110 protein-coding genes and 3 tRNA genes (1 of these 113 running past the window's edge) are annotated in these 114,873 nt (G+C 32.8%); 46 read left to right on the top strand and 67 right to left on the bottom strand.

The window, feature by feature from the left end:
• On the bottom strand, window positions 1-208 hold the beginning of the coding sequence (locus ACFFGL_RS04955; RefSeq protein WP_309728049.1) for an MBL fold metallo-hydrolase. The gene continues 554 nt to the left of window position 1, outside the view; only the first 208 of its 762 coding nucleotides appear in the window; the start codon lies at window positions 206-208; its stop codon lies beyond the left edge, outside the window.
• Between the two features lie 102 nt (window positions 209-310).
• Between ACFFGL_RS04955 and ACFFGL_RS04960 the strand changes: the two genes are divergently transcribed.
• Entirely contained in the window at window positions 311-1,765 is a 1,455-nt protein-coding gene (locus ACFFGL_RS04960) for a TonB-dependent receptor (RefSeq protein ID WP_309728050.1), read from the top strand.
• A 65-nt stretch (window positions 1,766-1,830) separates the two neighbouring features.
• Here ACFFGL_RS04960 and murA read toward each other — a convergent pair whose 3' ends face one another.
• The 4 genes from murA to ACFFGL_RS04980 all read right to left on the bottom strand — a co-directional run bounded on the left by murA (window position 1,831) and on the right by ACFFGL_RS04980 (window position 4,776).
• A complete protein-coding gene (gene murA / locus ACFFGL_RS04965) occupies window positions 1,831-3,141 on the bottom strand; it encodes a UDP-N-acetylglucosamine 1-carboxyvinyltransferase (RefSeq protein ID WP_309728051.1) in 1,311 nt (436 codons plus the stop codon).
• Window positions 3,142-3,156: 15 nt separating this feature from the next.
• Entirely contained in the window at window positions 3,157-3,807 is a 651-nt protein-coding gene (locus tag ACFFGL_RS04970) for a DUF4290 domain-containing protein (protein ID WP_309728052.1), read from the bottom strand.
• Window positions 3,808-3,941: 134 nt separating this feature from the next.
• Window positions 3,942-4,457 (bottom strand): hypothetical protein, encoded by a 516-nt coding sequence (locus ACFFGL_RS04975; protein WP_309728054.1) that lies wholly within the window; start codon window positions 4,455-4,457, stop codon window positions 3,942-3,944.
• 25 nt (window positions 4,458-4,482) lie between these two features.
• Window positions 4,483-4,776, bottom strand: a complete 294-nt coding sequence (locus ACFFGL_RS04980; protein ID WP_309728056.1) for a DUF493 family protein — start codon at window positions 4,774-4,776, stop codon at window positions 4,483-4,485.
• A gap of 82 nt (window positions 4,777-4,858) precedes the next feature.
• Between ACFFGL_RS04980 and ACFFGL_RS04985 the strand changes: the two genes are divergently transcribed.
• From ACFFGL_RS04985 to ACFFGL_RS05005, 5 genes are all read left to right on the top strand, one after another.
• Window positions 4,859-5,398 (top strand): ATP-binding protein, encoded by a 540-nt coding sequence (locus ACFFGL_RS04985; protein WP_309728058.1) that lies wholly within the window; start codon window positions 4,859-4,861, stop codon window positions 5,396-5,398.
• Entirely contained in the window at window positions 5,398-7,302 is a 1,905-nt protein-coding gene (locus ACFFGL_RS04990; protein WP_309728060.1) for a RecQ family ATP-dependent DNA helicase, read from the top strand. Before ACFFGL_RS04985 ends, ACFFGL_RS04990 begins: the two co-directional genes overlap by 1 nt.
• A complete protein-coding gene (fmt, locus tag ACFFGL_RS04995; protein WP_309728062.1) occupies window positions 7,302-8,249 on the top strand; it encodes a methionyl-tRNA formyltransferase in 948 nt (315 codons plus the stop codon). Before ACFFGL_RS04990 ends, fmt begins: the two co-directional genes overlap by 1 nt.
• A 184-nt stretch (window positions 8,250-8,433) precedes the next feature.
• Window positions 8,434-8,706, top strand: a complete 273-nt coding sequence (locus ACFFGL_RS05000; RefSeq protein WP_027884093.1) for an HU family DNA-binding protein — start codon at window positions 8,434-8,436, stop codon at window positions 8,704-8,706.
• 142 nt (window positions 8,707-8,848) lie between these two features.
• A complete protein-coding gene (locus tag ACFFGL_RS05005) occupies window positions 8,849-9,409 on the top strand; it encodes a YqgE/AlgH family protein (protein WP_309728068.1) in 561 nt (186 codons plus the stop codon).
• On the opposite strand, the gene ACFFGL_RS05010 is transcribed toward ACFFGL_RS05005, so the two are convergent.
• Together ACFFGL_RS05010 and ACFFGL_RS05015 are read right to left on the bottom strand one after the other, a co-directional pair.
• Window positions 9,406-10,251, bottom strand: a complete 846-nt coding sequence (locus ACFFGL_RS05010; protein ID WP_309728070.1) for an aminotransferase class IV — start codon at window positions 10,249-10,251, stop codon at window positions 9,406-9,408. The two genes, ACFFGL_RS05005 and ACFFGL_RS05010, sit on opposite strands and share 4 nt — an antisense overlap.
• Before the next feature lie 60 nt (window positions 10,252-10,311).
• Complete coding sequence (locus ACFFGL_RS05015) at window positions 10,312-10,701, bottom strand: START-like domain-containing protein (protein WP_309728072.1); 390 nt, start codon at window positions 10,699-10,701, stop codon at window positions 10,312-10,314.
• A gap of 126 nt (window positions 10,702-10,827) precedes the next feature.
• Between ACFFGL_RS05015 and ACFFGL_RS05020 the strand changes: the two genes are divergently transcribed.
• A tRNA-Met gene (locus ACFFGL_RS05020) sits at window positions 10,828-10,901 on the top strand.
• Between the two features lie 1,138 nt (window positions 10,902-12,039).
• Here ACFFGL_RS05020 and ACFFGL_RS05025 read toward each other — a convergent pair.
• Both ACFFGL_RS05025 and ACFFGL_RS05030 read right to left on the bottom strand, forming a co-directional pair.
• Complete coding sequence (locus ACFFGL_RS05025; protein ID WP_309728074.1) at window positions 12,040-12,315, bottom strand: response regulator; 276 nt, start codon at window positions 12,313-12,315, stop codon at window positions 12,040-12,042.
• Window positions 12,312-14,261 (bottom strand): tetratricopeptide repeat-containing hybrid sensor histidine kinase/response regulator, encoded by a 1,950-nt coding sequence (locus tag ACFFGL_RS05030; RefSeq protein WP_309728076.1) that lies wholly within the window; start codon window positions 14,259-14,261, stop codon window positions 12,312-12,314. The genes ACFFGL_RS05025 and ACFFGL_RS05030 overlap by 4 nt, the downstream gene beginning before the upstream one ends.
• Before the next feature lie 910 nt (window positions 14,262-15,171).
• On the opposite strand from ACFFGL_RS05030, the gene ACFFGL_RS05035 reads away from it, so the two are divergent.
• The 4 genes from ACFFGL_RS05035 to ACFFGL_RS05050 all read left to right on the top strand — a co-directional run bounded on the left by ACFFGL_RS05035 (window position 15,172) and on the right by ACFFGL_RS05050 (window position 18,230).
• Window positions 15,172-15,720: a hypothetical protein gene (locus tag ACFFGL_RS05035; protein WP_309728078.1), complete on the top strand. Its 549-nt coding sequence runs from the start codon at window positions 15,172-15,174 to the stop codon at window positions 15,718-15,720.
• Window positions 15,721-15,965: 245 nt separating this feature from the next.
• Window positions 15,966-16,109 (top strand): hypothetical protein, encoded by a 144-nt coding sequence (locus ACFFGL_RS05040; protein WP_309728080.1) that lies wholly within the window; start codon window positions 15,966-15,968, stop codon window positions 16,107-16,109.
• Between the two features lie 273 nt (window positions 16,110-16,382).
• A complete protein-coding gene (locus ACFFGL_RS05045; protein WP_309728081.1) occupies window positions 16,383-17,426 on the top strand; it encodes a T9SS type A sorting domain-containing protein in 1,044 nt (347 codons plus the stop codon).
• 324 nt (window positions 17,427-17,750) lie between these two features.
• Window positions 17,751-18,230, top strand: a complete 480-nt coding sequence (locus tag ACFFGL_RS05050) for a hypothetical protein (RefSeq protein ID WP_309728083.1) — start codon at window positions 17,751-17,753, stop codon at window positions 18,228-18,230.
• A gap of 58 nt (window positions 18,231-18,288) precedes the next feature.
• Here ACFFGL_RS05050 and ACFFGL_RS05055 read toward each other — a convergent pair whose 3' ends face one another.
• Complete coding sequence (locus ACFFGL_RS05055; RefSeq protein ID WP_309728085.1) at window positions 18,289-19,401, bottom strand: GAF domain-containing protein; 1,113 nt, start codon at window positions 19,399-19,401, stop codon at window positions 18,289-18,291.
• Window positions 19,402-19,575: 174 nt separating this feature from the next.
• On the opposite strand from ACFFGL_RS05055, the gene ACFFGL_RS05060 reads away from it, so the two are divergent.
• Window positions 19,576-20,769 carry a cadherin repeat domain-containing protein gene (locus tag ACFFGL_RS05060; protein WP_309728086.1) on the top strand — a complete coding sequence of 398 codons (1,194 nt, stop codon included), beginning with the start codon at window positions 19,576-19,578 and terminating at the stop codon, window positions 20,767-20,769.
• 425 nt (window positions 20,770-21,194) lie between these two features.
• Window positions 21,195-21,776, top strand: a complete 582-nt coding sequence (locus ACFFGL_RS05065) for a hypothetical protein (protein WP_309728088.1) — start codon at window positions 21,195-21,197, stop codon at window positions 21,774-21,776.
• Between the two features lie 6 nt (window positions 21,777-21,782).
• Here ACFFGL_RS05065 and ACFFGL_RS05070 read toward each other — a convergent pair whose 3' ends face one another.
• The 3 genes from ACFFGL_RS05070 to hisS all read right to left on the bottom strand — a co-directional run bounded on the left by ACFFGL_RS05070 (window position 21,783) and on the right by hisS (window position 24,863).
• Window positions 21,783-22,955, bottom strand: coding sequence for a response regulator (locus tag ACFFGL_RS05070; protein WP_309728090.1), 1,173 nt, complete (start codon window positions 22,953-22,955; stop codon window positions 21,783-21,785).
• 1 nt (window position 22,956) lies between these two features.
• Entirely contained in the window at window positions 22,957-23,118 is a 162-nt protein-coding gene (locus ACFFGL_RS05075; RefSeq protein WP_309728092.1) for a hypothetical protein, read from the bottom strand.
• A gap of 374 nt (window positions 23,119-23,492) precedes the next feature.
• The gene (hisS, locus tag ACFFGL_RS05080; RefSeq protein WP_309728094.1) at window positions 23,493-24,863 is read right to left on the bottom strand and encodes a histidine--tRNA ligase; all 1,371 of its coding nucleotides are present in this window, start codon (window positions 24,861-24,863) and stop codon (window positions 23,493-23,495) included.
• Between the two features lie 98 nt (window positions 24,864-24,961).
• Here hisS and ACFFGL_RS05085 point away from each other — a divergent pair, with 98 nt between their 5' ends.
• Window positions 24,962-26,203: an ABC transporter permease gene (locus tag ACFFGL_RS05085; RefSeq protein WP_309728097.1), complete on the top strand. Its 1,242-nt coding sequence runs from the start codon at window positions 24,962-24,964 to the stop codon at window positions 26,201-26,203.
• Between the two features lie 11 nt (window positions 26,204-26,214).
• Here the strand turns inward: ACFFGL_RS05085 and ACFFGL_RS05090 are convergent, their stop codons facing one another.
• The 4 genes from ACFFGL_RS05090 to rpsF all read right to left on the bottom strand — a co-directional run bounded on the left by ACFFGL_RS05090 (window position 26,215) and on the right by rpsF (window position 27,868).
• Window positions 26,215-26,691: a DUF6495 family protein gene (locus ACFFGL_RS05090; protein ID WP_309728099.1), complete on the bottom strand. Its 477-nt coding sequence runs from the start codon at window positions 26,689-26,691 to the stop codon at window positions 26,215-26,217.
• Window positions 26,692-26,766: 75 nt separating this feature from the next.
• On the bottom strand, window positions 26,767-27,216 hold the full coding sequence (gene rplI, locus ACFFGL_RS05095) for a 50S ribosomal protein L9 (RefSeq protein ID WP_309728101.1): 450 nt from the start codon (window positions 27,214-27,216) through the stop codon (window positions 26,767-26,769).
• A 13-nt stretch (window positions 27,217-27,229) separates the two neighbouring features.
• Complete coding sequence (gene rpsR / locus ACFFGL_RS05100; RefSeq protein WP_121665458.1) at window positions 27,230-27,526, bottom strand: 30S ribosomal protein S18; 297 nt, start codon at window positions 27,524-27,526, stop codon at window positions 27,230-27,232.
• Window positions 27,527-27,529: 3 nt separating this feature from the next.
• A complete protein-coding gene (gene rpsF, locus ACFFGL_RS05105; RefSeq protein ID WP_309728103.1) occupies window positions 27,530-27,868 on the bottom strand; it encodes a 30S ribosomal protein S6 in 339 nt (112 codons plus the stop codon).
• A gap of 159 nt (window positions 27,869-28,027) precedes the next feature.
• Between rpsF and ACFFGL_RS05110 the strand changes: the two genes are divergently transcribed.
• Window positions 28,028-28,750, top strand: a complete 723-nt coding sequence (locus tag ACFFGL_RS05110) for a LytR/AlgR family response regulator transcription factor (protein WP_309728105.1) — start codon at window positions 28,028-28,030, stop codon at window positions 28,748-28,750.
• Here the strand turns inward: ACFFGL_RS05110 and priA are convergent.
• The 5 genes from priA to nadC form a co-directional block, all read right to left on the bottom strand.
• Entirely contained in the window at window positions 28,747-31,197 is a 2,451-nt protein-coding gene (gene priA, locus ACFFGL_RS05115; protein WP_309728107.1) for a replication restart helicase PriA, read from the bottom strand. The genes ACFFGL_RS05110 and priA overlap by 4 nt on opposite strands.
• Before the next feature lie 191 nt (window positions 31,198-31,388).
• On the bottom strand, window positions 31,389-31,811 hold the full coding sequence (locus tag ACFFGL_RS05120) for a DUF2147 domain-containing protein (RefSeq protein ID WP_309728109.1): 423 nt from the start codon (window positions 31,809-31,811) through the stop codon (window positions 31,389-31,391).
• A 7-nt stretch (window positions 31,812-31,818) separates the two neighbouring features.
• Window positions 31,819-32,382, bottom strand: a complete 564-nt coding sequence (locus ACFFGL_RS05125; RefSeq protein ID WP_309728111.1) for a chalcone isomerase family protein — start codon at window positions 32,380-32,382, stop codon at window positions 31,819-31,821.
• Between the two features lie 27 nt (window positions 32,383-32,409).
• Window positions 32,410-33,327: a YihY/virulence factor BrkB family protein gene (locus ACFFGL_RS05130; RefSeq protein WP_309728113.1), complete on the bottom strand. Its 918-nt coding sequence runs from the start codon at window positions 33,325-33,327 to the stop codon at window positions 32,410-32,412.
• Window positions 33,328-33,330: 3 nt separating this feature from the next.
• The gene (gene nadC / locus ACFFGL_RS05135) at window positions 33,331-34,188 is read right to left on the bottom strand and encodes a carboxylating nicotinate-nucleotide diphosphorylase (protein WP_309728115.1); all 858 of its coding nucleotides are present in this window, start codon (window positions 34,186-34,188) and stop codon (window positions 33,331-33,333) included.
• A 50-nt stretch (window positions 34,189-34,238) separates the two neighbouring features.
• Between nadC and rlmH the strand changes: the two genes are divergently transcribed.
• From rlmH to ACFFGL_RS05160, 5 genes are all read left to right on the top strand, one after another.
• The gene (gene rlmH, locus ACFFGL_RS05140) at window positions 34,239-34,712 is read left to right on the top strand and encodes a 23S rRNA (pseudouridine(1915)-N(3))-methyltransferase RlmH (protein WP_309728117.1); all 474 of its coding nucleotides are present in this window, start codon (window positions 34,239-34,241) and stop codon (window positions 34,710-34,712) included.
• A 21-nt stretch (window positions 34,713-34,733) separates the two neighbouring features.
• On the top strand, window positions 34,734-35,306 hold the full coding sequence (locus ACFFGL_RS05145) for a non-canonical purine NTP diphosphatase (RefSeq protein ID WP_309728119.1): 573 nt from the start codon (window positions 34,734-34,736) through the stop codon (window positions 35,304-35,306).
• Between the two features lie 166 nt (window positions 35,307-35,472).
• On the top strand, window positions 35,473-37,257 hold the full coding sequence (locus tag ACFFGL_RS05150) for a DEAD/DEAH box helicase (RefSeq protein ID WP_309728255.1): 1,785 nt from the start codon (window positions 35,473-35,475) through the stop codon (window positions 37,255-37,257).
• An 85-nt stretch (window positions 37,258-37,342) separates the two neighbouring features.
• On the top strand, window positions 37,343-38,122 hold the full coding sequence (locus tag ACFFGL_RS05155) for a carboxypeptidase-like regulatory domain-containing protein (RefSeq protein WP_309728121.1): 780 nt from the start codon (window positions 37,343-37,345) through the stop codon (window positions 38,120-38,122).
• A 40-nt stretch (window positions 38,123-38,162) separates the two neighbouring features.
• The gene (locus ACFFGL_RS05160; protein WP_309728123.1) at window positions 38,163-39,023 is read left to right on the top strand and encodes a hypothetical protein; all 861 of its coding nucleotides are present in this window, start codon (window positions 38,163-38,165) and stop codon (window positions 39,021-39,023) included.
• On the opposite strand, the gene ACFFGL_RS05165 is transcribed toward ACFFGL_RS05160, so the two are convergent.
• Window positions 38,996-39,661 carry a TrmH family RNA methyltransferase gene (locus tag ACFFGL_RS05165; RefSeq protein ID WP_309728125.1) on the bottom strand — a complete coding sequence of 222 codons (666 nt, stop codon included), beginning with the start codon at window positions 39,659-39,661 and terminating at the stop codon, window positions 38,996-38,998. The two genes, ACFFGL_RS05160 and ACFFGL_RS05165, sit on opposite strands and share 28 nt — an antisense overlap.
• A gap of 65 nt (window positions 39,662-39,726) precedes the next feature.
• On the opposite strand from ACFFGL_RS05165, the gene ACFFGL_RS05170 reads away from it, so the two are divergent.
• Both ACFFGL_RS05170 and ACFFGL_RS05175 read left to right on the top strand, forming a co-directional pair.
• Window positions 39,727-40,413 carry an SIR2 family NAD-dependent protein deacylase gene (locus ACFFGL_RS05170; protein WP_309728127.1) on the top strand — a complete coding sequence of 229 codons (687 nt, stop codon included), beginning with the start codon at window positions 39,727-39,729 and terminating at the stop codon, window positions 40,411-40,413.
• 114 nt (window positions 40,414-40,527) lie between these two features.
• On the top strand, window positions 40,528-41,049 hold the full coding sequence (locus ACFFGL_RS05175; RefSeq protein ID WP_309728128.1) for a hypothetical protein: 522 nt from the start codon (window positions 40,528-40,530) through the stop codon (window positions 41,047-41,049).
• Here the strand turns inward: ACFFGL_RS05175 and ACFFGL_RS05180 are convergent.
• Window positions 41,039-41,224, bottom strand: a complete 186-nt coding sequence (locus tag ACFFGL_RS05180) for a hypothetical protein (RefSeq protein WP_309728130.1) — start codon at window positions 41,222-41,224, stop codon at window positions 41,039-41,041. The genes ACFFGL_RS05175 and ACFFGL_RS05180 overlap by 11 nt on opposite strands.
• Before the next feature lie 197 nt (window positions 41,225-41,421).
• On the opposite strand from ACFFGL_RS05180, the gene purB reads away from it, so the two are divergent.
• Both purB and ACFFGL_RS05190 read left to right on the top strand, forming a co-directional pair.
• Window positions 41,422-42,756 (top strand): adenylosuccinate lyase, encoded by a 1,335-nt coding sequence (gene purB, locus ACFFGL_RS05185; RefSeq protein ID WP_309728132.1) that lies wholly within the window; start codon window positions 41,422-41,424, stop codon window positions 42,754-42,756.
• Between the two features lie 65 nt (window positions 42,757-42,821).
• Window positions 42,822-43,385 carry a pentapeptide repeat-containing protein gene (locus tag ACFFGL_RS05190; RefSeq protein WP_309728134.1) on the top strand — a complete coding sequence of 188 codons (564 nt, stop codon included), beginning with the start codon at window positions 42,822-42,824 and terminating at the stop codon, window positions 43,383-43,385.
• Window position 43,386: 1 nt separating this feature from the next.
• On the opposite strand, the gene ACFFGL_RS05195 is transcribed toward ACFFGL_RS05190, so the two are convergent.
• Window positions 43,387-44,559, bottom strand: a complete 1,173-nt coding sequence (locus ACFFGL_RS05195; RefSeq protein WP_309728136.1) for a GlmU family protein — start codon at window positions 44,557-44,559, stop codon at window positions 43,387-43,389.
• A gap of 78 nt (window positions 44,560-44,637) precedes the next feature.
• Window positions 44,638-45,093, bottom strand: coding sequence for a nuclear transport factor 2 family protein (locus tag ACFFGL_RS05200; RefSeq protein WP_309728138.1), 456 nt, complete (start codon window positions 45,091-45,093; stop codon window positions 44,638-44,640).
• A gap of 155 nt (window positions 45,094-45,248) precedes the next feature.
• Here ACFFGL_RS05200 and panB point away from each other — a divergent pair, with 155 nt between their 5' ends.
• From panB to ACFFGL_RS05215, 3 genes are read left to right on the top strand one after another with little or no spacing between them, the layout of a single operon-like run.
• Window positions 45,249-46,067: a 3-methyl-2-oxobutanoate hydroxymethyltransferase gene (gene panB / locus ACFFGL_RS05205; RefSeq protein WP_309728139.1), complete on the top strand. Its 819-nt coding sequence runs from the start codon at window positions 45,249-45,251 to the stop codon at window positions 46,065-46,067.
• A 10-nt stretch (window positions 46,068-46,077) separates the two neighbouring features.
• A complete protein-coding gene (locus ACFFGL_RS05210) occupies window positions 46,078-46,422 on the top strand; it encodes an SdpI family protein (protein WP_309728142.1) in 345 nt (114 codons plus the stop codon).
• 9 nt (window positions 46,423-46,431) lie between these two features.
• Window positions 46,432-47,145, top strand: coding sequence for an RluA family pseudouridine synthase (locus ACFFGL_RS05215; protein WP_309728144.1), 714 nt, complete (start codon window positions 46,432-46,434; stop codon window positions 47,143-47,145).
• On the opposite strand, the gene ACFFGL_RS05220 is transcribed toward ACFFGL_RS05215, so the two are convergent.
• From ACFFGL_RS05220 to ACFFGL_RS05300, 17 genes are all read right to left on the bottom strand, one after another.
• Complete coding sequence (locus ACFFGL_RS05220; RefSeq protein WP_309728146.1) at window positions 47,126-47,977, bottom strand: 5-oxoprolinase subunit C family protein; 852 nt, start codon at window positions 47,975-47,977, stop codon at window positions 47,126-47,128. The genes ACFFGL_RS05215 and ACFFGL_RS05220 overlap by 20 nt on opposite strands.
• Entirely contained in the window at window positions 47,967-48,701 is a 735-nt protein-coding gene (gene pxpB / locus ACFFGL_RS05225; protein WP_309728147.1) for a 5-oxoprolinase subunit PxpB, read from the bottom strand. The genes ACFFGL_RS05220 and pxpB overlap by 11 nt, the downstream gene beginning before the upstream one ends.
• 3 nt (window positions 48,702-48,704) lie before the next feature.
• Window positions 48,705-49,436: a 5-oxoprolinase subunit PxpA gene (gene pxpA, locus ACFFGL_RS05230; protein WP_309728149.1), complete on the bottom strand. Its 732-nt coding sequence runs from the start codon at window positions 49,434-49,436 to the stop codon at window positions 48,705-48,707.
• A 6-nt stretch (window positions 49,437-49,442) separates the two neighbouring features.
• Window positions 49,443-50,597 carry a DUF2891 domain-containing protein gene (locus tag ACFFGL_RS05235; RefSeq protein ID WP_309728151.1) on the bottom strand — a complete coding sequence of 385 codons (1,155 nt, stop codon included), beginning with the start codon at window positions 50,595-50,597 and terminating at the stop codon, window positions 49,443-49,445.
• A gap of 4 nt (window positions 50,598-50,601) precedes the next feature.
• Complete coding sequence (locus tag ACFFGL_RS05240; protein WP_309728153.1) at window positions 50,602-52,140, bottom strand: YifB family Mg chelatase-like AAA ATPase; 1,539 nt, start codon at window positions 52,138-52,140, stop codon at window positions 50,602-50,604.
• A 72-nt stretch (window positions 52,141-52,212) separates the two neighbouring features.
• Window positions 52,213-53,814 (bottom strand): glucose-6-phosphate isomerase, encoded by a 1,602-nt coding sequence (gene pgi / locus ACFFGL_RS05245; protein WP_309728155.1) that lies wholly within the window; start codon window positions 53,812-53,814, stop codon window positions 52,213-52,215.
• A complete protein-coding gene (locus tag ACFFGL_RS05250) occupies window positions 53,815-54,666 on the bottom strand; it encodes a BadF/BadG/BcrA/BcrD ATPase family protein (RefSeq protein WP_309728158.1) in 852 nt (283 codons plus the stop codon).
• 4 nt (window positions 54,667-54,670) lie between these two features.
• On the bottom strand, window positions 54,671-55,672 hold the full coding sequence (gene gap / locus ACFFGL_RS05255; RefSeq protein WP_309728160.1) for a type I glyceraldehyde-3-phosphate dehydrogenase: 1,002 nt from the start codon (window positions 55,670-55,672) through the stop codon (window positions 54,671-54,673).
• A gap of 11 nt (window positions 55,673-55,683) precedes the next feature.
• On the bottom strand, window positions 55,684-56,667 hold the full coding sequence (gene pfkA, locus ACFFGL_RS05260) for a 6-phosphofructokinase (RefSeq protein WP_309728161.1): 984 nt from the start codon (window positions 56,665-56,667) through the stop codon (window positions 55,684-55,686).
• A complete protein-coding gene (locus ACFFGL_RS05265; RefSeq protein ID WP_309728163.1) occupies window positions 56,654-58,480 on the bottom strand; it encodes a DUF885 domain-containing protein in 1,827 nt (608 codons plus the stop codon). The genes pfkA and ACFFGL_RS05265 overlap by 14 nt, the downstream gene beginning before the upstream one ends.
• Before the next feature lie 3 nt (window positions 58,481-58,483).
• Window positions 58,484-60,343 carry a CocE/NonD family hydrolase gene (locus ACFFGL_RS05270; RefSeq protein WP_309728164.1) on the bottom strand — a complete coding sequence of 620 codons (1,860 nt, stop codon included), beginning with the start codon at window positions 60,341-60,343 and terminating at the stop codon, window positions 58,484-58,486.
• A gap of 105 nt (window positions 60,344-60,448) precedes the next feature.
• Window positions 60,449-62,485, bottom strand: coding sequence for a protein-disulfide reductase DsbD family protein (locus ACFFGL_RS05275; protein WP_309728166.1), 2,037 nt, complete (start codon window positions 62,483-62,485; stop codon window positions 60,449-60,451).
• Complete coding sequence (gene tilS / locus ACFFGL_RS05280; protein ID WP_309728168.1) at window positions 62,482-63,792, bottom strand: tRNA lysidine(34) synthetase TilS; 1,311 nt, start codon at window positions 63,790-63,792, stop codon at window positions 62,482-62,484. Before tilS ends, ACFFGL_RS05275 begins: the two co-directional genes overlap by 4 nt.
• A 58-nt stretch (window positions 63,793-63,850) precedes the next feature.
• Complete coding sequence (gene pabB, locus ACFFGL_RS05285; RefSeq protein ID WP_309728170.1) at window positions 63,851-65,146, bottom strand: aminodeoxychorismate synthase component I; 1,296 nt, start codon at window positions 65,144-65,146, stop codon at window positions 63,851-63,853.
• Between the two features lie 141 nt (window positions 65,147-65,287).
• Window positions 65,288-65,830, bottom strand: coding sequence for an NADPH-dependent FMN reductase (locus tag ACFFGL_RS05290; RefSeq protein WP_309728172.1), 543 nt, complete (start codon window positions 65,828-65,830; stop codon window positions 65,288-65,290).
• Window positions 65,831-65,932: 102 nt separating this feature from the next.
• A complete protein-coding gene (gene lpdA / locus ACFFGL_RS05295; protein WP_309728174.1) occupies window positions 65,933-67,339 on the bottom strand; it encodes a dihydrolipoyl dehydrogenase in 1,407 nt (468 codons plus the stop codon).
• 97 nt (window positions 67,340-67,436) lie between these two features.
• Window positions 67,437-67,895: an Lrp/AsnC family transcriptional regulator gene (locus tag ACFFGL_RS05300; RefSeq protein WP_309728176.1), complete on the bottom strand. Its 459-nt coding sequence runs from the start codon at window positions 67,893-67,895 to the stop codon at window positions 67,437-67,439.
• Between the two features lie 164 nt (window positions 67,896-68,059).
• Here ACFFGL_RS05300 and ACFFGL_RS05305 point away from each other — a divergent pair, with 164 nt between their 5' ends.
• The 4 genes from ACFFGL_RS05305 to ACFFGL_RS05320 all read left to right on the top strand — a co-directional run bounded on the left by ACFFGL_RS05305 (window position 68,060) and on the right by ACFFGL_RS05320 (window position 71,864).
• On the top strand, window positions 68,060-69,274 hold the full coding sequence (locus tag ACFFGL_RS05305; RefSeq protein WP_309728178.1) for an aminotransferase class I/II-fold pyridoxal phosphate-dependent enzyme: 1,215 nt from the start codon (window positions 68,060-68,062) through the stop codon (window positions 69,272-69,274).
• Between the two features lie 217 nt (window positions 69,275-69,491).
• Window positions 69,492-70,970 (top strand): Na+/H+ antiporter NhaC, encoded by a 1,479-nt coding sequence (gene nhaC, locus ACFFGL_RS05310; RefSeq protein WP_309728180.1) that lies wholly within the window; start codon window positions 69,492-69,494, stop codon window positions 70,968-70,970.
• A 10-nt stretch (window positions 70,971-70,980) separates the two neighbouring features.
• On the top strand, window positions 70,981-71,697 hold the full coding sequence (bshB1, locus tag ACFFGL_RS05315) for a bacillithiol biosynthesis deacetylase BshB1 (RefSeq protein WP_309728181.1): 717 nt from the start codon (window positions 70,981-70,983) through the stop codon (window positions 71,695-71,697).
• Window positions 71,698-71,788: 91 nt separating this feature from the next.
• Window positions 71,789-71,864 (top strand) — tRNA-His (locus tag ACFFGL_RS05320).
• Window positions 71,865-72,135: 271 nt separating this feature from the next.
• Here ACFFGL_RS05320 and ACFFGL_RS05325 read toward each other — a convergent pair.
• Entirely contained in the window at window positions 72,136-73,143 is a 1,008-nt protein-coding gene (locus ACFFGL_RS05325) for a M28 family metallopeptidase (protein ID WP_309728257.1), read from the bottom strand.
• Window positions 73,144-73,303: 160 nt separating this feature from the next.
• On the opposite strand from ACFFGL_RS05325, the gene ACFFGL_RS05330 reads away from it, so the two are divergent.
• Window positions 73,304-73,388, top strand: a tRNA-Ser gene (locus ACFFGL_RS05330).
• A gap of 280 nt (window positions 73,389-73,668) precedes the next feature.
• Window positions 73,669-74,787: a DNA polymerase III subunit beta gene (dnaN, locus tag ACFFGL_RS05335; protein WP_309728183.1), complete on the top strand. Its 1,119-nt coding sequence runs from the start codon at window positions 73,669-73,671 to the stop codon at window positions 74,785-74,787.
• Between the two features lie 67 nt (window positions 74,788-74,854).
• Here the strand turns inward: dnaN and ACFFGL_RS05340 are convergent, their stop codons facing one another.
• The gene (locus tag ACFFGL_RS05340) at window positions 74,855-76,783 is read right to left on the bottom strand and encodes a M1 family aminopeptidase (protein ID WP_309728185.1); all 1,929 of its coding nucleotides are present in this window, start codon (window positions 76,781-76,783) and stop codon (window positions 74,855-74,857) included.
• 99 nt (window positions 76,784-76,882) lie between these two features.
• On the opposite strand from ACFFGL_RS05340, the gene ACFFGL_RS05345 reads away from it, so the two are divergent.
• The 4 genes from ACFFGL_RS05345 to ACFFGL_RS05360 all read left to right on the top strand — a co-directional run bounded on the left by ACFFGL_RS05345 (window position 76,883) and on the right by ACFFGL_RS05360 (window position 79,485).
• Window positions 76,883-77,350 (top strand): DCC1-like thiol-disulfide oxidoreductase family protein, encoded by a 468-nt coding sequence (locus ACFFGL_RS05345; RefSeq protein ID WP_309728187.1) that lies wholly within the window; start codon window positions 76,883-76,885, stop codon window positions 77,348-77,350.
• Between the two features lie 220 nt (window positions 77,351-77,570).
• Window positions 77,571-77,882: a phosphoribosylpyrophosphate synthetase gene (locus ACFFGL_RS05350; RefSeq protein ID WP_309728189.1), complete on the top strand. Its 312-nt coding sequence runs from the start codon at window positions 77,571-77,573 to the stop codon at window positions 77,880-77,882.
• Window positions 77,883-78,069: 187 nt separating this feature from the next.
• Window positions 78,070-78,561 carry a Dps family protein gene (locus tag ACFFGL_RS05355; protein WP_309728191.1) on the top strand — a complete coding sequence of 164 codons (492 nt, stop codon included), beginning with the start codon at window positions 78,070-78,072 and terminating at the stop codon, window positions 78,559-78,561.
• Between the two features lie 12 nt (window positions 78,562-78,573).
• Window positions 78,574-79,485 carry a mechanosensitive ion channel family protein gene (locus ACFFGL_RS05360; RefSeq protein ID WP_309728193.1) on the top strand — a complete coding sequence of 304 codons (912 nt, stop codon included), beginning with the start codon at window positions 78,574-78,576 and terminating at the stop codon, window positions 79,483-79,485.
• A 150-nt stretch (window positions 79,486-79,635) separates the two neighbouring features.
• Here the strand turns inward: ACFFGL_RS05360 and ACFFGL_RS05365 are convergent, their stop codons facing one another.
• The gene (locus ACFFGL_RS05365) at window positions 79,636-80,091 is read right to left on the bottom strand and encodes a hypothetical protein (protein ID WP_309728195.1); all 456 of its coding nucleotides are present in this window, start codon (window positions 80,089-80,091) and stop codon (window positions 79,636-79,638) included.
• A 104-nt stretch (window positions 80,092-80,195) separates the two neighbouring features.
• Window positions 80,196-83,936: a metallophosphoesterase gene (locus tag ACFFGL_RS05370; protein ID WP_309728197.1), complete on the bottom strand. Its 3,741-nt coding sequence runs from the start codon at window positions 83,934-83,936 to the stop codon at window positions 80,196-80,198.
• Between the two features lie 58 nt (window positions 83,937-83,994).
• Between ACFFGL_RS05370 and ACFFGL_RS05375 the strand changes: the two genes are divergently transcribed.
• Entirely contained in the window at window positions 83,995-85,179 is a 1,185-nt protein-coding gene (locus ACFFGL_RS05375) for a Pycsar system effector family protein (protein ID WP_309728199.1), read from the top strand.
• Here the strand turns inward: ACFFGL_RS05375 and ACFFGL_RS05380 are convergent.
• Complete coding sequence (locus ACFFGL_RS05380; RefSeq protein WP_309728201.1) at window positions 85,171-87,543, bottom strand: GAF domain-containing protein; 2,373 nt, start codon at window positions 87,541-87,543, stop codon at window positions 85,171-85,173. The genes ACFFGL_RS05375 and ACFFGL_RS05380 overlap by 9 nt on opposite strands.
• 150 nt (window positions 87,544-87,693) lie before the next feature.
• Between ACFFGL_RS05380 and ACFFGL_RS05385 the strand changes: the two genes are divergently transcribed.
• Complete coding sequence (locus ACFFGL_RS05385; protein WP_309728203.1) at window positions 87,694-88,815, top strand: redoxin domain-containing protein; 1,122 nt, start codon at window positions 87,694-87,696, stop codon at window positions 88,813-88,815.
• Between the two features lie 66 nt (window positions 88,816-88,881).
• Here ACFFGL_RS05385 and ACFFGL_RS05390 read toward each other — a convergent pair whose 3' ends face one another.
• Both ACFFGL_RS05390 and ACFFGL_RS05395 read right to left on the bottom strand, forming a co-directional pair.
• The gene (locus ACFFGL_RS05390; protein ID WP_309728204.1) at window positions 88,882-89,562 is read right to left on the bottom strand and encodes an SIMPL domain-containing protein; all 681 of its coding nucleotides are present in this window, start codon (window positions 89,560-89,562) and stop codon (window positions 88,882-88,884) included.
• Window positions 89,563-89,611: 49 nt separating this feature from the next.
• Window positions 89,612-90,259, bottom strand: coding sequence for a rhomboid family intramembrane serine protease (locus tag ACFFGL_RS05395; RefSeq protein WP_309728206.1), 648 nt, complete (start codon window positions 90,257-90,259; stop codon window positions 89,612-89,614).
• A gap of 57 nt (window positions 90,260-90,316) precedes the next feature.
• Here ACFFGL_RS05395 and ACFFGL_RS05400 point away from each other — a divergent pair, with 57 nt between their 5' ends.
• Together ACFFGL_RS05400 and ACFFGL_RS05405 are read left to right on the top strand one after the other, a co-directional pair.
• Entirely contained in the window at window positions 90,317-91,189 is an 873-nt protein-coding gene (locus ACFFGL_RS05400) for a lysophospholipid acyltransferase family protein (protein WP_309728208.1), read from the top strand.
• A gap of 64 nt (window positions 91,190-91,253) precedes the next feature.
• Complete coding sequence (locus tag ACFFGL_RS05405) at window positions 91,254-92,129, top strand: lysophospholipid acyltransferase family protein (protein ID WP_309728210.1); 876 nt, start codon at window positions 91,254-91,256, stop codon at window positions 92,127-92,129.
• Between the two features lie 12 nt (window positions 92,130-92,141).
• Here ACFFGL_RS05405 and ACFFGL_RS05410 read toward each other — a convergent pair whose 3' ends face one another.
• Window positions 92,142-92,351: a helix-turn-helix transcriptional regulator gene (locus tag ACFFGL_RS05410; protein WP_309728211.1), complete on the bottom strand. Its 210-nt coding sequence runs from the start codon at window positions 92,349-92,351 to the stop codon at window positions 92,142-92,144.
• Window positions 92,341-92,832: a hypothetical protein gene (locus ACFFGL_RS05415; protein ID WP_309728213.1), complete on the bottom strand. Its 492-nt coding sequence runs from the start codon at window positions 92,830-92,832 to the stop codon at window positions 92,341-92,343. Before ACFFGL_RS05415 ends, ACFFGL_RS05410 begins: the two co-directional genes overlap by 11 nt.
• 125 nt (window positions 92,833-92,957) lie before the next feature.
• On the opposite strand from ACFFGL_RS05415, the gene ACFFGL_RS05420 reads away from it, so the two are divergent.
• Window positions 92,958-93,548: a pseudouridine synthase gene (locus ACFFGL_RS05420; protein WP_309728215.1), complete on the top strand. Its 591-nt coding sequence runs from the start codon at window positions 92,958-92,960 to the stop codon at window positions 93,546-93,548.
• On the opposite strand, the gene ACFFGL_RS05425 is transcribed toward ACFFGL_RS05420, so the two are convergent.
• The 5 genes from ACFFGL_RS05425 to ACFFGL_RS05445 form a co-directional block, all read right to left on the bottom strand.
• Window positions 93,517-94,224, bottom strand: coding sequence for an N-formylglutamate amidohydrolase (locus tag ACFFGL_RS05425; protein ID WP_309728217.1), 708 nt, complete (start codon window positions 94,222-94,224; stop codon window positions 93,517-93,519). The two genes, ACFFGL_RS05420 and ACFFGL_RS05425, sit on opposite strands and share 32 nt — an antisense overlap.
• Window positions 94,221-95,444, bottom strand: a complete 1,224-nt coding sequence (locus tag ACFFGL_RS05430; RefSeq protein WP_309728219.1) for a carboxylate-amine ligase — start codon at window positions 95,442-95,444, stop codon at window positions 94,221-94,223. Before ACFFGL_RS05430 ends, ACFFGL_RS05425 begins: the two co-directional genes overlap by 4 nt.
• Window positions 95,434-96,885, bottom strand: coding sequence for a RimK family protein (locus ACFFGL_RS05435; protein ID WP_309728221.1), 1,452 nt, complete (start codon window positions 96,883-96,885; stop codon window positions 95,434-95,436). Before ACFFGL_RS05435 ends, ACFFGL_RS05430 begins: the two co-directional genes overlap by 11 nt.
• 118 nt (window positions 96,886-97,003) lie before the next feature.
• A complete protein-coding gene (locus ACFFGL_RS05440; RefSeq protein WP_309728222.1) occupies window positions 97,004-98,968 on the bottom strand; it encodes an endonuclease in 1,965 nt (654 codons plus the stop codon).
• 61 nt (window positions 98,969-99,029) lie between these two features.
• Complete coding sequence (locus tag ACFFGL_RS05445) at window positions 99,030-99,995, bottom strand: lipid A-modifier LpxR family protein (RefSeq protein ID WP_309728224.1); 966 nt, start codon at window positions 99,993-99,995, stop codon at window positions 99,030-99,032.
• Between the two features lie 189 nt (window positions 99,996-100,184).
• Between ACFFGL_RS05445 and ACFFGL_RS05450 the strand changes: the two genes are divergently transcribed.
• A complete protein-coding gene (locus tag ACFFGL_RS05450; RefSeq protein ID WP_309728226.1) occupies window positions 100,185-100,817 on the top strand; it encodes a nitroreductase family protein in 633 nt (210 codons plus the stop codon).
• On the opposite strand, the gene ribB is transcribed toward ACFFGL_RS05450, so the two are convergent.
• The 9 genes from ribB to ACFFGL_RS05495 all read right to left on the bottom strand — a co-directional run bounded on the left by ribB (window position 100,814) and on the right by ACFFGL_RS05495 (window position 108,860).
• A complete protein-coding gene (gene ribB, locus ACFFGL_RS05455; protein ID WP_309728227.1) occupies window positions 100,814-101,962 on the bottom strand; it encodes a 3,4-dihydroxy-2-butanone-4-phosphate synthase in 1,149 nt (382 codons plus the stop codon). The two genes, ACFFGL_RS05450 and ribB, sit on opposite strands and share 4 nt — an antisense overlap.
• Before the next feature lie 32 nt (window positions 101,963-101,994).
• Window positions 101,995-103,515 carry an LptF/LptG family permease gene (locus ACFFGL_RS05460; RefSeq protein WP_309728229.1) on the bottom strand — a complete coding sequence of 507 codons (1,521 nt, stop codon included), beginning with the start codon at window positions 103,513-103,515 and terminating at the stop codon, window positions 101,995-101,997.
• A gap of 1 nt (window position 103,516) precedes the next feature.
• On the bottom strand, window positions 103,517-104,155 hold the full coding sequence (locus ACFFGL_RS05465) for a LolA family protein (RefSeq protein ID WP_309728231.1): 639 nt from the start codon (window positions 104,153-104,155) through the stop codon (window positions 103,517-103,519).
• Window positions 104,156-104,170: 15 nt separating this feature from the next.
• Window positions 104,171-106,549, bottom strand: coding sequence for a DNA translocase FtsK (locus tag ACFFGL_RS05470; RefSeq protein ID WP_309728232.1), 2,379 nt, complete (start codon window positions 106,547-106,549; stop codon window positions 104,171-104,173).
• Between the two features lie 97 nt (window positions 106,550-106,646).
• On the bottom strand, window positions 106,647-107,012 hold the full coding sequence (locus tag ACFFGL_RS05475) for a diacylglycerol kinase (RefSeq protein ID WP_309728233.1): 366 nt from the start codon (window positions 107,010-107,012) through the stop codon (window positions 106,647-106,649).
• Window positions 107,012-107,512: a thiol peroxidase gene (gene tpx, locus ACFFGL_RS05480; protein ID WP_309728235.1), complete on the bottom strand. Its 501-nt coding sequence runs from the start codon at window positions 107,510-107,512 to the stop codon at window positions 107,012-107,014. The genes ACFFGL_RS05475 and tpx overlap by 1 nt, the downstream gene beginning before the upstream one ends.
• Window positions 107,513-107,608: 96 nt before the next feature.
• Window positions 107,609-107,857: a DUF6952 family protein gene (locus tag ACFFGL_RS05485; protein ID WP_309728237.1), complete on the bottom strand. Its 249-nt coding sequence runs from the start codon at window positions 107,855-107,857 to the stop codon at window positions 107,609-107,611.
• Window positions 107,838-108,152 (bottom strand): thioredoxin family protein, encoded by a 315-nt coding sequence (locus tag ACFFGL_RS05490; RefSeq protein WP_309728239.1) that lies wholly within the window; start codon window positions 108,150-108,152, stop codon window positions 107,838-107,840. The genes ACFFGL_RS05485 and ACFFGL_RS05490 overlap by 20 nt, the downstream gene beginning before the upstream one ends.
• A gap of 69 nt (window positions 108,153-108,221) precedes the next feature.
• On the bottom strand, window positions 108,222-108,860 hold the full coding sequence (locus tag ACFFGL_RS05495) for a peroxiredoxin (RefSeq protein WP_309728241.1): 639 nt from the start codon (window positions 108,858-108,860) through the stop codon (window positions 108,222-108,224).
• A 256-nt stretch (window positions 108,861-109,116) separates the two neighbouring features.
• On the opposite strand from ACFFGL_RS05495, the gene hutI reads away from it, so the two are divergent.
• From hutI to ACFFGL_RS05510, 3 genes are read left to right on the top strand one after another with little or no spacing between them, the layout of a single operon-like run.
• A complete protein-coding gene (hutI, locus tag ACFFGL_RS05500) occupies window positions 109,117-110,364 on the top strand; it encodes an imidazolonepropionase (RefSeq protein ID WP_309728242.1) in 1,248 nt (415 codons plus the stop codon).
• Window positions 110,365-110,369: 5 nt separating this feature from the next.
• Complete coding sequence (locus tag ACFFGL_RS05505; RefSeq protein ID WP_309728244.1) at window positions 110,370-111,362, top strand: formimidoylglutamase; 993 nt, start codon at window positions 110,370-110,372, stop codon at window positions 111,360-111,362.
• Window positions 111,363-111,382: 20 nt separating this feature from the next.
• On the top strand, window positions 111,383-112,201 hold the full coding sequence (locus tag ACFFGL_RS05510; RefSeq protein WP_309728246.1) for an MBL fold metallo-hydrolase: 819 nt from the start codon (window positions 111,383-111,385) through the stop codon (window positions 112,199-112,201).
• Between the two features lie 54 nt (window positions 112,202-112,255).
• On the opposite strand, the gene lon is transcribed toward ACFFGL_RS05510, so the two are convergent.
• A complete protein-coding gene (gene lon, locus ACFFGL_RS05515) occupies window positions 112,256-114,706 on the bottom strand; it encodes an endopeptidase La (RefSeq protein WP_309728248.1) in 2,451 nt (816 codons plus the stop codon).
• Between the last annotated feature and the right edge of the window lie 167 nt (window positions 114,707-114,873).

Raw genomic sequence — 114,873 nt, forward strand, 5'->3', positions numbered from 1 at the left:
TACCGTCAATTTTATCGACATTATTTGTGAGCATCTGTTGTCTAAAGTCGGGACCACAATCGATCACCACCTTATGATCATCCCATTCTAATAGAACCGAGACGCGTAAACGTTTATCTTTAGGATTTTCACTTAAACAAACGGGATGCTTACTTCCTATAATCGGAATTCCTTGCGATGTACCTGTTCCTAAAAATGTAACTTTCACCTTTTAAATTTGTCACAAAAGTAATTATATTTTTTTGTATAGCTGCCTAAATCCTTACCTTTGATAAGAGACTAAATTAGATCAATAAATTTCGATAATGTTATGCCAATAACCATTATGGGTGATAAGGAATTTGAAAATGTTCCTTCCATTAAAAGTAAAGCCCTTCGCATTAATTTAAATGAAAATATTTACGGAACTTTTTCTGAAATTGGTGCCGGGCAAGAAACGGTAAGAAATTTTTTTAGAGCGGGTGGCGCATCAGGAACGATTGCTAAAACCATGAGTGCTTACGATAAAGATTTTAGTGATGCTATTTATGGAGTTGAAGCCGATAGACGTTATGTTACCGAAGCTCGTTTAAAAAAGATGCTTTCGCACGAGATGCGTTTAATTGAAGAACGAATCGATAGGAAAAAGCATCCGAATAAATTATTTTTCAGCTATGCGAACACCGTAGCGACTATAGATTTCACAAAAAAATATAAAGGCCACGGTTGGGTAGGAATTCGCTACCAAGTAAAACCAGGTCACGAGTATAACGATATAATTTTGCACGTTCGTTTTCACGAAAACGATGCACGATTACAGCAAAACACCTTGGGTATTTTGGGTGTTAATCTTATTTATGGCGCGTATTATAAATATGATAATCCAAAAAAATTACTTCGCTATTTATATGATCATATCGATAAAGATCAAATAGAGATTGATACCATAAACTTTTCAGGACCTCAATTTGAAGATATTGACAATCGTTTAATGAGTCTTCAATTAGTTAAAAACGGAATGACCGAAGCAGTAATGTTTGCGCCCGACGGAAATAACGTTTTACCTGCGAAAGTGCTTTATAAAAAAAATGTGCTCGCCTTACGCGGAAGTTTTAGACCGGTTACAAAGGTGAATATGGACATTTATAAGAATTCTTTAGAACTCTTTTTAAACGAAAATAGAGTTAGAAAAGATAATACCATTTGTATTTTCGAAATTACACTTTCCAATTTGCGTTCTGAAGGAGAAATAAATGAAAAAGACTTTATGGATCGTGCAAAATTATTATGTGCGCAAGGGCAAACAGTAATGATTTCCAACTTCCAAGAATATTACAAAGTTGTTGAATATTTCTCTAATTACACCAAAGAACGCATGGGATTAGCGATGGGGGTTAACAATCTCATCGATATTTTTGATGAAAAATATTATCGCCATTTAAGCGGTGGAATTCTGGAAGCTTTCGGGAAATTATTCTTTAAAGATTTAAAAGTTTACCTCTATCCTTTTAAAGATAAACGAACCGGAGAAATAACGAATAGCGATAATCTAAAAGTTCATCCTAGAATGAAAGAATTATATAAATTCTTTAAATACAACGGAAAAGTTGTGGATATTAAAAATTACGATGATTCTATTTTAAATGTTTTCTCTAGAGAAATTCTTCAAATGATTACCGATGGAAAACCCGGTTGGGAAGAAGCTTTACCAAAAGATACCGCTAAAATGATAAAAGAGCAAAATCTATTTGGTTATAAAGAACGGAAAGAGAAACAAGAAGCATAAATCAAAAAAAGCAGGAAGTTTTAATTCCTGCTTTTTTTATATAGTTTTATAAATATAAAGAGTAATTAAATACGTGTGATTTTTGCACCCAATGCTCTTAATCGACCATCGATATTTTCATAACCGCGGTCGATCTGTTCAATATTATGAATTGTAGAAGTTCCCTTTGCTGATAAAGCGGCAATTAACAAAGAAATTCCAGCTCTAATATCTGGACTTGTCATGGTTGTAGCTTTTAATTTAGATTGAAAATCATGACCAATTATAGTAGCACGATGCGGATCACAAAGAATAATTTTCGCGCCCATATCAATTAATTTATCGACAAAAAACAAGCGACTCTCAAACATTTTTTGATGAATTAGAACACTTCCTCTTGCTTGTGTTGCCACAACCAGCATTATACTCAACAAATCTGGCGTAAAACCTGGCCAAGGCGCATCGCTAATATTCATGATAGAACCATCAATAAAACTTTGTACTTCATAACCTTTTGTATGCGCCGGAATATGAATATCATCACCTTTTTGTTCTATAGTAATTCCTAATTTTCTAAAGGTAACCGGAATTAACCCTAAATTATCCCAACTCACATTTTTTATGGTAATTTCACTTTTCGTCATCGCCGCTAAACCAATCCACGAACCGATTTCGATCATATCCGGCAAAATGTTATGATGACATCCGTGAAATTCTTTAACACCTTCAATCGTTAATAAATTTGAACCAATTCCAGAAATTTTAGCGCCCATAGCAACCAACATCTTACAAAGTTGTTGAATGTAAGGTTCGCAAGCGGCGTTGTAAATTGTGGTAGTTCCTTTGGCTTGAACAGCCGCCATAATAATATTTGCCGTTCCGGTTACCGAAGCTTCTTCAAGCAACATATAAGTTCCTTTTAGACCTTTTGGCGCTTCTACACCGTAAAAACGTTCTTCTTTATTGTAACGAAATTTGGCTCCTAATTTTATAAATCCTTCAAAATGGGTATCTAACCTTCTTCTTCCTATTTTATCGCCTCCGGGACGTGGAATGTATCCTTTCCCAAATCTTCCTAACAAAGGACCAACAATCATTATGGATCCACGTAAACTGCTTCCTTCTTCTTTAAAAAGTTTACTTTCTAAATATTCAAGGTTTAAATCATCACCTTGAAAGGTATAACTTCCGTGACCTAATTTTTTAATTTTTACGCCTAAATTTTCTAAAATATCAATTAATTTATTGACATCTCGAATATTGGGAATATTGTCTATTCTAACTTCTTCTGAAGTTAATAAAACAGCGCATAAGACTTGTAATGCTTCATTTTTAGCGCCTTGCGGTTGTATCTCTCCCTTAAGTTTTTGTCCGCCTTCAATTTGAAAAGTAGCCATGGAATTCAGAAAATTTTAGTAACGTTTTCTACCGCGATTGCGATTTCCTTTTTTGTTCGATTTATGATTAGATTTAGTATGACGCTTGCTTGCCGTATTTTTTATTAAATCTGAAGCTTCGGTAAGATCTTCATCTTTTTTATTCAAATTAATTTTACCGCCACTTAACTCAAATAAATGATCGAAAATAACTTTATCATCTACAGAATCACGGTTCCAATTGAGGTAACACTTTTTCATATGGTTGGCAATGGTGAAAATTAGTGCTTCCTTTAAATCACCATCTTCCCACTTTGTCGCCACATCGATCATACGTTTTATATTATTTCCGTAGAAACGATATTTCGGGTGATTTTGCGGATATTCTAAACCAGCAGGTGGTTCTTGCAATTTTTCTTTGGAAGGTTTAGGGAATGGCGATTCCACATCTAATTTAAAATCGCTAATGATAAAAAGTTGATCCCATAATTTATGTTGAAAATCGGGAACATCACGCAAATGTGGATTTAAATTACCCATTACATCTATAATGGCTTGAGCAACTTCATTGCGTTCTTTATCATCTTCCAAACTTACGGCGTGTTCCACCATTTTTTGGATGTGTCTTCCGTATTCAGGAATAATTAATTTACTCCTTTCTGAATTGTATTCTAAATCGTATATCAAAATTGAAATTTAATAGGTAATTGTTAATTTGAAGTAATAGCATTCGCTAAGCGCAAAATACTAAAAATTTTCAAGTTGAGTTTAATTCTAATGGAAAATAACTTTTATTTAAAGTTATTTATTAAGATTACAACTTAACCTAATTCTATTTCTAGCTGTCTTCCTACTTTTGAAGCTTTTCGATCTTTATTCATTCCAATAATAAGTCCGGAAATTATAGGTAATCCAACCGTTAACGTTATACCTATAATTACTGCTGTTAAGAAGCCAAAAATTGATTCTAAACCAAAAACTGCTATTTTATTAAAAAATTTACCCCATAATAAACTTAATGGCAAACTAAAAATTGCCATAAAAAGGAAGAGAAACTTTTCTTTATAATGATTTCTAGGAACTAATTTGTGATTTTCTTCTAATAAAAGAAGAATTTCTTTTTGACAATTTCTTAATACTTTTAAATACTTTTTTTCTGGAATAGTAACTGCTTTTGAATTTAATTTCTCCAAATGCTTATTAATAGTTTCTTTCGTGTTTTCAGGTAAATCTTTTTTATTCAGTTCAATTAATAGCTGTTGAAACTGATAAAGAAACTCTTTAAGTTTTTTATTAGTAAAATGCTTACGATTACGTTGAATATTTTTAATTTCCATAGTTAAGCTAATCAACTATTTAAAGTTATAACGACATAACGCCTTCAATTTTCTTTCCGACTTCAATATATTTTTCAACAACAGCTTCCGGGCTATTCATTTTTACATTTACAGAAACACTGGTGTATTTTCCTTTAGAAGAAGTTTTTGTTTCAATTACTGCGCCCATATTATCGAAAAGTTGTTCAAGTTTGGCTATTTTTTTATTTTCCGATGGAATAATAAATTTATATAAATATTCGCTTGGCCAAGTTGAAGTATCTGCTAATTGTTCTTTTAATTTCTTATAAAATTCTTCAGGGTTCTTTTTTGCACTCATATATTTGCAATCTTTTTAAGGCAAATATACTGTTATTCAATCATTTTTTTAAATTGCCTTACCTTAGCGTCATAAAATAGCTGTGAAAACAAAGAAAGTATTAATTATAGGAGGTCCCGGAACGGGGAAAAGTTCGGTTTTACACGAATTGGAAAAACGACAATTTACATGTTTTCATGAAATTGCCCGTGAAGTGATTTTACAAGCGCAACGAGAAGGAATTGAACAATTATTTTTAAAAGATCCGTTATTATTCAGTAAAAAATTATTAGAAGGTCGCATTCAGCAATTTAAAGAAGCGAATGAATCTGAAGAAAATATTGTTTTTATCGATCGCGGAATTCCCGATGTAATTGCTTATTTAGATTATAAAAAAGACGATTATCCTGCTTATTTTCTGGAAGACTCACAAAATTATAAATATGACGAGGTTTTTATTTTCCCCTTATGGGAAGAAATTTACAAATCTGATAACGAACGATATGAAGATTTTGAAGAAGCAAAAACAATTCAGAAATTCCTTTTAAAAACCTATACCAATTTAGGCTATAAACCTATTGAAGTTCCTAAAAATACTATTGAAAACAGAACTGATTTCATCTTAAAAAAACTATCGCTTTAATGAAAAACCCCAAAGAAATATTACAACAGTATTGGGGATTTCAAGAATTTAAACCCGCGCAAGAGCAAGTAATCGAAAGTTTACTAGATAAAAAAGATGTTATTGCACTATTGCCAACCGGCGGCGGAAAATCGATCTGTTTTCAGCTACCCACACTTTTACAACCCGGAATTTGCATTGTAATTTCTCCCCTAATCGCATTAATGCAAGATCAAGTTGAAGCCTTAAACAAACGCGGAATTAAAGCGGTAATGCTTGGCGGAAAAATAAAAACACAAGAACTCGATCAGTTACTGGATAATTGCATTTACGGAAATTATAAATTCTTGTACCTCTCGCCAGAACGACTTCAGCAGGAAATTGTACAACAGCGAATTTTACAAATGAATGTAAATTATATCGCCGTAGATGAAGCGCATTGCATTTCTGAATGGGGTCACGATTTTAGACCTTCTTATCATCATATAAAAATTTTAAAAAACTTAGCCACTTCAGCGCAAATTATAGCTTTAACCGCAACCGCGACCAAAAAAGTTATAGCAGATATTCAAGAAAAATTAGCGCTTGAAAATCCGGAAATCATAAAATATAGCTTTCAGCGGAATAATATTCATTTTCTTAATTATAAAAAGGAAGATAAAGAATTTGCACTCATCGACTTTTTAAAACAAAATGAAGGATCAGGAATTTTGTACGTGAGAAGCCGAAGAGCCACATTAGAGCTAAAAGAGATTTTAAAACAAGAAAATATTTCTGCGGAAGCGTATCACGGCGGATTAACTGCTGAAGAAAAAAAGAAACATTTAGAAAGTTGGCTCGCCGGGAAATTTTCGATTATGGTCGCTACCACCGCTTTCGGAATGGGAATCGACAAACCCGATGTGCGTACAATTGTTCATTATCAAATTCCTGAAAGTTTAGAAAGTTATTTCCAGGAAGCCGGAAGAGCCGGAAGAGATGGAAAAGAATCGAAAGCGCTTTTAGTTTATAATGATGCCGATATTGCTAAACTGGAAAATCAATTTTTGCATATTTTACCAACACCCGAAAACGTAAAATATGTCTATAAAAAATTGAATAGTTATTTTGCGATCGCTTATGGTGAAGGACAAGAAAGTAGTTTTAATTTCAATTTTGCTGAATTTTGTGCTACTTATCAACTTTCTACCACGAAAACCTATCAAGTTTTGCAATTGTTAGATCGCGCTGGAATTTTAAATTTAACGCCAGAATTTCACAAACAACTTTCGCTTCGGTTTTTAATTTCAGATAAACATTTACGCTATTTTCTGAATGAGAATTCGTTTTACGATCCGTTAGTAAAAACACTTTTACGCATGTATGGCGGATTTTTTGATCATGAAATTTCGGTAAACTCACAATCCTTAAGTCAAAAAACAAATTTATCGGTCGATAAAATTACTTCGGTATTAAAAGAACTTCATGAAAAACAAGTTATTGAACTAACGATAAAAGATCAAGATACAACGCTTACGTTTTTAGTTCCTCGGGAAGATGATATCACCATTAATCCGTTAATTCCATATATAAAACAACAGTTTAAAAATAAAGAAGACAAGATTAAAGCAGTACTGAATTATCTGGAGAATAATGAAATTTGCAAAAACATTCAGCTACTTTCTTATTTTGGAGAAGAAATTCACGAACCTTGTGGAAAATGTTCGGTTTGCTTAAAAAACAAACAACCTACCTCCTATTCTAAAAAAGAATTAAACAACATTTATATTTCCATTAAAAAAGAATTGGAAAAAGAAACGCAAAGTTCTAAGAAATTAGTCGCCACTTTAGCTTATTCAGAAGAAATAATTTTATATGTTTTGCGCGTAATGCTGGAAAATAAAAAAATAGAATTAACCAAAAACAAAACTTACACCTTACGTTAATGAGAGATTTACGCATACTTTTTATGGGAACGCCAGAATTTGCCGTTCACATTTTAGCTGAAATTTTAAAAGAAAAATTCAACGTAGTTGGCGTAGTTACTGCGCCAGATAAACCGGCAGGAAGAGGAAGAAAAGTTCACCAGTCTGCTGTAAAAAAATATGCCCTTGAAAAAAATATAGAAGTTCTACAACCTACAAATTTAAAAGCTGAAGAATTTCAAGAAGATTTAAACCGACTAAACCCGAATATACAAGTGGTAGTCGCTTTTAGAATGCTACCAAAAAAAGTTTGGAATTTCCCAAAATATGGAACATTCAACCTTCACGCTTCTCTCTTACCACAATATCGAGGCGCAGCACCCATAAATTGGGCAATAATAAATGGTGAAAAAATTACCGGAGTTTCCACGTTCTTTATCGATGAAAAAATTGATACCGGAGAAATGATTTTTCAAGAACAAATTCCTATTGAAAAAGAAGATAATGCCGGAACTTTACATGATAAATTAATGAACCTTGGCGGAAAATTAGTTTGTAAAACCCTTAAACAAATTGCTGAAGATTCTATAACTACTATTCCGCAAGAAGATCATAAAGAATTAAAAACCGCTTATAAACTCAACAAAGAAAATACAAGAATAGATTGGCAAAAAAGCGGAGAAGAAATTTATAATCATATAAGAGGTTTGAGTCCATATCCTGTGGCGTGGACAATCTTAGAAAACGGAAATGATTCGTTAAACTGTAAAATTCATAAAGCACATTTTTCTGAAGAAAAGCATTCCTTGGCAAATGGCGAATTAACAGAAGAAGATAAAACACTAAAAGTAGCAGTACAAAACGGCTTTATTATTTTAGAAGAAATACAACTTCCGGGAAAACGAAAAATGGATGTAAAATCACTTTTAAACGGATTTCAACTTCAAGAAAATGCAAAAATGAGCTAAACCCTTATAAATGCTGAAATAGATTAAAAATAAAAAATACAAGTAATCTTTATTAACAATAAAGCAAAGTTATTAACAATTGAGTGTATTTACCGCGCCAAGCCTTGCACGATAAAGAAATCCGTATAAATTTGTAGAGCAATTCAATAAATGTTTAACCAACAATTAGTTTAAATCAAAAATTATGAACAAAACGAATTTAATCGATGCAATGGCAGAAGATGCCGGAATCTCTAAAGCAGCAGCAAAAAAAGCATTAGAATCTTTCTTAGAAAACATTGAAGGTTCTCTTAAAAAAGGAGACCGCGTTTCTTTAGTAGGATTTGGTTCTTGGTCAGTTTCTAAAAGAGCTGCCCGTGAAGGAAGAAACCCACAAACCGGAAAAACTATTAAGATTGCTGCGAAAAACGTTGTAAAGTTTAAAGCAGGATCTGACTTACAGAAAGCTGTAAACTAAGAATTATCGCTGAATAATTTTTAGCTTATTAGACAGATAAACGCCTTTCTATAGCAGAAAGGCGTTTTTTTATAGGTTTTTTAGGAAATTAATTGCATTTATTTAAAAAATATTTTAGATTTAATATAAAACATGAAATAATTTGATTTCACTTAAGCCACAAAAAGGATATTTATTGATCGCCGAACCTTCTATTGTTGGTGATCTTTCTTTTAACCGCTCGGTTGTATTGCTTGCCGATCATACGGCGGAAGGAACTATTGGTTTTATCATGAATAAAGTCTTAGATTTTACACTACTCGATATTGTGCCGGAACTTAAAAAAAATTTTACGTTATATAATGGCGGGCCTGTAGAACAAGATAACTTATATTTTATTCATAAAATACCGAATCTTATTCCCGATAGTATTGAAATTGCGAATGGAATTTATTGGGGCGGAAACTTTGAAGCCGTAAAAGCTTTAATTGAACGAAACGAAATTACCGAAAAACAAATAAGATTTTTCTTAGGTTATTCGGGTTGGGATGCGCAACAATTAGAAGAGGAACTTAATGCAAATTCCTGGATTGTGAGTGAAAATATAGACCAAAAAGAAATTATTGAACGCAATTACAGTACCTTTTGGAAAGATAAAATGGAAGAATTAGGCGGTGAATATTTATTATGGTCTAACGCGCCTGAAAACCCAAGTTATAATTAATCTAATCTTGCTTTAGTGTTTAATTTAGCAAGTAGATTTTTTGCCGTATGCGTAGTGTAACTTTTCTTCCTGTATTTTGTAATTGGTTTTATTCCAACAATAGTATTGGTGATAAATAACTCATCTGCTTTTTGTAATTCAAAGGGAGAGATTGGAGTTTCTTCAATCGTATACCCTTCGGTTTTTTCGATGATCTGAAGTAATTTTTTTCTAATGATTCCATTTAAACAGCCTTCGGTTAACGGTGGTGTTTTTATAACTTTATCTTTTACTAGAAATAAGTTTCCGTTTAGGGCTTCAACTACAGATTTTTTTTCATTCAGCAACAAACAATTTTGATAATCGTTTTCTTCAGCATAAATACTTCCGAGAATATTTACGATTTTATTAGTAGATTTTAGAGTAGATAACAATCCGCTAGTGATGTAATGATCTTTAAAAAGTTCTACCGTATTTTCTTCTTCAGATAAAGTGTAAAAAGGATTTTCTAATGTAGAGGTTCTAATAATATATTCGATTTCTCTTGAAGTTGGCAAATAAAGTCCGCCTTCTTTTCGATGAATATTTATTTTAACGCGAACCGATTGATCTGCTAACTTATTTTCTTCAATTAGCTGAAGAATTTCGTTTTCTAAAAACTCCGGACTAAAACTCATAGGAATTTCCATCCGAAGAATTCGCATAGAAGCCATTAATCGGAAGTAATGATCTTCCCAAAACATTATTTTACCGTTAATTACGCGAATGGTTTCAAAAAGTCCGTCGCTATAATTATAGGCGCGATTGTTTGGTGTAAGAAAAGTTTCTTTTTCAGCTAAAATTGTTCCGTTAAAATTAATCATAAAAAACCCCGATTATATGGTTATAAAATCGGGGCAAATATACTTATTCTATGTGGTTTCTTAAGCGGAACCTAAGACATGTTTTAAATCTGAAACCATATTTTCCCAAAGCATTTTTCCTTCGCGAACATCATCTTCATCGTCTGCAAAATCGGTTATCATTAAAGAAACATCTTTGGTAATTTCGTCTACTTGAATACGAATTTCAAAAAAATAGGGCTCGTCTTCGTCATCAACCCAGCGTAATTTTATGCGTTCACCACTTTTTTTGCTTACTAATTTGGCTTGCTCTTCGCTTCCTTCCCAAATAAAGGTGAATAATTCTCCACGCGAATTTACATTGTCTGCAAACCACTCACTTAAACCTGAAGGTGTTGAAATATATTGATATAATAATGATGGAGAGGCTTGAATTGGAAACTCCATTTCGTATTTAATTTTGGTACTCATATATACTACTATTTGTTAAAGGCAATATATAGATTCTTTACTAAGATAGAAAGAAAAATATCTTATTTTATTTCTTTAAACTTATTTGCGCAAATGTAAAATAATTCTATATTTGCACCCGCAATTGGCGAGGTAGCTCAGTTGGTTAGAGCGTCGGATTCATAACCCGGAGGTCCCGAGTTCAAATCTCGGTCTCGCTACTCATATAAGCGAAACCCTAGTATTTACTAAGGGTTTCGCTGTTTTTAGCCTAAAGGCTGGTTCAAAATTGGTTCAAACTATTTTTAGCTTCATTTCAAGAGCTAAAAAAAAATGAACACTTCAGAAAAATCTACTTCCAAGAAAATTTTATTTAGAAAGCATTTGTTAGTTAATTTTAGGATGATTAAGAGTATCATTTTTTACTAACAAATCGTGCCAAGGAATTTCGCATGTGATTTCTACTTAGCCGATTTATAAGAAAACATTCTTGATTTTTTGTCACAGATGGTAGCTGGGACAATTGCGTCTGAATCTTCTTGGTTTATTACTTCTAATTTTTTTTAATAATTTTCACACAAATTCAAAAAGATTTCAACCAAAACTTCATTGTTATGAAGAAATCTCAAAAACCTATTCGGATAAACAAAACCGATACATTCAAATTCCGTTTTTAATGGCGCTCATTTATCTATTAAACTACCACCTTCCGATATACCGTTCAACTAGCATTAGATGAAAAGACTCGCGGAAGGCTACATATTTCCAATATTACACGATTCCAAAGAATTTTAAAGCACTTGAGTAACTCTTTTAATAAAGATTTTGAACTGGTCAAATACGAATATTTAGAAAATTTCGCTACTACGATTTAGGAAAAAGAAAGGCAAATCCGGAAAAAGAAAAGATGATTGGCTATCAATATTATTTGATCATTTCCGAAGGAGTAAGTTTCTTTCTCGGAGAAAGTGAGAATGCGCATACGAACTGAGCATTTTTTGTAGGAGAAATTGTTACTGAGATTAGTAATTTATTCCCTCGTAAACCTACACGTTTTACTATTGAAGCGATTGATAAAACCCGGTTGTAATCGAGCGAGCTGAAATGGAAGCGCTGTACACGCGTTTTCCTATCTGGTAGAAGTTTGGACGTAAAATGTGGGAAGATATTTGTATTCAGCAAATTAAATAAAACGTAAATTATCAGACTTTTACTGCGAAAGGGTTTAATTAAAACTAATGGAAAACAGGAAGTTTATTCAAAAAATGCTGTAAAACACTTACCAGTATTTTGAGGGTTACCCCTAATGCGGTAAGCAGAATTGGAAGAAATATCAAATAAGGGAAATACCCTTCGCTATTATTTTAGGTATTTTAACAATAAACTATATAAGTCTCTGTTCCTATAGGGTTTAGATAGCAAATCGTTAATCTCGTAGCCTTTTATTCTATCTCTTAGCTCTTGCACCTCTGTCGCAGACAAAATGATAATCTTGATTTCTTTATTAAACTCCCTAATCATCGAAGTTGCTTCCAGACCATTAATTTTAGGCATATTAAGATCCATAAATACAAGATCAAAAGATTCGGTTTTTAGCATTTCTATACCTTCATCGGCATTATCTGCTCCTTTCACTTCAATACCATATCTTTGAATATATTTTTGGTTACCATCTGATTGATATCGTTATCATCAATAATCAGTATTTTTTTTCCTATAAACTTGGTCTCTACTTCATTTTTAGAAATGTTGGTTAAAGGTTCTTCCGATTGGCTATCAATCCCCAGATCCAGTTCAAAGAAAAAAGTAGATCCTTTACCTATTTTACTTACTACATGAATTTCAGAATTCATTTCTTTGAGTAACTTGGTAACGATGTTTAATCCAAGCCCGGTACCTGCAAATTTGCTTTCTTTGGTGAGGTTGCCAAATTCTTTAAATATTTCTTTTTGTTCCTCTTCAGAGATGCCAATACCATTATCTTTCACCTGAAATTTAAGCGTTACCTTTTTTTCAAACATTTGAATAAGGTTCACGATTATTTTTATTTCGCCATTATTGGTAAATTTTAAGGCATTCCCGGTAAGATTAATTAATATTTGAGATAATTTTATCTTATCCCCTAATAAGATCTTAGGTATTTTTTTTTCAATCTTAATCTTTAATTGGTTATTGTTTTTTTGCCTTATGAATTTCAATGACAGATTTATATCCTCTACAAGTTCCTTTAAGTTCAATGGTTTATTCTCAAATTTTGTGGAACTTCCAGATTCGATTTTATTCAACGTAAGTACATCGTTTATCAGATTGAGCAGGTAATTGGCTGAGAATTTTAAGGACTGCAGTTCTTTTTTGTGGGAAGATAGCTCCGGAGCTAAAAATAAATCATTGGATAAGCCAATAATCCCGTATAAAGGTGTTCTAAGTTCGTGACTAATGGTGGAAAGAAATTTGGTTTTCACTCTTGCCATTTCTTCAGATTTTTCTTTGGCTTCAAGATACTCCTCATTTTTCTTTTGGAGTTTTATCATTAGAGTGGTTCTTTTTCTTCTTTCCAAAACAAAAAACAGCAATGCTGACAGTAACAATATGAGTAAGACTACGGAGGCAATTAGTAAAATCCTGTTCTTTTCTGCTTTTGCTGAAATAATTTTATTTTGCAGTTCTTTTTTTTCAATCTCCTGTTCAATATTTTCAATTTCGATGCGGTCCTGTAAAGTTCTATTAGATTCTTCCAATACACTTTTCAGCTTATTTTCAAATAAGGTATCAAGTACTTTAAAACTTTCGTAGGCTTCCTTATACTCCCCCAATTCGGCCTGACTCCGCAGGTATCCAGAATAGGCATATAACAATTCTTCAGAACCTTCATTGCCCTTCAATTCTTCTATAACAAGTTTATAATTTTTCTTTGCTTCTTTAAAATCTCCAGTTTGGTAGGCATATTCTGCATCCATATTATAGAAATCTACAGCAAACCATTCAGTATTAGCTGGGTAACGATTATTATAAACTTTGGCTGAATCTATATATATTTTGGCAAAATCTGCCTCTTTTAATTCACGCAAATAAGCTTCTGCAACATTAAGGCTGGCTGTTATTAAGCGATAGCCATCTTCGGTTAGTTTAGCTAAGGCGATTACTTCTTTGTTTAATTCTATAAAGTCTTCATATCTTTTTTCTTTTATATAAATATTGGCAAGATCAATTTTTGCAGCATTCATCATTAAGGTATCATTCATTGCTTCGGCCATCTTTATATTTTTATCTATATAATTATGGGCCTCTTCTATATTTTCTAATCTTAAGTAATCGTTGGCTATGTGACTTCTGGAAATCGCTAATAATAAAGAATCACCAATCTTTCTGGCTAATTCCAAATTCCTATAATTGTAAAGGATCGAGTTAGGAAAGTTACCTTTCTCTATTTCTGCAAGTGATTTTTTCTGATTGCTTTTTATATAAGCGGTTATTTCCTGTTTTGTAGAATCGGGAGAAATGGTAAATGGCTCCTCCATTTTTTGAGCATACAAGTAAACTGTAGACAGTAAAAATATAAGCATTGTAGGTAGATACTTCATTCGGGCTTAAGAATTTATGCTCAATATATTAAAGTAAGATTTTTAAAAATAAACGATAAAAAAATAGAAGTGATTAGAACTATTCATTTAATTTATCAAAAGAACTCGGGCAGAAAGAAAAAATCACAAATTGAATTATTTTCCTAAATATACTTAAATGAATAATATTTTTTCTGTTAAAATTAATTAAATTTTAAGTTTTGATTTTAATTTTCATATAAAATAGACTTTAATTGATCGTTATCAGGAAGTATTTATCCGATTAAATACATTTTATTGTAAGTAATGAAATAAACCTATAATAAAGAATTAATTAAATAAATGTAAATACCTTTCTCTATTGTTACATCAGCTAGCTAAAAAAATAAATACTTTAGCTAATAATTTACACCCTAAAATACTGTTTGTACCAACTGATTATAATTCTGATTATAATTTTAATAATAGTATCAGGAAACTATTCTTTTGGCACCGAACAATTCATATATGAGTTGGGCTAATGGATCAGGGAATGAGTCAAGTTATAAATTTTTGACGAAGATACTTCTTGGGTAAATGGACGTACTTACAAACTTTCTCACCCAAACAATAATTCTTGTTTTCAATCCCCTTCTATTAATTATATTCAATTCAATCCTTTACTTTGCGGAACTTCTAATGGAAAACCCGGTAGCGCAAAATGGACTAATAATGATCAGTGCCGTAGTAAAATTTACATACAGTAAATGAATGAACTTACTTTTATTAAAACCCAAAAAACTGCTCTTTAAACAGAGCAGTTTTTTTTGCGCTCTCTTTAAATTGAATAATACCCATTCAAAAGCGGTTAAAATTTTAATTATTAGGGAATAATTTATTAGAAACCGATATATTTGCGTCCATTTTATTTTTTTCTAAAACAATACAACCTATGAAAAAAAGCTTACTGACAGTAGTTTTATGTTTAGTTCTAGTATCTTGCGGAACAATTGGAAAAGTAACTGAAAGACAAGAAAACGGGAAGTTTAAAGCTACGAAAAAAGCGGAAACTGTAAAAAGTGAACATTTTGATTTAGATTCTAAAAAAACACTCTTAATTGTTCCTAATGGTGAATACATGTTGGGAATGGCAAAAAATTTAAATTATTTTGAAAGAGTTATTACTTTTGAAGATTTTGAATTAGAAATAATTAGAGCCGAAAAGCAAGAAGAAGTAGGTTCTTTGTCAGGTAGAATAGGTTTAAGTAACGCTTATAATAAATACAAACCTTTCCTATACATTCATCTCGACAATAATGAGGAAAATGCAAATTATTTGCAATTAAAACTAGTAAACCCAAAAAATGCTGAAGAATTATTTGTAACTGAAATTTATATGGATAGGGTTTGGGTTGGAGTTCATGATAATAATACATTTAACCCATTATTTAATGGACTAATTGATTATATTGAAGCTAACTCTAAAACATTCAATAAATAAATACCAGATCAATCCCCTATTTTAAAAGATAAACCGTTACAGAACCGTAACGGTTTATTTGTTTTTATATATGCTACTTTTGAGTATCAAATTTGCTTACTTTTTAACAATTAACACTTCGTTTTAAATAAGAAATCATCAATAAATCATGCTTTTTATCTAACTTTTTTACTAACATTTAAGGGTTATTAATAGATTTAGTAGATTACTTATAATTTATAAATAGGAAATCTAAAAATGAAATAATGATAGATGTAAGTTTAGAAGAAAACTTGGAAACAAATTTAGGTAAACTTCAAGTTTTATATGAAGAAATGGATATTATACTACAAAAAATAAAAGACGGTTTAAATGAGAAGTTTGAAAAAAGTAGAAAGAACAAAAAATAATTCTGTAAACCGATTAATCTCTTAGAAGACCATTTACAACTAGAAATTAATTTGAATTGTAAAACATTTCTTTTTGTGGTTAGACAATTCATATCAAAATATTTCCGTGCTCTTTATCAAAGTAAATTAATTTTACTCCCTGCTCTATCTACTTGGTTAGTTTCCTTTGAAAATAAATACTATTATTTTAATAATATTTATATTTAAAAAATAATATAATCAAGTATATAGAGGTAATTGGATTTATTCTCTTATTAACAAATATTAAAACAAATGAAGCAATTTTACATCTTAATAATACTTTTATTTTGGAATTTTTTTAATGGAAATGCACAAACGGTAGATGTTGCTACCGGATTATCAAATCCCAGGGGAATGGTAATTATTGAGAATGAACTATATTTTTGTGAGCTATTTAGAGTTTCTAAAATTGACATTACCGTATCTACACCCACTCCTACGCTTGTTGTTGAAAATTTACTTTTACCTGAATCAATAGCGCAAAATGGTAATGAGCTTTATAATGCTGAATACGATGGGAATAAGATTTCCAAAATTGATTTAACGGAAACTATGCCGACAGCCACAAATGTTTTGACAGGCTTGAATGGTCCTACCGGAATATTATTTAATGAAGATAATCTCTATTTTGCCCAAGCACTTGCAGGTAAAATTTCTAAAATTGATATTACAGAAAATACACCAACTGTTACAGATGTAGTAAAAGGTTTAAGTGGACCTACAGGAATAGTACTCATAGGAAATGACCTCTATATTAGTGAGGTTTATGACGGTAAAATTTCTAAGATTGACATTACGGAAACTACACCAACAGCTACAGATGTAGTGACCGATTTAGTTGCACCACGTGGAATTGCGTTTAGCGGAAATGAGTTATATATTGCTGAATTTGGTGCAGATAAAATTTCTAAGATTGACATTACTGCACCTGTACCAACTCCAAAGGATGTTATAATTGGGGTAGATGGTCCTCAAGGATTAAAAATCAAGGAAAACGATTTATATATTAGCAATTCGGGAACAAATAAAATTGTTAAATTAGATTTAACCACACTTTCTACAGAAAAACCACAATTAGTAAATTCAATAAATTTATACCCAAACCCTTCCAGCAACTTTATTCAAGTTAAAGGACTATATCAAACAGAAAATTACACAATTTATAATGTAATAGGAGAGAAAGTAATGAGCGGCAATATCTCTAACAATGAAAAGCTAATAATTAATAAACTAGAGAATGGTTTATATTTATTTAAGCTTGATAACGGCAATACAATTAAGTTCATAAAACAATAAACACCTTCGCTGAAAAAGTTAGAAGACAAAAGCCTAATTTTTTTTCTACAATTTTTAATATAAATTTTTCATCAAGTAGTATATGGTTAGCATCGGAAAAATACGATACATACCAAATTTCTTATCTTTTAAATTGGTTTTGAATCATAATTGAATAAGAATCGGTAAATGTGAACAAACTGTAACGATTTGTTTATCGTTTTTACTTTATGAGCTCACAATCCATAGAATTTTGATTTAAAGAAGCTTTACTAATTCATCTGAAATAAAAGGTTTTTTTTATTTTTTACCTGAATTTTATATATTTAAAATTCAACTTGTTATATGATGATTTATTTAATTTGGTCACTATTTAATCTTTTGCTTTTTGGCTATTTTATATATTTATTTTTTGGATTTATTGCTAAAGGAAGAAAAGTATTTCATAAAAAATTTAAAGCTTTTGGTGTACTAATATTAAGTGTTGGAATTTTACAGATAATTACATCAGTACAGGAAAAAGAAAACAATCCTCCGCTTATTTCTCAAGAGATAGATAATACTAAGTACGGCAGCTCTATTCAACAAGTAAATTTAGAGAATAATTTGAATTTTAAAATTGGCGCTTATTTAAATTTCAAAAATGATTCGTTAATTTCAGCTTCTTCAACTTTAACAGGTTTTGTCACCGGCTATTCTTGGAAAATAAAAAATTTAGATGTCAATCGAGAAGACTATACACTAAAAGGAATCCTCAGTTGGGAAATTTTAGGCTATGATGTTTACCAACAATCTAAGACATTTCATGGGCGTATTTTAAATTAAATGAGCTTTTTAATAAACGCCAATTTTAATATCTACATTCTAAAACTTTATTGAAATCTTAATTTTTATCTACAAAAAAATCTTTATTCTTTTTATGATAACTCTTGTGAAGTTGTTTAGTGAAATCATCTAGTTCTGAAGAAACCGTTTGAATTAATTCGGCATATAGTTTTAGATTTTCTTCATTTAAATTCTCTTCGCGTTCAATTAATTTTGCCAGTCCTAGAAGACTTGTAACTGGTCTTCTTAACACATGAGAAATGTCGAACGAAATTTGTTGTAATGTATTTTCATACTCAATATGAGTATGAATGTCTTGCACGTGACCGTACCAAATTACTTCTCCATTCTCTTCTCTCTCAGGTTGTGCTTTTAGAAGATGCCATCTATAGTTCCCATTAAGCTTTACACGATATTCATGTTCAAGCACATTTAAATTAATAAAAGAATCTTTTAATACTTCTTGAAATTCTGCTAAATCTCCTTTATGAACAAGCTCATATAAATCTCTTCTACTCTTTCTAATCATTTCTTGTGTTAAGGAGGGATACAATTTTGAAATGCCTTTACTAATAAACTGAAAATCTAGTTCATATTCACTATTCATTTTAAATTGAAAAATGGCCCCAGGAATATTATCGGTAAGTTTTTTTAATTCATCTAGATTTTTATCTATTTCACTTTTCTGTTCTAGCAGCAATTTTCTTGTATTTAAATAATCCATTGCCTTTTTTGCTAAGAGCTGTAAAGCGTTAAGCTGATTTTGATTTATTTTTCGGGGTTTTTTATCGATTACGCATAAAGTTCCTAGTACATTTCCATTGGGAGTTTCAAGTGGTGCTCCTGCATAAAATCTAAAATTGGGATTTTGTCTTACCAATACGTGATCTATAAATCGCTCGTCTTTCTTTAGATCTTCAACTACAAACACATTTTTGGGATCATCTATCGCATGTGTACAAATTGAATTTTCTCTTGTAGTTTCTGCAAAATCTACTCCCATTTTAGATTTAAAAAATTGCCTCTTATCATCTAAAACAGTAACTAAAGAAATAGGAACTTCAAAAATTAATGAAGCAATTTCAGCAAGTTCATCAAGCTCTTTTTCAGGAGGAGTGTCGAAAATTTTATATTCATACAGCTCTCTTATTCTTTCACTATCTCTATGCATAATGTAATAATTAATATGGTAAAATGATAGGAGGAATTTCTAAATACAATATAATTTAAAAAATTGAATTGCTAATGAATTATACTGAAATTTTAAAATTGAATATTTTTTTATTTTTTAACGGTTTGTTGTAAATTGATCGACATAATTTTCCTTCTATCAAAAATTTAATATATGAAAAAAATTAAAATCTTATGCTTAGCTTTCTTAGTTGCTTTTATTTCCTGTACAGAAAGTGACGATACGAGTGATCCTGTATCAAACTCTATTACTGTAAATGTTTCAGATTTCAGTACAACCATAAATGAAAATCCCGCTCCTAATACTACATTGGGAACTTTAACGGCAACTACAAATCAAGGAAGCTTAACTTTTACCGTTACCAGCCAAACTCCTGCAAATGCTATTGAAATAAATTCATCTACCGGAGAAATAACTGTGTTAGACGAAACGCTTTTTGATTTTGAAACCAATCCTGTAATATCAGGAATTATAAAAGTAGAAAATAGCGGAGTTTCAGATAATGCTAATTTTACAATTACGTTAAATGATGTAAACGAAAATACGACAACAAGTTTAAAATCTGTCACTATTAAACGGTTTGATAATAATGATAATGAAATACATTCGGTTAAATATACATTTCAAAATGATTTACTCATAGAAGTAAAAATTTCTTCTAATGGGAGTGTTGATAGTGCTCTGGCGGAAACTTACAGTAATGGTTTAGTTAAAAAAATGAAAACTTATTTATTAGCTGAAACAGAATATTTTTATGATAATGATAACCGCTTAATTAAAGCAATTTTGACAGGCCAAGATGGACCAATAGTACACGAATTTAATTATAATGGAGATGAAATTGAGTTTATTGGAAGATTATTTGGAGGAGGTAACCCAAGCGTTCATTATTTAAAATTAAATTCAGATAATTTAATTTATAAAGAATTGGTTCCAGGAAGTAATGACCAGACCTTCGTTTCTACCATTAACTATCAAAATGGAAATCCATTAACTGTTGATATGGCTAGTGGAACGTTAGACGAATATCAATATAGTTCACAACAAGGTTCCGATGCCTACAACTTTTACCAATATATTTTTGGTGAACACTGGAAAAACAATTTATTACTGGAAAGTGATGAATTTTCTAATTTAAACTATAGAGATAATGTAGTAAATTATATTTCTGATAATTATATCACTCAATTTAAAAGAACGTATTCAGATGGAAGCTTTTTCGGCTATAACATCACTTACGATTTTGATGCTAATTCGATGTTAACTAAAGAAACCCGAGACTATTTTGGAGATCCAGAATACAATTACAATCCCAAAAAAGTAGAAGTTTTATACGAATATCATTAAACTTTAAAAAATAAATATTTCACAAAAAAAAAGCACCTTAAAAAAAGGTGCTTTTTTTCAATCAATCATTCAATCAGTATAAAAAGTAATTAATTTCATTTGGCGAGAGGAGTTAGATAAAACTTCTTCAAAAGTATCTAGTAAATCGGGCGTCTCCACTACCGAACTCCTCTCATATAAAATAAGGTGAAAACTTTATGTAATTTATTTATTCTTAAAAATAAGAATTAACCATTTTTAAATTAAATTGAAGGAAGTAATTGGCTAAAAATTAACGGCAACACATAAAATTATTATAATGTATTTCTCAATTTTTCACTAAAATTAAAATTAATTCAAGAAGAAAAAAACAAAAAATTTAGCGAATTAAATAGCTATATTCCAGATAATTAATTAAATTTATATAAGTTCAAAATTTAATTATCATGAAAAATATTTATTTTCTTGTCGTTTTATTGTTCGTATTTTCATGTAATTCTGATGATGATGATGCGAAATTAGAAACCGATCCTGAAACTAATAAAATTGCACTATTAAAAGTAGATTTTTTAACAAATCAATTTGAAGGAGGAAAAGAGCTTGAATTCTCTGAAGCCGCAGATTTCACAATCTCATCTACCTATGAATCGCCTGGAGATTTTGGAAGCGTGCAATTATATTATGATGAATTAAACGAAAAAATTTTTGATGGAACAATTATTTGGATGGGAAAAGGTGAAATGAGTTTTCCTGAACAACTAAATTCTCCAAACACATTTGCTACTTTAACAACTCCAATTCAGCAACCTGATAATTCTTCCATCGAACTCGTGCAATATCATGAATTTTCATATTACCCCGAAAACATAGATTACACTAGTATTTGGAATGCAATCGATAATTTACAAATCGTAAAAAACTATAGAACTTCAAATCCAAATGCAAAAATTAATTTATTTCTCTACACGCCAAGCGTTGGTATGGGAGATCCGGCAGATTGGGATTGGTATATTTATTTAAAAAATTAGTAGTAACTATTCTATTATAGTATTGGGATACTTTGGAAATTTATCTTCAAAATTTGCTTTAATATCTGCTTGTTTTCCACTTTTATAAGAGGAAAACACCCGAGCAAAATCTTTTAATAAACGAATTTCTCTATTAAAGGAAACTTGATTTTTTTCAATTTCATTCTGTAGAGCAATTATTTTTCGCACACGAATTTTTTCAAAATCTTTTTTCCCAACATTTTCCCGTAAACGGATTAAACCCTCTATATCAAAAAATCTTCCACTTAAAAAAGATTGTCTAAAAATAATATCGGCTAATTTCTTATCGGTAACGTAAAAACCAATATTCATATTTTGAAAGCTACTTCCCGTTAAGAGCTTAAAAAGGGTTTTAAAAAACACACTATAATTTATACGAGGAGTTTTTGGTATACCTAAAATTACTTTATTTTTATAATAATCTAAATCGCTCGAAATTGTTTTTAATTCTTTATGCTGCGGAATAAACCAGGGTTGTAAATAGCCGATAAATCCTAAATTTAAACGAGATAAATATAGAACCGATAAACGTATAGCTTCAGACTTTTCAATCTTTTTCTTGAAATTATAAATAATTATATATTCCTCTCTTCCTTTTCTAATTTCCTTTAGCAATTCTAAGGTTTTATCTGTGCTTCCATTATTAGCAAAACAAAAATAATAACCGGTCGACTTTTTTATAAAATTCAGAAAAACTTCACTTTGTAATAAAGCTTCATCATTATGAAATGGAATTACCAACCCGATATAATTTTTTTCAATTGTCGCTGAATTATCTTGCGCAATCGGTTTATAATTTTCACCTAATATTTTTTGAACGCGCGCTAAAATCTCTTTTAACCCTATCGGTTTTTTTAAATAGTCATTTACGCCCAACTCAAAAGCTTTCATAATCGACTCTTCTTGGTAATTGCCTGATAAAACCATTACGGGAATGTTAGATTTTTTTTCTAAACGCACATATCTAATTATATCTAAACCCGAAACTAAAGGCATATTATAGTCTACAATAAGCAATTCCGGTTCAAACTCATCAATAACTTCTCGCGCTTTAGAAGAATTTGTAAGACCTTTAAAATTATAACCTTCGTTTCCTAAGCTTTTCCCAAGCGGATAAAGCGTTAGTTTCTCGTCATCGATTGCCAGAATTCTTTTCATCCTAATTATTTTTCTTTACTTTCTGATAGCCTACAATTAAACCTGTTGCTCCCAATACACCACTCATAAAAAAACTCCAATCGCAACAAGAATCAATAATAATTCCCAAAAAATATCCAACTACAAAATAATTTATTATCAAACACGCATTTTCTTCGTCCAAAGATTTTAATTTTTAAAATTATTCCGGGGGAAATATTTAAGGCAAAATTAAAATATTAAATTTAATTTAACCTATTTTTATGATTTTAATCGAATTTAATTTAAAATATAATAAATTACAAATTGGTATTATCGACAAATTGCGGATTAATTCGCTAAATAGATACTAAAAATTTTAAGTAAAGTAAAATGGAATTATAGAGGAACCATTCAAAAAAACTTTGTAACATCATTTTTAAAATGCCAAGCAACAAAAATCGGTATAAATCGGAAGCTCAATTAGGTGAAACTAGAAAATCATAGTATTTAATTGAAATTTTTAAATAAAAAAACCTGCCAATTGGCAGGTTTTCTTCTTTATTGCATTCTAATTTTTTATTTCACTTTTCCAATTAAATCAGCAACAGAAACTGAAAATTGCTCTCCGCTTTTCATATTTTTTAGGGTAAACAATTCACTTTCTATTTCTTTACTTCCGGCAAGCACCACAAATGGAATATCACGTTTATTTGCATGATTCATTTGCTTTTTCATTTTTGCTTCATCAGGGTAAAGTTCTGCATTAACCTCCGCAGCACGCAATTTTTTAATCGCTTTCATCGCATACAAAGCTTCTTTCTCACCAAAATTTATAAAAAGGACTGTTGTATTTTGTTGCGCTTCATTAGGAAATAAATCCAGTTCTTCTAACACCAAATAAATTCTGTCGAGGCCAAAAGAAATACCAATTCCGCTCATATTTTTTAAGCCGAAAATTCCGGTTAGATCGTCATAACGACCACCACCACCAATCGAACCCATTTTCACCTTTTCCGGTGCAGCAACTTCAAAAATAGCACCGGTGTAATAATTAAGTCCCCGTGCTAGGGTTACATCTAAATCTAAGCTTGCGGTTTGTAACGGCATTTCTTCAATGGCTCGCTGAATAAATTCTAATTCTTCAATTCCTTTTTTACCTTCTTCAGAATCAGCTAAAATATTTTTTAAGCCCGAAATTTTTTCAGCAAAAGTTCCTTGTAAAGAAAAAATCGGATCAATTTTTTGAAGTGCTTCCGTAGAAATTCCTTTTTCCAGCATTTCTTTTTTAACGCTTTCCTCCCCTATTTTATCAAGCTTATCGAGCGCTACCGTAAAATCGATTAGTTTATCGCTTTCGCCAATTACTTCAGCAAAACCAGATAAAATTTTACGGTTATTAATTTTTATGGTCACATCTTTTAAGCCTAAATCTGAAAAAATGGCATCATATAATTGTACAAATTCTACTTCTTGCCACAAACTTTTACTTCCTACAACATCGGCATCGCATTGATAGAATTCGCGAAAACGTCCTTTTTGTGGTCGATCTGCTCGCCAAACTGGCTGAATTTGATAGCGTTTAAATGGAAATTCAATTTCATTTTGATGCTGAACAACATAACGCGCAAAAGGAACGGTTAAATCGTAACGAAGCGCTTTTTCTGATATCTTAGGCGTGATTTTTAAACTATCTTTTTCAGAATATAAATCGTCTTTTACTTTCTTTAAAAAATCGCCACTATTCAGAATTTTAAAAATTAATCGGTCGCCTTCTTCGCCATATTTTCCCATTAAAGTTTCAGAATTCTCAAAACTTGGAGTTTCAATAGGCTGAAAACCAAAATATTGAAAATGACTTTTTATGGTTTCAATAATATAATTTCGTTTGCTAACTTCTGAAGGTGAAAAATCTCTCGTTCCTTTAGGTATTGTTGGTTTTTGTGCCATAACTTTGTTTGTGAACGCAAAGATAATTAAACAAAATACATTTTTTAAGTAACTTTCCCGTTAGAAAATCGTCTTATGGGTAAACCCGAAAAAAATTTATGTTCTCACTGGTAAAAGAAAATATAAGAATTGCACTTAACAGTATTAAAAGTCAGCTTCTTAGAACTATTTTAACCGTTTTAATTATCGCAATCGGGATTTCTGCACTTGTGGGAATTTTAAGCGCGGTAAATGCTTTAGAAAACACCATTTCGAATAATTTTGCGTCAATGGGCGCGAATACGTTCAATATTCAACGTTATGATTTTACTATCCAAACGCGCGGTCAAGGTGAAGAACGAAAAATAAACCCGATCATTGGGTATAGAGACGCGAGAGCTTTTAAGCAACGCTATAATTTTCCGCAGACGCAAACCTCAATTTCTTTTACCGGAACGCGTGCTGCTGAAATTAAATATAACGATGAAAAAACAGATCCTGAAGCAAATGTTTTAGGTGTAAACGAACATTTTTTAATCAATTCTGGACTTGAAGTTGAAGAAGGAAGAAATTTTTCGGTGTTCGATATCGATAACAATTCCAATGTTTGCATAATTGGCGGGGATATACAAAAAGCGCTGTTTAAAGGTTTCAACCCAATTAATAAAAGTATTAGTATTCGCGGCGCAAAATTTAAGGTAATTGGTGTGTTAGAAAGTCAAGGTTCTACGTTTGGAAATAATGAGGATTTACGCGTTTTAATTCCTATTCAAAAAGCCCGTTCACTTTTTACACAACCTTATACAAATTACGACATTAGCGTAAAAGTAAAGGACAAAAACTTTATGGAAGCAGCGCAAGATGAAGCGATTATCACTTTCAGAAATATTAGAAAACTCGAACCAAAAGAAGATAATAACTTCGGAATTGAACGTAGCGATAGTTTAATTAATCAGATTTTTCAGATTACCGGCTATTTAGATTTTGCGGCTTGGATAATTTCGATCATTACCATTTTAGGTTCTTCTATTGCATTAATGAATATTATGCTGGTTTCGGTAACTGAACGTACGCGAGAAATAGGAATTCGGAAAGCGTTGGGCGCAAAACGAAATACGATTGCTTTTCAGTTTTTTATTGAAACCATCATTATCGGGCAGTTAGGCGGTATTCTAGGAATACTCATCGGGATGCTTTTCGGTTTAATTGTAGCTTCCATTGCCGAGTTAAATTATGCTATCCCGTGGGTTGCGATAATTTGGGCCACGTTAATTTCTTTAATTATCGCGATAATTTCAGGAAGTTATCCGGCTTCAAAAGCGGCGAAACAAAATCCTATTGAATCGTTACGATATGAATAATAAAGTAAAAATTACTCTACTTCTATCATCTTTTCAAAATACTGGTATAATTCGCCTTTGGTAATATTTCCTCCTTGCTGAATAAGTACAAAAATATCTTTATTCCGATCTTCGGTAATGGCTTTGGTTGAAGTATAAATTGTAACATCATTGTTTAACAGATTATCTTGTAACCAACGGTAACCTTCTTTTGTGCGAATATCGATCGCGTCGTTTTCAACTTTAATCCCGATTAACGACATTTTAGCTTCATCGATTTTAAATAAAAATAATTGATTTTTAGAAAGGTGTTCTACATAATTGGCTTGGTTTAAAACGCCTTCCCAAACTAAATCGCTAAACACGTCTAATTCATCTTCAGCAACTTGGGGTTTATTCTTTTTAATATCTTGCCACTGGTCTGCAGTAATCGATTGCGATGCTAAAAAGTTAATGAATTCTTGGTTTAATTCATCGAACTGTTCTTTGGTTAAACGGGCATATTTCATAGAATAATTTTTATGATTTTATGGTATAAAAAAGCCCACCCAAATTGGGTAGGCTTTTATTTTATTTTGAATGAATTAAGCTTCGCTTACTACATCAAAAGTAAGAGTTGAAATAACTTCTCGGTGAAAACGTAGTTTAGCTTCATACTGACCTAAACGTTTAATGTTTCCTCCTAAGATAGAGATATATTTCTTGTCTATATCTACTCCTTCTTTAGAAAGTGCTTCACTTAAATCTCCAGCAGTTATACTACCAAATAATTTATCTCCAGCTCCGGCTTTAGCGGTAAGTGAAAGATCTAAATTATTTACTTTTTCTGCTTGTTTTTCTGCTTCATCTATGTGCTTTTTCTCTTTATAAGCGCGTTGCTTTAAAGTTTCATCAAGCATTCTTTTAGCCGATGGTGTTGCAAGTTCTGCATACCCATGAGGAATTAAATAGTTTCTCCCGTAACCATTTTTAACAGTTACCACATCATCTATAAATCCTAAATTTTCGACGTCTTTCTTTAATATCAATTCCATAATGTCGTTTCTTTTATTTTAATAAATCACCAACGTATGGCATTAAGGCTAAATGACGAGCTCTTTTTACAGCTACAGAAACTTTACGTTGGTATTTTAACGAAGTTCCGGTTAATCGTCTTGGTAAAATTTTACCTTGCTCGTTTACAAATGACATTAAGAAATCTGGATCTTTGTAATCGATATACTTGATTCCTGATCTTTTAAAACGACAGTATCTCTTTGTCTTTGTAGTTTCTATGTTAAGCGGAGTTAAATATCTAATTTCTCCGTCTTTCTTTCCTTTTGCTTGTTGTTCAATAGATGACATACCTTAGGCTTTTTCTTTGTTACGTTTAACTCTTTTTTCTGCCCAAGCCACAGCGTGCTTGTCTAGTTTCACGGTTAGAAAACGCATCATACGCTCATCACGTCTAAACATTAATTCTAAAGGTTCGATAACCTCACCGTCAACTTGGTACTCAAATAAGTGATAAAAACCACTTTTTTTCTGCTGAATTGGATACGCTAATTTTTTTAAGCCCCAATTCTCTTTGTTTACCATCTTTGCTCCTTTAGAATTAAGAAAATCTTCATATTTCTTAACTGTCTCCTTTACCTGGTCATCAGATAAAACGGGATTCAAGATGAAAACAGTTTCATAATGATTCATAAAATACTATTTTGTTTAAAATTGACTGCAAAACTAAGTCTTTTTTTTCTTTCAAACAACAGAGATTTTCATTATTTTTTCAAACTTTAATCGCATCTTTAGAATAGTTTTATTATTTTTGAAGTCAGACTTTTATGCCAACTAATAGCTAAACTTATTTTGAAGCAAACAAAATTGAAATGTATCGTTGTAGATGATTCGAGTTTACAAAGACTCTCGATCACCAAATTAGTTAAAGATCATCCATCCCTAGAATTAGTTGCTGAGCACAATAATGCTTTAAAAACCAAAAGTGCGCTGCAAAATATAAAAGTAGATTTACTTTTCTTAGATATAGAAATGCCTATTCTTTCTGGGTTCGATTTATTGGATAATTTAGACTATAAACCAGAAATTATTTTTGTTACCGGAAAAACACAATATGCTTTTCAAGCTTTTAATTATAAAGCGGTAGATTATTTACAAAAGCCTGTAAGTAAAGAGCGTTTTTTAACTGCTGTTGACAAGGCGTTAGAATTGTATGGTTTAAAACATGACCAAAATACAAATGACGAAAATTATATTTTCATTAAAAGCAATTTAAAAAAGCACAAACTTTACCTGGATACCGTTAAGTATGTAGAAGCTTTTGGAGATTATATGAAGGTAATTACCGATGGAGAAAACTATACAGTATTGTCCACTATGAAAGCTTTTGAAGAAAAATTACCGAAAGAACAATTTCTTCGTGTACACAAATCCTATATCGTAAATCTAGATCGTGTTGAGCATTACAACAGCAAAATTGTTAATATAGAAAATCAGGAAATTCCGTTAAGTAGAAACAGAAAACGAAATCTTGAAAAAGCGTTAGAAGAAATTGCTAATAAAGCTGCTACTTAATAAGGATCTACATTTGCAATCACTCTTATTTTTCTAAATTGCGCGATAGAATTAAACGTTTTTAGTGACTTTTCTATAAATTCTTTTGTTTTTCCGAGTGACTGTTTTGCAGGAATTTTAACCATAATATTTTTATAATATTCATTTCTAATTCTTGCCACCGGTGGAAATTCGGGTCCCAAAACATTTTCTTTAAACGCTTGTCGTAACGCTTTCGCTAACCAAGCTGAAGATTCGTTCACTAAATTGTAATCTTTTCCTTTTAAAGTCAGTTTTATTAAGCGATAGATTGGCGGGTATTTAAAGTTATAACGATCATCTAATTGTTCTTCAAACATTTTCTCATAAGCATTAGAAGAAACCTGCTGAAGAATTTGATGATGAGGATTGTAGGTTTGAATTAAAACCGTTCCTTGTTCTTTTGTTCTTCCTGCTCTTCCCGCAACTTGCTGCAATAATTGAAAACTTCGCTCGTGTGCTCTAAAATCTGGGAAATTCAGCAAACTATCGGCGTTTAAAACGCCTACTAAATCTACATTTCTAAAATCTAAGCCTTTGGTGAGCATTTGCGTCCCCACCAAAATATCAATAGCTTGTTGTTCAAATTTATTGATTATTTTTTCGTAGCCATATTTTCCGCGCGTGGTATCCAAATCCATTCGACCGATGTTTTTTTCAGGAAATAAGGCTTTTAATTCGGTTTCAATCTGTTCGGTTCCAAATCCTTTTGTTGAAATTTCTGAACTTCCACACGCCATACATTGCAATTGCATCGCGATATGATAACCGCAATAATGACAACGCAAACTATTATTATGTTTATGATAGGTTAAACTTACATCGCAATTCGGGCATTGTGGCGAATGCCCGCAAGTTAAACATTCTAAAATAGGCGAAAAACCTCTTCTATTCTGAAATAAAATTACTTGTTTTCCTTCCGCTAAAGTTTCCTCAATCGCTTTTAATAACCGATCTGAAAAATGGCCAGTCATTTTCTTTTTCTTATATTTTTCCTTTAAATCGACCAACTCAATTTTTGGCGGAAGCACATTTCCGAATCTTCGTGATAATTCTACGTAAGCATATTTATGGTGTTTCGCATTAAAAAAACTCTCCAAACTTGGCGTAGCCGAACCCAATAAAATTTTTCCTGAAAATTGCGCCGCTAACACAACCGCTGCATCGCGCGCATGATATCTTGGTGCGGGATCGTACTGTTTAAATGTACTTTCATGTGCCTCATCTACAACGATTAAGCCTAACTTCTGGAAGGGTAAAAAAATGGAAGATCGCGCTCCAATGACAATTTTCCCTTTGGTTTGTTCTAACACATGTTGGTAAACTTCAACACGTTCGTTTATTGAATATTTACTATGAAAAACCAACACTTCATCACCAAAATAATTTTGCAAACGTGTTATTAATTGGGTTGTTAAAGCAATTTCGGGCAATAAATACAAAACCTGTTTTCCTTGCTGAATTACCTCTTCAATAAGTTTTATATAAATTTCTGTTTTTCCTGAAGATGTTACCCCGTGCAACAAACACACATTTTCGGTAGAAAAAGCCGTTTTAATTTCGGAAAATGCTTGTTGCTGAAATTCATTGAATATTATTTTTCCTGCTTCACTTCCACCTTCAAAACTTACCCGATCTTGTTTAATATAATATTCTTCTAAAATATTTTTATCGATTAATGTTTTTATAGTTGAGGCTGAAGCTTGGCTTTCTTTCTTCAGCAACTTTACATCGATTGGTTTTTTAATTTTTGCTTGTAAAGAGAAAAGCGTTAAAATTACGGTTCGTTGTTTTGGAGCTCGGTTTAATTCATCTAAAAGTGTGTTTAATTTTTTTTCCTCTTTATAAGCTGAAGCTAATTTTACGTAGCGAATTAATTTTGGTTTGTATTGTTTATTTAATTCTTGGTTTACAATTACCGCATTTTTTTCAACCAATTTATTAATCACCGGAAGCACGCTTTTCTTTTCTAAAATTTGCATGACTTCTTGAATTTTTAATAAAGATTGGTTTTGTAAAGCTTCATAAATTAATAATTCTTCATCGCTTAATTTTTGTTCATCTATTTCAGTTTTTTTATTTAGCTCGATAACTGTTTCGCTTTCTAATAAAAAAGCACTTGGTAGAGCGGCTTTTAAAACCTCGCCTTCGGTACACATATAGTATTTTGCAATCCAGTTCCAGAACTTTAACTGATTTGGTGTTACGAGCGGTTTTTCATCTAAAATTTGTTCAATAGGTTTTGCTTCATATAACTGCGGAGCTTCCTGATGAATTTTTGCGATAATTCCTGTGTAAACTTTTGTTTTACCAAATGGAACAGCAACACGCATTCCTACCTGCAAATTTTCTGCAAGATTTTCGGGTACATAATAAGTAAAATGATTCGCTAACGGAAGTGGTAAAATTACGTTGATAAATACAGACATATACTTTTAGAATATATTACAAAAATAGATTTCTTTTAAAAATGCTTGCAAAAAAACGGGATTTATCTAACAATAAATTACCTCGAGGCAAGTCCAAGCAGTATTCTCAGGAAAACTATTTGGCGGTGCGAATAAAAGCATAAAAAAATCCTGAAGTTTTATCAGGATTTTTACAAATAAATTAGTTGAAGTTAATCAACGCGTTCCCAGTGAACGGTTTTATAAAAAAAACCTACATAACCGCGAATATTTAAAATATCGGGGTTTTCTTCATCTAACCACATTTTAGAATCGTAAACTTTTCCATTTACAGGATTTGTAATGGTGCCATCTACAAATTCATCATCTTCTTTTGTGAAATTTTTCAATAACACTAAACCTTCAACTTTTTCGTCTTTATCTTCTCCTTTACATTTTGTACAACGTTTATCACGTTTACTTTCTTCGAAAATGCGGGTAATTTTTCCGAACACTTTTCCATCTTCTTGATAGATATTTACGATAGAACGCGCTTCGCCGGTTTCCTCTTTAATGGTTTTCCAATTCCCAAAAATATCTTGAGCGTGGAGATTTACAGCAAATAGAAAGCTGACTAAAATTAATGGTATTTTCAAATTTATATTATTCACCTAGCATCGCTTCTTTTAAATCATCATCGGCAGGACGGTTTGAAAGCCAAATTCCGAAAAGTGCTTTTTTAAATTCCATTCCTTTTACAAGTCCTTTTTCTTCACCGTTTTTATACGCCACTACTCCACCTCTATCGGGTTGATAAGTAATATCGAACACATCTCCTTTTTGAATTTCATCTTTAAAAAGACCTATAAACTGATCGATTTCTTTGCGAATAGGTCCTGTGTTATCGTTGGTTGAATTTTCAAAACCTTCTTCTACAGCATCTATCATTTTCTTGCTGCTGATTAATTTTGAAACGATATGTAATTTTACCGCCATCGCATCTTTCGAGTTAACAATAGCTTCTGGATTTGAAGATTTTTTTGTTAAATATAAACCGCCGGCATATAAATCTATCCATAATTTTTCACGCACTCCGGCTCCGTTTAAAATTAATTTATGCGTTCCAAAAGTTTCTGAATTGGGAAGTTCTACACCTCCTACTTTGGTTTGCGCTGACGTAAAACTAATCGCGCAAACGGCTACTAATAGTACAACAATATTTCTCATTCTGTTAAGTTTTATGTGGTTAAGTTATTAAAAATTTTTCTTTAATCGTGTTATCGATGCATTTAATTCGAACCCTAACAACAAAATATTAGAATTTAACCAGATGTAAAGCATCAAAATTAATAATGCACCAATCGAGCCATAAAGCTCATTATACGAACTAAAATTTTCAATATAAATTGAAAACAGAAAAGTAGTGAGTAAAATAAGTAGTGTTGTAAATAATGCACCGACTGAAAAATAGCGAGCGTGTTTTCCTTCTTTTGTTCCAAAATAATACAAAATCGCTACCGCATTGTAAATCATTAAAATAAACACGACATATCGACCAATTTGTGCCCAAATTATATTATCTGAAAATACGCCCAAGGCTTCTAAATCTTCAATAATATAAGTAAGGTAAACAAATACAATTACTGTAATTAAGAGTAAAAATGCGATAATAATCGATACAATAACCGCTACCATATATTGCCTTATAATCGATCGGTTTATAGTAGTGTGATAAGAATACTCAAAACCTGTAAAAATAGCATTTACACCATTTGCGCTTAAAAAAATGGAAAGTAAAAACGCAAACGATAATAATCCCCCCCGAGGAGTTTTAGCAATATCTAAAAAAACTTCACTAAAAAAAGAGGTTTGTGGTGGCAATAGCGTATCGATAAAAGCAAGTAATTTTAATTGAAAATCGTCTATAAACCACACAAAGGGAATTAAATTCAGAATAAAAAGTAAAAACGGAAACAAGGCCATAAAAAAACTAAACGCAATAGCTCCCGCTCTTGTGGTAAACGTTCCTTTAACAATTCCTACGGAATAAATTTCCCATAAATCGTATAGGGAAAGTCCTTGCAAACCGGGTAGAATAATTTTCTTGCATTTACGTACAAGCCAACTAATTATAGGAATTTTTTTAAGCTCTTTTTCTACCTCTTCCGACATTAATTATAGTGCTTTTAAACTCAAATCTAAATTATAAACAGAATGTGTAAGCGCGCCGCTTGAAATATAATCTACGCCACATTCTGCATATTTTCTAGCGGTTTCTAAAGTAATTCCGCCACTGGATTCTGTTTGGCATTTATCGCCGATTAATTCAACTGCTTTTCTAGTATCCTCATAATTAAAATTATCAATTAAAATTCGATGAACACCGTCATTGCTCAAAATCTCTCTTATTTCAGTTAAATTTCTTGCTTCAACAATTATTTTTAAATCTAAGTCTTTTTCTTTTAAATAGCTTTGAGTTTTCTGAATAGCTTTTGAAATTCCACCAGCAAAATCTATATGATTATCTTTTAGCATAATCATATCGTAAAGTGCAAACCGATGATTTTCGCCACCACCAATTTTTACCGCCCATTTTTCTATCGCACGAATTCCCGGCGTTGTTTTTCGGGTGTCTAATATTTTGGTTGAAGTTCCTTCCAATAAATCTGCAAACTCTTTTGTTTTTGTGGCAATTGCGCTCATTCGTTGCATCGCGTTTAAAACCAAGCGTTCAGCCTTTAAAATCGATTGACTTTTTCCTTCTACATAAAACGCGATATCTCCTTTTTTAATCGCTTGTCCATCTGCAATTTTTTCTTCCATTTTTAAATCGGCATCTACGTATTTAAAAACTTTTTTGGCAAAATCTACGCCGGCTAAAATTCCATTTGCCTTTACCAACAATTTTGCTTTTCCGGTTGCATTTTCAGGAATACACGCTAACGAGCTATGATCTCCATCGCCAACATCTTCACGAATGGCATTGGCAATAATTAAATCTATTTCTTTCTGAAATTGTGCTTGGCTAATCATATTATCAGGTTATTTTTGCTAAAGTAACAAAGTAATCGCTAACAATAAAGATGACGATAAAATTACTCGCGGTCGGAAAAACCGATGACCCTAAATTAAAAGAACTTACAAACCAGTATGTGAAGCGACTAAAACACTATTGCAAGTTTGAATTCGAGGTAATTCCCGACATCAAAAAAAGTAAAAATTTAGACGAAAATCAGCAGAAAATAAAAGAAGGCGAATTAATTCTGAAAAAAATAACACCGGCAGATATTTTAGTGTTGCTCGATGAAAATGGAAAAAATTTCTCTTCGGAAGGATTTTCAAAATGGATTCAAAAAAAATTAAATACTGGAATGAAACAACTCATTTTTGTAATTGGTGGTCCGTATGGTTTTTCTGAAGAAGTTTATGAGCGGGCAAATCAAAAGATTGCACTTTCACAAATGACATTTTCCCACCAAATGGTCCGTTTATTTTTTACCGAACAATTGTACCGCGCTTTCACTATTTTAAAAAACGAACCTTATCATCACCGATAAACTATCATTTAAATTTTTCCTATGAAATTAGTATTTGCCACACATAATCAACATAAGTTTGAAGAAATTAAAAATTTAATTCCCAATTACATCGATTTACTTTCACTTTACGAAATCGGTTGTAACGAAGAAATTGATGAAACCGGAACCACAATCGACCAAAATGCGGTTATAAAAGCGCAATATGTAAATGATCATTATCAACTCAATTGTTTTGCAGACGACACCGGTTTAGAAGTAGACGAATTAAATAATGAACCCGGCGTTTATTCCGCTCGTTATGCGGGTGATGAAAAAAATAATGAAGCCAATATTCAAAAATTATTAAAAAATTTAGAAGGAAAAGAAAACCGAAAAGCACGCTTTAAAACGGTAATCGCGTTAACTATTAACGAGCAAGAAACCCTATTTACCGGAATTTGCGAAGGCACAATCACTACCGAAAAACGTGGCGAAAAAGGTTTTGGTTATGATCCCGTTTTTCAACCCAAAGGTTTCAATAAAACGTTTGCTGAAATGAGTCAAGAGGAAAAAAGTAAAATCAGTCACCGCGGAAAAGCGGTAAAACAATTGATAGACTACCTTTCAACATAAGTTATCTCTAGGCAAAACCCTAGAGCATTTTTTAAAAATAAATTTTTAATTTCAATGCAAATTTCGGGGTACAAAACCCTTTGGCGGCGCCAATAAAAATTAATACTTAATTATTTGTAGCAGAAGCTGTAAAGGAATGCGTACCTTTGCAGCTTATTTTATTTATATGAACAAATTTGAAGAATTAGGGCTTAATGCCGAAATTGTTAATGCCGTTAGGGATATGGGCTTTGAAGCCCCAAGTGAAGTACAGGAAAAAGCTATACCTGTTTTACTGGAACAAGAAACCGATTTAGTTGCTTTAGCACAAACCGGAACTGGAAAAACCGCAGCGTTCGGTTTTCCATTAATACAAAAAATTAATCCACAAAGTAAACAAACACAAGGACTTATCCTCTCACCAACGCGTGAACTTTGTTTACAGATTACCAATGAATTAAAAAACTACGCAAAATATATTCCACAACTTTCAACAGTTGCGGTTTATGGTGGCGCGAGTATTTCAGACCAAGAACGCCAAGTGAAACGTGGTGCACAAATTATTGTTGCAACGCCGGGAAGAATGAAAGATATGGTGGGTCGTAGAATGATCGATATTTCAAATATTGGCTATTGTGTGCTCGATGAAGCAGATGAAATGCTGAATATGGGTTTTTACGAAGATATAACTGAAATTTTATCGCATACACCTAAAGAAAAGAAAACATGGTTATTTAGCGCGACTATGCCGAAAGAGGTTGCTAGAATCGCTAAAAAATTCATGAAAGATCCGCAAGAAATTACGGTTGGATCTAAAAACGAAGGAGCTAAAAACGTATCGCACGAATATTATATAACTTCAGGAAGAGATCGTTATCAAGCTTTAAAACGCTTAGCCGACGCTAATCCTGATATTTTTTCAGTTATTTTCTGTAGAACAAAACGTGATACACAAAAAGTAGCAGAAAAATTAATTGAAGATGGTTACAACGCAGGCGCAATTCATGGCGATTTAAGTCAGAATCAGCGTGATTTAGTGATGAAAAGTTTCAGAAATCGTCAAATTCAAATGCTTGTCGCTACCGATGTTGCTGCACGTGGAATTGATGTAGATGATATTACTCACGTAATCAACTATCAATTACCAGACGAAATTGAAACTTATACGCACCGAAGCGGAAGAACCGGACGTGCTGGAAAAAGTGGTGTTTCCATGGTAATTGTTACCAAAAGTGAAGTCCGTAAAATTAAAAGTATCGAGCGTATTATAAACCAATCGTTCGAGCAAAAAGATATTCCGAGTGGTGATGAAATTTGCCAGGTGCAATTATTTCATTTAGCAAACGATATAAAAGAAACAAAAATAAATCACGAAATCGATCAATTTCTTCCACAATTAGAAGAGATTTTAAAAGATTTCAGCAAAGAGGAATTAATTAAAAAATTCTTTTCAGTAGAATTTACACGTTTTTACAATTATTATCAAAACGCTTCAGACCTTAATCAGAAAGTTTCAAGCAGAGATTATCGTGAAGGTGAAGAAACCGGCGATAGCGTTCGCTATTTTATAAACGTCGGTTCTAAAGATGATTTCGATTGGATGTCGCTAAAAGATTTCCTTAAAGAAGAATTAGATTTAGGCCGCGATAGTGTTTCACGCGTAGATGTAAAAGATAGTTTTTCTTTCTTTAACACCGATGCTTCAGAAACTGAAAAAGTACTTGCTAAATTTCAAGACTTTCAGCTTCAAGGTAGAAATATTAATGTTGAAATCACCAAGAACAGAGGCGGCGGTGGCGGTGGAAAACGCAAAAGCGGCAAAAAAGGTTTCGGCGGAAAAAGAAAAGATAAAAAGTTTGGTGGTAATGACCGAAATTCTGAACGTTCCCCAAGAAGAAGCAAACCTTCTGGCGGTAGTGGTGGTAGAAAAGCCAATATTAAAAGTTCTATTAATCGAAGAAAAAAGAAATAAATAAAAGCTTGTAGAATTTTAAGATCTACCGATCTAAATTCATTATAATTTTTTATTTTACAACTTTCATCGGAGATCGAGTTTTATGAAAAATTATGTTATCCTCATTTTCTTTAGCCTTTTCAGTACAATTTCTTTTGCACAGGAAGAAGAGGCTAAAGAAATTGAAAAAATCAAAGGAAAAGTGTTAGATGCCGCGAATGATATTCCATTGGAAAATGTAAATATCATCAACCTTAATGAGGTAAAAGGAACGGTTACCAATAAAGTAGGAGAATTTGAAATCAACGCTTCGGTAAACGACACCTTATATTTTTCTTACTTAGGCTACAAAACCATTGAAGTTCGCGTTACCAATGACTGGACTAAATATGGCGATGTTAAAATTAAAATGACAGAAATTGGGATCGCTCTACAAGAAGTTACCGTAAAGCCTTTAAAACTTACCGGATATTTAGAAATCGATGCGCGAAATATTCCTATTTATGAAAATGCTCGTTATAGTATCTCCGGTTTAGATTCTGGATACGAAGCCGGTGCAAATCAACCGGGAGCTTTTGCGAAAACGATGGAATCCATTTTTAATCCGGCAGATTTACTTTATAATCTGTTTGGAAATAAACCGAAGCAAATGCGAAAACTTCGGAAAATGAAAGAAGATGACGAGATTCGAAATTTACTTCAAGAAAAATTTAATCGCGAAACTTTAGCCGCACTTTTACAAGTAACCACCGTAGATATTGATGAAATTCTGCGGAAGTGTAATTATTCTGAAACTTTCATAAAAAACGCGAACGATTTGCAAATTTTAGATGCAATTAGCGGCTGTTACGAAGAATATCGCGTTTTAAAACAAAAAGATTAGAAAAAGGCATAAACTTTGATTTATTCAACTTAAAAAATTTATGCGCCTTCTTATTTCTTCTTTACTATTTTTTCTTTCACTTTCTACTTTTGCTCAATCGGTTACAAAACTTGCTGAACTTCCAAAAGATTTAGAAGAAATTAGCGGGATTGAGAAATTAACTAATTCTTCTCTCATTTGGGGAATTAACGATTCTGGAAACGAACCTATTGTTTATGGTTTTTCTGAAGAAGGAGAAATTGAACAAGAAGTGGAAATAGAAAATGCTGAAAATGTAGATTGGGAAGATCTAGCCACCGACTTTAATGGAACACTTTTTATTGGCGATTTTGGCAATAACGATAATAATAGAAAAAATTTAAGTATTTACATCGTTAAAAATTTTCTTCATCAAGGAGAGAAAGCAAAAGCCGAAAAAATAAATTTTACTTTTGAAGATCAAAAAAAGTTTCCTGCTAAAAAAGGAAACAGAAATTTCGGTTCTGAAGCCTTTATTTACAAAGACGGTTATTTATATATTTTCACAAAAAACAGAACAAAACATTCCGACGGAACGGTTAATTTATACAAAATTCCCGCCCAAGCCGGAACTTACCAAGCCAAAAAAATTGACACCTACAAAACCTGCGATAATAATCGCCACGGTTGTTGGATTACCGCTGCAAGTATTAATAAAGAAAATACGGAAATTCTGCTGCTAAGTGAAGAAAAAATTTGGCGAATAAAAGATTTTAAAAACGATCATTTTTTCAACGGAAATATTGAATCTTATACTATTGAAGGTAACCAAACCCAAAAAGAAAGTATTTGCTTTAAAAATGAAAATACCGCTTATTTAGCGGACGAAGAAAATGGCGATGAAGGGAGAAATCTTTACGAATTCACCTTTTCAGATAAATAACGATTCACGATTTTTTCGCTGCTTTTTATAGAATTTTTTGCCCATCGCAAAAGTGTATCATACAAATCATTTTCATTTAACTTCCAATCGATTTCGCTAGCTTTTAAACGCGCGGTTAAATCTTGTAAAATTATTGCTGCCGAAACCGAAATATTTAAACTTTCCGTAAAACCAACCATCGGAATTTTTAAAAATCCGTCGGCTTTTTCCATAAGTTCTTGACTTAAACCTTGTTTTTCGGTTCCAAAAAATAATGCTGAAGGTTGAGAAATATCAAAATCTTTTAATAAACAAGCATCGTTATGTGGAGTTGTGGCGATTATTCGATATCCTTTTTCTTTTAATGTACTTACGGTATCGTTTGCTGTATGATAACGATTAATATTTACCCATTTTTGCGCGCCCATTGCAATTTCACGATCAATCCGTTTTCGGTTTCGTTCTTCGGTAACGTGTAAATTTTGTATTCCAAAAACATCACAACTTCTAATGACAGCACTGGTATTGTGTAATTGGTAAACATCTTCAATTGCAACCGTAAAATGATTGGTTCGTTCGGCTATAATTCTTTCAAAAAGTTCTTTTCGCCGCGGCGTTAAATACGACTCTAAATATTCTAATAATGCGTAATCGTTCATAATGCGAAAGTAGAATTTTTCAATTAAAAAATTCCTATTAAATTTAGATTTTAAAACTTGAGCAAATGAAAAATATAGTAGTTCTAACCGGTGCCGGTGTAAGCCAAGAAAGCGGAATTAAAACCTTTCGAGATGATAATGGTTTATGGGAAGGTCACGATGTGATGGAAGTTGCCTCGCCGCAAGGTTGGGAAAATAATCAGGAATTAGTACTTGATTTTTACAATAAAAGAAGGCGACAATTAAAAGAAGTTGAACCCAATTTAGCGCATAAAGCTTTAGTAAAATTGGAAGAAAAATTTCACGTAGAAATTATTACGCAAAATGTAGATGATTTACACGAACGTGCCGGAAGTTCTAACGTAACGCATCTTCACGGCGAATTGTTTAAAGCGCAAAGCACGTTTGATCCAGATTTAGTTTTAGATTGGCGAGAGGATATAAAAAAAGGTGATTTCTGCGAGCATAACCATCAATTACGGCCGCACGTGGTTTGGTTTGGCGAGCAAGTCCCGATGTTAGAAGTGGCGGTAGAATTAGTTGAAAAAGCAGATTTGGTAATTATTATTGGAACCTCGATGCAAGTTTATCCTGCCGCGAGTTTAATGCATTACGCGCCAGAAAATTCGCCTATTTATTTTATTGACCCGAAACCTTCGGTTAATTCTTCAGACCGATTGCATGTTATTGCTGAAAAAGCTTCTACAGGTGTTGCTAAATTAGTTGAAAAATTAATGACGGAAAATGAGTAAACTATCATCTCGGGGCAAACCCACGAAGCATTCGTTAGAAACAAATTTTCAATTTCGAGGCAAGTCTCGAGATATTATGCTAATAAATCTGAAATTTTAAGAGAATTAGCGCAAATGAACCGCGATTCTAATAAACGGAAAGCTTATACTAAAAAATTGCTTCAAGACGAAAATGCGTTAGTTTTTCAATTTTCAATTATTTCCGAAAATAGTGATGATTTAGGGTCAAAAGCAGCTCGTGCTATTGAATTAGTTTGCAAAGAAAATCCGAATAAAATTTATGCTTATTTAGATAATATTTTAAAACTCGCAGAAAACGCTACTACAGATGCGGTAATTAGACCGTTAGCTAAAATTTTAGAACTTATGGCAATTGTTCATTCTTCATCAACAAATTCAATTCAATTAAAACCGAATGAAATAGAAAAAATAATTGCGATTTGTTTTGATTGGATGATTACCGAACAAAAAGTCGCTCCACAGGCTTACAGTATGCAAACGCTTTATTTACTCGGAAAAGAAGTGGATTGGGTTCACAAAGAATTAGCCATGATTTTACAGCAAAATTATGCATCAGGTTCTGCAGGTTACAAAGCCCGAAGCCGAAAAATATTAAAAAAAATTGCTAGTATTTGAACCAACGCTCAATTTCTCGATCTACTTCAGCGATAGGTATATCATTTTTATTAAACACTTTTTTGTCCTTACGCTTTAATTTTTCAACTAAAATTAAATGCTCTAATAACTCATTAATGGTAAAATGTTCGGGGAAATTTTTTAACTCCTCAGTTAAAGTCGCTTTACTAATCATCACTCAAAAATTAGAATAGAAAATTACGAAATTATTTCATTTGATTTTATAAAAAATTAAAAAAATGATTGTTAAATAGTTAGTCTTAAAATTTTCAATCTCAGCTTTAATAAAATAAAAATAAAAAAGAGCGACTATTTTAAATACTCTCTGTGAAATCTTATCTTTACCGCTTAATTTTTTAACCAAATACGATCATGAATCCGCTTCAAGCAATTTCACCAATAGATGGCAGGTATGCTTCTAAAACTAATAAACTTATCCAATTTTTTAGCGAAGAAGCTTTAATAAAATACCGTGTAAAAGTTGAAATAGAATATTTTATCGCTTTATGTGAACTTCCACTACCGCAACTTGCTAAAGTTGATAAAGCCATTTTTCCTCAGCTAAGAGAAATTTACACAAAGTTTGATGTGGAAGACGCGCAGGATGTAAAAGATATCGAGGCAGTTACTAATCATGACGTAAAAGCTGTTGAATATTTTATAAAAAAACGAATGGATGAGCTTGGTTTAAGCGAATCGAAAGAATTTATTCATTTCGGTTTAACTTCTCAAGATATTAATAATACGTCGGTTCCCTTAAGTTTAAAAGACGCGATTGAAGAAGTTTATTTTGCTGAACTTGATGCAGTAGTTGAAAAATTAAAAACCTTAGCAAACGACTGGAAAGATATTCCATTACTTGCTAGAACTCACGGACAACCCGCCTCTCCTACTCGATTAGGAAAAGAAATTGAAGTTTTTGTAGTTAGAATTGAAGAGCAATTAAATACCTTAAAACAAACCCCGACCGCTGCAAAATTTGGCGGCGCTACCGGAAACTTTAATGCACATAAAGTAGCGTATCCTGGAATTGATTGGAAATCATTCGGAACTCGTTTTGTAGAAAGTCTAGGGATGAAACACTCATTCCCAACCACGCAAATTGAACATTACGATTTTATGGCAGCAACTTTTGATGCACTCAAAAGAATCAATACCATTTTAATTGATTTAGATCGTGATATTTGGACCTACGTTTCGATGGATTATTTTAAGCAAAAAATAAAAAAAGGAGAAGTTGGTTCTTCGGCAATGCCGCATAAAGTAAATCCTATTGATTTTGAAAATAGCGAAGGAAATTTAGGAATCGCCAACGCGCTTTTCGAACATTTATCGGCTAAACTTCCGGTGAGTCGTTTACAACGTGATTTAACAGATAGTACTGTATTACGAACAATTGGAATGCCACTCGGTCATACCATTATCGCGTTAAAATCTACTTTAAAAGGCTTGAATAAATTATTGCTAAACGAAGAAAAACTAAACCAAGATCTCGAAAATAACTGGGCGGTTGTTGCTGAAGCTATTCAAACAATTTTACGTCGAGAAGCTTATCCAAATCCTTATGAAGCGTTGAAAGGTTTAACCCGAACTAACGAAAAAATAAACGCAAAAAGTATCGCTGAATTTATTGAAACTCTAGAAGTTTCAGAAGATATTAAAAACGAATTAAAAGCAATTACCCCACAAAATTATACAGGAATTTAATTCTGAACTAAAAATTTTATAAAAACCTCGGAATTGATTTAATTTCGGGGTTTTACTTTTTTATTATGAAATTTTATCAAGACGAAGACTTTAAAAATATAGATTTCTCGAAAGAGAACGAAATTGCTGAATATGAGCACTGCAATTTCTACAATTGTACCTTCAACAATAAAAATCTTTCAGGTTATAACTTTACAGAATGTAATTTTTTTACGTGCGATTTCAGTTCTGCAAATTTAAAAAATTGCAGTTTAAATGCTATTTACTTTGAAGAATGCAAATTATTAGGTTTGCGTTTCGATTTCTGTAATCCTTTTTTATTTCGTGTAAACTTTAAAAATTGTCAACTAGATTTTTCTTCATTTTTTCAATGCAAACTAAAGAAAATAAGTTTTAAGGATTGTCAGTTAAAAGAAGTTGATTTTACCGAGGCAGCATTAGAAGGAAGCAATTTTGAAAACGCGGTTTTAACCAATGCAACTTTTGAAAGAACAAATTTAGCTAAATGCGATTTTAAAACTGCTCAAAACTTTAATATAAATCCTGAAAATAATAATCTAAAAGGAGCCCGTTTTTCTAAAGAAAATCTAAGCGGACTCCTGTTAAATTTTAAATTAGTTATTGAATAACTTAACTTCTCCTAAACTTACTCGTTTCTTCAAAAACGTGTTCTAGAATTGCTTTATCTTCTTCTGAAAATTCTATGGAACGACGCTCCATCACTTTTTCAGCAACTTCAAAAGCTTTGTTTGTTTTGTAAGTTGTAGTTCCGCTGCTTCCGCCCCAACTAAAACTAGGTATAAAATTTCTTGGAAAACCGGCGCCAAAAATATTAGCACTTACGCCAACCACAGTTCCGGTATTAAACATCGTGTTAATGCCACATTTGGAATGATCGCCCATCATTAAACCACAAAATTGCAATCCGGTACGCGCAAACCCTTCGGTTTCATAATCCCACAAACGGACTTCGGCATAATTATTTTTTAGGTTAGAATTATTACTATCGGCGCCAATATTGCACCATTCGCCTAACACAGAATTTCCTAAAAAACCATCGTGACCTTTATTGGAATAGCCAAAAATAACCGAATTATTCACTTCGCCACCAACTTTGCTGTGAGGTCCAACTGTGGTTGGTCCGTAGATTTTGGCACCCATTTTTAAAGTAGCATTATCACAAAGTGCAAATGGACCGCGAACGCTGCAAGCTTCCATAATTTCTGCATCTTTCCCAATATAAATCGGTCCGTTGCTGGCGTTTAACGAAGCGATGGTTAATTTTGCGCCTTCTTCTACAAAAATTTGCTCTTTATTTACGCAATAAACCGATTCAGGAATTTCAGCGGAAGTTCTTCCTTCGGTTAAAATTTCAAAATCTGCTGTGATGGCTTCTCCATTTTTCGCGAAAATATCCCACGTATGTTCAATAAATAGCGGTGTTTCTTTTACAGAAACTTGCTCTAAACTTTCTAAATCTATTTCTTGCTCTTCAGCGGTTTTAAAAGCGATGTATTTATCTTGAAAAACTAAAACCTGACTTGGGTGAAGTTCTTCAATCTGTTTAATTAAACTTTTTGAAGGACAAAAGGAAGCGTTAATCATTACGTTTTCTTCCATTTCTACCATCGGCCATTTTTCAGCTAAATAATCTTCAGTTACCGTGGTGGTAGTTGAATCTAAAAATTTTTCCCATTTTTCGCGAATGGTTAAAATTCCAACGCGAATATCTGCCACTGGTCTTGTAAAGGTAAAAGGTAATAATTGATTGCGGACCGAACCGTCAAAAAGTATATAATTCATCTGTAATTTTTTAAGCGAATGTAATAAAAGTACGTGATAATCTAACGTGGAATATTTCCAGCCTTATTGCAAAATCAATTATTCTTGGCAAGCATTTTTTCTTCTGGTATCAACTATAGAAATTATTTTCCAATCATTTTCGGTTTTTACCAACTGAAAATTATTTACGCCGCAATGGCTTAATTCACCATTCAAATAAAATTCATAAGGCGTCCAAACATTTGCTAAATTTCCATCGGTATTTATTTCATATGAAAGTAAACGTTCTTCAAAAATAAGGTTTGACGGAATGTTTTTTATTGATTTTAAAAAATCCGCATATTTTTCAGTAGTAATTTTAAGTTCTCCATTTTCATCAGTTGAAATAGATTTTAATTGAAGTTCATCTAGCGCTAACGAACGAAGTTTACTCGTATCCTGCTCATGAAAAGCTTCAAAAAAAGTTTTAATAGTTTCTTTAGGATTCGTGTAATTCTCTTGTGCAGAAAGCATTAAAGAACTACTACATAACAATAAAAGAAGTATTTTCTTCATCGCGTTAATCTTTTGATGTTCGTTTACTAATTTAGTATTTTTACTCGATAATCGAGCTTAAAATTTATCGGAGCTTGTCTTCGAATTAAAATTTTATAATAAATGACTTGCTTAGGTTTTAGAAAGTCATTTAGAGCAATAAAAAATTAAGAAAAATGTCAGTTGCAAAAAAACAATATAAACGCGTTACCGTAAAATCATTAGTCGATATGAAAGCTAATGGCGAAAAAATATCGATGCTTACCGCCTACGATTATACAATGGCTCAAATTGTAGATGGAGCGGGAATTGATGTGATTTTGGTAGGCGATTCTGCTTCTAATGTTATGGCTGGTCACGAAACGACGTTGCCAATTACATTAGACCAAATGATTTATCACGCCTCGTCGGTAGTTCGCGCAATTAACCGCTCGTTAGTGGTGGTAGATTTACCTTTTGGAAGTTACCAAAGTGACCCAAAAGAAGCGCTTCGTTCTTCAATTAGAATTATGAAAGAAAGTGGAGGTCACGCGGTGAAAATGGAAGGCGGAAAAGAAATTAAAGAATCGATTAAACGAATTTTAAAAGCGGGAATTCCCGTAATGGGACATTTAGGGTTAACTCCGCAATCGATCTACAAATTCGGAACGTATACGGTTCGTGCAAAAGAAGAGGAAGAAGCGATTAAACTGAAAGAAGACGCTAAAATGTTAGAGCGTATTGGTTGCTTCGCACTTGTTTTAGAGAAAGTTCCTGCGGCGTTAGCCAAAGAGGTTGCCGAAAGTATTTCAATTCCCGTAATTGGTATTGGTGCCGGAAATGGCGTTGACGGACAAGTTTTGGTTGTTCACGATATGATTGGAATGACGCACGAATTTAATCCACGTTTTTTACGTCGCTATCTAGATTTACATAAAGAAATGACCGATGCTTTCAAGCGTTATAATGACGATGTAAAATCGGGTGATTTTCCTAACGAAAATGAGCAGTATTAAATTTCAGTAAATGAATTTAGATTTTTTGCTTGGTCCTCTATTTTTATCGGGTGTAGTTTTCGCAGTCGTGGGATTTATTATGTATAAATTTCCACCGAAAGAAATAAATTCGTTATATGGCTACCGAACTAGAAAATCGATGGAATCACAAGAAAAATGGGATTTTTCACAACGTTATTCCGCAGTTTTAATGATAAAAGTAGGATTGATTTTTTGCGGAATTTCTTTACTAAAGATCTTTATAGAGCTTTCTATGGAAACCATATTAATCGCAGAGATTTTTATTCTTTTACTAGGCGTGGGACTTTTACTTTATTTAACTGAAAAAGCGATTAAAGATAAATTCGGAAAATAATTTTCACTTTTGGCAACGAAACAACATTCACATAAAAATAATTTACAAGTTATATACGAAGACAATCATTTAATCGTCGTAAATAAACGCGCCGGCGATATTGTACAAGGCGATAAAACTGGCGACAAACCGTTGAGTGAAGTTGTAAAAACCTACATAAAAGAAAAAGATAACAAACCCGGAAATGTCTATTTAGGCGTCGTTCATCGTTTAGACAGACCAACTAGCGGAATTGTTTTATTTGCGAAAACTTCGAAAGCTTTACCGCGTTTAAATAAATTATTTGCTGAAAAGAAAACCGAAAAAACCTATTGGGCGCTGGTAAAAAATGAACCTCCTAAAAAACAAGATACGCTAATACATTACCTAAAACGGAATCAAAAACAAAACAAATCGTACGCACATAAAAATGAAGTTCCGGGCAGTAAAAAAGGAATTCTTCATTACAAAATTATTCAGCAACTGGAGCGCTATTTTTTGTTGGAAATTCAGTTAGAAACCGGTCGACATCATCAAATTAGAAGTCAATTATCAGCGATTGGTTGCCCCATTAAAGGCGATTTAAAATATGGTTTCGATCGTAGTAATAAAGATGCGAGCATTCATTTACACGCTAGAAAATTAAGCTTAATTCATCCGGTAAAAAAAGAAGAAATTTCGTTTACAGCGCCAACACCCGATGAAGTTTTATGGAATGCTTGCGCTACAAATCGATCAACTTAAATTTCAATTTATCACCCTGTTTTTTTTGCGCTAATTTATTAATACTATCTTCTGAAAGTTGAAAAATTCTGGGATAACCGCCTGTAGTTTGGCAATCGCGCATTAAAATAATTAAGTTTCCCGACGGTGTAAATTGAACCGTTCCCGGCAAAACCGGTTGCGTTAAAATCGGTTTTAGATCATTTTCAAAAGTTTCTTCTAATTGATACGCCATTCGGCTGTTATTTTTAGAAATCGAAAATTCTTTTCTGAACAAATTTAGTTTTAATATTTCTGAAAGTTGCTCAAATTCAGGTCCGGCAAAAACTTCAATTTCATCATTAAAATAATTTTCATTAAACTTTATATGGGCGTGTTTTTTTTCATCAGAAGAATTAAAAGGATGATAAGAAATTTCATCTCCTTTTTTAATTTTAGAAGAATTTGTAATTGGTGCATACATACTTTTGCTTCCTAATTTTTCTTCTGAATCAAAACCGCCTTTTACCGCTAAATATAAGCGCGCTCCTTTTAATATTTGTTGAATATGAAGCTGATCTCCTTTTCTTACTTCTAATATTTTATTTAAGCTTATTTTATCATCGTTTAACTTTACTGAAGCTGCTAAACCTGTAATGGAAATTTGTGTAGCTTGTGTAAATTCTAATTTTGGTCCCATTAGCGTGATTTCTATTAGCGCTTCATTTTCTGAATTTCCCAGTAAAAGATTGGCAATTTTGGCTGAATATAAATCCATCGCGCCACTTTTAGGAACGCCGAATTTCGCAAAACCCATTCTACCTCGATCTTGAATTGTACTGAATAATCCCGGTTGAAGAATTTTAATACTCATAAATTTCCGTTTGAAATTGGTAAGAATTGTTTCCGACTTCCTTTTTTATCTCCTCATATTCTTTTAGTGAAATCGACTCAAATTTTAATTTATCGCCCCCTTGAAATGGACTCGGATTTTTCTTAGAAGCATCAAAAAAACACAGCGGAGAATTCCCGATAATTTGCCAACCGCCGGCAGAATTTTGCGGGTAAATTCCGGTCTGTTTTTCACCAATTCCAACAGCTCCTTTTTTAACGTCTAAACGCGGTGATTTTTTCCGTGAAATATAGAGCTCTTTTTGCAGCCCGCCGAGGTATAAAAATCCGGGTAAAAAGCCAGTAAAAAAAACGGTGTAATTTGGTTGTGTATGAAGTGCTATAATCTGAGAAATTTCAAGGTGATTTTTGTTACTTATTTCTTTTAAATCCATTCCGAATTTTACATCATAACAAACTGGAATTGTAAATTGATTAACCTTTAGCATATTTGAAATTTCAACATCTTTTAAAAGGCTTTTTAAGCTTGAAATTTCATCATAGAGGTTTTTTATAGTAAAAGTATAATTTATTAATAATGAATTATATGTATTAATTACCTCAACTTTTTCTTTAAGCCAATTTTGTTGAATGATTTTCTTGTACTGAAGGATAAATTTGAGTAAGTTTTCATCAATAATTTCATCCCAAGTTATTAAAATAGCTTGTTTATTAAAAGCTTTAAACGTCGGATTTTTATAACTCATCTCCTACTGAATCTGAATATTATTTTCTTCTAATTTTACCCTCAAAAACTTTAAAATATCTACTGAATTTTGAGTGTCGCTATGAACGCAAATCGTATCGAAATTTGCAGTTAAAATATCACCATTTTTTAGATGAATTTTTCCTTCAGAAATCATTGAAAAAACGTGCTTAAAAATAGCCTTTTTTTCGTGTAGAACAGCGTCGTCTTTTTTTCTAGAAACAAGGCTGAAATCTGCCTCGTAATTTCTATCTGCAAAACCTTCGGTCCACGTTTTTAATTTTCCTTCGGCTAACTTTTTTATGATAGATTTTGGCGGTACAAAAAGGATTAAACTTTTATCTATTTCTTGAACCACATCAATCACAAGTTGCGCTTTTTCTTCATCTTTTACAATATCATTATATAATGCACCGTGTGGTTTTACGTGATGTAATTTTGTGCCGTTTTCTTCTGTATAATTTTTAACTCGTAGAATTTGAGTTTTAAGCGTACTTTTTAATTCTTCAGAATTTATATCTAAGGAAACTCTTCCAAAATTTTCTTGATCGGGATAAGAAGGGTGTGCGCCAATATTTACTTGGTATTTTAAGGCAAGCTTTACCGCTTCATTTACACTATTATTATTTCCAAAATGACCGCCACAAGCAATATTACAAGACGAGATGAGCGGCATTAGCTGGTGGTCGAATTTCCCACCTTCAGCTAAGTCACAATTCAAATCGATACGATTCATAAAGTTTTATTTTTTTCGCTGTTGCAAACTGTAAAGCGCAAAAGTCCCAAGCCAGTGACCACCTTCATAACTGTCGTTCACTAAACTCGGGAAAGAATAACTAACGTGTTTATCGCCTAGCTTTTGGAGATGTTTAAAATCTTCATATTTATTGGCAAGGTTATAAAAAACCCAAGCACGACTGTAATTTAAACCATCTAAATGCACTAATTTTCCATCTTTTCTATCAGAAACTTCCGCGACTTCAAGATTAAAATCCGGATTCGTTAGTTGAGGCATAAAATCTTTTAACCACATTTTAAAAGTAGTTTCAGAAAGTATACGCTGCATAATATCGATTTCTTCTAAACAAGGTGAAAGAAAATCGAAACCGCCGGGTTCCCAAGAAATTGGGCAATTATCGTCGTCTAAATAAAAATCTTTTGCGCGTTTCGAGATAAGATCGATTAATTTTTGATTTTCTGTGGCTGTTGCATAATCATACGCAAACGTTAATCCGAATGCTGTATTTTCGTGTTCTCCCACACGAATTGGATAATTTAATTTTGGCAGAAAATCTGTATAATTTTTAACAATTACATTGGTTAACGCCTGTAAATTTTTATCGAGTTCTTTGCCTAACGGCGTTTCCCACGTATGAATTTCTTGCGCGAGTTTTAAAAGCCAAGCCCAACCATAGGTTCGTTCAAAAGTGTTGTTATGTTCTTTCTGAAAATAATTAACTTCTTGCTGAATATTTTTAGCTGAAAGGCTTTCTTTAAGCGCTTTTTTAATTTCTTCCGCTTTATCTAAATTGGGAAATTGTTTTAGTAAACTTACAAGTGACCAATGTGCGTGAACCGCAGAATGCCAATCGAAACAACCGTAAAATGCAGGGTGAAGTTCTTTGGGCGATTTCAATTCTTCTTCCGAAGTTAAAGTTTGTCCTAATTTGTTCGGAAACTGGTTATTGATACAACTTAAGGGAAGTTCTACTAATTTATTTGCTTCTTCTTTAGTAAGAATTACTGGCTCAACATCCATTACTTTTTCTGAAATTTTATCAACTATACTGGTGTCCTGTTTTGGTACATCTCCAGTAGTTTTTTCCAGTTCTTTACTTTCGTTGTTTTTACAACTTACTAAACCAATTATCGCTAAGGTGAATATAATTTTTTTCATAGTTTTATCCTAACCAACCGTCACGGTCTAAGCTTCTATATTGAATTGCTTCGCTAATATGAGCTTGATTAATACTTTCAGATTTTTCTAAATCTGCTATGGTTCGGGAAACTTTCAGAATTCTATCGTACGCTCTCGCGGAAAGATTTAAACGTTCCATAGCTGTTTTCAGCAAATTTTTTGAATTTTCATCTAACTTACAAAATTCTCTGATTTGTTTAACATCCATTTGTGCATTATAGTGAATGTTTTTATAATTTTTAAAGCGTTTGGCTTGTTCTTCACGTGCTCTAGAAACTCGTTTACGAATTACTACGCTGCTCTCCCCTTTTCGCTCTTCACTTAATTTATCAAAAGGCACAGGCGTAACTTCAATATGAATATCGATTCTATCGAGAAGCGGACCACTAATTTTACTTAAGTAACGCTGCATTTCTGCCGGTGAAGAGCTAACCGGCGCATCGGGATCGTTAAAATATCCACCCGGACTTGGATTCATACTGGCGACCAACATAAAACTTGAAGGGTAAGTTACCGTAAAACGAGCTCGAGAAATAGTAACTTCCCGATCTTCTAAAGGTTGACGCATTACTTCTAAGACCGTTCTTTTGAATTCTGGTAATTCATCTAAAAACAATACGCCATTATGCGAGAGAGAAATTTCTCCAGGTTGAGGATAAGAACCTCCACCGACTAAAGCAACATCTGAAATGGTATGATGCGGACTTCTAAAAGGACGTTGCGCTAGCAAACCATTATTATCACTCGTTCTACCGACCACACTATGAATTTTAGTAGTTTCTAGCGCTTCATGCAAACTCATTGGCGGTAAAATACTCGGTAATCGTTTAGCGAGCATAGTTTTTCCCGAGCCCGGCGGACCGATTAAAATAATATTATGACCGCCAGCTGCGGCGATTTCCATACAACGTTTAATAGATTCTTGACCTTTTACGTCTGCAAAATCATATTCTGGGTGTTCTAAACTTTCGTAAAATTGTTTTCGTGTATCAATATGCGTTTGCTCAAGCGGTACATCATTATCAAAAAAGTTGATAACTTCGGTAATATTTTCGACTCCGTAGACTTTTAATCCACTTACAATAGCAGCTTCGGAAGCATTTTGTTTCGGAAGAATAAAACCTTTAAAATCTTCTTCTTTTGCTTTTATCGCTATCGGTAAAGCGCCTTTTATAGGTTGTAAACTTCCATCCAAAGAAAGTTCACCCATAATTAAATAATCTTCTATTTTTGGTGCTTTTATTTGTGATGAAGCCGTTAAAATTCCTAACGCTAAAGTTAAATCGTAAGCCGAACCTTCTTTCCTTAAGTCGGCCGGCGCCATATTAATAGTAATTTTTTTTCCGGGTAATTTATAACCATTGTTCTGAAGTGCTGCAGCAATACGATAACTGCTTTCGCGAATAGCGTTATCGGGTAAACCGACTAAATGGTAACCAATTCCTTTATCAATATTAACCTCAACAGTAATTGTTGTTGCTTCTACACCAAATACCGCGCTTCCGTAGACCTTTACGAGCATATACTAAACAGTTTTCTTAAAAGTAAGAATATTTTGAGGTAAATGCTTTAAAATAAAAGAATATCTTACTAGTTAAGAAAAATATCTTTTTAAAAGGGAACTTGTAGAACTGTCTTGATTACGTTCTATTTTTTGATTTTTAATTTGAGGTAAGATTTTAGAAGCTAATTGTTTTCCTAATTCAACTCCCCATTGGTCATAACTGAAAATATTCCAAATTACGCCCTGTATAAAAATTTTATGTTCATACATTGAAATGAGGCTTCCTAAACTTTTGGGTGTTAATTTTTCAATTAAAATAGTATTGGTAGGTTTATTTCCTTCAACTTCTTTAAAAGGACTTATCTTTTTTGCTTGCTCAGTATCTATATATTTTAATTCTTCAGCAATTTCTTCTTTCGACTTTCCTTTTAAGAGGGCTTCGGTTTGTGCGAAAAAATTAGCCATTAATTTATCATGCTGTTTTTTATTTTTATTTAGAGGCTTTTTAAAACCAATAAAATCTGTCGGAATTATTTTTGTTCCTTGATGAAATAATTGAAAAAATGCATGTTGACAATTACTGCCGGGCTGACCCCAAATTATTGTTCCGGTTTGATAATTTATTGGATTTCCTTTACGAGAAACACTTTTCCCATTGCTTTCCATTATTCCTTGTTGTAAATAAGGAACAAATTCTTGTAAATAATGTGAATATGGAATAATAGCTTCGGTTTCAGCTTTGAAAAAATTATTATACCAGATACTTAATAAAGCTAAAATCACCGGAATATTTTCAGCAAAATCTGTTTTTTGAAAATGGTCGTCCATTTCTCTGGCACCCAACAATAATTCTTCAAAATTCTGAAAACCAATCGCACAGGAAATAGTTAAACCAACCGGACTCCATAAGGAAAAACGACCGCCAACCCAATCCCACATCGGAAAAATATTCTTGTAGTCAATCCCAAATTCTTGTGCTTTTTCTTGATTTGCTGAAACGGCGACAAAATGTTTTGAGAAATCGGTTATGTTATGATTTTGAAACCATTTTTTAATGGTATTTGAATTAGTAATGGTTTCTTGCGTGCCAAAACTTTTAGAAACCACAATAACAAGCGCTGTTTCAGGATTTATATGTTTTAATATTTCCGCAACTTGATCGCCATCCATATTAGAAACAAAATGAGTTTCTAAATGATTTTTATAAAATTTTAAAGTGTTGGTTACCATTTTTGGACCTAAATCGCTTCCTCCAACTCCAACGTTTACAATTGTTTCAATTTTTTTTCCTGTTGCACCTTTCCATTTTCCTTCGATTACTTTTTCAGAAAAATTTTTCATTTGAGCTAGCGCTTGTTGTACTTCTTCAGGTTTATTTTTTTTTCTTAAATCGGTATGAAGAACAGCTCTATGTTCAGTTTCATTAATTATATCACCATTAAAATGCTTTTCTATAGCGTCATTTAAATCAACTTCTTCGGCTAAGGATAATAATAATTCTAGGGTTTTACTGGAAATTTTATTCTTGGAAAAATCCAGAAAAAAATCGCGCCATTCTATTTGAAATTTTTCTGCTCTTTTATCGTCTTTTTGAAACCAATCGAGTATTTTTTCATCTTTAATTTGATGAAAATGTTCGGTTAATTTTTTCCAAGCGCTAGTAGTTGTTGGATCAATAGATTTTAAGGGCATTTAAATTCCGTTTGTTCGATAATAATTGGTTAATTCTTCGATGGGATGCTGAATAATTTTCCCAACAGCTAAATTATGAGTTTTTAAGCAATCTGCTATAATTTCTGAAGAAAAATGTGCAATACTTCCTACAAAATGGACAGGAACTTTTTTTGATTCAGTAATAGTTAAAACGCGATTTTCTATAAAAAGTTGAATTCCTTCTAAAATTAAATTATAGAAATAATCTGAAAGTTGTGAATTTGTAAAAATGAAACTCGCAAAAGATGCTAAATACGCATTCGGATTTTCTTTTTGATATAAATTACTTTTAATTTCATCGGGGTCTAAATTGAATTTTTTCTCAAATTCTTCAGCAATTTTCTTGGGCATTTTATGATAATAGTAATCCTGAATTAATTTTTTACCGAAATAATTTCCACTGGCTTCATCCATTAACACATAACCCAATGAGGCAATTGGAACATTTACTTCTTTTCCATCGAAATAACATGCGTTAGAACCTGTACCGAGAATGCAAACAATTCCCGGTTCATGAGTTACCGCACGAACTGCCGCAACGGTATCTTCAAAAACATTTACCTGCGATTTTTTAAAAAAAGAATGAAGAACTTTTCTTAATTTTTCTTTCGGAAGCGGAGTTCCGCAACCGGCACCGTAAAAATCTACCTGCTGAATTTTTTCAGCATATTTTTTTAATATTTCATTTGAACATAAACGCTCTTCTAAAGTTTCTAAAGAAAAAACACTGGGATTTAATCCTTTGGTTTGTGTTTTTTCTAAGACTTGCTTTTCTTCATCTAAAAGAATCCAATCGCATTTTGTTGATCCTCCATCGGCAATTAATAACATAGATTTACAACTTTGAAATGTGAATTGCCAAATCTATAAGTTTTGAAGAATAGCCAAATTCATTATCGTACCACGCGACTAATTTGAAAAAATTATCATTTAGCGCCATACTCGCTTCCGCATCAAAAATACTGGTTCTTGAATCTGACACAAAATCTTGTGACACTAAGGCTTCTTCAGTATATCCTAAAATTCCTTTTAATTCATTTTCAGCGGCATTTTTTATTGTTTTTTTCAATTCTTCTAAACTGACAGACTTTTTTAATCGAACTGTTAAATCTACTACCGAAACATCTGGTGTGGGAACTCGAAATGCCATTCCGGTTAATTTTCCGTATAATGAGGGAATTACTTTTCCGACTGCTTTTGCAGCTCCTGTGGAAGCAGGAATAATATTAGCTCCAGCATTTCTCCCTAATCTAAAATTTTTCTTCGATGGTCCATCTACAGTAGATTGGGATGAAGTTGTGGCATGAACGGTCGTCATTAAACCTTCAATAATTTCATAATTATCGTGCAATACTTTTGCCAACGGTGCTAAACAGTTTGTGGTACACGAAGCATTGGAAACAATACGATCGTCTTTAGAAACTTTTTCGTGATTTACCCCCATTACAAACATTGGAATATCTTCTGAAGGTGCAGAAACAACCACTTTTTTCGCACCAGCTTTTAAATGCGCTTCGGCTTTTTCTTGGGTTTTAAAAATTCCGGTACAATCGATAACGACATCAACATTTAATTCTTTCCATTTTAAATTTTCAGGATCTTTTTCAGCTGAAACTTGAATAGTTTTTCCATCGACTACCAAATTTTCATTTTCTGTTGAAACCTCTTTATCGAATTTTCCGTGAACCGAATCATATTTTAATAAATAAGCCAATTGCGCTACTGGAACTAAATCGTTTACAGCGACAATATTTATATGTTCATTTTTGCTCGCAATTCTACAAGCGATTCTTCCTATTCTTCCAAAACCATTAATGGCTACATTAATTTTTTTCATTTTTATTTTTTTTAAATTGAAGTAATATCGGCTACTTTCAATAATTCTAAATCTATTTCATTTTCTCCGGTAATAGTTTCATTAAACGGAACTTTAACCAATTTTCTATTTTTTATTCCAATCATTATATCTTGGTCTCCAGCTAACAAAGCTTCTACCGCTCCAATTCCCAATCTACTGGCCAAGACACGATCGAAACAACTTGGCGCGCCGCCACGCTGAATGTGACCTAAAACCGTAACCCTTACTTCATAATTTTCAAAATTTCCTTCGATATATTCGGCGAGTTCAAAAATATTTTTTCCGATTTTATCGCCTTCAGCCACCACGACAATACTCGATGTTTTGCCAGATTTTCTACTTCTTTTTAGCGATTCTACTAAACGATTAATCCCCATATCTTGTTCGGGAATTAAAATTTCTTCGGCTCCTGCTCCAATTCCCGCGTTTAAGGCAATATCTCCTGCATTTCTTCCCATTACCTCGACTAAAAATAGGCGATTGTGAGAACTTGCCGTATCACGAATTTTATCGATAGCTTCTATAACGGTATTTAAAGCTGTATCGTAACCAATGGTGTAATCTGTGCCAGAAATATCATTATCGATAGTTCCGGGAATTCCTACGATTGGAAAATTGTATTCTTTCTTAAAAACCGAAGCTCCTGCAAAAGTTCCATCGCCACCCACAACTACTAACGCATCGACTTCATTTTTTTTCAATTGTTCGTAAGCTTGTTTTCTTCCTTCAGCAGTTCTAAATAATTTTGACCGTGCCGATTTTAAAAAAGTGCCGCCACGATTAATAATGTTTTTAACGGAACGCGCGTCTAAGGTTTCGAAATCGCCTTCAATTAAACCTTCATAACCTCTGTAAATTCCGGTACATTTTATTTTATAATATACCGAAGCTCTTACTACCGCACGAATTGCAGCGTTCATTCCGGGAGAATCTCCACCGGATGTTAAAACCGCTATATTTTTAATTTTTTTCATTTTTCTGTTGAATATAATCGTCAATCATTTCTTCTAAAATCGTTAATGGTACGGCTCCCTGCGAAAGTACTACATCATGAAATTCTCGGATATCAAACTTTTTACCCAACTCGGTTTTTGCTTTTTTCCGAAGGGAAAGTATTTTATTCATCCCAATTTTATAAGCAGTTGCTTGCGCAGGCATAACAATGTGACGTTCCACCATTTTTATGCAATCACTTTCGGCATTTGGCGTGTTGGTTTTGTAAAATTCGATTGCTTTTTCACGCGTCCATTTTTTTGAATGAATTCCGGTGTCGACCACCAAACGACAAGCGCGCCATAATTCTAACGAAAGCCTTCCAAAATCTGAATACGGATCTTTATAAAAACCGATTTCTTTTGGGATTTTTTCGCTGTATAACCCCCAACCTTCGATATACGCAGTGTAAAAAATATGCTTTCTAAACTCAGGAATGCTGTCTAATTCTTGCGCGATCGCGATTTGCATGTGATGTCCGGGAATTCCTTCGTGATACGCTAGCGCTTCCATTTGGTAAGTTGGCATCGCACTCATATCGTAAAGGTTGGCGTAAAAAATTCCAGGTCTCGAACCGTCTAATGCTGGAGCTTGATAAAATGCTTTTCCCGCACTTTTTTCTCGAAATTCTTCTACCGCTTTTACTTTTATTTCAGCTTTGGGAAGGGTTAAAAATAATTTATCTAGATTTTCTCGCATTCGATCTATAATCGATTTGCTTTCGGCGAGGTATTTACTTTTTCCTGCTTCGTTATTTTCATAATAAAATTGCGCATCGGTTCGCATAAAATTAAAGAAATCTTTTAGCGTTCCTTTAAAGCCTACTTTTTTCATGATGGCTTTCATTTCTTCATGAATTCGATTTACATCGGTTAAGCCTATTTCATGAATTTCTTCAGCGGTTAAATCTAAAGTGGTAATTCGGTTTAAACGATTTTTATAAAATTCATCTCCCTTTGGAAATTTCCAAACGCCGTGATCTGTGGTTGCACGTTGAAATTGATCTTCTAAGGTTTTTATTAATAATTCATAAGCTGGTTTTACATCACTTAATAAAACATTTTTGGCTTCTGAAATAAGCGCCTTTTTTTCAGCTTTAGAAATAGTTAGTTTATTTACTTTCTTTGAAAAATCTTCAAAAAGTGGATTTTTTTTATTTGAATTGTCGAAAGGTTTTCCGCTAATTAAACTTTTTGAACTTTCCAGAACTTTACTAAAAACGAATTTTGGTGGAAGAATTCCGTTTTTTTCCCGAATTTGCATATTCTGTGCAATTTCTTCGAAAGCTTTGTGCATTCCTTTTAGCCGCTGAATGTAAGCTTTCGCATCGGAAACGGAATCTATTCGATGTTGATTAATTAAAAATGCGGCAAGAGCGGTATGATAACCGTTCATCTGATTAATAGGATAATCGTAAAATCGGTATTTGTAATCTTCTACTTCTTCTTCTAACTTTTGTTTTTTTAACCGATAACTTAAGCGTTGTTTTTTAGGAAGCGCTTTTTGATTAATGCTATCTTTTAAATACGCCAAGCGTTTTTTACTTCGCTCTAAATCTTCTGCATATTTTTGATTAGAAAAATCATCCCATTTTCCATAATCGGTTTTTTGCCCGAGTTGCGTTTGAAACATGGGCGAATCTGCGACATCTTCTTTAAAGGTTCGTTCAAAAAAAGCGGAAAGTTTTTCAGATTCATTATTGATTTCTGAAGGAGTTAATTCGGTTTTTTCTGGCTTTTGCTTACACGAAATAATTAAAATGCCCAGAAGTATATAAAGAATTCTCTTTTGCATAGATTAATTTTTTAGTACTGAAAATTCTATAGAAGAATCTCCGTAAACACTATGGGTTTGTTTTGTAAAATCGTTTTCTTCAGCTTCAAAAATATTAGGCACATATTGTTGCGGATTTACATCGATTAACGGAAACCACGTGCTTTGTATTTGAATCTGAATTTTATGCCCTTTCTGAAAAGTATGATGAATATCTTGTAACTTTAATTTTACTGAAGTTTTCTTATCAGCAATAAACGCTTCTGGTTTTTCAAAACCATTTCTAAAACGTCCGCGCATTACTTCGCTTCTTACCATCATATGATAATTAGACATTTTTAAATATTCTTGGGTTTCTGGATAATCTTCGGCTTCCGGCGGATAAACATCGATTACTTTTACTACCCAATCTGCTGAAGTTCCGGTAGTAGCTACTTGAAGATTCGCTCTAATTTCCCCGGCCATCGTTATATTTTTTTCTAATACATCGGTTTCAAAAACCAACACATCGGGTCTTCTGGCAGCAAACCGCTGATCGTCGGTCATATATTTTCGTGGCGTAAATACTATTTTTATATCTTCTGAATACGGAACAGGTTTTGCTGGATCGCTTAAAAATTCTTGTTTATTTGTCGGCGAAGGAATACTTGTTAATTCTTGATTTTTTCCTAAATAATAAGTCTTTTTTTCAGTATTTTTTGGAGGCCAATTTTCATAATTTTTCCATTCGTGCGTTCCGGTATCAAAAAACATCGCTTCCGGTAAACCTGAATTTTTATTTGCTTCTCCTTTTAAAAAATGATTGAAAAATTTTGCTTCTACTTCTTGCTGAAATTTTTCAGATATATCTTCTCCAAAGAAAATATTTCCTATAGCTTGCCTTTTGGCGGTTCTTGCCCAATCGCCGTGACTCCAAGGACCAAAAACAACGGTATTATAATTATTATTATTTGCTTCAATGGTTTTATACGTTTCAAACGGACCATATAAATCTTCAGCGTCAAATAAACCGCCCACAACCATAACGGCAGGTTTAATTTTCACATCTTTTAAATGCTGAATAATTCCGCGCTTTTGCCAAAATTCATCGTAATTCGGGTGATCTTTAAGTTGTTGCCAGAAAAAATTGTCGGTATAATACGAATCTAATTTTTTCAGCGGTGTATGATCTAAATAAAATTGATATTGGTCTTTTACTTTTACATCCGGAAAATGATACCAACTTTCAGTAGTTGGACCGTTATGTTGTTCGCCAAATAAGGTGGTCGCCATCCAATAACTTAATAAATAAGCACCGTTATGGTGAAAATCATCAAAAAAGAAATCACCTATACAAGCTTGTGGCGAAGCGGCTTTCAATGCCCGATGTTCCGATAATAAAGAATATGTAGCGTAAAAACCAGGATATGAAATTCCCCACGTTCCAACGTTTCCATTATTATTTTCTACGTTATTTACCAGCCACTCAATTGTATCATAAGTGTCGCTTGCTTCATCTATTTCGTTTCCTTTTTTATTAGGAATATAAGGTCGCATGTTATCAAAATTTCCTTCACTCATCCAACGGCCGCGAACATCTTGATAAACAATAATATTTCCTTCTTTCATTAGAAATTCATTGGGACCTATTTTAGATCGAAATTCATTTTCACCATAAGGTTTAGAACTGTAAGGCGTGCGCTGCATTAAAATAGGATATTCTTGTGAAGTATCTTTTGGTGAATAAATTGTGGTATGCAACTTTATTCCATCGCGCATTTTTATGTCGACTTCTTGTTTAGTGTAATGTTTGGAAACATCGTATAATTTTTCAGTTTGAGCTACAGAAATTTTAGCGCTTAAAATGAATATTACGATGAGAAAAAATACTTTTTTAAATTTCATAGAATTGAAAGTTTATCCGCTTTAAATATACTAGTATATTTTTAAAAATAAAGCTAAAAAAACCCGACAATCTAGGTCGGGTTTTTTAATAATTAACTTATTTTTTTATTTAAAATTATCTATTCCTTCATTTAACCACGCTTCATATTCTTCGATATCTGGTGTATAACCAATTGGACTATTAAGCATTTCTTCGTCGTGATTTAAAATTATATAATAAGGTTGTGCATTTGCTCCATAATTTTTTATCTGAAAATCGCTCCATTTATTTCCTATAGTGCGAATTCGCTTTCCTGTTGTTTTACTTGTATATCGTTCATCTTCCGGTAATTTTTCTTTTGCGTCTACATACAATGAAATTAAAACGAGCTCTTTTTTTAGTTTACCTAATATTTGGGGTTCACTCCATACGCGTTCTTCCATTTTACGACAATTTATACAAGCATAACCCGTAAAATCTAATAGAATTGGCAAATCTTTTTCTTTTGCGTATTCTACTCCTTTTTCGTAATCGGTAAAGGTTAGAATATCATGCGGACCTAATTTAGCGTGATCTGGAAAATCACTTTTTGCTGCTGTAGAAGCTACACCGACTTTTCTATTTCCAACTCCATACGGAGCTTCACTATAATTTAATGGCGGTGTAAAACCACTAATCATTTTTAAAGGTGCGCCCCAAAGCCCTGGAATTAAATAAATAGTAAATGATAAAATTAATAAACCTAAACCTAATCTTCCCACAGAAATATGATTTATAGGGGAATCGTGCGGAAGCTTAATTTTTCCGAAGAGATAAAATGCCAACGCTCCAAAAATAGCAATCCAAATGGCTAAGAAAATTTCACGTTCTAAAATATGAGCTTGAAGCACTAAATCTGCATTCGACAAAAATTTAAATGCTAAGGCTAATTCTAAAAATCCTAAAACCACTTTTACTGTATTTAACCATCCGCCAGATTTTGGTAAAGTATTCATCCAACCCGGAAACATCGCAAATAAAGCGAACGGAATAGCAATTGCCAACGAGAATCCTAACATCCCAATAATTGGAGCTAAACCTCCTTTTGAAGCAGCTTCAACTAAAAGCGTTCCTACAATTGGACCAGTGCAAGAAAAAGAAACAATTGCTAAAGCTAAAGCCATAAAGAAAATACCGATCACTCCTCCTCTATCGGCTTGTCGATCTACTTTATTCGCCCAAGAATTTGGTAACATAATCTCAAAAGCGCCTAAAAAAGAGGCTGCAAAAATCACTAACAAAATAAAGAAAACGATGTTGAACGTTACGTTTGTAGATAACGCATTTAAAGCATCTGCACCAAAAATTGCAGTAACGATTGTTCCTAATAAAACATAAATAATTACTATAAAAAACCCATATAGCAATGCGTTTTTAATTCCTTTACTTCTGTCTTTACTTTGTTTGGTAAAAAACCCGACTGTCATCGGAATCATTGGGAAAACACAAGGCGTAAGTAAAGCCGCAAAACCTGCAATAAAAGCTAGAAAAAAGATAGTAATTAAACCTTTTTCTTCTTCGTTTTCACCTACATCTTCAGCTATCTTTTTTGTGTTCTCTTCTTTAATTTCAGGTTGTTTTTCTTCTTTTTTTGGTGATGTTCCATAAGTCGAAAAGTCATCGTAATTTTGAATTATTTTTACAAGATCTTTTTTTATGTCAAAGATCACATAATACTCTTCTCCAATACAAACTTCTTTACAAACCTGATATTTTAATTCCATTTTAATTACCGATAGGTTTTCATCAGTAATTACTATATCTTGTTTAAAAGTAGCCTCTTTTTCAAAGTAAACTTCGTCTACTTCAAAAAGTTCGCTGTACTGTCTTTTGGATTCACTCTCCTTAGTTTTTCCTTTTAATTGATAACCGTTTCCTGAATCCAAATAATTAAACCATAAGGGTAATGGACCTCCTTCTGGAGTGTTTTGAGAATATATGTGCCACTCTTCTTCAATATCAGCTTCTAAAATAAACTGGTAATTATTTTCAGATTTTTTTTCAATTTTTCCTGTCCATTCTACAGGATCTACAATTTCTCCTTGGTGTTTTTGTGTGTCGAATTGCGCGTTTGCGGTAATAAATGTTAAAAAAACAAGTAGTATCGAAAGATAATATTTCATTTTTTGAGGGTAAATTTAAGAGATTGGGTTGTTGTTGGTTTTATTTTAAAATCATTATGAATTCGATGTCCTATTACCCAGATAATTTGCTCTGCTGAACACATTACCCAAGTATTTTCTTTATCTAATAATGAGCATTTTTCATCTTTGAGAAAATCGCTTATTTTTTTGCTTCCTTTCATTCCAAATGGTTTAAAACGATCTCCGGCTTTCCATTTTCGAATGAGTAAAGGAAATTTTATTTTTTCGCCCGAAAGATACGCTATTTCATTGGCTTTTTCTTCAATTTTGGTAACTTCATCTTTTTCAATTATCCCTAACGGAAATTTTAACTGTTTTTCTTCTTCAGCAAAATAAAAATCTTCAGAAGTTTTTTCTTCATTTTTACTCAATATTAAAACGGCACGATCTTTTATTAATCGGTGCGTTTTCGAAAAAACTTGTTTTCCTGATTCGGCTTCTAATAAATGATAAACGTCGTTCCATTCACTAAATCCAAACGGATGTAATAACTGAAAAAGTACAGCTTTAGTATGTGGTGTTTCCTGAAGTTGCTGAATATTGAAATAATAATTTCCGTTAATTTCTTCTACTAATTTTGAAAATAAAAACGTGGTATAATCTTCTAGTAAATCGGCGGTTTGTTGTAAATTTTTCTGGGTTTGCTGAAACGTAGCTAATAATTGCGGATTTTCCTCTTCTAAAACCGGAATAACATGATGTCTAATTTTATTCCGCAGGTATTTATCTGATTTATTAGAGCTATCTTCTCGCCAATTTAGGTTTTCTTTTTCAGCAAAATTTTCAATTTCGTTTCTTGAGAATTCTAAAAGCGGTCTAAAAATTTTATCATTGAATTCCGGAATTCCGGTTAAGCCGTTTATTCCAGTTCCGCGAAGCGTATTTATAAAATAGGTTTCTAGACTATCGTTCGCGTGATGCGCGGTAAAAATAAAATCGAAATGGTGTTTTTCAGCAAGTTCATAAAACCAAAAATAGCGTAATTTTCGTGCTGAAACTTGCGTGGAAAGTTGATGTTCTTCCGCGAATTTTTGTGTGTTAAAATGCTCTATAAATAATTCAACTTCTAATTCTTTTGCTAATTTTTTTACAAATTTTTCATCAGCATCGCTTTCCGTTCCGCGTAAATTAAAATTACAATGTGCTAACGAAAAATTAAGTTCTGCTTTTTTGCAAAGATGAGCCAAAACTACACTGTCGATTCCGCCACTAATTGCCAAAAGATTTTTTTTCTCTTGAACGAAAGGAATCTTTTCACTTAAATTTTCACGAAATTGACTTAACATCTACCTTTTTTTGACTCCCAAATATAGCATTTCTTCGAGGAAAAAGGGGTAACAAAAGTTACAGGCTTAAGGCCTTTTTCATCGCGGCAGCTTTTATTGAACATTCTTCATATTCTTTTTGCGGAATTGACTTTGCTGTAATCGCGCTTCCTACCGAAAATGAGGTGTATTTTTCATTTTTATTATGCAAAATACTACGAATAATAACGTTGAAATCGAAATCGCCTTTGGGTGTAAAATAACCTACCGAACCGCTATACAAACCGCGTTTTGTTTCTTCTAAATTTTCGATAATTTTCATTGCTGAAATTTTTGGAGCGCCCGTCATACTTCCCATTGGAAAAGTTGACCGTAAAATTTCTACCGGTGATAAATCATTAGAAACTTCTGAAGAAATGGTTGAAATTAATTGATGAACTTGCTGAAATGTATATAAACCGCATAATTCATCTACATGAACGCTTCCTTTTTCGGCGGTTTTGGAAAGATCGTTTCTTACCAAATCGACAATCATTACATTTTCTGAACGTTCTTTTGGGTCGTTTTGCAGCTTATTTTTTAAAGCTTCATCTTCTTCTTTATTTTCTAATCGACGCGCGGTTCCTTTTATAGGTTGCGAAATAACTTTGTTTCCTGTTTTTTTAAGATATCGCTCTGGACTCGCAGAAAGCAAATAAAATTCTTCCAATTTTAGATAAACTGAAAATGGCGCTTTTGAAATTTCATTAAGATGAAGATAGGTTTCTAACGGATTTAAAACGGAATTTTCTACATAAAACTCTTGACAAAAATTGGCTTCATAAATATCTCCTCGATGAATATGCGTCAACATTTTAGTGACTTTCTCCAAATATTCTTCTTCATTTACTCGCGCTTTAATTTCTAAGGAAGAAGTATTTTTTTCAGTGTTAGTTGAAGGTTGAAAATTATTGATTTCCTCCCAATCGGTTTCGAATTCATCATCAACCATCGCGAGGTAATGAAGTTCAACTTCATCATTTTTAAATAAGAGTATTTTTTTAGGCTGAAAAAAGTAAAGCTCCGGAAAAAGCAGTCCGTCGAAATTTTTAGAATGTAATTTTTCAACATCATTTTTTAGATCGTAGGTTAAATAACCGAAAATCCAATCGTTAGTAGTTTCTTGATATTCTTTTAATTGATCGAACGCTAAATGCGCATCGGTTTTTAGTGCGGTAAAAGCATCGACCGCTAAAATCGCTTCATAGTCTACGGTAGAAAACGGGTAATTATTAGAATCTAACCAAACCACTTCTTCAAATTGATTTGCCCACGAAAGCAGTTTGCTTTTAAAATCCTCCGTTATCGAAAAAGAGATTTTTTTTGAAGTACGCATTGATTAGCAGTTAGCAGTTAGCAGTTAGCAGTTAGCAGTTAGCAGTTAGCAGTTAGCAAAATTGAGAATTAGATATTAAAGTAAATTAAATACCTAAAAACTTATTAAATTTTTAAATGCTTTATTTTTTCAGTTTAAAATTTATTCTTGTAAAGCTTGTTCAAAATTAGAAACCACATCGTTTAAACCGAGTAAGGTAATTTCATCTACAATTTTATTTTCTTCAATATTGAAATTTTCATTGAACGATGGTAAGCTAAAACTCTCGACTACTTCAGCTCCAAAACGCGGTAAAGTATCTTTAAAATAAGCTAATGATGAAGCGCCGCCTCGTTTTCCGGTAGAAGTACTCATTAAAAGTACTTTTTTACCTTCTAAAAATTTTAATTCTGCACGTGAAAGCCAATCGATTATATTTTTAAAATAAGCTGAAATACTTCCGTTATGCTCACTTACAGAAATAATTAACGCATCGTGTTCAGCAATAATATTTTTTAACACCTGAATATCGGTGGGAATTCCGCGTTCGTTTTGTAAATCTATTCCGTACATCGGAAATTGATAATCAATTAACCGAATAACTTTTACTTCGTGACTTTCAATTCGAGAAGCCACGTAATTTACCAATTTATGATTAATAGAATTTTTACTGTTTGAACCCGCTAGCGCTAGAATTTTTTTCATCTGAATTTTTAAAAATCAAAAAAGTCTATTGAAGAAATTTTCATTGCAAGATCTTAAAAAATCAAGCTGAAAAAGTTATTCTCCAATAGACTTTCTTATAAATTATGTATGTAAAGGTCTGTTATCTGTTGCAGCTAAAGCAGCTTCTTTCACAGCTTCAGCATAAGTTGGGTGTGCGTGACTCATTCTTGCAATATCTTCTGCACTTGCTCTGTATTCCATAGCAACAACAGCTTCAGCAATTAAATCGGCTACACGAGCGCCAACCATATGAACACCAAGAACTTCGTCGGTTTTTTTATCTGATAAGATTTTTACAAAACCATCGGTATCTCCACTCGCACGAGAACGACCTAAGGCTCTCATCGGGAATTGACCGCTTTTATATTCAACTTTATCTTCTTTTAATTGTTCTTCGGTTTTACCAACAGAAGCAACTTCTGGCCACGTATAAACAACACCCGGAATTAAGTTATAATCGATATGCGGTTTTTGACCGGCAATTGTTTCAGCAACAAAAACGCCTTCTTCTTCAGCTTTGTGCGCTAACATTGCTCCTTTTACAACATCTCCGATCGCATAAATATTATCGGCAGAAGTTTTTAAATGATCATTAACTTCTATCTGTCCGCGGTCATTCATTTTAACGCCAGCAGCATCAGCATTTAAACCATCGGTATAAGGTTTTCTTCCTACGGAAACTAAACAATAATCACCTTTAAATTCAACTTCTTTATCTTTTTTATCGGTCGCTTTTACCACAACTTCGTCGCCTGTGTTTTCTACAGAAGTCACTTTATGAGAAACTGCAAAATTTACTTTTTGCTTTTTCATCACTTTGGTAAGTTCTTTACTTTGCGCTTTATCCATTGTTGGAATAATGCGATCCATATATTCGATTACGGTAACCTCTGCTCCTAATCTTTTATAAACTTGACCAAGTTCTAAACCAATAACTCCACCGCCGATAACCAACATATGTTTTGGTACTTCTTTCAGTTTTAAAGCTTCAGTTGAAGTGATAATTCTTTCTTTATCGATATCGATAAAAGGAAGCGAAGCCGGTTTACTTCCGGTTGCAATAATGGTATGTTTTGCCTCGATGGTTTTTGAATCGCCATCGGCTAAATCAATTTTTATATGTGTTTTATCTTCAAAAGAACCTACACCTTCAAAAGTATCGATTTTGTTTTTATTCATCAAGAAATCAATTCCTTTGGTAGTTTGATCTACCACAGAAGCTTTACGCTCCATCATTTTTTCAAGGTTTAATTTTACTTCGCCTGGAAGTTCAATTCCGTGATCTTCAAAATGCTTAATTGCATCTTCATAGTGGTGCGAAGAATCGAGTAAAGCTTTTGATGGAATACAACCTACGTTTAAGCAAGTTCCTCCCATTGTTGAATATTTTTCTATAATTGCGGTTTTCATTCCCAATTGGGCGCAACGAATAGCGGCTACGTAACCTCCGGGACCTGAACCAATGACTGCAACGTCGTAAGTGCTCATAATTTAGTTTTGTTGATTTTTAAAAACGTTTACAAAAATACGATAAGTAATTCAATGCGCAAGATTGAGAAACAAAAGGATTGTTAAAAAATTACGCTTACAGTTGGATATTTGTACTGTTTTTCACCTCGTTAATCATAAAAGTGCTTTGCGTACTTCCTATTCCGTTTAAGGCTGTGAGTTTATTTACAAGAAAACTTCGGTAAGCTTTCATATTTTTTACGTAAACTTTTAAAATATAATCATAATCGCCACTTACATGGAAACATTCGAGCACTTCTTCTAGTTTTAAAATTTCGCGTTCAAATTTTGAAACGTTCTCTTTGGTATGCTGAATTAACTTTACGTGGCAAAACACCATAAAATTTTTCTCGACCTTTTCTTTGTCAAGAATAGCTACGTAATTAGCAATTATTTTTTCACGTTCTAATTTTTTGATGCGTTCATGAATTGCTGTCATCGATAATTCTAAGCGATACGAAATTTCTTTGGTGGTGATTTTTGAATCGTGTTGCAAGAGTTGCAAAATACGTTTGTCCGTTTCATCTAATCGCATACTGAAATTTTTTCTTTATTTATCTAATTCATTGTTAAATATATAGTTTAAATATTTACTAATTATAATTTTTATAGATTAATTTTCTATTTTAATTATATTTAATTGATTTTAATTCTATTATAACCGAATTTAGCAGGAGTAAACTTTTAAAAATTATTCTAATGAAATATAATCCTGCTGATAAAATTCAAGATCTTCAATATTTTGGAGAATTTGGAGGCGTAAATCCTTCAATTTCAGATTCCTCTACTTACACTTTTCTTTCCGCAAAAACAATGTTCGATACGTTTGAAGGAAACGCAGAAGGCTGCTATTTATATTCTAGACATTCGAGCCCGAGTAATTTATATTTAGGCGAAGCTTTAGCAGCAATGGAAGCTACTGAAGCCGCAACGGTTACCGCTAGCGGAATGGGCGCAATCACACCTGTTATTTTTCAATTATGTAATGCCGGAGATCATATTGTTTCCAGCCGAACTATTTACGGCGGAACCTATGCTTTTATGAAAAATTTTCTACCAAAATTAGACATCACCACTTCTTTTGTAAATATTACAAAACTTGAAGAAATTGAAGCTGCAATTACTTCAAAAACAAAAATTTTATATTGCGAAACATTAAGCAATCCGTTGCTAGAAGTTGCCAATATTCCAGCCTTAGCTGAACTGGCGAAAAAATACAATGTAAAATTAGTGGTCGATAATACATTTTCACCTTTATCGATTACGCCTTCTATTTTAGGAGCAGATATTGTTATTCATTCGCTTACAAAATTTATTAATGGAAGTAGCGATACCGTTGGTGGTGTAATTTGCGGTTCTAAAGATTTTATAAACGAATTGCGAAACGTAAATGATGGCGCGTGTATGTTACTTGGTTCTACGATGGATAGTTTCCGCTCTGCTTCTATTCTGAAAAATTTACGCACGCTTCACATCAGAATGCAAAAACATAGCGAAAATGCACTTTATTTAGCTGAAAAATTTCAAGAACTTGGTTTAAAAACCGTTTATCCAGGATTAACTTCGCATCGCGGAAATTCTTTATTTGCTTCGATGATGAACGATGAATACGGTTTTGGTGGAATGTTAACCATCGATGTCGGTTCGTTAGAGAAAGCTAACACGTTAATGGAATTAATGCAAGAACGAAATTTAGGTTATCTAGCCGTAAGTTTAGGATTTTACAAAACCTTATTCAGCGCGCCAGGAACTTCAACTTCTTCTGAAATTCCAGAAGAAGAACAACAAGAAATGGGCCTAAGTGATGGATTAATTCGGTTTTCAATTGGTTTAGATAATCATATAGACCGAACTTTTTTACAAATGAAAAATTGTATGGAAGAAGTTGGTGTTTTAAAACCGACCTTAGCATAAAGTATTTAATAGGCTTTTTAAAAAATGTAAGTTGTTATGCTGAAATTATTTCAAAATGATAAATAAGCACTTTTTTAGAAAGCCTATTTTTTATTTAAAAAAGTTTAAATCTTGCCCAAAATTTCTAGTTGAATAAAAAACTTATTTCGGTTTCCTTGTCACGAAAGTTAAAAAATTGTAACATTACCTTTCCAAAAAATAAACAATTTCTTAGCGTATGGAGAACCAAGCCTCTAATCCAGAAAATGAAACCTTCGAAGATAATAAAGAATTAAATATTTGGGAAGCTTTAATTCCTGTATTCGCCTTGGTAGGAATGTTAGCCTACAATGTTTTTATTTATGGTGACGATGCCTTAGGAGGTTCAAATCAATTTATTTTATTAATGGGTGGAGCTGTCGCTGCTATCGTAGGGATTTTTAATAAAGTTTCGTTCGATTCGATGGTTGAAGAGGTTTCTCATAATATAAAATCGACCACCGGAGCAATTCTTATTCTTTTAATGGTTGGTGCTTTAGCAGGAACTTGGTTGGTGAGCGGAATTATCCCCACCATGATTTATTACGGCTTACAAATTTTAAATCCTACTATATTTTTAGCCGCTTGCGTAGTTATTTGTTCAGTAATTTCTGTAGCGACCGGAAGTAGTTGGACGACCTCTGCTACCGTAGGAATTGCTTTAATAGGAATTGCCAATGCTTTAGGAATTTCAGTAGGAATGACCGCCGGAGCAATTTTATCGGGAGCTTATTTTGGTGATAAAATGTCGCCATTAAGCGATACTACAAATTTGGCTCCAGCAATGGCAGGAACAGATTTATTTACGCACATTCGCTATATGATGATCACTACGGTTCCTACTATTTTAGTGACACTTTTAATTTTCATCATTATTGGCTTAAATATTGATCCATCCGGAACTACAGATACGGAAGCCATTTTATCTTCTATTGAAAAATCGTTTACAATTTCTCCTTGGTTATTTATTGTACCTGTATTAGTAATTATTTTAATCATTAAAAAAACTCCACCGCTTATTGCTTTACTTTTCGGAACCTTATTAGCAGCAGCGGCAGCTCTAATTTTTCAACCAGATATTGTTGCGACAATTGGCGGAAGCGATACCTTAACTTTTAACACCGGATACAAAGGATTAATGAACGCAATTACGGTAGATACTTCTATTGCAACTTCTAATAAATCTTTAAATGATTTATTTTCTTCCGGCGGAATGGCAGGAATGCTTGGAACAATTTGGCTTATTATTTGCGCCATGGTTTTTGGCGGAATTATGGATGCCATTGGCGCACTTTCAAGAATTAGTAAAGCTTTATTAAATTTATTCCATACCACATTTGGTTTATTTGCCAGTACTGTAGTAAGTTGCTTGGCGCTGAATGCAACAGCATCAGATCAATATTTATCGATTGTAGTACCCGGAAAAATGTTTGCAAAAGCTTATCAAGATAAAGGTTTAGCTCCTGAAAACTTAAGTAGAACGCTAGAAGATTCTGCAACGGTAACTTCTGTTCTTGTTCCTTGGAATACTTGTGGCGCTTACCATAGCGGAGTTTTAGGTGTTCCCGTAGCAAGTTATTTTGGCTATGCTTTTTTCAACTATTTAAGTCCATTTACTACATTATTATTTGCTGCATTGGGAATCAAAATAAAGCAACTTACACAAAAAGATAATTAAGAAATTTACTATGAAATTAGATATTTTAGCAATTGGCGCACATCCAGATGATGTTGAATTAAGTTGTGCCGGAACGCTCGCTAAAGAAATAGCTAACGGAAAAAAAGTAGGCATTTTAGATCTTACACAAGGTGAATTAGGTACACGTGGTTCTGCTGAAATTAGAGCTGAAGAAGCACAAAACGCAGCAGAAATTTTAGGAGTTAAGATGCGGAAAAATTTGAAATTCAGCGATGGTTTTTTTATCAATAATACTGCGCATCAATTAGAAATTATAAAAATTCTTAGAAAATACAGACCTGAAATAATTTTTTGTAATGCTGTGGATGATCGCCATATTGATCATGGAAAAGGCAGCAAATTAGTAAGTGATGCATGTTTTTTAAGCGGTTTACGAAAAATTGAAACTACTTTTGAGGGAAATAAACAAAAAGAGTGGCGACCTAAATTTGTGTATCATTATATACAATGGAAGGAATTAGAACCAGATATTATAGTTGATATTTCCGGTTTTATGGAAAAGAAATTAGACTCGGTAAAAGCTTACAAAACACAATTTTACGATAAAAATAGTGAAGAGCCGAACACACCCATTTCTAGTAATAATTTTTTAGACAGTGTCACCTACAGAGCAAGAAACCTAGGAAGAATTATAGGGACAGATCACGCCGAAGGTTTTACGGTAGAACGCTGTCCTGCAGTAGATTCTATTTTTGATTTAATTTAATTAAAAAAATGTTTTGTAGAATGCGGTAAATCATTAAATTTGCATCCGCATTTAAGACTCAGCAACGAGTTTAATGTTCTTTAAAATAGATGGTGGTTGTAGCTCAGCTGGTTAGAGCGCCTGATTGTGGTTCAGGAGGTCGTCGGTTCGAAACCGATCTTCCACCCTTTTTTTAAGTCCCCTCTTTTTTAAGTTGGGACTTTTTTGTTTTATACAAGTTTTTTCGACCAGGGATAGTAGTGAAAATCCCACAATGCAGCGATAGCGAAATGAGGAATTGTAGTGGATAGCCCGTTTTCATAAAAAAAGCAGCTTAACAAAAGCTGCTTTTTTTATGAAAGGACGCCAAATAAATTATTTTCCTTAAAGATATTTAGCGTTGAATTAAAACTTCATTTAAAAACTTCTCGAATAATTAATCTTGATTATCGATTAATTTTAATTGGCTTTATCTACGATTAAACGGTCATCACGATTGGCAACTTCCCAAGCAGTATAGAAAATTAATTTTGCTCTACGCGCCATTAAATCGTATTCGATTTTATCGGGCGTATCGGTTGGTTTGTGGTAGTCGGCATGTGTTCCGTTAAAATAAAAAATGACGGGAATATTGTGTTTGGCGAAGTTGTAATGATCGCTTCGGTAATAAAAACGGTTAGGATCGTTTTCGTCATTATAGGTATAATCTAGATTAAATTGGGTGTATTTATCGTTTACGTTTTCTGATAATTCGTGAAGTTCGGTGCTGAGTTTGTCGCTTCCGATAAGATAAATATAATTAGGGTCGTTTTCATGTTGTGGGTCAATTCTTCCAATCATATCGGTATTTAAATTGGTTACGGTATTTTCTAGCGGAAAAATTGGATTTTTGGTGTAGTAATCTGACCCTAACAATCCTTTTTCTTCGCCAGTAACGTGTAAAAATAAAATTGATCTCCTTGGTTGAAAACCATCTTTTTCTGCTTTTTTAAATGCTTCGGCTATTTCTAAGATAGCTACAGTTCCTGAACCGTCATCGTCGGCACCATTATAAATATTTCCTTGTTCATCTACCCCTACGTGATCGTAATGGGCAGAAATAACTATTATTTCATTTGGGAATTCGCTTCCTTCGATATAAGCGACTACATTTTCTGATGCGTTATATTGATTGTCGAAAAAACTTGAGGGAATTTCTTGAAAATAATCGTTTTCTCCTAAGGGCGAAGAAATATTCATTTTCTGATATTCTTCTTTTAAATAATTAGCTGCTTTTTTTTGCCCGGGTTCTCCCGTGTCGCGACCTTGAAACTCATCTGATGCAAAAGTATAAAGGTGATCTTTTAATTCTGAAGCGGTTATTGTTTCGCCATAATCGGTTACAATGGCTTCTGAAATGGGTTTGTCTTTTTGTACTTTGCAGGAAATTGCTAGGGATAATAGTGAAAGGAGTAAAAATTTTTTAATCATTATAAAAGGGTTAAATATTTGGAAGCCAATATATCAAAAAAAGTGTGAAGCTCGCTAAATGAATAGGGATAAAAATTTCTTAAAGATTATTTTTCATAAATGAAAAAAGCTTCTATATTTGCATCCGCATTCAGGGAATACCTGATGAGACACTCAAGGAGAAATGGCAGAGTGGTCGAATGCACCGGTCTTGAAAACCGGCGAGGGTCACACCTCCGGGGGTTCGAATCCCTCTTTCTCCGCGTATTAAAACCATAATAGCTATAATAGTTATTATGGTTTTTTACTTATTAGAACCTTAGTTCTGAAACATTTCAACTTATAAATTCTCCTAAATAAAAAAACCATTCCCCTCCTATTCTTCCAAAAAATACTTGAAAGTTTTCAACATTCATCTTAAAAATATGATTTTCAGTACAATTATAATCTATAACTGTTAATAAAAACATTTCAATCTGATTACATTTATAAACCGAAAAAAATATATTTGTATTTCAATTGAATTATCTCAACAAAATACTCATGAAATTTATAGTCTCAAGTTCATATTTACTTAAACAACTTCAAATTCTTGGAGGAGTTATCAATAACAACAATACTTTACCCATACTCGATAATTTTCTTTTTGAATTAAACCACAATAAATTAAAAGTATCGGCATCAGATTTAGAAACGACGATGTCGGCAGAATTAGATGTAGAATCAGATTCTGAAGGAAATATTGCTGTTCCTGCGAAATTATTGCTCGATACGCTAAAAACATTTCCGGAACAACCCTTAACTTTTGTTGTTGAAGATAATAATACTGTAGAATTAAGTTCAAGCTATGGTAAATATGCGCTTGCTTACGCAAATGGCGAAGAATTTCCAAACGCGGTAGAATTAGATGAACCAAATAGTACAACGGTAAGTGCAGATATTTTAGCCTCTGCGATTAGTAAAACAATTTTTGCTTCAGGAAATGATGATTTAAGACCGGTAATGAGCGGCGTGTTTTTTCAGTTTTCCACTGAAGGGTTAACCTTTGTGGCTACCGATGCGCATAAACTCGTTAAATATTCTAGAGAAGATATTACCGCAAAGCAAACGGCAGAATTTATTATGCCTAAAAAACCACTAAACCTTTTAAAAGGAATTTTATCAGGAAGTGAAAGCGAGGTTTTAATTGAATATAACGAGTCGAACGCCAAATTCACTTTTGATGACACACAATTGGTTTGTCGTTTAATCGACGGAAAATACCCAAATTACGAGGCAGTTATTCCAAAGGAAAATCCAAATGTGTTAACTATTGATAGAACGCAATTTTTAAATTCAGTAAAAAGGGTTTCAATTTTCTCTAACAAAACTACGCATCAAGTAAAACTGAAAATTGCGGGAGCCGAGCTTAATATTTCTGCCGAAGATGTAGATTACAGCAATAAGGCTGAAGAACGCCTAACTTGTGATTATCAAGGAGATGATTTACAAATCGGTTTCAACTCTCGTTTTTTAACCGAAATGCTTAATAATTTGAATGCGAATAACGTTCAATTAGAAATGAGTTTACCAAATCGCGCCGGAATTTTAACCCCGAAAGATGGTTTAGATGAAGGTGAAAAAGTAACTATGCTAGTAATGCCAGTTATGCTTAACGCATAAACCTTCTAAAAATTTATATAAAAAAAGTCCGTGATCAATTTCACGGACTTTTTTATTTTTTAATTTCTTATTCAATGACTACTGAATAGGTTTTATTTTCTTTTGAAGTTGAAAGTTTCACAAAATACATTCCTGAAGGGTAATTTTCAACTGAAATTTCGTTTTCCGATGGATGAGAAATTGTTTCTAATTTTTGTCCTACTGTATTAAAAATTTCAATTGTGGTAAGCTGAATGTTTTCAGGGATCGATAAATAAATTTTAGAAGACGCAGGATTAGGATATAAGCTAATTTCAGCTAACTTATTTTTTTCCGCTCTAAGAAATGAAGAATTATTTTTAGAAATTAAATGTACTTCAGGATCAATTTTCAATTCCGTCGCTTCAAAACCAGCATTTACGCTAAACGATTGTCCATTGCTAGTATTTTGTAATGTTGTATCGTAAACTTCACCATTATTTCCTAATAAACGAATTGGCACGTCTGCTTCAAAAAAACTAACCGAAGAATGACTTTGTGTTTGATTTAGCGTAACTTGAACTTCACTGTTGGAAGTATTATGAAATGTAGCTTCATAACTCGGGTAACCTTCGCCATAAACCCAATCAGCAAAAAATTCAGTTAAATTTATTCCGCTTTGTGATTCGAGCGCATTTTTTAAATCTGGCGTTTTTGCATAGCCATAAGCCAAATCAGGATCGGTTAAATAATTTCTCAATCCCTGAAAAAAATCGGCATCGCCTAATTTTTTCCGAAGCATATGTAAAACCATTCCGCCTTTACTATAACTTAATCGACTGCTAAAAACCCGACTCACACTTAACGTATCTTGCGCCGGAACGTAAACGGAACCATCTGGCAAAGCTACAACCTCGCTTACAGTATTTATACGCCACATTTTAAATGCTTGTTCATTATCTAAACCTCCACTTACCATTCCGGTTAAATAGGTTGCAAAACCTTCATTTAACCAGATATCTTGCCAACTTCCGCAGGTAACTTTATCGCCAAACCATTGGTGAGCCAATTCGTGCGCAATAAGACTTCGGTTGAAATTTCCCATAAAAGAAACCGTAGTATGTTCCATTCCACCACCCCAACCAAATTGAGCGTGGCCGTATTTTTCATCTGCAAAAGGATATTCTTGAAAATAGGAACTAAAAAGATTCATAATATCTACGGTTACCGGTGTATCGCTTTGCGCATTTCCGGCATTTTCTGGATAAACATAATTTACTATAGGAAACGGATTTCCGTTATTGGCGACTTGATGTGAATAAACTGTATAATTTGTGACTGCTATAGCGATTAAATAGACAGGAATAGGATAATTATGTTGAAAATGTGTTGTTTTAGAACTGCCATTTGTTACTTCTGAAATTTGTAAACCATTGGCAACCGCAATATTTTCTACTCCATTAGAATTGAGTTTTGGTGCGGTAATATACACATCAATATTATCAATTTTATCATTTAAATCCTGTTTACAAGGCCACCAAGCTTTTGCTCCGTAAGGTTCAGACAAGGTCCAAATTATTTCGTGTCCGTTATGATAAGATTGTTCAAACGAGCCAAAGCCAGAACTTACAGGATTTCCTGAATAGCTTACGGTAAGTGAATCTAAAACGCCCTGTGCTTGCGTTTGTGGCAATTGTATGGTTAATTCATCTCCGGTATGAGAAAAGTTTAAGGAATTTCCGCGTTGAATTACTTGGCTAACTTGCATATTAGAAGCTAAATCGAACACAATTTCATTTAAATTTTCTTTAGCTACAAAATGAGAAGTTATATCTCCGCTAATAAAAGCCTGTGTAGGATTTACCGATAATTCTAATCGGTGGTATTTTAAATCATAATTGGCAGTTTGCAGATTTGCTGTAAAATTCATTTTGGCGTGTGCCGCTTTTGCTTCTGCTTCAATTAAATTTTCGGTTAGCGACTGCGCATTCAAAGAAAATGAAAGAAAGACAATTGCTAAAAGGCTAAAATATTTCATACTTTTATGTTGTTGGCTAAAGATACTATAAATGAATATTTTATTAAAACCTTTGCCTGTTTTATAAGTACTTACGATTTTTTTACAACTTCCGTTTTCATGTTTAAAAAAATAAAAGAAACTAAAAATTTACCGCCAGAACCTTATTTAATTTGGGACGGTAATTGTGGCTTTTGTAAATATTGGAAAACCAATTGGCAAAAAAAGGTGAAAAATAAAGTCGTTTTTAAAACCTATCAAGAAACCGCTGATTTTTTTAATGATATTCCGCTAAAAGAATTTAAAAAATCGAGTAAATTAATCGAACCTAGTGGAAAAATCTATAACGGTCCCGATTCTGCTTACAGAATTCTTTACCATGCCAACAAACCCTATTGGCATCAACTTTATCAAAATTCTTCGACTTTTAGATGGTTAAGCGATCATGCTTATAATCACATTGCTAAAAACCGTTCCTTTTATTATAAATTGACTATTTTCTGTTTTGGGAAGAATCCGTTAAAGTTAAAACCTTATTTTCTTTTATATATTTTGCTTTTTGCCGTATTACTATTCATTTCAATATGAAGAAAATTTATTGGCTTTATATAATTTGCGCGTTAATTACAATTTACGGCTTAATAACCGGTAAGTTTTTCTTTCTACTTCTTGTATTACCGTTCGGTTTTTTTAACTTCAGAAATAGAAAATGAAGGCTTTTTCTAGTTAAACTTATATTAAACTGAACTTAGAATTTGTACAAAAAAAGCTTTCGCTGTACTTTACTTCTAAAAGAAAAACTAACACCATGAAAGATTACGGAACACTATCAGAAGCGATGAATAAGTTAAAAACTGAAGAAGGTTATACTTATGATTTTAATTTACTCGACGAACATTTAGAAAACAAAAAAGAAGGCGAAAAATATAAAGCAGATGAATTTGATGTTGATAAAGTTTTACGCTTTGAAGGAATGAGTAACCCAGATGATAATTCTGTATTGTACGCCATTACTACAAAAAATGGAAGAAAAGGGCTTCTTACCGATGCTTACGGAGTTTATAGCGGGCAAGTTTCAAAAGAATTAATCGAGAAATTAAAAGTACATCCTGAAGCTTAATTGGCATCGCCAAAGGATTTGATATTTCAAGGCTTGTCTTGAAAATGAAAATTTATTTCTAACATCATCCTAGATGAGTAGTGTGCTTACACTCGTTAAACTTATACTAAAGTACTGTTATTACTTGATTTGAAGTCTTAACTATTGTATTTTTGAATAGAAAATAAAAAAACAATAATAAAAAGTTATGGAGTATTTAAATTTAGATAGAGAAAAAACTTCTCATACGGTAAAAGAACTGAACATTTTATTAGCAGATTATCACTTATATTATCAGAAATTAAGAAATTTTCATTGGAATATTATTGGTAATAGCTTCTTCTATCTTCACGAAAAATTTGAAGAAATGTACGACGATGCTAAGCTAAAAGTAGACGAAATCGCCGAACGAATTCTAACCTTACGTTACCAACCCATTAGCAACTATTCAGATTATTTAGAGCAATCTAATTTAAAAGAATCGCCTTCTGATATTACCGATGATAAAATGGTAAAAACTTTATTAAAAGATCACGGAACCGTTTTAAAACAAATGCGTAAAGTGGTTGAAGCTGCAGATGCAGCCGGAGACGAAGGAACAATTGATTTAATTGGCGCATATATTAGAGAACTTGAAAAAACAAGTTGGATGTTAGATGCTTGGGTTATGAAAACAAAAGAAACTCATAAAGTTTTATAAGCATAAAAAACAATGTTTGATAGTTTCGACATAGGAAAATCCATAGAAGGAATATGGAATAAAATGGCAGGTTGGCTGGATTCAATAATCCTTAACCTGCCAAATTTTATTTTGGCCACATTGGTCTTTATCATCTTTGTTTTCGTTGCAAAATACATTGGTAAAGGCTTCAATAACATATTTTTACGGCGTGGTGTTCAACATTCAATTCGTCAAATAAGTGTAAAAATTATTAAGGTAATTGTAATTGCCATTGGTTTTTTTATTGCGCTTGAACTTTTAAACCTAGACAAAATGCTCACCACTATTTTGGGAGCAGCAGGAGTTGTTGGTTTAGCAATTGGTTTGGCGCTACAAGGAACATTAAATAATACATTTTCTGGAATTATTTTAAGCTTTTTGCCCGAAATTCAAATTCATGATTGGGTAGAAACAAACGGTTACGCCGGCGAAGTTTTAGAAGTAAACCTGCGGAATATAATTATTAAAGAATCTGATAATAATCACGTGGTAATTCCCAATTCCATGATTGTGGAAGATACCTTTAAAAACTTTTCTCGAACCGCTCGATCCCGAGTTTTTGTAAACGTTGGCGTGGGTTATGAAAGTGATCTAGAAAAAGTTGAAAAAATCACTACCGATGTCATTAAGAATTTATTTGATCAACAAGGCGAGGAAGAAGTTGAATTTGCTTATACCGAATTTGGCGATAGTTCCATTAATTTTGTAGTTCGCTTCTGGACCGACGTTAGTCGCCAAAAAGATATTTTAATGGCAAAACATAAAGCTATTCTAGGAATTAAGAAAGCTTACAATGAACACGATATTAATATCCCATTCCCAATTCGAACTTTGGATTTTGGAAAAAATAAGTTTAGATCTGAGCGTCTCGAAATTGTAACTAAAAAAGAGGATGATGAATAAATTATTCTGTTAATGTGCATAAAAAAGCCTGAGAAATTTCTCAGGCTTTTTTATTTCACTATCTCTCTACTACTTTTTAAAATAATAGAAACTCGGAAGAGATTTGAAACTATTAAAATAATTGGTTTTTATATTATTTGAATAGTAATTTTAAATTGTCTTTTCAACAAGATTTTTTATAAAAAATTCACTCACGATTATTTTGCGTTTGTGATACATCTTTTTTCTTTTCTTACTAATTTGATCCTCTGTTTTCAACTTCGTTCTTAAATACACTTTATATACAGGCGGTCTTATTAGACTATATGAAAAATTCCAAGATTTAATTTCGTTTATAAAATTATTCCCGTATTTCGATAAAAATTGATTTTCAGAAATTCCTAGAATTAAATTCTGAGTGGTTTTTTTATCTGATTCAATTGGTATTATTTTTCCGCTTTCGGATTCCACCAATATTATATCATTTTCAGAATCAATTTTTAAAATTGAATGTGGTTTCCAAGCGAATATTTTGACTTGAGAAACACCTAATCTTTTATGAACATCTGCTTTTGCTTGATTTAAAGTGGTTCCACTATTTAAAACAGACCTAAATATTATGTCCAAAAATTTAATCACACGTTTTACAAATACTAATTAATAGTTCTAATCTTAAATATAACTTTTAGTCGTTTTTAAATCTTCTTTATTCAGTATTTAACCTCAACGATTTAAAATCTAAATCCGAAACCAAAACTAAATCGTATTCCGTCTTCCCCGTGAAAAAGATTGAAGGTTCCATTTACTGCTTCAGCACTATTAATCCAAATTCCGCCGCCATAATCGTTATGATAAGTGTGACTATTATCGCCATCTAACCAAACTCTACCTAAATCTCCACCTATAAAAGCACCGATTTGAAAGGGTAAAAAAGCGGTTTTAATTCTCCCGATACTGTAGCGCAAATCTCCACCGAATGCCAAGGCGCTTTCGCCGGTAAAACGTTCATTTCGGTAACCTCTTAAACCGGTATCACCACCTAATTGTGCGGCTTGATAAAATTCAAAATCATCGCCAAAATTAACTTGCGATTGAACTTTGGTGCGTAAAACCCATTTTCTGTTTTGAGAGATCGCATTATAAAATTCTAAAGAAGGATGTAAATAACCGTAATAATTTTCTGGTTTTTTAGTGTTCATTTTTCCTCCCAGAATTAACTTGAAATCCATTCCTTGAGTGGGATTTAAAATGTCGTCGTAACTCTCATAACCGTAGGTTGCTTCTAATCCTGCGAAATATTTTCTGCTATAAAAATCTTCATCATCGGTGGTGAATTGTTCGGCTAAAAATCGCCCTTGTGAATTTTCAACTTCAACCGATTCGAAAGTTGCTACATATCTAAAAAGACTTCCATACGGACTTTTCTTTACAAAACCTGCGGAAGCTCCTATTTTACTGATTTTTACTCGGTTGTAATCGAAATCTTCTCCTAATTCTTCTTCAGGATTTATGGTTTCATTTCCGTAGCCAAAAAAGTTTGTTGCAAAATTTGGGCTGGTAAAATGTGCGCCAACTACTAAATTATAAGCTCCTATAATTCTTGCAAAATTTCCTGTATACTCTAAATCGTAGCCTTGCGTGGCGAAATAATAACCTGCTCTAAATTTATGTTGTGATGTAAATGGATTTCGTTTAAAACCATTATCGGTATAAATGGCTTGCAAACCTATTTTAACACCATCATCTGGGTTATAGCCAACACCCGGCAAAATAGCACTTGTAGTAAAAATTTTCTTATCCTTATCATAAATATTTTGTTCATAATTATCGGACAATCTAATTTTTGCTCCTTCCGCTTCTTTAAAGGTATTGGGTTTAGATTTGTGATCGTAAATTTTAAGTTTTTTTCCGTTTTTTATTTTATAGATATCGTTATTTTGACCGCCGATAATTCGCATAAAAATGTAATTATCTCCTTCTCCACTTACAGTAATCACATCGTCGTCATCTAACCCATAAAGCCAAATTTCTTTTGTTTCTTTTTTATCGTAAATTTTTCTACTTGCTAAATCTTTGCGTTCTCCATCTTTATTTCGCCAGATTTCAATTTTGGTTTTTCCATCTGGCATTCGGGTTACATCTAAATAATCGTCTTTATCGGTAGCGGTTACAATCGCTAATTTTGCAAAATATTTATAATATCGTTCGGTAATATCTACAATATTATCTCTTCTTCCTTTTACTTTTTCAATTAGATTTTTAGTAGATTCTGAATCTTGAACTTCTTCGGGCATTTTACTGAAAGCTTCTTCAATAACTTCATCAGTAATATTTTCTTGAATGAATCTAGCTTGCTTTAGCCATTCTTCTTTTCCTACATTCTGAATTAATGAGCGATCTAAACCGACGGCGGCTGTGTTAAACCATTCGATGTCGTCGAGATCTTCTCCATATTTTCCGAATTGTTTTGCGAATCCTGTAAGACCTCGCAAAGTTGCAAAAAAAGCACCATCGAAGTTTGAAAAAACTTGGTCCCGATCTCTTGGAATAGGTTTAAAAATATGTTTTCCCTCAGGAGTTTCAAATTCTGCCCAACGCCATTGATCTTTGTGTCTGTCCCAATCACCCACCAGCATATCAAAAATTCTAGCTTTTATATATTCGGCTTCATCTAAATTATATTTTTCATCTCTTCGCATGCGATCGAAAAGTCCTTCTGTGCTTTGAATATCGTGATTTGGAGAACCAAAAAATTCTGCACCCATCCAATGTTCTTCGGGACGTTCAACAATCATATATAATTCGTCCCCATAACTTTCATTATATTTCTCTAAAGCACGTTGTTTAGGCATATAAATAACTTTAGGATTTGTATGATAAATCCCCACAGCTTCTGATAAGGTTGGAATAGCAAGAAATGCGTACGGGTGAGAAGCGGTATAAAAATCGCTGATGGCACTTTCAGCAACAGTATTTTCAAATCTATTTTCAACGGATTGTTCTTTAAATGCTACCGTTTGAATAAATTGAACCGCGCTCTTTTTTAAAGCTCGAATATTGTATTCCCGTTTTTGTTTATCGCGCACCCGAATTGAGCGTGTTTGATGACCACCGCCGGCTCTCATAACTTCTAAACCACCGTACATTGTATCTAAAATAGCGACATCAGCTTTAATTTTTTTTCCGTATAAATCACGGTAATGATCTCCCCAAACGCTTTCGTAAACTTCTCCTTTTTCAGTTTCTAGTGGTTTGTAAATGGAAGCTTCAATCTGTTTTGGTAGGTTTAAATTTTTAGGCAATTTACTTACATCATAGGTTCTTGGACCGGCAAGTACTTCTTTTTGAAATAATAACTTAGGATTGCTTTTATCGGTTGTTCCGTAAAAACTTACCCAAGATGAACCGTCTTTAAAGACATCATAAATTGCAAAACCTTGATCGGAATAGGCAAAAACACCATCGTTACGTAAACTTGCAAAACTTGATTTAGAACCTGAACCGGAAATTATTTGTTTTATACTATCGTGTTCTACGTACTGTAAATTATGCTCATGGCCCGAAATATAAACTACCCGATGATAATCTGAAGATAAAGTTTCGAGTCTTCTTACCAAAGATTTGTAACGCTCATTCTGCTTATCTTGAATAGAAACTCCACCAGTTGTTCTTACCAACATGGCTAGCGAGCCTAAAATTGGAAGTGGTAATTTGCGTTGTGATGGATATAAGTGTCGATTGAAATGATAATTTCCGCCATGAACACCATTGGTATACATCGGATGGTGCATCGCCATAATTACCGTTTTATTTTGGCTCTTTTTGAGTTCAGTTTCTACTTCAGTAAAAAGTGCCTCTCGGGTTTTTCTTTCGGGGCAGTTATCGTTAATGGTAGGGTTTTTATCCCAATCTTCTAAATACCATTGTGAATCAATAATAATCATGGTAATATCATCTGTAATATCACGAATGGCTAAACCACATCCAGGAACCGGATCCCAAATATTTTTTTTATCTTTTAATTTCTTTTTGATATATTCAGCTTGATCTTCAACACCGTCAATTCCATTTGCGTACCAATCATGATTTCCGGGAATAAAAAGAACTTCTCCTTTAAAATTTTCGATGGCATCTAACTGCGCATCAATTCTATATTCTGCTTGCAATCTTCCGGGATCGTCTTCATCTGGCATTCCTACGGGATAAATATTATCACCGGGAAAAATAACATACGAGTTTTTAGTTTCTACTGAATCTACTAATTTTTTAAACGCTTGCAATCCGCTGGAAGAACCACCGGGTTGCGAATAGCCGGCATCACCTATTACAAAAAACCGTTGATCTATTTCTTTATTTTCTGGGTAATTAAAATTTTTAGTAGGTTCACCTTCTCGGTATTTTGCATCGTAGGTTGCGCAACCTCCTAAAACCATTACTGCTAAAACTGTTAGAAGTATGTTATTTTTTTTCATAGAAATTTATTGGTCAATTTTTTTTGTAATTTGGCTATGATAAAACCACTAGGACTATATGGATAATATTCTTGAGAAAACAGATGAGTTTGTACTTAATTTATTTAAGGAAAAGCTTCCTAATACTTTCATCTATCACAACTACAATCACACACAGCGTGTGGTTAAAAGTACTAAAGAATTAATTGAAAATTCTCAAATTAATGTTAAAGAAGAAAAGGTACTCTTACTGTCAGCCTGGCTTCACGATACAGGTTATATAGTCGCTAAAAACGGGCACGAATTAGAAAGCGCGAAAATAGCTGAAGATTTTCTTAAAGAACAAGGCGAAGACGAAGAAACAATTAAAGAAGTGAAACGCTGTATTCTTGCTACGGAAATGGATGTAGTCCCAGAAGATAAACTGGAAAAAATAATTAGAGATGCAGATTCTTCGCATTTAGCCAAAGATTATTTTGAAGAAACTACTGAATTTTTACGTCAAGAATTAAAGCTTCACGGAATAGCCTATTTCAGTCCGAATGAATGGATTCAAGAAAACATTAAACTTTTTACCGAAAAGCATAAATTTTATACTGATTATGCTACGCGAGAATGGCGACCTAAAAAAAATGACAATTTACTTTCGCTGTTAAAAAAGCAACGCAAGAAAAAGAAAAAATTAGAAAAAGAAGATGCTAAAGCTAAACTTAAAGCAAAATATAAAAGTGAAAACCCCGATAGAAGTCGGCAAACTATTTACAGGACTACGTTACGTAATCACATTAAATTAAGTGATATTGCCGATACAAAGGCCAACATTCTTCTTTCAGTAAATGCCATTATTATTTCACTTGCTTTGGCAAATATAATTCCGAAGTTGGATGCCGATTCTAATAAGCATTTAATGATTCCTACCTTGGTATTGGTTTGTTTTAGTGTTGCTTCTATAATTTTATCGATTATGTCTACGCGCCCAAATGTTACCACTGGCGAGTTTACCAAAGAACAGATTAAGAAGCGGGAAGTAAATATTCTTTTCTTCGGAAACTTTCATAAAATGCCGTTCGATCAATACAATTGGGCGATGAACGAAATTTTAAATGATCAAGATTATATGTATGAAGCGCTTACGAAAGATTTGTATTTACTCGGGGTAGTTTTAAATAGGAAATACAAAATTTTACGATGGACCTATACCATATTTATGACCGGAATAATTATTTCTGTAATTAGTTTTGTAATCGCATTTTGGTCAATGTAATTCTTCCATCAATCCTTCATAAGTAAAGGTTTCTTTATCATCGGGATTATCATCTTTATGGTAAAGAACCTCTACTCTTATCGCTTTTAAACCTACAACTCCCTGAACGTCTTCCAGCTCTAACAACTCTACATTTTCGCCTAAATATTTCTTGCTCTGTAAATATTTAATGTAGCGTAAATATTCCCGTTGATCTGATTTCTGAGAATAAATAATCGCTATTTTTCCTTTCTGGGTTATTCGCTCTTCAGTATCTTTTATGTACGCTTTATCGATTCGTTTTTTAATGATTTCGAAACGCGCATTGTACGTTCCATCTACATCGAATTTTTTCTCATCCATTCGGTAACGAATAGACAAGGTTGAATTGAAAACTAAGATTAGTGAAGCCGCATCTAGCTTTAACGGCATATCTTTTTGAATGTGATAGAATTTATTTTCCATTTCACACATTACTTGTAATTGCCACAGCCGAAGATTAAAAAGATAAACTTCACTAAACGGACGATTTTTCGTCATTTCTTCTCCAATATAAATGTTGTGGTCTACTCCATCGGTTTTGTAACGTTCAAAATAATGTGGGAAAATTTTCTGCGCGTCTATCTGTTTTCTATCGATAAATCGGGCTAACGTTCTGTTGATACGTTGTACGGTATCGTCATAATTTTTTCGTTCATTATAAATCACTCCACTTTCAGGATCGATACATTCGCTGTATTTTTTAATTTTCTTCTTCAGTTTAGAAGACTGTTTTTTTAAGTGATTCATTAAAGGTTTTATTTCCCTGTAAATGAAATTTATAATGCGTTGCTCGCTCGAAGCGTTTAAATTTTCTTTTAAATCACTACTAAACTCTTCAATTCTGAATTTTACTTGCTCATAAATGGGTAATTCTTCAATTTCACAAGCATCTTCTATAATATGGATAATAAGTTCTAATTGTTTCAGTAAATCTTTTTGAATTGCTTTATTCCGCTCGTCTGAAGAACCTACAATATCAATTTGTCCATAAAGCGGATATACGTTATGAAACGCAATATCTCGAAAAGAAGAAACCCCATCGTTATCTAAATCGTTAATATAGCGTTTGGCTTCTTCTTCAAAAATCCATAAAACACTTGGATGAATAGACGTACATTCACTTTGGATAACCGCTTTAATTCTATTTTCGAATTCGGCGCTATTGCGTTCTACCGCAGTGGTGATATAAGGTAAAATATCTTCTAATTTTACTGCGTTTATGCTGTTTAATTCATTTTTTCGATAAGATACAAGTTCTAGCACAGCAAGCAATTGGCCGTTTTTTGACATTGGTGCAAGTACGCAGCTTTTTATCTCATTGGTTAATAAGTTTTCCGATAATAAATTATGTGAGGTTTTCATTGCATAATCTTCAACGTTTGCAATGCTAAAGTACTTTTTGGTTTCTAATAAATTTTCATAAGCCTTTTTACATAAAATACGTCCGCAGTCTCGCTCTTCTTCCCCATTTAAAATAAAACTTTTTATTTTGCCGTTTTCCATTTTATAAAAACTGGCATCGTATTTATTAAACATGGTAAAACCAACCCGCAAATCTGGAATTTTGTATATAGATCTAAAAATCTCAACTAAACTGCTAATGTTTTCTTCATCGGGAATTCTATTGCTTAACAGTTCTGTTTTTAAATCAGAAATTCCGTCATCTACCGTCACATCAGTTAAATTCATTATTACAAAACCTTTAAAAACCCAACTTAAGGGTGGGAATTTTTCTTTCCAAAGTTCAATATCGTCCGTGTTTTGTATTAATTTATCTACATCTTCTTCTGAAATTTCTTGTGCTTTATCGGTAGGCTCAAAAGTTACAAAGTCCGCATTAACTGCCAATCTGTAATGACGCATAATTCCGTTTTCATCGGGAATATCAAAATAAAAAGGTCTTGTAAAATCTACGTTATAACCATAATATTGATTTAAAATCATAATACAGCCGTAAACGTAATCTAATTCTGAACTTTGGTTTCTAATTTCCAGTTTATAATCTTTACCAGCTTTTTTTAAAATTTCATCAAACCTTCCAGAAGAATTAAAAATAATATTATTTCGAGGCGTAGAAGCTGCCTTAATTTCATTATTAGTTAAAATATTCGGAAAAAGATCATCTAATAAAATTTCTATAGGAATTTTATGTTTCTCTAAATCTTTTTTACTGTCTATACCACTTTCAAGTTTAGGAAAGTCCTTAACATACGTAAGCATTTTTTCCAGATACTCTTTCGCAATTGGTTTTTCTTCATTTTTGGCACGTTCGCGATAGGCATCAATCACTTTCTTAAAGCCAATTTTTACTAAAAACGGATAGTCTTTATCTTTATTTATCATTAGTTAAACAGTAATTCAATAAGTTTTAGACAATTTAGGCTATTGCAAATGTTTGTCAAATTATGTTAAGTAAAATTAACAATATTTTAGTTTTTAACACCCTAAAAACGCTAGAAGTTAATTACTTTTGCAACTAAATTCTAAAATATAATGAAGAAAATAAGTCTTATTCTAATGGCTATTTTAGCCTTCTCTTGTGAAGAAAAAAAAGAAGAAAAACCTAGTTTAACTGCAAATATTGCCAATGTTGAAGATGGTACAGAAGTCTACCTGGCAAGTTTGGGAGAAAACGGTAGACCCGTTCCTGAAGATACGGTAGAGGTTAAAGAAGGTAAATTTACTATTGACCTTCCTGAAACAAAATTGCAAACTTTAAACGTATTAACCTTTGAAAATTTAAGAAGTAATGTACTTTTTATCAATGAAAATAAAGCCTTAACCGCTACATTGCATAAAGACAGCTTGCGTTCTTCAAAAATTGAAGGCGGTAAACATAATCAACTTTTTTCAGATTACGTAGAGCATTTACAAAAGCAATCTAAGAAAATTCAAGCTTTGCGAGAGCAATATCAAGATCCAACAATGTTGCAAGATCCTGCAATACGAAACGAAATTCAAGCTAAACAAGAAAAAATTAATGCGGAAGATGAAAAGTTTAGAAAAGAGTTAATTAAGGAGAACCCAAATTCCATTGTATCTATTTTAATTCTTTCTGATATGATGAAAATGAAAATGGTTCCCACCAATGAAATGCAAGATCTCTACACCTCATTATCTACCGAAATACAAAATACCATTCCTGGAGAAAGTGTAAAAGAATTTTTAGAAAAAGCAGGAAAAACTGCTATTGGAAGCAAAGCTCCAAATTTCTCGGCTCCAACGCCAGAAGGCGATATGCTTTCACTTAAAGACGCTATGGGAAAAATTACCATTATCGATTTTTGGGCTTCTTGGTGTAAACCTTGTAGAATTGAAAATCCAAACGTAGTAAGGTTATACAATAAATATCACGATCGTGGTTTAAATATTATTGGGGTTTCTTTAGATAAACCTAACCAAAAAGACAAATGGCTTAAAGCAATTGAAGATGATAAGTTAACTTGGCAACACGTTTCTAATCTTCAATTTTGGCGAGGACCAATCGTTCAGCAATACAATGTGAGTTCTATTCCTGCTACTTTTATTTTAGATGAAAACGGAGTAATTATCGCAAAAGATTTACGCGGAAATGGTCTAGAAGAAAAGTTAGCAGAATTGCTTCCTGAGGAATAATCTATCATTTATTTTAAAACAAAACCGCTTCAACTTGAAGCGGTTTTTTTATATTGCTACGTGGGTTTATTTCAGAAAAAAACCAACGTTTATTTTTACGGTAATTTCCATTTCTCCAACGGCAATGGTTTCTCTTGAAGAAGATTCTACAGCGGAAGCATCCATTTTTGCATTCATCATTACCGGTTGGTAAGCTTGATTTTGAATTTCACTAACAAAATAAGCTTCACCCAACGGTTGTCCTAACGCATCGGCATATTCTTGGGCTTTCATTTTTGCATTTTCAATCGCTTTTTTACGTGCTTCTGCTTCTAATTCATCAGCTGAAGAAGATTGAAAATTTACATTGCTAATATTATTAATACCAGAAGCCATTAAACCATCCATTATCATTTCATAATCCTCTATATCTTCTAGTAAAACACTTAAACTTTGGTACGATCGGTAATTATATTTTTTGGTTTGGTAATTATACGATTTTCCCAGTTGAATATATTCTGTCTGAATATTTTTAGACTTTATTCCTTTACTTTTTAAAAATTTAATAACTTCATTAATATCGCTATCGGTTAATTCTTTTACTTCTGTAGCTGAATTTCCCTCGTGCTCAGCACGAACATTTATTAAAACTTGATCGGGAACAACTCTTACGGTTCCTTCTCCTTCAACAGAAACGCCTTTCGGCATTTTTTGAGCGTAAGAAACGGTCGCTACACAAATTGTAAATAATAAAATTAGTTTTTTCATAGGTCTATTTTTAAGTTAGATAAAACTCATTTCAAAAAGGATACCAGTTTTAAATCTTTCCGGTTCGCTTTAAAACAAATAAAATAACAATCGGTATAAGAAGAAGAATAACCATTAATAGACTTTCCTGAAAAATCCATGGTTGAAGTCCTAATGTAATTAAATAACCGCCCATTGCACCACCAAAATGCGCATCGTGACCAATTTGGTCGTTTTGCGCTTTCATTCCATAAATGGAATACAATAAATAACCAATCCCAAAAATGTACGCCGGAATAGGAATTATAAAAAATAAACCCAACATCATATTGGGTTGTAGCAAAATAGCAGAATATAAAATCCCCATTACAGCTCCACTTGCTCCTACTGCGGTATAATGAGGTTCATTTTTATGAAAATAAAGCGCAAAAAGATTTCCTAAGAGTAAACTTCCTAGGTAAATTACTAGAAATGAAATTATTCCGCATTGATAAATAACCACATTTGCAAAAAAATACAATGTTAACATATTTACAAACAAATGTGTAATGTCTACGTGTAGAAACCCCGAGGTTAACATTCTTAAATGTTCGCCACGTTTAATTGCGCCGACATTAAATTTATATTTTTCAAAAAAATGTAAATCGTTAAATCCTTTAAATGAAACAATAGCATTAATTGCAATAATAACAATAGTTACCAGTTCTATATTTCCCATAGTTCAATTTGTAAACAGTCAAATATACCATATCTTTGTAAAAATATATTATTCTTCATGCAAAGATTGGTTTATCTACTCTCCTACCCATTTTTATGGCTAATCTCTATACTTCCTTTTTCGGTACTTTATAAGCTTTCAGACTTTATTTATTTCTGGATTTACAAGGTTTTTGGCTATCGAAAAAAAGTTGTTGTATCAAATATTAAAGCAGCTTTTCCTGAAAAATCTTCCGAAGAAATTAAAACCATAACCAAAGGCTTTTACCAGCATTTTGTAGATATTTTTTTGGAAATGATTAAATCGCTTAGCATTTCTGATAAAGAATTAAAAAAACGGTTTAAAATTAAAAATCCTGAAGTTTTAGAACAACTCGAATCACAACAAAAAAGCTATATAATTATGACCGGCCACTATGCAAGTTATGAATGGATTAACGCCCTGCATTTTTATGGCTTACGTTACAAAGCCTATGGCGTTTACAAACAATTGAAAAATAAAGAATTTGACCGACTTGTAAAAAAAATTAGAAGTAAGTATAATACTACCATGCTTTCAACTAAAGAAGTTACACGCCAAATTATTAAAAACCAACGTGCCGGAATTTTATCGAGCTATGGTATGATTGCAGATCAAGCACCAAAAGGAGCCAAATCTAAATATTGGCGAAATTTTATGGGTAGAAAAGTCCCGGTCTTTATCGGGAGTGAGTTTATTGCTAAAAAGTTAGATTTAGCAGTTACCTATCTTCACATTCAAAAAGTAAAACGCGGTTATTATGAAGCTAAATTTATAATTTTAACCGAACACGCAAAAAAAGTTAAAGACTACCAAATAACCGATAAATACTTTGAGTTGCTAGAAATGCAAATAAAAAACGCGCCTGCTTTTTACTTGTGGACTCATAAACGCTGGAAACACGCTTCTTAAGAAAAAGTTAAAGAAAAACTTATTTAGTTATAAGAAAAATTTATATTTGGGCTCAATCTCAATTATGAAGAAAGCCGTTTTTCTTATTGTTTATCCATTTCTATGGTTAATCTCAAAACTTCTTTTTCCTATATTTTATTTAATTTCAGATATTCTATTTGTAATTATTTATCATCTTATAGGTTATCGAAAAAAAGTAGTTCAAGAAAATTTATTAATTGCCTTTCCACAAAAAACTGAAAAAGAACGTAACAAAATAGAAAAAGCTTTTTACAAACATATGTGCGATATGTTTTTAGAAATGATTAAAACGCTTTCCATTTCAAAAAAAGAATTAAAAAAACGCTTTGTCTATAAAAATATTGAAGCCTTAACCGAACTCGAAAAAAAGAGCAAAGGCGTAATTGTAATGTGCGGACATTATGCGAGTTACGAATGGGCCACAGCAATTAATTTTTACAAAACCAATAATAAAGGTTATGCAATTTATAAAAAAGTAAAAAACCCTTATTTTGATAAATTAGTAAAAGATATTCGTGCAAATTTAGGCACAACGCTTATTAGTAGTAAAGAGGTAATTCCTACAATGATGCGAAATATTCGCGCTCAGCAGAAAAGCAGTTATTATATGATTGCCGACCAATCGCCAAAAAAAGGAAACCAAAAGCATTATATTAATTTTTTAGGAAAAGAAGTTCCAGCTTTTGTAGGCTCAGAAGCAATGGCAAAACGTCTAGGTTTTGCGGTTTTATATTTACAGGTTGAAAAGGTAAAACGCGGTTATTATGAAGCCAGTTTTGTTTCCTTAGCTGAAAACGCAGAGAATTTTGCAGATTATAAAATTACCGACAAATTTTTCAGCAACTTAGCACAACAAATTAAAAGAAAACCTGAATATTACCTTTGGACACACAAGCGTTTTAAACACGCGAAAAACTGATTTTTGAGAGTTTTATTTTTTCCAATCTTTTGCTTCAAGCTCAAAAATAATTTGAACTTCAGTTTCAAAAACTTCTGCGATTTTTAAAGCTAAAATTGTAGAAAGATTATAACCTCCCGATTCTATTGCGTTTATGGTTTGCCTACTTACCTGAACTTTTTCTGCTAATTCAGCTTGGGTCATATTTTTTTTGGCGCGCTCAACTTTTAAATTATTCTTCATTATTCGCTGTTTTTTTTAGTTTGAAATACGCCCAATTAAAACGAATTATAAAAAACATCAAGACCGTAAACATATTAAAAATCATGATGGAGAAAAAAGATACTCCGTAAACAAATAAAATGGCCAACAATAGAATAATGTAATTGCAATACGTCGCCCAAATTAAAGATTCTACTCTAATTTTAGAAATAAACTCATCTTCTATTCGCTGTTTTGAAAAAGCTACAAATATTCCGCCTACTATTAATAAAATACAAATTAGTTCATCGAAAATGTTATTCTCATAAATAGTAAAAAATTCAGTGTTTTTGCTTCCGATAGTTAACGTGAATTTATCTACTAAAAAAGCGAAAACCTTCGCGTCAAATAATGCTGGAGATTCATTTACAAAAATTGAATAAAGACCTGAAATAATTCCTACTGAAAATAAAACCCATCCTATTTTCTTAAAAGCGTTTGGTAATAAATAATTTGTTTTCATCACGATACAATTTAAATTCGGCATAAATGTAAATATAATTTTACTTTATGACAAGTTAACTTTACATTTTTATAGAAAAATAAAGAAAGAAATATTCTCTTCTTCATTCTTATTACTTTTGTAGTATGAAACATCAACACTTTAAAATTTTTAAACCTTACGGCTATTTAAGTCAATTTATTACGCATCAAGCAAAAGCGAAAAAGAAAAAAATGCTTGGTGAATTAAATTACAATTTCCCAAAGGAAACAATGGCTGCCGGAAGACTTGACGAACCTTCTGAAGGATTATTAATTTTAACTACCGATGGAAAAATGAGCGCAAAAATTACCGGCGGATCTATAGAAAAAGAATATTACGCTCAAGTCGACGGAATTATTACAGATGAAGCTATTCAAGAATTAAAAAACGGAGTCGAAATTGGCATAAACGGCGAAAAATATTTTACCAAACCCTGTAAAGTGAAAAAAATTACCGAAACGCCAATTTTTCCGGAACGAGCAAAAAAAATTAGAGATGAACGCCACGGACCCACAAGTTGGGTTTCTATAATTTTAACCGAAGGAAAATACAGACAAGTTAGAAAAATGACCGCCGCGGTTGGTTTTCCAACCTTGCGTCTTGTTCGTGTTAGAATTGGAACTATTGAAATTAATGGAATGAACGCTGGCGATGTTGAAGAAATTACTTCAATTCTTGAGCGTGAACTTCCATAATTTTTTCAACAGCAATTTTTACTACTTTTTTTAAACTTGAAGGAAAAGCTTTCTTTTCTACAAACTTTTGGTTCATTTCCAATTCAATTCCTATATAATTTTTTGGGAATTTTTTTCGTAAATAAGTTGTAAATCCGTCGGCGCTTCCTAAATAAGGATAATTAAATTGAATTTTTAATTCGTGCTGAAAAGAAGCATTTAATTCCTTCTTAAAAAGTTGGGCGAGTTTTTTTTCTTCCAATCGTTTAGAATCGTATAAAATTCCGATATCGGCGGTTCTTTTTTCTCCGTTTAGAATTGGGGTAAATGAATGAACCGACAAATGAAAAACCGTTTCTCCTTCAGCAATAAATTCCGCAATTTTTTCTTCCACTACATTTCTGTAAGGCGCGTAATATTTTTCAATTATTTCATTTTTTATCGAATGTTCAAGTTCATTTGTATAAACTGAAAATAACGCTGGATGATGTAACGATCGATTCGCTTCAATTAATAATCGACTGGTTTGCGTAGCTTTAGAAAAAGCTGCGATGGGCGATAAATAGGTAAACAAATCGAAAGTTCCTTTATCGAAACCTTTATGTGAGTTTAATGTAGCCGATTCATTTTTAAATAAATAGCGGTATTTCTGCGGAATTAAATTTCCGCCGTGCTCACTGGTTAAAACGAGCTTCACGGAATGAATAATTTATTTTTAGCTAAACAACTCGCTAATTCATGATAAATCTTCTGAATGTTTTCCGTAGAAAAATCATCTTCTAAAGCTGAAATAATCCGGGTAGAAAGACAACCTTGCTCAAGAATAAATAGAATTATTTCTTGGTTTTCAAGTCGCATTTGGTTGCTTACTTGTCTAAAAAGATGTTTCCAAACCTCTGTGATTGAGATTTCGTCACTTGGTAAATCGAAGATTTTTAAATAGTCACCTTGTAAAGTCGTTTCTTCTCCTTTTTTAATAACCTCATTAAAAACTTCGAATAAATCACTTTCGCTCCAACTTTTCTGCAATTCTAAATTTCCAAAATACACTAAATGTTGAAGAATTTTGATTATAAAATCGGCAATCGCAATATCTACTTTCGGGCATTCTTGAATATCTATTATTCTAATTTCAATGGCATTTCTATCGAATCGGGCAATTGCGCCACGAGAATTTAAAAAATGACGATCTAAAATTCCTTCAGCATCGTAAGGTTTAATCGCTTTTTGTATGGGTTCGAAAATTTCTTCTTGATAAGCTTTTTTAGAAAACACACGTTCTGGAATTACTTTTCCGGTTAACTGCAGAATTTCTTTCTGATTATTTTTATAAACCTCTAAACGTGAATCTTTAAAACCGGTAACTTTTCCTTCAAAAATTGGAGAACTTGCGGTTAAAGCGGGAATTATCGGTAATAAAATTCGAATGGCGGCGTGTAATTTTTCAAATTCTTCATCATTATAAAACGGAAAGTTCAAATGCATACTTTGCACGTTAGACCAACCGTGACCGCTACAATCGAATATTTTATTGTAAAGCGCATAAACTTCGCTGTAGGTATGTTTCCAAAGTTTAGTTTCCGTTTTTGGATTCATTAACGGATGCGAAGCAGTAGACAATAATTGTCGCCCTTTTGGCTTTAAAAGCTTATTTATTTCTTTAATATTCTCGTAAAAAGCGCGAGATAATTTTTCGTGATCGTCAGTTGGACCGTTTGTTTTTAATTCAATTACGTGGGCGACCAACTCGTTACTCCACGAAATTTCACCGTTATCAATATCTGAAGTTAAACTTCCGTTTTTTTCAGTTAAGATTTCATCTACGGCAGGAATTACTGAAAGATTTTCAGCATTTACGAGCATATATTCCAACTCGATCCCGACAACTTCAAACAAATGATATTTTTTACTTTTCATTTAATCGTTTCACTAAAGCTTCTATAATTTTTGTGTAAACCTCATCTCCGTAATGGCGGTCTTCTACGCCAAAATCTATATTCGGGTTATCATTTATTTCAATCACCAAAGCTTGTCCGTTAATTTCTTTAATATCGATCCCGAAAAGACCTTGTCCCATAATTTTAGTCGATTTAATTGCAGCGTCTAAAATTGGTTTTGGCACATCTTCAATCGCCATACAATCGGCATTTCCATCTTGATCATCTTTATCCTTGGCATCCCAATTATAAATTTGCCAATGATCTTTTGCCATATAATAACGGCACGCATAAAATGGTTTTCCGTCGAGCATTCCTATTCTCCAATCGTATTCTGAAGGGCAAAATTCTTGTGCGATAATTAAATCTGAAGATTTTAGCATTTGCTTTACGAGCTCTAAATATTCATCTTTTGTTGTCGCTTTTTTAACCCCGAAAGAAAAAGTGGAATCGGGTAATTTCAACACACAAGGCAATTCTATTTCTTTTAAAATAGCCTGAATATTATCTTGATGAATTATTTTGGTTTTAGGAGCTGAAACGCCAGCATTTTGCATTGCTTCAGCCATAAAAACTTTATTGCAGCATTTTAAAATTGCATCGGGATAATCTACCAATGCTATGTTTTCTTGCTGCGCTTTTCTGGCAAAAGTATAGGCTTCATTATTTACTTCAGTACTTTGTCTAATTAAAAGCGCATCGAAGGCTGAAAGACGTGACAAATCTTTTGGAGAAATTACTTCTACGTAGAAATTCAGTTTTTCGGCAACCTCAATAAATTTTTTAATTGCTTTTGGATTACTCGGCGGCGCAGGATCGTTTTCTTGCACTAAAATAGCTAAATCGTAAATCGCTTTTGAAGGTTTTGCAGTGTCGTATCTTTTTTTAGAAAAATACTGTTCTGCAAAATATTCCATACTTTCTTTATGATCTTCCGGAATTTCTGAAACCCCAATTGCTTTTATGTTCTGGATGTTCCATTTATTATTATAACTGAATTTTATGCGTAAAAACGGAACTTGAAAATAACGATGAAACATCGCGCTTAAATCTTTGTATTTATGCGCCACGTTTTGCCCAAAATAAACGCTTAGTGTAAACTCACGCGATTTTATGCTTTTTAAGCTTTGCTGAATTAAATCATCAAACTCTTCAGAAACTATTTTTACTAATTTTAAAGCTCGTAAATCGACCAGGTTTTTTACGGTTGGTAAAGGCAAATGCCCACGTGCTTCGGCTAAAAGCGATACGTAATAGCCTTTTGATTGATAGCTGAAATTTTTACACAAATTAAAAATTCGTACGTTTTTCAGCGAAGCAAAAGATGGATTGGTTAGATACTCTTTTGCTGCTATAATTTGGGCATTTCCTTTAAGAAAATCCCAAGATTTTGGATTGTCTACGACAATAAATTTGTTCATTTTGTTGATAAAGTATAAACAAATGTATGCTATTTTTAATCCGAATTTTGAAAAATTTTCATAAAAAAAGCCCTTAGAAATTATTCCTAAAGGCTTTTTTTAAAATATTTACTGGAAATTATTTTACAATAAGTTTTCGCGTAATACGCTGATTATCTTGAATAATATTCATAAGATAAATTCCTTCAGCTAAATTAATAGCTTGTTTGCTGGAATTTACAGCATTGTATTCTAAAATTTTTCTTCCGGTTAGGCTGAAAATCTCTACGGAATAGTTTCCTTCAATTCCCATAATATTTATCGAATTTTTCGCCGGATTTGGAAAAATTCTTAACGTCGAAGCCGCATTATTCTTTACTGATAATTCTTGTTGCCACGTTTGCCCAACTTTATCTCCCCAAATATAATCCACCAATTCCGGTTGATCGATAAACGGGTTTCTATTTTTTTGCCACGTATAAACCACGTTATTTCGGTTCATTTCAAAATCATCTGGTGGATCGTTTTCGTGCCATTGCAATAAAGTAGCTAAATCTCCTAATTGACCTGTAATATTCGTATCTGGATAACCATTTATAACCGAAAGATCGTTATAGCGAATAGCCATATAAAAAACACTTCTGGCAACATCACCTTTAAAACTTCCTAAATTTGCTGCCGGACCGTCATATTCTTGAGGTCCGTAATTTTGATTATTTCGAGAACTATTTTCGGGGCCATCAACCGCACGAAGCGCGTGAGCATCAGAATTTCCGTGTCTTGTGCTATCTGCATTTGTAGTCCAATAAACATCTGGACCATCGGCAATATCATCCTCTTCTATACTGTAGAAACCACCTCGAGATCTTGGGTACGTATGTTCTCGATTCCAAGTTCCTGTATTATCAGAAGTTGTTTGAAAATCTAATTTTGCTTTTCCTTCTTCTGTATAAACTAACCAAACTTGATTGCTATTCGCTGGATTTTGATCGGCTTCTTTTAAAATATCAACAATATCTGCATACGTTTGAACACGAACTACTGAAGGATCGGCGATAATATCTTGCAAAGCTTGACGTAATTGTTGCCCTGATTTTTCATCTAAACTATTATAATAACCTGAAGGTTGTGTACTTGAAACTACTCCAAATGTAGGATTAGTTGGCGTTCCCCAAGGAGCTACAATAAAATCGTCATCTAAAACACGAATAAGAATATTGTTATTTAACGTGACATATTCTTGCGGTAAAGTACCAATTTCTATGACTAATTCTTCATCACCTTCATCATCTTGATCATCGGTTAAGGTAATACTTGTTGAAGCTGAAGTTGAACCTACAGGAATCGTAATTGTTGTATTTCCTGAATAATCGCTTGTGTTGAAACTTCCGTTTGATAACGTGAAATTGAATACAAGATCTGAATTGGTTACCGGCTGTTCGGTTGTAAAATTAATGGTAAATACATCACCTTCGGTATATTCTAAGGAAGATGTAGTTGTAGTTAAACCATTCAGAATAATTCCGCTTCCATCGTTTAATAATCGTGGCGTGGGCGTATCTACATAATAACTTCCGTCATTTGCACGCTGAATGGATTCAAAATCTTTATTGTTATTTACGTCTTCATCAATTTGCTGAGAAACGCCTAGTAAACTCATTAACGTTGTAGCATCTGAATCTCCAGTTCCGTAAACCAACGCATCGATTAAATTATTGGTGGTAGCTAAAGTTCCATCAGGGAAATCGCTTGGTGTTCCTTGATAAATTGCTACTGCATCGGCTCCGTTTTGAATAACATTTGCAGGAATTACCAATTGTGGTGAGGGAGAAACGCCATTGCTTCCTATTAATAAAATTCCGTTTATATCGGTAGTGTAACCGTCTAAGTCGATTTTGTAATAACTTTCGTTTCCTCCGGAACTTGATCCGTTAAAAAACACCAATACCATATTATCGAGAGAATAATTTGGCGTATTCGACTTTAATTCTACAAATTCTTTGTCATCGATACTTTGTGTATCACAATCTAACTCATTAATTACTACTTGCGCGTGTAAAGAAAATACAGTTAACAAAAGTAATAGTGTGGTAATCTTCTTCATTCTTTAATTTTTAGAGAATGCAAAGATAGTAACATTATAAAGTTGAAATATTAAGTTAAGATTAAAATTTATAATTCAGGTTTAACGAAACATAACTGTGCGTTTCAATACTATTTACTTCTCCGCTGTTAAAATGATACACTATTCCTAAATTAAATCGTTTATAGGCTAAATAACCACCAAGATTTGCGTGAAAGGTAGAATGATCTATATGTGTTAATGTTCGAGAATCTTGTCGATCGCTAAAAATATTTCCTTGTAAAGTAGCATCGTTCGCTATTAATTTGAAACCAGCTGAAATTTGTATAAAATATTCTAACGCATTTTTAGGTTGAAAAATCGAATTCTGAACAGAAGTAGTTTTTGTTAACTCGTAAAATTCACCAATTCGCATATACAATTGCGGTAAAATATAAGAACGTACATTCCCTAGCGAAGCTTCAGCGCTTCCGAAGAAATCATACCAATCGCCTTTATAAATATTTCTAAAATAATTCGCTTTTAAATTAACGCCAAGCTGATTCGGAATTTGATTTTCCCAACCTTTTAAAACCGTATCGCCTGAAACATTTTTATGAAACCAATCTTGTATGGTTTCCGCTTTCGAAATTTCTCCTAAAACTCCAATATCGCTATTTAAGGTAAGAAAAGACTGTTTAAAAGTAAATCTATTTTGAAATGTTAAATACGTCCACCCTGCAAAAGGGCGTTTCCCTGTTGGTATTCCTGTTTCAAAATCGTAATTAGGGGTATACGCTTCCAGTTGAAGAGAAAAACCGTGAAAAAAATTATTTTTTGAAGAAAAAATTTTCGATATAAAATTTTCTTTTTCTGGAATAAAACGGTAACTCGCATTTACGCCAAAAGTATAAGATCGATCTTTATTGGTAAGTACCGCAAAATAATCGTTATCAATTCCTATTGCTATTTGATTTTTATAATAATCTGCGGAAGAATTTTCTTGCGAAAAACCATTCTGTAAGCCGATAAAAAAGAGAATAGTAAAAAACTTAAGAAAGCGAAACATTCAAATTTAATTTTTTCTGCAAGGTGCAGCTAAATCTAATTATTACCATAGTATTTAATGAAGTTTTATGAATTGAAAAATAAAATTTATTAAAACATTCAGTAAATCAATCGATTAAATTAATGTTGCCAGCAACTAATTTTCAGTTAAAGCTTCCGTATATTTGTAAAAAAGAATTTCATCAGTTTTATGAGTAATATCAAGTCTTTACAATGGCGCTACGCCACCAAAAAATTTGACGAAACCAAAAAAGTACCGGAAGAAAAAATTTCGATGCTTAAAACAAGTTTCAACCTCACTCCTACTTCTTACGGCTTGCAACCACTAAAATTAGTAATTGTAAAAGACGATGCTACGAAGAAAAAACTGTACGAACATAGTGCAAAACAGCAACAAATTCTTACAGCTTCTCATATTCTCATTTTTTGTATTGAAACGAATATTGATGATAATTTTATTGAAGAAAACTTCAAACGAATTAAAGAGATACGTGAAACTCCAGATGAAATTTTAAATCCGTTTCGAGAATTTTTATTAGGCGATTTTAGAAAACGATCGCAAGAAGAAATAGAAAATTGGGCGGTAAATCAGGTTTATTTAGCAATCGGAAACATTTTAAATGTTTGTGCCGCCGAAAAAATAGACGCTTGCCCAATGGAAGGTTTCGACGCTAAAAAATATGACGAAACTCTAAATTTAACTGAAAAAGGAATAAAATCTACCTTAGTTTTACCGATTGGTTATCGCGCTGAAGACGATATTTTTGCAGATTTTGAAAAAGTTCGTCGACCGTTAGATGATGTAATTATAGATTTAGATTAATATCCTACGTATTCGGTAATTTCCAAGCCGTAGCCAATCATTCCTACTCTTTTTTTCTGTTGCGAATTCGAAAGTAATTTTATTTTATGAATTCCAAGATCGTGCAGAATTTGAGCGCCAATACCAAAATCTTTTGTGTCCATCGCTAAACGTGGCGCTTTCATTTCACCTTTTTCCTGATTTTCTCTTAACTCTTCAAGACGACTTAATAAATTAAGGGTAGAATTTTCCTGATTTATAAACACGATCACGCCTTTTTCTTCCTTGTTTAAGGCTTTAAACATATCGTCTAATTTCTGATCAGCATTATTGGTTAACGTTCCTAAAATATCATTATTTACCAATGTGGAATTTACACGAACTAAAACCGATTCATCTGATTTCCATGTTCCTTTGGTTAAGGCTAAATGAACTTGATTATTAGTAGTTTGCTTGTAAGCGCGTAATCTATAAGAACCGAAACGTGTATCCATTGTAAAATCTTCCTTCTTTTCAATTAAAGAATCGTGACGCATTCTGTAGGCCACTAAATCTTCAATTGAAATAAGTTTTAAATCGAATTTTTTGGCAACTTCCGCTAACTGCGGCAAACGCGCCATTGTTCCATCATCATTTAAAATTTCAACTAGAATTCCAGCAGATTTTAATCCGGCTAGTCGTGCTAAATCTACAGCAGCTTCGGTATGACCGGTTCTACGAAGAACGCCTCCATTTTTAGCTTTTAGCGGAAAAATATGGCCCGGTCTTCCTAAATCTTGTGGTTTTGTTTCTTCAGAAACGAGGGATTTTATGGTTTTTGCCCGATCATGAACTGAAATTCCTGTAGTACAACCGTGACCGATTAAATCTACAGAAACCGTAAATTGCGTATGGTGTAAAACGGTATTGTTATTCACCATCATATTTAAATCTAGTTCGTTGCAACGATCTTCGGTTAATGGCGCACAAATTAATCCACGGCCGTGACGCGCCATAAAATTAATCATTTCCGGTGTTACCTTTTCAGCAGCAGCAATAAAATCGCCTTCATTTTCACGATCTTCATCATCGACAACAATTACTACTTTTCCTTCGCGAATATCATCTATCGCTTCCTGAATGGTATTTAACTGAATATTTTCTGATGTTGCAACACCTTCTGCCATAACCTAATTTTTTGTTTTGCAAAGGTACTAATCTATTCCTTTTCTTTCTTTACAATTCCTATTTTTCTGAAGAATTTCTTCACCGGTTCAGTAATTACATCGGTATTAATAAATCCTTGATCGGTCGTAGCACGATAGGTTAAATAAATACTCAGTGGAAGCATAACAAATGTAGAGAGCCACGTTGCCATAAACGGACTTACGCTTCCGTCTTCGGCGCTATTTTTAGCAAAAATACCAATAAAATGATACGTCAAAAATAGAAGGATTGCTACTACCATTGGCAAACCTAAACCTCCTTTTCTAATAATGGCTCCTAATGGCGCGCCTACAAAAAAGAGAATAAAACAAGCGACCGCCAAGGCATATTTATCGTGTAACTGTATTTCCGTTTTATTGAGCCGTTGTGCTTTTCTTCTTAAATTAGATTCTTTTCCGTTAATGTTAGAAAGCGTTCCGCGAACGGTTCCTAACGCGATATTAGCAATTTGTTGCTGTTGTTGTGTTTTATAGGAGTCATATAATTCAGCTAAAGAATTAATATTATAAGTAATCGTATCTTGTGGAAGTGAGAACGATTTTAGTCGATTTTTTAAGGAATCCTTCTCTAATTTTCTCTCTACTTTTTTCCTTTTTTTCTTTTCACCAAGATTTTCGATTCCGCTTCGGCTGAGTAAATTGTTATGAAAATTTCTTTTGTCTTGATTTAAATCTTCAGATAAGGAATCTAACGCAACCCGTAATTCTGAAATATCGAGCATTTTATAAGAATAATTATAGCGCTCGTCTTCAAAATCTACATTGTTAAAATTTGACAAATCGATGTTTATCGTATATTCATCAAAATAACTTTTTACGTAAGGCTTTTTTCTGCGCTCCTTATAGTCTTTCGGTTGAAGTTCATCATAATAATTTCCATTAGAAAGAATTAACGATAGAATATCTGAATCTTCACTTCCTACCAATTCTCCTTTTTTTGCTTTTATAACGGTAAAATTCCCCGTTAAATTTTCCTTTTTATTATGGATAATTACATCGTGCAAATATTGATCGTTATCGCCCGATTTTTTTTCAACCTTAATATTTACATCGCCAATATCATTAAAAGCGCCTTCAACAATTGCCATTGCGGGTTTTAATTTTGAAATATTTTTCCGCAGATTAATTGATTTAAATTCTGCCCACGGAATAACATTATTGGCAAAAAAGAAAGCTACAATACTTAAAAAGGAAATAAAGAAAATTAAACTTCGCATTGCACGTTGAAGCGAAATCCCGGAAGATTTCATAGCGGCAAACTCATAATTTTCAGCAAAACTCCCAAAAGTCATTATCGAAGTCACCAAAATAGTAAGCGGTAAAACTAGTGGAATTAAACTTGGGGTAATATATACCAAAAACCTCGCTATAATTACATAATCGAGGTCTTTACCGGCGAGTTCAGAAATGTGCAACCAAATACCTTGGAGTACAAAAATGAACATTAAAATTACAAAAACCGCCGTAAAGGTTTTTATATAACTTAAAAATATGTACCTATCGAGAATCTTCAATTTAATCTAGCCGATTAATGTAGTAACCTTGATATTTATCTTTATTGAAAGTAAACAAGTTTTCAGAAATGGGCTGATCTGTTTTAAAACTATTTACTTTAATGGTAATTTTTGTACCGTTTTCTTGTAACTGAATTAAATTATAAATGTGTTTGGTTTGCTTATCGATACCTAACAGAATTTCTTTCACTTCAGCATTAGAATCTTTTGGTGTTAATTTTATATACTGAATTTTTCTTCCGTTAGCATTTTGAGTAATATCCCATTTATAATTATACCCTTCTTCGTAGAAAGTAAGCATTTTTGAAGGCGTAATTTCATCGCTATCGGTTTCTGAAGAAATTACGATTTCTTCGTCTTCAGGAATAATGGAATACAGTTTTTTACCATCGAACAAACGTGTTATTCCCATTAAATTTAAGCGATATTTTTCACCTTTTAATGCTACATCGCCGCGCGCTTCTTGCTTAATATTTTCAGTAGTATTTTCTAAAATATAACTGAATTCTATTTGCATATTATCATACGATTTCACTTTTGCTGAAACTTCTTCCAACAAGTTTTTCGCTTTTTGACTGTTTTGCGCGAAACCTAAGCTTGCGGTAAATAGAATAAGAAATAAAACGCTTAATTTCTTCATGGTATATTGTATTATTTATTCGTTATTTAAATGTTCTTCTAATGCAACTAAATCTGGAACCAAAACTTGACGGGCTTTGCTTCCTTCAAACTGACCTACAATTCCTGCGGCTTCCAATTGATCGATAATTCTTCCGGCTCTATTATAACCCAATTTTAATTTTCGTTGTAACAACGAAGCACTTCCTTGTTGTGCGGTTACAATTATTTCAGCTGCATCTTTAAAGAGTTTATCTCTTTCGCTTACATCTATATCAAGTCCTGTGCCACTTTCTTCACTAACGTATTCGGGAAGTTTATGCGCATCGGGATATGCTTTTTGCGAACCGATAAAATCAGTAATTTTTTCTACTTCCGGTGTGTCGACGAAAGCACATTGTAATCGAATTAAATCGTTTCCTTGTGTGTATAACATATCTCCTCGACCAATTAATTGTTCGGCTCCGCCGGAATCTAAAATTGTTCGTGAATCTATTTTAGAAGTCACACGAAATGCGATTCGTGCGGGAAAATTCGCTTTAATCATCCCGGTAATTACATTTACCGAAGGTCGCTGCGTGGCGATAATTAAATGAATTCCGATAGCTCGTGCTAATTGTGCTAATCTTGCGATTGGTGTTTCTACTTCTTTTCCCGCGGTCATAATTAAATCTGCAAACTCATCGACCACCAAAATGATATAAGGTAAAAATTTATGTCCGTTTTCAGGATTTAATTTTCGTGCTCTAAATTTATCGTTGTATTCTTTTATATTTCGAACCATCGCATCTTTTAGCAAATCGTATCGATTATCCATTTCAATACAAAGCGAATTCAGGGTATTGATAACTTTGGTATTATCGGTAATTATCGCTTCTTCGGTATCGGGAAGTTTTGCTAAATAATGACGTTCAATTTTATTGAATAAAGTAAGTTCGACTTTTTTAGGATCGACCAGAACAAATTTCACTTCTGCGGGATGTTTTTGATATAACAAAGAAGTAAGAATACAGTTTAATCCAACCGATTTTCCTTGTCCGGTTGCTCCTGCCATTAACAAGTGGGGCATTTTGGCTAAATCTACTACGAACGTTTCGTTAGAAATCGTTTTTCCTAAAGCAATTGGCAATTGCATTTCGGCGTGTTGAAATTTTGAGGATGCAACCACCGAACGCATCGAAACAATATTGGCTTTTTTATTAGGAACTTCAATACCGATAGTTCCTTTTCCGGGAATTGGTGCGATAATTCTTATTCCTAAGGCTGAAAGAGAAAGCGCGATGTCGTCTTCTAGATTTTTAATTTTTGAAATTCTAATTCCGGCTTCGGGCACAATTTCATATAAAGTTACCGTTGGTCCAACGGTGGCTTTAATTTGCGCAATTTCAATTTTATAGTTTTTAAGCGTATTTACAATATTGTCTTTATTCTCTTCCAGTTCTTGTTGATCGATGGTAATTCCGCCGCCAATATTGTAATCTTTCAATAATTCAATAGAAGGAAATTTATAATTGCTGAGTTCTAGTTTCGGGTCGAATTCTCCAAAATCTTTTACCAGACGATTGCTTAAATTATCTTCTTGTTCTTCTTCTTCGGTTACGGTTTCCACTTCCATCGCCAAATCGCCTTCATCTTCTTCATTTTTAATGACTATTTTTTCTTTTTCAGGCGTGGTTGATTTTTCTTCTGTTTCTTCTGTTGTTGAAGTTTTAGCTTCAGCAGTAATTTGCTCTTCCTTCGTTTGTTCTTTTACCCTTATTTTTTCTTCGGAATAATTTTCTGTTATATCTGTAGAAGTTTCAGCTTTAAATTCTTCTGATATATCTTTTTTGGTTTTTTTGAAATATTGCTGAATAACTTCTGGCGTAATATTTAAACGTAAGACCAAATAGGTAATAAATATGAAAATGAGCAGTAAAAGTGTTCCTGCGAAACCTAAATAATCTTGTAGAAAGGTGTTGGTTTCAAAACCTATGATTCCGCCTAGCAACGCATTTTTATCAGCGAAAAAACCGAACAAGGTTGAAAACCAAATCATAACGATAATTCCCCAAAACCAAAATTTCTGTAAGGGTTTTCGGTTAAGGTCTAAAAATAAATAAACACCGGTTAAACTGGTTAAAATAGCAATGCTGAACGCCGCTAAACCAAAACCTTCGTAAATAAAAAAGTTGCTGATTTCTGCTCCGAATTTGCTAAGCCAATTTTTGGTTTCTATACTTCTATCTCCAAATTGACCTAAGGTACTTTGATCTGCTTTCCAGTTAAAAAGAAAAGACACAAATGCGATGAAAAGCGCTAATCCTAAAAGCATTAAAAAGCTTCCAAGAAGTACTTTGTGTTTTCGCGTAAACGTAAAGTTCACCTTATTTAAAGGCTTTTTTGTCTTCTTAGTTTTTTGTTTTTTCTTAGGCATTTAATCGGGTTAGCTAGTAAGCAAAAGTACAAATTCAGTTTAGTTTATAGCAATTAAATTTATGGCTTTCGTGAGATTAAATTTGGGAGAGTTTTATTTAGCTGGTAAAATAAGGAATATAAATGAGTACGCCAATAATAATAGCGGTTATAGAAGCTATAAAAACAGCTCCGGCGGCTAAATCTTTAATAAGTCCTATTTTATGATGAAAATCTGGATGAATAAAATCTGCTATTTCTTCAATAGCGGTATTTGCTCCTTCTAAACTCATCACTAAACCGATTGCGATGGTTTGAAAAATCCAATCGGTTGTAGAAATTTCCATATAAAAACCTAAAACCGTCATTAGAATTGCTATAACGGCTTGTACTTGAAGACTAGCTTCGGTTTTTAATAATACAAAAGCTCCTCGAAACGCGTAAACCGCTCCCATAATACGTTTACCTAAAAAGGTATTTTTCATTATAAAAGTGTTTTTAGAGCCGCAAGGTAATTTGGTTCGTGGGAAATATCTTCAACTTGTTCAGTATAAATTATTTTTTGGTTTTCATCGATTACAATTACGACACGTGATAACAAAGCTTCGAAAATTCCTTCTGAAATTTCTAATTCGTAATCTTTTCCGAACGAATGATGTCTATAATCGGAAAGACAAATAAGATTAGCTATTTTTTCGTGATCCATAAAACGTTTTTGAGCAAAAGGTAAATCCCGTGAAATACATACAACAACTGTATTTTGTAAATCGTTTGCTTTGGTATTAAAATTTTTTACGGAAGTCGCGCAAACACCAGTATCAATACTCGGGAAAATATTTAAAATAATACGTTTTCCTTTAAAGTCTGAAAGTTTTACCGATTTAAGATTGGTATCTATAAGTCGAAAATCTGGTGCTTTTTCACCTTTTTTCGGTAATTCTCCACTTGTTTGAATAGCTTCGCCATTCATTTTTATAGTAGCCATAACGTAAATTTTAGAAGAAATTTATTACTCTAAAAATACATATAAAAAACGGGTTGCTGAATAGCAACCCGTAGGATTTAAAAAAAATATGTAAATCTATTTATCTATAGAACCCAATACTTTTTTTACAAAATTGTTGGCGGCATCCTTTTTTGGTACGCCGTCTTCAATCATTTTGTGGACTTCAATCGCGCCGCAAATGTTGGTGATGAGTTCTCCGATAACGTCCATTTCTTCTTCTGTAACTGAACGATGCTCTGTAAACGATTCTAAAACTTCTACAGTATGTTCTAATTTCTCAGCATCGTTATTTTTCTGTAAATGTCTAATTACGGGTAACTTCATCTACAACTTCTTTTAAAGATTCTAATTTGTTTGTTTGAACTTGGTTCACAAAATTTCCGTTTTTAAAAGTCGCGAAGGTCGGTAAATTATCGACTGTTGCTAACTTTCTAGATTCTGGAAATTTTTCAGCATCAGCTAGAATAAAGGTAGCATTTTCGTTTTCTGAAGCTAACTTTTTAAATTTAGGTTTCATTAAACGGCAATTTCCGCACCATCCAGCCATATATTGAACTACAACCGTATCATTTTCTGATACGATTTCAGCTAAATTATCTTTTTCTAATTCTTTAATCATAGCAATTTTTTTGGTTGAAATTTCCGACAGCGAACTGCCGGAAATTAAATTATTTTCTAAAAACTTTTTTTAGTTTGCAGATAAATAAGAGGCAACTCCTTTACTATTGGCTTGCATTGCTTCTTTACCTTCTTCCCAGTTAGCTGGGCAAACTTCACCGTGTTTTTGTACGTGAGAATACGCATCAATCATACGGATGAATTCATTTACATTTCTACCAAGTGGCATATGATTAATGCTTTCATGAAAAACAGTTCCTTCTTCATCGATTAAGTAAGTTGCTCTGTACGTTACATTATCTCCATCTACGGTAATATGACCGGTTTCATCATCGTAACGCTCATTTTCAATATCTAAAATTCCTAATCGAGAACTAAGATTTCTATTTGAGTCTGCAATAATTGGGTAGGTTACACCTTCAATTCCACCATTATCTTTAGAAGTATTTAACCAAGCAAAATGAACTTCTGCAGTATCACAAGAAGCGCCAATTACAATTGTATTTCTCTTTTCGAATTCAGACATTTTTTCTTGAAATGCGTGTAATTCGGTTGGGCATACATATGTAAAGTCTTTTGGATACCAGAAAAGAACAACTTTTTTATTGTTTTTCTTCGCTTCTTCTAAAACGTTGATTGAAAAGGTATCTCCCATTTCATTCATTGCGTTTACATTTAAATCTGGGAATTTTTTTCCTACAAATGACATAGTTTTCGTTATTTTTAAGTTTGTATTAATTTCTCTTTCACTGCCAAAAATATAATATATTAAGCTTCTTCACGAAGGTTTCAACTTATTAATTTTTATTCCTTAATAGCTTTTATTTATACTTAATTCGATTTAACATAAGATTAAGTTATATTTATTGTAAATAAAGGCTTAATCCATAAAAAAACACAATTTTTAAAAGGCATTTTATATATTTACGTAAACTGAAAAAACCTAGCAAAAAAATAAAAATTGCATGAGAATTTTAATAACTCACATACAAGAATTACTACAAGTTAGACCTAAAGGAACTTTAAAAATTGCCGGTTCTGCGATGAAAAAATTACCAAGTATTAAAAATGCTTGGTTATTAATTAATCAAGATAAAATTGAAGATTTTGGAAGCATGGAAACCATGCCAGAAATCGATGAAATTGAATATGATAAAGAAATAGACGCTACCGGCCAAATTGTATTACCATCGTGGGTAGATTCTCACACGCATTTAATTTATGCCGGTAACCGAGAACAAGAATTTGTAGACCGAATTAACGGACTCACTTACGAAGAAATAGCCGAAAAAGGGGGCGGAATTCTAAACAGTGCAAAAAAATTACAAGAAACTTCAGAAGAAACACTTTATAACGAATCTTTAAAGCGTTTAGAAGAAGTTATAAAATTAGGCACCGGCGCAATTGAAATAAAATCGGGTTATGGACTGACGACAGAAGCGGAGCTAAAAATGCTTCGAGTTGCGAAACGTCTAAAGGAAAAACATCCTATTGAAATTAAAACTACTTTTTTAGGAGCGCACGCGGTTCCGCCAAAATTCAAAAATGATAGAACGGGTTATATTTCTCATATTATTGAAGAAATGCTACCGAAAATTGCTGAAGAAAATCTCGCAGATTACATCGATATTTTCTGTGAAAAGGGTTATTTCAGTTTAGAAGATACCGAACGTATTTTAGAAGCCGGAAAAAAGTATGGTTTAAAAGGGAAAATTCACGTCAATCAATTTAACGCCATCGGCGGAATTAAAACAGCGGTAGAACACCAATCCTTAAGTGTAGATCATTTAGAAGTTTTGGAAAAAGAAGATATTGAAGCATTAAAAAATTCTGACACAATGCCTGTCGCGCTTCCTTCTTGTTCTTTATTTTTAGGAATTCCGTATACACCGGCTCGAGAAATTATTGATAATAATTTACCATTAGCATTAGCAACCGACTATAACCCAGGAAGTACACCAAGCGGTAATATGAATTTAGTGGTAAGTCTCGCTTGCATTAAAATGAATATGACTCCTGAAGAAGCGATTAACGCGGCTACTATAAATGCAGCTTATGCGTTAGAATTAAGCGAAACACACGGTAGCATAACCAAAGGAAAAATAGCCAATTTAATTATTACAAAACAAATTCCGTCGTACGGATTTTTACCTTACGCATTTGGTTCAAATAATATTGATCAAGTGATTTTAGGCGGAAAAACAATATTTTAAAACATATGGAAAACTTCACGCTTTATAACAGTGTTTTACTCGAAAAACATTTAAATGCCCGAGAAGGAGAAGAAAAACTAGGTGAAAAAGTAACCTTACTCAATTCTTTTGAAGAACTAGAAGAACATGAAGCAAAATATGTGATTTTTGGAATTCCCGAAGATATTGGAGTTCAAGGAAATCACGGAAAAAAAGGTACTGAAAAAGCGTGGGAAAGTTTCTTAGGCACTTTTTTAAACGTTCAAGCCAACGAATATAATTCACCGGAAAATTGCATTTTATTAGGGGAAGTTAATTGCCAAGCATTTACGCAAGAAGCGGAAATTATTTTAGCGCAACGTGAAAATCCACTAGAAAAATTAGGGGAATTGGTTAACAAAATCGATATGATTGGTGCTGAAGTTGTAGAAAAAATTATAAGCGCTGGCAAAATTCCTATTATTATTGGCGGCGGACATAATAATGCCTACGGAAATATAAAAGGAACTTCAAAAGCAATTAACAGACATATAAATGTTGTAAATATTGATGCGCATACCGATTTAAGAACTTGTGATTATCGCCATAGCGGAAATGGATTCAGTTACGCAAAACAAGAAGATTTTTTAAATTATTACAGTATTGTTGGTTTGCATAAAAATTATACGCCACAATATATTTTTGATTTAATGAATAATGATAAAACTATTGATTTTACCTTATTTGAAGAATACTTGCATCTAAATCCGCTTGAAAAATTAGTAAAACTGAAAAAAGCCTTCGATTTTGCACGAAATCATTTTGGTTTAGAAATTGATTGTGATGCAATTCAAAATTTTTCCAGTAGCGCGATGGGACCAACAGGTTTTTCGGTTAATGATATTAGAAGCTTTTTAAAATTAGCCCGCAAAGAAGATGTTCTTTACCTCCATTTATGCGAAGCATCACCCGATAAAAGTCCGTTGATAGGAAAAGCATTAAGTTATTTTGTTTCAGATTTTATTAGACCTTTAGATTAATTAATCAATTAAAAAATCTTATGAAATATTCAATTTACGTGTTACTCTGTTCAATAATGCTTTTTTCTTGTAAAAATCAAGAACGAAATAATGAAAATTCGCAGACCATTTCACCAGCCGCAAGTTCAACTGAAACAGAAGAAGATCAGCTAGAAAATAAAAAAGATTCTATTTCGGTTGAACCCATTTCTCACGCTACATTTATGATGAAATTAAATGAGAAAAATATTTTTGTAGATCCGGTAGGAGAAAGTGAAGAATTAAAAAAACTGGGAAATGTTGATGTTATTTTGCTAACCGATATTCACGGAGATCATTTTAATATAGATGTTTTAAAAGAAATTACAGAGTCGAATACTAAAATTATCGCACCCAAAGCAGTGGCCGAAAAACTCACTGATTCGTTATTAACACAAACTGCAATTTTAAATAACGGAGAATCTTTAGATCTTTTTGAAATTTCAATTAAAGCAATTCCAATGTATAATTTACGTGAAGAAGCAAAAGAATTTCATACTAAAGGTAGAGGAAATGGTTATCTTCTTGAAGCCAATAAAAAGCGTATTTACATTTCCGGCGATACAGAAGATATTCCCGAAATGCGTAATTTAAAAAATATTGATGTAGCTTTTATTTGTATGAATCTTCCTTACACAATGCCTGTTGAAGCGGCAGCAGACGCGGTATTAGATTTTAAACTAAAAAAAGTTTACCCATATCATTACAGAGGAAAAAATGGAATGAGCGATGTTGACGAATTTAAAAATATTGTGACTACAAATAATCCCAATATACAAGTTCAAATTTTAGATTGGTATAAAAATTCAGAAGAAAAATAACTTCATAAAAAAAGCCCTTTTCTAAAAAAAGGGCTTTTCAATTTTCATTTCCTATTATAATTCTTTAGGATTTTTCACCTTTTCTTTTGTAATAGCATGTTTTAAAACATCGCTCATATCGGTTACGAAATGGAAAGTTAATCCTTTTAGATAATCCTTTTTAATTTCCTCAATATCTTTTCTGTTTTCTTCACAGAGAATTATTTCTTTAATTTTAGCACGTTTTGCCGCAAGAATTTTTTCTTTAATTCCGCCAACAGGAAGAACTTTTCCTCGTAAAGTAATTTCTCCAGTCATCGCTAAATTTTTCTTCACTCGTCGTTGAGTGAAAAGCGAAACTAAAGAAGTTAGCATTGTAATTCCTGCACTTGGTCCGTCTTTTGGAGTTGCTCCTTCCGGAACGTGAATATGAACATTATATTTTTCGAAAATAGAAGGATCTATACCGAAATCTTCTGCATTCGCTTTAATATATTCCATCGCAATCGTGGCAGATTCCTTCATTACTTTACCAAGGTTTCCGGTAATATTTAAGTTACCCTTTCCTTTTGATAAAATAGATTCGATAAATAAAATATCGCCGCCCACTTTTGTCCAAGCTAATCCAGTTACAACACCAGCAACATCATTGTTTTCATATTTATCCAGCTCAATTTTTTGAGGACCGAGAATCGTAACGATATCATCATTTGTGATTTTTACGTTATAATCTTCTTCCATCGCAATGCTTTTTGCTACATAACGAACAACTTTTGCAATTTGTTTTTCCAGCCCACGAACACCAGATTCTCTTGTGTAACCTTCTACAATTTTTTCAAGTTGCGGTTTTCCTAATTTTATATGTTTAGTGCTTAACCCGTGTTCTTTCACTTGTTTTGGTAAAAGATGGCGTTTTGCGATTTCAACCTTTTCTTCAATTGTATAACCAGTCATATTTATAATTTCCATCCGGTCACGTAAAGCGGGTTGAATAGTATTTAAACTGTTTGAAGTCGCGATAAACATAACCTTAGAAAGATCGAATCCCATTTCTAAAAAGTTATCATGGAAATCGCTATTTTGTTCTGGATCTAAAACTTCCAACAAAGCTGAAGAAGGATCTCCTTGATGACTACTCGTTAATTTGTCGATTTCATCTAATACAAAAACAGGATTGCTTGTTCCAGCTTTTTTCAAACTTTGAATAATTCTACCCGGCATCGCACCAATATAGGTTTTTCTATGACCGCGGATTTCTGCTTCATCTCTTAAGCCACCTAATGAAATTCTCACATATTCTCTTCCTAAAGATTCTGCTATCGATTTCCCTAAAGAAGTTTTCCCGACACCAGGAGGTCCGTAAAGGCAAAGAATTGGAGATTTCATATCATTACGAAGCTTTAAAACGGCTAAATACTCAATAATTCTGCGTTTTACTTCTTCTAAACCATAATGATCACGATCTAAAATTTTCTGTGCTCTTTTTAAATCGAATTTATCTTTACTGAATTCATTCCAAGGTAAATCTAGAAATAAATCAAGGTAATTCCGTTGAATTGAAAATTCTGCAACTTGCGGATTCATTCGTTGCATTTTTGAAAGCTCTTTATTAAAATGCTTTTCTACATCTTTACTCCATTTTTTGTCTTTAGCACGTTTGCGCATTTCTTCAATCTCACCTTCATGCGAAACCCCACCTAATTCTTCCTGGATGGTTTTCATCTGTTGGTGTAAGAAATATTCTCGCTGCTGTTGACTCATATCACTTTGCACCTTCGATTGAATATCATTTCTCAATTCCAATTTTTGGAACTCAGTATTCATAAATTTCAACGTTGAAAGCGCACGTTCTTTTAAATCATTAGTTTCCAATAATTTTTGTTTCTCCTCCACACTCAAATTCATATTGGAAGAAACAAAATTGATTAAAAAGGAAGCACTTTCAATATTTTTTATCGCAAAAGAAGCTTCAGAAGGAATGTTAGGACTATCTTTAATTATCTTTAGCGATAAATCTTTAATAGAATCTATAATAGCCGAAAATTCTTCATTTTCTGGCGCTGGTTTTTCTTCAGGAACTTCTTTTACAGTTGCAGTTATATAAGGTGTATCTGTAATTACTTCATCTATATTAAAACGCTTTTTACCTTGAATAATTACGGTAGTATTTCCGTCAGGCATTTTTAAAACTCGAAGTATACGCGCAACAACTCCTAATTTATTTATATCTTTTGCAGAAGGATTTTCAACACTACTATCCTTTTGAGAAACAACACCAATAATTTTATCTGAATTATTAGCTTCATTTATTAATTTAATTGAAGCATCTCTTCCCGCAGTAATCGGAATAACAACACCGGGAAACAATACTGTATTTCTCAAAGGAAGTATAGGAAGCGTATCCGGTAACTTTTCACGATTAATTTCCTCTTCATCCTCCGGAGTCATAAGTGGGATTAATTCAGCATCTTCATTTATATCTTGTAATGACATATTGTCAATTTTAAAAAAATTTGATTTGGCCATAGTATATTTTTAGTCAATCTGTCATTATAAAACAGATTAATTTATATGATTTAAGTTCAATTGTCGAAAATACAATTTCATCCTAATAAGGTCAATTGTCGTGCCATATAATCTTCTATTAAAAACAGAGTAACTCAAACAAAAAAAGCCCCCTTCATCTAGTGACG

Source organism: Mesonia maritima (genome assembly GCF_042433895.1).
In the GTDB taxonomy this organism is placed as follows: Bacteria; Bacteroidota; Bacteroidia; order Flavobacteriales; family Flavobacteriaceae; genus Mesonia; species Mesonia maritima.

Bases quoted from the DNA above. Each gene is read 5' to 3' on its own strand.
- ACFFGL_RS05400 (WP_309728208.1), top strand. From the start codon at position 90,317: ATGCAAAGATTGGTTTATCTACTCTCCTACCCATTTTTATGGCTAATC.
- ACFFGL_RS04980 (WP_309728056.1), bottom strand. From the start codon at position 4,776: ATGAGTGCAAAAAAGAACCCTGAAGAATTTTATAAGAAATTAAAAGAA.
- ACFFGL_RS05375 (WP_309728199.1), top strand. From the start codon at position 83,995: ATGGATAATATTCTTGAGAAAACAGATGAGTTTGTACTTAATTTATTT.
- ACFFGL_RS05195 (WP_309728136.1), bottom strand. From the start codon at position 44,559: ATGAATTATATACTTTTTGACGGTTCGGTCCGCAATCAATTATTACCT.
- ACFFGL_RS05200 (WP_309728138.1), bottom strand. From the start codon at position 45,093: ATGAAGAAAATACTTCTTTTATTGTTATGTAGTAGTTCTTTAATGCTT.
- ACFFGL_RS05235 (WP_309728151.1), bottom strand. From the start codon at position 50,597: ATGAAAAAAATTATATTCACCTTAGCGATAATTGGTTTAGTAAGTTGT.
- ACFFGL_RS04990 (WP_309728060.1), top strand. From the start codon at position 5,398: ATGAAAAACCCCAAAGAAATATTACAACAGTATTGGGGATTTCAAGAA.
- ACFFGL_RS05360 (WP_309728193.1), top strand. From the start codon at position 78,574: ATGTTTGATAGTTTCGACATAGGAAAATCCATAGAAGGAATATGGAAT.
- ACFFGL_RS05405 (WP_309728210.1), top strand. From the start codon at position 91,254: ATGAAGAAAGCCGTTTTTCTTATTGTTTATCCATTTCTATGGTTAATC.
- ACFFGL_RS05175 (WP_309728128.1), top strand. From the start codon at position 40,528: ATGAACCGCGATTCTAATAAACGGAAAGCTTATACTAAAAAATTGCTT.
- ACFFGL_RS05410 (WP_309728211.1), bottom strand. From the start codon at position 92,351: ATGAAGAATAATTTAAAAGTTGAGCGCGCCAAAAAAAATATGACCCAA.
- dnaN (WP_309728183.1), top strand. From the start codon at position 73,669: ATGAAATTTATAGTCTCAAGTTCATATTTACTTAAACAACTTCAAATT.
- priA (WP_309728107.1), bottom strand. From the start codon at position 31,197: ATGTCTGTATTTATCAACGTAATTTTACCACTTCCGTTAGCGAATCAT.
- purB (WP_309728132.1), top strand. From the start codon at position 41,422: ATGAATCCGCTTCAAGCAATTTCACCAATAGATGGCAGGTATGCTTCT.
- ACFFGL_RS05070 (WP_309728090.1), bottom strand. From the start codon at position 22,955: ATGAAAAGAATTCTGGCAATCGATGACGAGAAACTAACGCTTTATCCG.
- hutI (WP_309728242.1), top strand. From the start codon at position 109,117: ATGAGAATTTTAATAACTCACATACAAGAATTACTACAAGTTAGACCT.
- tpx (WP_309728235.1), bottom strand. From the start codon at position 107,512: ATGGCTACTATAAAAATGAATGGCGAAGCTATTCAAACAAGTGGAGAA.
- ACFFGL_RS05450 (WP_309728226.1), top strand. From the start codon at position 100,185: ATGAGTAATATCAAGTCTTTACAATGGCGCTACGCCACCAAAAAATTT.
- ACFFGL_RS05240 (WP_309728153.1), bottom strand. From the start codon at position 52,140: ATGCTCGTAAAGGTCTACGGAAGCGCGGTATTTGGTGTAGAAGCAACA.
- ACFFGL_RS05475 (WP_309728233.1), bottom strand. From the start codon at position 107,012: ATGAAAAATACCTTTTTAGGTAAACGTATTATGGGAGCGGTTTACGCG.
- ACFFGL_RS05350 (WP_309728189.1), top strand. From the start codon at position 77,571: ATGAAAGATTACGGAACACTATCAGAAGCGATGAATAAGTTAAAAACT.
- ACFFGL_RS05275 (WP_309728166.1), bottom strand. From the start codon at position 62,485: ATGAAATATTATCTTTCGATACTACTTGTTTTTTTAACATTTATTACC.
- pabB (WP_309728170.1), bottom strand. From the start codon at position 65,146: ATGCGTACTTCAAAAAAAATCTCTTTTTCGATAACGGAGGATTTTAAA.
- ACFFGL_RS05170 (WP_309728127.1), top strand. From the start codon at position 39,727: ATGAAAAATATAGTAGTTCTAACCGGTGCCGGTGTAAGCCAAGAAAGC.
- nhaC (WP_309728180.1), top strand. From the start codon at position 69,492: ATGGAGAACCAAGCCTCTAATCCAGAAAATGAAACCTTCGAAGATAAT.
- ACFFGL_RS05130 (WP_309728113.1), bottom strand. From the start codon at position 33,327: ATGTCGGAAGAGGTAGAAAAAGAGCTTAAAAAAATTCCTATAATTAGT.
- ACFFGL_RS05305 (WP_309728178.1), top strand. From the start codon at position 68,060: ATGAAATATAATCCTGCTGATAAAATTCAAGATCTTCAATATTTTGGA.
- ACFFGL_RS05380 (WP_309728201.1), bottom strand. From the start codon at position 87,543: ATGATAAATAAAGATAAAGACTATCCGTTTTTAGTAAAAATTGGCTTT.
- ACFFGL_RS04975 (WP_309728054.1), bottom strand. From the start codon at position 4,457: ATGGAAATTAAAAATATTCAACGTAATCGTAAGCATTTTACTAATAAA.
- ACFFGL_RS05190 (WP_309728134.1), top strand. From the start codon at position 42,822: ATGAAATTTTATCAAGACGAAGACTTTAAAAATATAGATTTCTCGAAA.
- ACFFGL_RS05300 (WP_309728176.1), bottom strand. From the start codon at position 67,895: ATGCGATTAGATGAAACGGACAAACGTATTTTGCAACTCTTGCAACAC.
- ACFFGL_RS05010 (WP_309728070.1), bottom strand. From the start codon at position 10,251: ATGATTAATTTTAACGGAACAATTTTAGCTGAAAAAGAAACTTTTCTT.
- ACFFGL_RS05220 (WP_309728146.1), bottom strand. From the start codon at position 47,977: ATGAGTATTAAAATTCTTCAACCGGGATTATTCAGTACAATTCAAGAT.
- ACFFGL_RS05390 (WP_309728204.1), bottom strand. From the start codon at position 89,562: ATGAAAAAACTAATTTTATTATTTACAATTTGTGTAGCGACCGTTTCT.
- ACFFGL_RS05040 (WP_309728080.1), top strand. From the start codon at position 15,966: ATGATAGATGTAAGTTTAGAAGAAAACTTGGAAACAAATTTAGGTAAA.
- ACFFGL_RS05345 (WP_309728187.1), top strand. From the start codon at position 76,883: ATGTTTAAAAAAATAAAAGAAACTAAAAATTTACCGCCAGAACCTTAT.
- ACFFGL_RS05030 (WP_309728076.1), bottom strand. From the start codon at position 14,261: ATGAAGTATCTACCTACAATGCTTATATTTTTACTGTCTACAGTTTAC.
- ACFFGL_RS05155 (WP_309728121.1), top strand. From the start codon at position 37,343: ATGAAAAATTATGTTATCCTCATTTTCTTTAGCCTTTTCAGTACAATT.
- ACFFGL_RS05355 (WP_309728191.1), top strand. From the start codon at position 78,070: ATGGAGTATTTAAATTTAGATAGAGAAAAAACTTCTCATACGGTAAAA.
- ACFFGL_RS05090 (WP_309728099.1), bottom strand. From the start codon at position 26,691: ATGAAATATGCCCGTTTAACCAAAGAACAGTTCGATGAATTAAACCAA.
- ACFFGL_RS05340 (WP_309728185.1), bottom strand. From the start codon at position 76,783: ATGAAATATTTTAGCCTTTTAGCAATTGTCTTTCTTTCATTTTCTTTG.
- ACFFGL_RS05085 (WP_309728097.1), top strand. From the start codon at position 24,962: ATGTTCTCACTGGTAAAAGAAAATATAAGAATTGCACTTAACAGTATT.
- ACFFGL_RS05420 (WP_309728215.1), top strand. From the start codon at position 92,958: ATGAAACATCAACACTTTAAAATTTTTAAACCTTACGGCTATTTAAGT.
- pfkA (WP_309728161.1), bottom strand. From the start codon at position 56,667: ATGAAAAAAATTAAAAATATAGCGGTTTTAACATCCGGTGGAGATTCT.
- rlmH (WP_309728117.1), top strand. From the start codon at position 34,239: ATGACGATAAAATTACTCGCGGTCGGAAAAACCGATGACCCTAAATTA.
- nadC (WP_309728115.1), bottom strand. From the start codon at position 34,188: ATGATTAGCCAAGCACAATTTCAGAAAGAAATAGATTTAATTATTGCC.
- ACFFGL_RS05265 (WP_309728163.1), bottom strand. From the start codon at position 58,480: ATGCAAAAGAGAATTCTTTATATACTTCTGGGCATTTTAATTATTTCG.
- rpsF (WP_309728103.1), bottom strand. From the start codon at position 27,868: ATGAATCATTATGAAACTGTTTTCATCTTGAATCCCGTTTTATCTGAT.
- ACFFGL_RS05430 (WP_309728219.1), bottom strand. From the start codon at position 95,444: ATGAAAAGTAAAAAATATCATTTGTTTGAAGTTGTCGGGATCGAGTTG.
- hisS (WP_309728094.1), bottom strand. From the start codon at position 24,863: ATGGCACAAAAACCAACAATACCTAAAGGAACGAGAGATTTTTCACCT.
- ACFFGL_RS05435 (WP_309728221.1), bottom strand. From the start codon at position 96,885: ATGAACAAATTTATTGTCGTAGACAATCCAAAATCTTGGGATTTTCTT.
- ACFFGL_RS05165 (WP_309728125.1), bottom strand. From the start codon at position 39,661: ATGAACGATTACGCATTATTAGAATATTTAGAGTCGTATTTAACGCCG.
- ACFFGL_RS05210 (WP_309728142.1), top strand. From the start codon at position 46,078: ATGAATTTAGATTTTTTGCTTGGTCCTCTATTTTTATCGGGTGTAGTT.
- ACFFGL_RS05250 (WP_309728158.1), bottom strand. From the start codon at position 54,666: ATGTTATTAATTGCCGATGGAGGATCAACAAAATGCGATTGGATTCTT.
- rplI (WP_309728101.1), bottom strand. From the start codon at position 27,216: ATGGAATTGATATTAAAGAAAGACGTCGAAAATTTAGGATTTATAGAT.
- bshB1 (WP_309728181.1), top strand. From the start codon at position 70,981: ATGAAATTAGATATTTTAGCAATTGGCGCACATCCAGATGATGTTGAA.
- ACFFGL_RS05065 (WP_309728088.1), top strand. From the start codon at position 21,195: ATGAAAAATATTTATTTTCTTGTCGTTTTATTGTTCGTATTTTCATGT.
- ACFFGL_RS05050 (WP_309728083.1), top strand. From the start codon at position 17,751: ATGATGATTTATTTAATTTGGTCACTATTTAATCTTTTGCTTTTTGGC.
- ACFFGL_RS05440 (WP_309728222.1), bottom strand. From the start codon at position 98,968: ATGAAGAAGATTACCACACTATTACTTTTGTTAACTGTATTTTCTTTA.
- ACFFGL_RS05045 (WP_309728081.1), top strand. From the start codon at position 16,383: ATGAAGCAATTTTACATCTTAATAATACTTTTATTTTGGAATTTTTTT.
- ACFFGL_RS05125 (WP_309728111.1), bottom strand. From the start codon at position 32,382: ATGAGAAATATTGTTGTACTATTAGTAGCCGTTTGCGCGATTAGTTTT.
- ACFFGL_RS05145 (WP_309728119.1), top strand. From the start codon at position 34,734: ATGAAATTAGTATTTGCCACACATAATCAACATAAGTTTGAAGAAATT.
- ACFFGL_RS05395 (WP_309728206.1), bottom strand. From the start codon at position 90,259: ATGGGAAATATAGAACTGGTAACTATTGTTATTATTGCAATTAATGCT.
- ACFFGL_RS05270 (WP_309728164.1), bottom strand. From the start codon at position 60,343: ATGAAATTTAAAAAAGTATTTTTTCTCATCGTAATATTCATTTTAAGC.
- ACFFGL_RS05470 (WP_309728232.1), bottom strand. From the start codon at position 106,549: ATGCCTAAGAAAAAACAAAAAACTAAGAAGACAAAAAAGCCTTTAAAT.
- ACFFGL_RS05505 (WP_309728244.1), top strand. From the start codon at position 110,370: ATGGAAAACTTCACGCTTTATAACAGTGTTTTACTCGAAAAACATTTA.
- gap (WP_309728160.1), bottom strand. From the start codon at position 55,672: ATGAAAAAAATTAATGTAGCCATTAATGGTTTTGGAAGAATAGGAAGA.
- ACFFGL_RS05060 (WP_309728086.1), top strand. From the start codon at position 19,576: ATGAAAAAAATTAAAATCTTATGCTTAGCTTTCTTAGTTGCTTTTATT.
- ACFFGL_RS05035 (WP_309728078.1), top strand. From the start codon at position 15,172: ATGAAAAAAAGCTTACTGACAGTAGTTTTATGTTTAGTTCTAGTATCT.
- ACFFGL_RS05015 (WP_309728072.1), bottom strand. From the start codon at position 10,701: ATGAGTACCAAAATTAAATACGAAATGGAGTTTCCAATTCAAGCCTCT.
- ACFFGL_RS05510 (WP_309728246.1), top strand. From the start codon at position 111,383: ATGAAATATTCAATTTACGTGTTACTCTGTTCAATAATGCTTTTTTCT.
- ACFFGL_RS05485 (WP_309728237.1), bottom strand. From the start codon at position 107,857: ATGAAGTTACCCGTAATTAGACATTTACAGAAAAATAACGATGCTGAG.
- ACFFGL_RS05180 (WP_309728130.1), bottom strand. From the start codon at position 41,224: ATGATTAGTAAAGCGACTTTAACTGAGGAGTTAAAAAATTTCCCCGAA.
- pgi (WP_309728155.1), bottom strand. From the start codon at position 53,814: ATGCCCTTAAAATCTATTGATCCAACAACTACTAGCGCTTGGAAAAAA.
- ACFFGL_RS05415 (WP_309728213.1), bottom strand. From the start codon at position 92,832: ATGAAAACAAATTATTTATTACCAAACGCTTTTAAGAAAATAGGATGG.
- ACFFGL_RS05290 (WP_309728172.1), bottom strand. From the start codon at position 65,830: ATGAAAAAAATTCTAGCGCTAGCGGGTTCAAACAGTAAAAATTCTATT.
- ACFFGL_RS05160 (WP_309728123.1), top strand. From the start codon at position 38,163: ATGCGCCTTCTTATTTCTTCTTTACTATTTTTTCTTTCACTTTCTACT.
- panB (WP_309728139.1), top strand. From the start codon at position 45,249: ATGTCAGTTGCAAAAAAACAATATAAACGCGTTACCGTAAAATCATTA.
- fmt (WP_309728062.1), top strand. From the start codon at position 7,302: ATGAGAGATTTACGCATACTTTTTATGGGAACGCCAGAATTTGCCGTT.
- pxpB (WP_309728147.1), bottom strand. From the start codon at position 48,701: ATGAGTTATAAAAATCCGACGTTTAAAGCTTTTAATAAACAAGCTATT.
- ACFFGL_RS05150 (WP_309728255.1), top strand. From the start codon at position 35,473: ATGAACAAATTTGAAGAATTAGGGCTTAATGCCGAAATTGTTAATGCC.
- ACFFGL_RS05445 (WP_309728224.1), bottom strand. From the start codon at position 99,995: ATGTTTCGCTTTCTTAAGTTTTTTACTATTCTCTTTTTTATCGGCTTA.
- tilS (WP_309728168.1), bottom strand. From the start codon at position 63,792: ATGTTAAGTCAATTTCGTGAAAATTTAAGTGAAAAGATTCCTTTCGTT.
- lpdA (WP_309728174.1), bottom strand. From the start codon at position 67,339: ATGAGCACTTACGACGTTGCAGTCATTGGTTCAGGTCCCGGAGGTTAC.
- ACFFGL_RS05055 (WP_309728085.1), bottom strand. From the start codon at position 19,401: ATGCATAGAGATAGTGAAAGAATAAGAGAGCTGTATGAATATAAAATT.
- murA (WP_309728051.1), bottom strand. From the start codon at position 3,141: ATGGCTACTTTTCAAATTGAAGGCGGACAAAAACTTAAGGGAGAGATA.
- ACFFGL_RS05490 (WP_309728239.1), bottom strand. From the start codon at position 108,152: ATGATTAAAGAATTAGAAAAAGATAATTTAGCTGAAATCGTATCAGAA.
- pxpA (WP_309728149.1), bottom strand. From the start codon at position 49,436: ATGAATCGTATCGATTTGAATTGTGACTTAGCTGAAGGTGGGAAATTC.
- rpsR (WP_121665458.1), bottom strand. From the start codon at position 27,526: ATGTCATCTATTGAACAACAAGCAAAAGGAAAGAAAGACGGAGAAATT.
- ribB (WP_309728227.1), bottom strand. From the start codon at position 101,962: ATGGCAGAAGGTGTTGCAACATCAGAAAATATTCAGTTAAATACCATT.
- lon (WP_309728248.1), bottom strand. From the start codon at position 114,706: ATGGCCAAATCAAATTTTTTTAAAATTGACAATATGTCATTACAAGAT.
- ACFFGL_RS04960 (WP_309728050.1), top strand. From the start codon at position 311: ATGCCAATAACCATTATGGGTGATAAGGAATTTGAAAATGTTCCTTCC.
- ACFFGL_RS05495 (WP_309728241.1), bottom strand. From the start codon at position 108,860: ATGTCATTTGTAGGAAAAAAATTCCCAGATTTAAATGTAAACGCAATG.
- ACFFGL_RS05370 (WP_309728197.1), bottom strand. From the start codon at position 83,936: ATGAAAAAAAATAACATACTTCTAACAGTTTTAGCAGTAATGGTTTTA.
- ACFFGL_RS05000 (WP_027884093.1), top strand. From the start codon at position 8,434: ATGAACAAAACGAATTTAATCGATGCAATGGCAGAAGATGCCGGAATC.
- ACFFGL_RS05465 (WP_309728231.1), bottom strand. From the start codon at position 104,155: ATGAAGAAATTAAGCGTTTTATTTCTTATTCTATTTACCGCAAGCTTA.
- ACFFGL_RS05385 (WP_309728203.1), top strand. From the start codon at position 87,694: ATGAAGAAAATAAGTCTTATTCTAATGGCTATTTTAGCCTTCTCTTGT.